Raw genomic sequence first — 110,701 nt, 5'->3', positions numbered from 1 at the left:
TCGCTGGCGCGGGTCATCGCCGGGCCGCTGTCGGACAAGCTGGGCGGCGCGCGCGTCACCCAGTGGGCGGGCGTGGGCATGGTGGCGTGCGCGGTGATGGTGGCCCGGTTCGTGTCGCCTGATTCGCTGGCATCGTTCCCGACCTTCGTTGGCTGGATGCTGGCGCTGTTCTTCTTCGCCGGCATCGGCAACGCCTCCACCTTCAAGCAGATGCCGATGCTGTTCGCCCCGCGCCAGGCCGCCGGCGTGATCGGCTTCACCGCGGCGATCGCCGCCTACGGCCCGTTCCTGTTCGGCATGCTGTTCGCGTGGTCGTTCGGCGCGTTCAAGTCGGCGGTGCCGGTCTTCTACGGACTGGCCGGGTTCTTCGCCTTCAACGTCGCCCTGAACTGGTGGATGTACGCCCGCCGCGGCGCCGCCAATCCCTGCTGAGCCAACGGAGACCTCGCGCATGAACGCCGTTCCCGCCACCCCCTCCAGCGGCCAGCAGAACCTGGCCCTTTGGGGCAGTACGTTCGCCTTCACCGTGTGCTTCGCGGTATGGACGATCTTTTCGATCATCGGTATCCAGATCAAGAAGGACCTGGGCCTCAGCGATACCCAATTCGGCCTGCTCGCCGCCACCCCGATCCTGACCGGGTCGCTGATCCGCCTGTTCCTCGGCGTGTGGACCGAGCAGTACGGCGGGCGCATCGTGTTCAGCCTGGTGATGCTGGCTGGCGCCGCCGCGACGTGGATGCTGACCTATGCGCAGACCTACCCGCAGTTCCTGCTGGCCGCGCTGGCCGTGGGTATCGCGGGTGGTTCGTTCGCGGTCGGCATCGCCTACGTCTCCAAGTGGTTCCCGCAGGAGAAGCAGGGCACCGCGCTGGGCATCTTCGGCGCCGGCAACATCGGCTCCGCCGTCACCAAGCTGCTGGCGCCGATGGTGATGGTGGCCTATGGCTGGCATGGCGTGGCGCGTTTCTGGGCGATCGGCCTGGCGATCACCGCGGTGCTGTTCTTCCTGTTCACCAAGGACGATCCCGGACTGGCGCGGCGCAAGGCCGAGGGCATCAAGCCAGTCCCGTTCGCCGAGCAGATGAAGCCGCTGCGCAACCTGCAGGTGTGGCGCTTCTCGCTTTACTACTTCTTCGTGTTCGGCGCGTTCGTGGCGCTGGCGCTGTGGCTGCCGCGTTACCTGACCGGGGCCTACGGGCTGGACGTCAAGACCGCCGGCCTGATCGCAGCCTGCTACTCGATCCCGGCCAGCCTGTTCCGCATCGTCGGCGGCTGGCTGTCGGACAGGATCGGCGCGCGACGGGTCATGTACTGGACGTTCGGCGTGTCCGCCGTGTGCACCTTCCTGCTCTCGTATCCCTCCACCACTTATGTGATCGATGGCATCAACGGGCCGATGGAGTTCCGGCTGGCGGTGGGTCTGGTGCCGTTCATCGTGCTGGTGTTCGTGCTCGGCTTCTTCATGTCGCTGGGCAAGGCCGCGGTGTACAAGCACATCCCGGTGTACTACCCGAACAACGTCGGCGCGGTCGGCGGCGTGGTCGGCATGATCGGTGGTCTTGGCGGCTTCATCCTGCCGATCACCTTCGGCGCGATGAACGACGCACTCGGGATCTGGACCAGCTGCTTCATGCTGCTGTTCGTGCTGGTCAGTACCGCGCTGGTGTGGATGCACTTCGCGATCCGGCGCATGGACGTGTCGCGCCATCCGCAGATCACGGGCGACACCGACCTGCCGGAAATCATGCCGCAGGCGGGTCGCTGAGAGCGCCATGCAGGGACCCCAGCTCGATGCGGACCAGGCCCTCGCGCGCTTGCGCGAGGGCAACCGCCGTTTCGTCGACCACGTGGTCAGCCTGGAAGCGCTGCTCAGCCACGCGCGGCGCGAGGACCACGCGCGCGCGCAGCGCCCGTTCGCGGTGGTGCTGGGCTGTTCCGATTCGCGCGCACCGGCCGAGTTCGTGTTCGACCAGGGACTGGGCGACCTGTTCGTGATCCGCGTCGCCGGCAACATCGCCGCGCCCTCGCAAGTGGGCAGCATCGAATTCGCGGTCGAGCAATTCCAGACCAAGCTGGTCGTGGTGCTCGGCCATTCCAATTGCGGGGCGGTGCGCGCCACCCTCGCCCACTGCATGGCGCCGGCGGAGACCAGCCCCGCCCTGCACGCGATCGTCGACCGCATCGCGCCGGGCATCGCGCCGGTGCTCGCCGAATGCGGTAGCGGCGGCGCGGAGGCGTGCATGCCACCGGCGATCCGCGCCAACGTGCGCGCCACCATCCACAACCTGCGCGCGCAATCGGATTACCTGCGCTACGCCGAACTGCAGGGTGGGCTGCGCATCGTCGGCGCCGACTACGACCTCGCCAGCGGCGCGGTCGACTTCTTCGCAATGGAGCCCCTGGCATGGCAAGCGACATCCTGATCATCGGCGCGGGCCCGAGCGGCCTGTGCATGGCCCGCGCGCTCGCGGGCAGCGGCCTTGCGGTGACCGTGCTCGAGCAGGGGCCCGCCGATGCGCTCGCCGACCCGCCGGACGACGGCCGCGAGATCGCCCTGACCCACGCAAGCCGCGACGCGCTGGAACGGCTTGGCATATGGCAGGCGCTCGCGCCGGAGGAGATCGGCGAGCTGCGGCAGGCGCTGGTGATCGATGGCGACGACCACGACGGCTTGCGCTTCAAGCCGCCCGCACGCAGTGGCGATCCACTGGGCTGGATGGTCCCGCACCATGCCATCCGGCGCGCTGCGCATGCGTCCGTCCGTGGCCGCGACGACATCGCGATCATCGGCGGCGCGCGGGTCACCGCGCTGGAGCCGGGGCCGGACGTGATCGCGGTGCAGTTGGACGATGGCCGTCGCTTCGAGGCGAAGCTGGCGATCGCCGCCGACAACCGGTTCTCCGGTTGCCGGCGGGCGATGGGGATCCGCGCCGACCACCACGACTTCGGCAAGGTCATGGTGGTGGTGAAGGTGGTGCACGATGCGCCGCACGCGGCGACCGCGTGGGAGTGGTTCCGCTACGGCCAGACCCTGGCGCTGTTGCCATTGCACGATCCGCACACATCGTCCGCGGTCGTGACCCTGTTGCCGGGCGAGGCGTCCGCGTTCATGGCGAAGTCCCCGGAGGACCAGGGCATCGACCTGACCGCGCGCTTCGCGCATCGCCTCGGCACCATCCGCATCGCCGCGAATCCACATGCATATCCGCTGGTCGGCGTGTATGCCCGCGATTTCCTCGGCCCGCGCTTCGCGCTGGTGGGTGATGCCGCGGTCGGCATGCATCCGGTCACCGCGCACGGGTTCAATTTTGGCCTGGCTGGCATCGAGCGGCTTGCCGGAATCCTGCGGGAAGCGGCGCGCGCCGGCGGCGACCCGGGCAACGCGCGCCTGCTCGCGCGCTATGGGCGGGGCCATCGACTGGCTACCGCACCCCTCTATAAAGCCACTCGGCTGGTGGTCGACCTGTTCACGGACGACCGCGCGCCGACGCGGGTGCTGCGCAAGGCGTTGCTGCGCGCGTCCGCGCGACTTCCGGGGTTCAGGCAGCTGGTCGCGCGCGGGCTGGTCGACCGCGGTGGCGGCCTGCCATTGCCGCCCATGCCGGCATGGCTGGCGCGGGGCCAGCGCCCCTGACCTCTACGCGCCCGCGGCTCAGCCGCGGGCCAGCGAGACCAGTTGGCCTTCGCGGTCGACCGCGAGGAACTGCGCGATCCTCCCGCCCTTGACCTGCTCCACCATCATCCGCAACGGCTGCACCGCCTCGTCCGGATTGGGGGCATGGCCACCACGGCCGTCCATCGCGGCCACGAACAGGATCCGCCAGTCCGGCACCGCGGCCTTCGACTCCTCGAGCAGTGCCGAGAACGAGGCAATCTCCTCAGGCAGCTTGTCCACGCACACCGCAGGGGCTAATGCACCCCCTTCGCCACGTTCAAACGCTTCTCGCTCCGCCGGGGTGGCGTCGGGCGGGCACTCAGCGCGGGCGAACACCAACAGCAGGCGCTGCGGCTCGGTCTGGCCGCGCGCGGCGGCGAGGAAGTCGTCGAAATGTTCCATGGGTGGACAGCGATACGGGGGGTTGCAGTCTAAGGCGTCGACGAGTCGCCACGCTTGACCTGCATCAGTGCATGCGAACAGGGGCTAACCGACACTGCGTGCCCGACTGAACCTCGCCGAGGCCGCCATGACCCTGCCGCTTGCGCCGTCCACGGACAGCGCTTCCATCCAGCAACTGCACGAACTGCTCGCTGGACTGGATCCCAACTGCGAGATCCTCCTCGACGAAGCCACGGGCGACATGCTGGTTCGCGGCAGCATCGATCCCGCGGAACTGGATGCGGCCATCACCGCGTCTGGCCTGCGTATGCGCGTGGCCGATCGTGTTGGCAGCGAATGCGGTTGCGGCTGCGGTTGCGCATGAACCCGCCGGGCGGCGCGGGATGAGCTTCCACGACCTGCGCAGCTTCCTTCACGCACTCGAACGCAGCGGCCGCCTGCGGCGGGTCGCCACGCCGGTGGATCCGGAACTGGAAACCACCTCGCTCAGCCTGCGTGCGCTCAAGGCCGGCGGACCGGCCCTGCTCATGGAGCAGCCGCTGGGTTCCCGGCACGCCTACCTCGGCAATCTTTACGGCCACCGCGACCGTATCGAGGCGTCTCTGGCCGGGCGACCCCTGGCGTCGTTGCGCGAACTCGGTGAGCTGCTGGCCTCGATCAAGGAGCCGAAGTGGCCATCCAGCGTGCGCGAGGCGCTGGGCACTTGGCCGGAGTTGGCGCAACTTGCGCACGTGGCGCCGCAGCGGGTGCGCGAAGCCGCGTTCCAGCACGAAATCCTGGAGGGCGACGACGTCGACCTATCGCGCCTGCCGATCCAGCGCTGCTGGCCTGAGGATGCGGCGAAGCTGATCACCCTGGGCCTGGTAGTCACCCGCGGAACCCGCCAGAAACGCCAGAACGTGGCGATCTACCGGCAGCAGGTGATCGCGCGCAACCGCATCATCCTGCGCTGGCTGCCGCACCGTGGCGGCGCGCTGGACTACGCCAGCTGGAAGGACAGCCATCCTGACCAGCCATTCCCGCTGCTGGTGGCGATCGGTGCGGACCCGGCGACCCTGCTTGCGGCGGTGGCACCTGTACCGGACACGCTTTCCGAATACGAGTTCGCCGGCTTGCTGCGCGGCGAGCGCACGCGGGTGTGGCACAGCGCGGCCACCGGACTGGACGCGCCAGCCGGCTGCGAGATCCTGCTGGAAGGTTTCATCGCGCCAGGCGATACCGCGCTGGAAGGCCCGTTCGGCGACCACACCGGCTACTACAACGCGCAGGACCACTTCCCGGTGATGACCATCACCCGCATGCAACTGCGCCGCGACGCGATCTACCAGGGCAGCTACATGGGCCGCGCGCCGCACGACGAACCATCGGTGATGGCGATGGCGCTGAACGACGTGTTCGTGCCGATCCTGCGCAAGGTGTTCCCGGAGATCGTGGACTTCCATCTGCCGCCGGAAGCGTGCTCGTACCGGATCGCGGTGGTCAGCATCCGCAAGCAGTACCCCGGCCACGCGCGCCGAATCATGATGGGCATCTGGTCGTACCTGCGGCAGTTCACCTACACCAAGTTCGTGATCGTCACCGACGAGGACATCGACGTGCGCGACTGGTCGCAGGTGATCTGGGCGATTTCCACCCGGGTCGACCCGGCGCGCGACAGCGTGATCATCGACAAGACACCGATCGACTACCTGGACTTTTCCAGCCCGGTGCCCAGCCTGGGTTCCAAGCTTGGGCTGGACGCGACCAACAAGTGGCCGGCCGAGACCACCCGCACCTGGAGCAAGCCGATCGCGCTGGACCCGGCAGTGGAGAAACGGGTGGACGCGCTCTGGGCGCAGTTGTTGCAGGCGTCCTGAGCAACCTCGCCGGTCACTCCGGCGAGGGTTGCTTCCAGGTCGGGTCGTCGAAACGTCGCGGGTACTGCGCAAGCGCCTCCTGCATGGCCGCAAGTTCCGGCTCGCCGAAGCGGCCTTCGCGCGCGGCGGCGGCGCCGGCGATAAACGTCGCCAGCAGTCCGTGCAGGGACGCATCGGCCTCCGGCACCAGCTTGCAGTTGGTGATCATGTCGGCCACTGCGGCATCCACCTGCTTCGCCAGCACCTGCTGCTGCGCCGCATCGAGGTGGCCGTGCACACCATGCTCAAGCGCGCCCACCGCCTGGCGGATGCTGGCCATCCCGGCGCGAAGCGGTGCATCGGTGGCCCAGCGCTGGCCCTCTGGCGGCAGCGCGGCGGCATCGGTGGGCGCGACAATGTGCGCGTCGTGGCCGCCATCGGCATGCGCTGCCGAAGGTGCCTGGTCAGCATGTGACGGTGCCGGCCGGGCAGGCGACTGCGTGGTCGGCTGCGGCGAACAGGCGGTGACCGCCAGCAACGCCACCCCCGCCATGGCCGACCTGAAGCAGGTGCACAGGACGCGCGAGGCAGTCTTCGGGATCAGCATCATGCAATCTCTCCACAAGGACGCGGCCACCCGGCCGGCAGTGGCCGACAACATCGCACGCCCGCACTGGTGGCGACATGACCGAGGTCAATGACGCCGACAATCGGCGTTCCTAACATGGTCTTCTGATCCTTGCGGGATGCGACGATGCAACTGGTGTGCCCTGCCGGCAACCTGCCGGCCCTGCAGGCGGCGGTGGATGCCGGCGCCAACGCGGTCTACGCGGGGTTCCGCGACCATACCAACGCGCGCGCCTTCCCCGGCCTAAACTTCTCCGACGAGGAGTTGCGCGCCGGCGTCCGCTACGCCCATGCCAAGGGCGCGAAGGTGTATCTGGCGCTCAACACCTACCCGGACAGCGCGCGACTGAATGACTGGTACACGGCCGTGGATAAGGCCGCCGCGCTCGGCTGCGACGCCATCATCGCGGCCGAAATGGCGGTGCTGGACTACGCCACGCGCACCCATCCTGGCTTGCCGCGGCACCTGTCGGTACAGGGCTCGGCGACCACCGCGCCGGCGCTGAAATACGCATTCGAACGTTTCGGCATCAGCCGCGCGGTATTGCCGCGGGTGTTGTCGCTGCAGCAGGTGGAGCGGCTGTGCGAGCGCTCGCCGGTGCCGCTGGAGGTGTTCGCCTTCGGCAGCCTGTGCATCATGGTCGAAGGCCGCTGCCAGCTCTCCAGTTACGTCACCGGGGCCTCGCCGAACCGCCACGGCGTGTGTTCGCCGGCGAAGTTCGTGCGCTGGGACGAACACGCCGACGGCAGCCGCAGCGTGCGCCTCAACGACGTACTGATCGACCAGTTCCAGCCGCACGAACCGGCCGGCTACCCGACCGTTTGCAAGGGCCGCTTCGAGGTCGGCAACGAGGTTTTCCACGCGCTGGAGGAGCCGACCAGCCTCAACACCATGGAACTGCTGCCGCGGCTCCAGCAGGCGGGCGTGGTGGCATTGAAGATCGAGGGCCGGCAACGTGGCGTGGCATACGTCGGTTCGGTCACCCGTACCTGGCGCAAGGCGCTGGACCGGCTGGCCGCGGACCCGGCGCACTGGCAGCTGCAGCCGGAATGGCAGGCCGAATTGTCGCGCCACGCCGAAGGCCACCAGACCACGCTGGGGCCGTACCACCGGGCCTGGCATTGAGGACGCACGCATGAAACTGAGCCTGGGCCCGCTGCAGTATTTCTGGCCGCGCGAGCGCACGCTCGCCTTCTATCGCGAGGCAGCTGCGTGGCCGGTAGACATCGTCTATCTCGGTGAAACCGTATGCAGCAAGCGCCGCGAACTGCGCACCGCGGAATGGATTGCGCTTGCGGAGGAACTGGCTGCAGCTGGCAAGGAAGTGGTGCTGTCCTCGCTGTCGCTGGTCGAAGCCGAGTCCGAACTCGGGGTGGTTGATCGCCTCGCCGCGCATGGCGGTTTCAAGTTGGAGGCCAACGATCTCTCGGCGGTGCAGGTCTGCCGCGAGCGCGGCACCCCGTTCGTCGCCGGCCCGTCGCTCAACCTGTACAACCACCGCGCACTGGCGCTTCTGGTCGAGGACGGGCTGGTGCGCTGGGTGCCCGGGGTGGAACAGGGCGAGGTCCTGGTGCGCGAGCTCAGGCAGGCGTTCGAAGCCGATGGCGAGGCGATGCCGGAACTGGAAGTGATCGCTTGGGGCCGGTTGCCGCTGGCGTACTCGGCACGCTGCTTCACCGCGCGCGCGCTGGACGTGGCCAAGGACCAGTGCGGATTCCGCTGCATCGACTACCCGGACGCGCTGCCGTTGGCCACCCGCGAAGGCCGCCCGTTCCTGCGCATTAACGGCATCCAGGTACTCGGCGAGGAAATCACCGACCTCGGTCCGGAACTGCCGGCGCTGGATGCGCTGGGAGTCGACATCCTGCGCCTGTACCCGCAGGCCGAAGGCATGGCGGAGCTGGTGCGCCATTTCGACGACGCGCGCGCCGGCACTGCGGCCGCCACACGGCTCGGCCAGCGCAACGGCTACTGGCACGGCGAACCCGGCATGCAGGTCTCCGCGAGTTGAGTCGCACCAGGCAACGGTGAGCTGATCGGCCATCGAAGCGTCATCAACGCGTCGGTGCGCGTCCGGCGTGTACCAGCGCTGCAAGGCACCGCTGCCCGCGGGAGTGCCGTGCTCGGGTCAGGCGCGGGCGTGGTAGGCGGTGCGGGCCGCATCGGCGAGGCGGGCCCCGCGGTTGAGGGCGATGCGCAGCCCAAGCGGCACCTGTTCCCATGGCAGGCGGTCGAGCACGTTGCGCGCGGTGAGGCCGAGTTCGGTATCGCCGGTCAGCACCAACCGGCGCTGGAAGAACAGGGTATCGGCGTCCTCGCGACGTCCGGCCAGCAGCAGCAGGTCGGTGGCAGTGCCGCGCACGGTGGCTTCGGCCGGTTGATCCACCACCACGAGCCGGGCCCCTTGCAGTTCCACCACCCAGCCGATGCCGAGGTCGCTGACCTCGATCCCCAGCCTGCGCCCGGCCATGAACTCCAGCGCACCCTCAGCCAACGGTTGCGCCAGCGCCTGCGCCATCGCGCGTTCGATCACCCGGTTGCGCAGCGATGGCGGCAGTGCACACAGCAGCGGGGCCAGTCGGTGTGGCGGCGGTAGCAGCCGCAGCAGGGGATTAGCCGCCGAAGGCGGGGTATCGGTGTGCTCGTGCATGGTGGTCTCCATCGTCCGTCCCGCGGTACCGGCCGGGCATTGATCCATCTCAGCCGCGAGCCCCTGTGCGCGGCAGGCATCGCCGATGGCCAGTGCAACCACCCCACTGGCGACCTCGGGGGCAACCCCCACGCGTTCCCCCAGCGCGGCCGCGCGCATGCGCGCCTCGCGCTCGCGGCCTGGGTCGCGTCCGCGGGCACCGGCCTGCGCCTTCAACCGTCCGGCCAGCCGCGCCAGCCGCACGCGCGCGGCCAGCAGCAGGACCAGAGCATCGTCGACACCGTCGATCACTGCGCGGACTGGCGCCAGTCCCGGGATGTGCGCAGGCGTCATGCAGCAGGACGCAGGATCGCGACCCACGCACCGTCATCTTCCAACGGCTCGGTGCGCCAGCGCAGGCCACGTTCGTCCAGCGCCTTCAGGAGTGGCATCGACGGCGAGGCAGTCAGCACTTCCAGTGCCTGCCCGGGCTCGAGCGCATCGGCTGCACGCAGCGCCCGTCGCATCGGCTCCGGCATTGTCAAACCACGCAGGTCCAAGCGGTTCACGGAAACTCCACGCAAAGCAGTGGCGATGGCGACGACCAGCGTGCGCACGCGCCGGGTAGCATCAGTGGACGACAACGGGGCATGCGGTCGATCCGGCGGCAGGAGTGGCCATCCTTCCGCAGCCATGCAGCGAGCGCGATGACGCAGGTCAAGCCGGCCTTCCAGCGTCAGTCGGCGATGGCGTGCCGCGGAGCGGCCGCCAACCCGGGTCCGGCCGCGGGCTTGACTTGCGTCAGTGCGACCTCTCCATGGTCGCTGGACACTGCACCTCCATTCCGAAAGGTTCCGGGTGCATCTCATGCCCGCATCGTCTCCGCAAGCCGAAGTTGCGCCTGATGCGACGGAGCTGTTGCCAAGACTCGCCCGGCTGCGGGTCCATAAGCGATGAGCGCCGTGCACTGCACCCCTCTCCAACGGCTGGTGCGCAACCTCCAACTGGGTGGGGGTTGGTACGCGCTGTATCCACCACCGCGCGCGTTCCGCCCCTTCGGCGACGACGGGTTCATGGCCGCGATCCGGCACAGCAACGGCGACCCGATCCCGGCGCGCCTGGCACTGCATTTCGACATCCCGGCCGCGTACCGGAGCAGTTTCTGCCGGGCCAGCGGGGCGCCACAGGCGCTGGATCGCGACCGCGCGCAGGCCTACTGCGACCGGCTGGTGCGCGAGGTCAGCCTGGTGGGCGGCCTGTTCGACCGCGACCGCAACGTGGTCCAGGTCGGACTGGCGCCGGGCATGGCGCGCTGGATGCGCAGCACGCAAGTCGCCGAGCTGATGGAAAGCCTGGGTCGCAACTTCCACGTCAACCGCGTGGCAGGGATCGACCTGGCGATGACCCTGGAGCTCGACGACCTGGCCTGGCAACCGCTGCGTGACTGGGCGGCACTCGGCTTCAACCGGGTCGGGATCAACCTCGCTGCGCTCGCCGCCGCGGGCGAAGCCGCGACGTCCCGGCTGGGCGAGGTCGCACGTCTATTGGGCGACGCCCGCGATGCGGGGTTCGGCAACCTGCGGATCGAATTGCCGTATGGGTTGCCGGGTCAGTCGGATGCCACGTTCGCCGCCCTGGTCGCGGCGGTGGCCGCCGCGCGGCCCGAACGCATCGGCCTGCGCCATTGCCCCTCGCAGGAACCGGACGCGGCCACGCAAGACTCCGGGCACGAACGCCATGCCCGCATGCTGCTGGCCGGCGCCGACACCCTGGAAGCCGCGGGCTACGTGCACGTGGGCGTGGACGTGTTCGCGCTACCCGATGATCCGCTGCTGGCCGCACGCAGCCGCGGCCGCCTGTACCGGGATGCACTTGGCTTCGGTGCGCATGGCGAGACGCATCTGGTTGGCTTCGGCGTGGGCGCGATCAGCCAGCTTGGCGGCTGCTATGCGCAGAACCCGCTGGACCAGACGGGCTGGGAAGCGCGCATCGACCAAGGCCATCGCGCTGCGGATCGCGGCGTGGAGCTCAGCGACGACGACCACCTGCGCGCCGCGATCCTGCAACACATCCTCTGCTTCGGGCGGATCGACGTGGCGCAGCTCGAGAACCACCACGTCATCGACTTCCGCAGCTATTTCGCCGATGCACTGGCCCGCCTCGCGCCGCTGTTCGAGGACGGATCGCTTGCATGGGAGCAACAGACGATCCGCTTCGATCGGGTCGCGCGGCTGGCCTCGCAGGCGATCGCCAGCCAATTCGATCCGCTGCTCGTGTCCGGTGCCGGACACGCAGCACTGCCCTGAGCCCATCCCAAGGCGCTGCACGCGCCACTGCTCCGGGCCATGCCCGGGAGACCTCCATGCCGTCCTCATCGCCGTCCATCGCTGATCCGAATCCCATGCTCGACGCGTGTTTCCTCGGCCCTTACGGCGAGAACGACAGCCTCCTCGAAAAGCTGGTCACCGAGTTCCTGCGCGACCACGTGTACTGGCGGCGTAACTTCCATCCGGAGGACCCGCCGGCCATCCCCACCGACGCCGCCGTCGATCCCGGCTATCGCGCCTTCGAGGCGCGCCTGCGCCGCGAACTGCATGCGTTGTCCGCCTCGCTGAAGAAGTCGGTGCCGTTCCACAGCCCGCGCTACATCGGGCACATGGCAAGCGACCTGCTGCTGCCCGGGCTCGCGGCGCAGATCCTGACCCTGCCCTACAACCCGAACAACGTCAGCGAGGACGCCGCACCCGTCACCGTCGACATGGAAGTGGATGTCGGCCTGCAATTGGCGCGCATGGTTGGCTACCCGCATGACCCGGCGATCGACCGCTGCGCGTTCGGCCACCTGACGTCGGGCGGCACCGTCGCCAACTACCAGGCGATGCGGCTTGCACTGGCGTTGAAGGCATTCCCGGTGGCGTTGCGCGCGGCCGGCGTTCCCGACCTGGGCGTTCCCGACGACGACTGGGCTGCGTTCAACCTGGGTCCGGCCGCGGGCACCGAGCTGGTCGCACGCTGGACGGCGTGGCTGGCCGCGCACTCGCCGCGCGAGCGCGCCGCCTGGAATGCCAGGGTGCAGGCCGAGCGCATCGAGCAGCGCGGCCTGTGCGATTTCTTCGCCGCGCACCCCACGCTGAAGACGCCGTGGGTGCTCGCCCCGATCACCGCGCATTATTCGTGGTCGAAGGGCATGAAGCTGCTCGGCCTCGGTCGCGCGCAACTGCGGTTGATGCCGGAGCGCGACATGCGGCTGGACATCGAGGCGCTGCACGAAACGATCGGCGACTGCGAACGCGAGCGCCAGCCCGTGTTGATGGCGGTGGGCGTGTTCGGCACCACCGAGTACGGAACGGTGGATCCGATCGACGGCCTGGTCGCGGCGCGCGACGCCGCGCTGTCACGCGGGCTGGGCTTCACGGTGCACGTGGATGCCGCCTGGGGCGGCTACCTCGCCACCCTGTTCCGCAACGAGGATGGCAGCCTGCGCGCCCGCGATGAGGTCGCGCGGGGCTTCGCGCATTTCCCGAGCCCGGGCGTGCATGCGGCCACTGCGGCACTGGCCGAGTCCGACTCGATCACCATCGACCCGCACAAACTGGGCTACCTGCCCTACGGCGCAGGTGCTTTCGTGTGCCGCGACCATCGCGCGATGACACTGCTGTCGGAGTCGGCCGACTACGTGTTCCATGACAACGCCGCGCGCAGCTACCGGGCGCGCTACCGGAACCTGGGCCAGTTCATTCCCGAGGGGTCCAAGCCCGGTGCCAATGTCGCCGCCGTGTACGTGACCCACAAGGTGCTGCCGCTCGATCACGCCCACTTCGGCTGCCTGCCGGCACGCACCGTCCGCAGCGCCGAAGCCTTCCATCAGGCCGCCGGCGCGTTCGCCTCGCGCATGCATCCGCTGGTGCGCTCCATCGTGCCGTTCCCACCCGACAGCAACCTGGTCTGCGTGGCGTTCAATCCCGCCGGCAACCGCGATCTCGGCGTCGCCAATGCCTTCGTGCGCCGGTTGCACGACCAGTTGCGCGTCGACCCCGGCGCGCCTCTGCAGGACCGCAGTTTCTTCGGTTCGGTCACCACCCTGCGCCCGCAGGCGCTCGGCGAAGCCGGCATGCGCCGCATCCTCGACGAACTGAGCCTTGACGCCGCGACCGACGGTGATGCCGAAGACCACCTGGTGATCCTGCGGCACACCCTGATGAACCCGTGGCTGATCGACGACCGCAACGGCATCAGCTACATCGACATGTATTTCCAGTACCTGGAACAACGCATCGGCGGATTGCTCGCTGGCACCTGAGTGCCGGACAGGCCGGCACTTGACCCTATCCGCAATGCGGATAAGATAGTAACCAATTACTATCTTTTGGATCGAGTGATGCCCAGATCCGCCAGGAACCTCCCCGCCGATGAGCGCCGTGCGGTCACCGTGGAAGCCGTGATCGCGCTGGCGGGCAAACAGAACCCCAGCGACATCACCACCGCTGCGATTGCCCAGCAGATGGGACTGACCCAGGGCGCGCTGTTCCGGCACTTTCCCAACAAGGACGCCATTTTGCTGGCGGTCATGGAATGGGTTGCCGAGCGCCTGCTGGGCCGGGTCGACAAGGCCATCGAGGCGGCACCCTCTCCGATCGCAGCGTTGGAGGCTGCGTTCATGGCGCACATCGACTTCGTCGTGAAGCACCCTGGCGTGCCCCGCATCCTGTTCGGCGAGTTGCAGCGCGAAGAGGTGTCCCCCGCGAAACTGGTGGTGCGGCGGCTCATCCGCGACTACAGCTCGCGCCTGAAGCGCCTCGTGGAGGACGGGAAGGCGCGGGGCGAACTGGCCACAGAGCTTGATGCGGATGCCGCCACGACGCTGTTCATCGGATCGATCCAGGGCCTGGTCATGCAGTCGTTGATTGCGGGAAGTGTCAAGGCCATCCGGACGCATGCGCCCGGTTTGTTCGCCGTCTATCGCCGCGGCATCCGGAGCGCGTGATGAAAACGCTGCCGCTGCAAAGACGCACCCTGACCCTGATCGCCGTGTTGCTGCCGATGCTGGCGCTGTTCGTCTATGTCGCACTGCGTTCGGGTCCGCTGGCGCCGATCTCCGTGGTGGTGGCATCCGTCGAGGATCGTGCCGTCGCCCCCGCCCTGTTTGGCATCGGCACGGTCGATGCGCGCTACACCTACAAGATCGGGCCGACCTTCGCCGGACGGATTCGACGCGTTGACGTCAACGTGGGCGACCACGTCCAGGCAGGGCAAGTACTGGGTGAGATGGATCCCGTCGACCTGGACGACCGCATCCGCGGCCAGGAAGCCGCGCTGTTGTCGGCGCAGGCGCAACTGCGTGAAGCCCAGGCACGCCAGGCTTACGCACGCTCGCAGGCGAGGCGATATGAAGAACTGGGAGTGGGCCGCTACGTCAGCCAGGAAATGGTGGCCGGCAAGCGCCAGGAGCTGCAGGTGGCCGATGCCGGCCTGGGCGCGGCGACCCAGCAGGTTTCCCGTGCCCAAGCCGACCGGGAGGCGCTCGCCTCGCAGCGAAGCAACCTGCTGCTGGTGGCTGAGGTCGACGGCATCGTCGCCGTACGCAACGCCGATCCGGGCACCACGGTGGTCGCCGGCCAGTCGGTGGTGGAGTTGATCGATCCGGATACGCTCTGGATCAACACCCGCTTCGACCAGGTCAGCGCGCACGGACTCAAGCCCGGATTGCCGGTGCGCATCGTGTTGCGCTCGCGGGCAGGCATCGACCTGCCCGGTCGCGTGCTGCTGGTCGAACCGATGGCAGATGCAGTGACCGAGGAAGTGGTCGCCAAGATCGCATTCGACCGCCTGCCCGTGCCGATGCCGTCGATCGGCGAACTGGCTGAGGTCACCGTGTCGCTGCCCGCACTTGCGGCGCGGCCCGTCGTCCCCAATGCCAGCGTCCAGCGCGTCGACGGCACGCTCGGTGTCTGGACGGTGCGTGATGGCGACCTGGAACTGGTCCCGGTGAAGCTCGGCGCCACCGACCTTGATGGCAACATCCAGGTGCTCGAGGGGGTGAGGCGCGGCGACCGGGTGGTGACTTACAGCGAACGGACGTTGACGACGAAAAGCCGTATCCACGTGGTCGACCAACTGAAGCAGGCACGCTGATGATCAGTCTGGCCGGCCGCGACATCCTGCATGCCTGGGGAAAGTTCGTGTTCACCGGCATCGGGCTGGGGCTGTTGATCGGCGTGACACTGACGATGGCGGGCGTGTACCGCGGCATGGTCGACGACGCGAAGGTGCTGCTCGACAACAGCCGCGCGCAATTGTGGGTGGTGCAGAAGGACACCCTGGGTCCCTACGCCGAACCTTCCAGCATCTACGACGATGTCTGGCGTGGCATCCGCGGCATGGACGGCGTCGCGCGCGCCGCCAATGTCACCTACCTGACGATGCAGGTGGTCCACGCATCCGGCGACGTTCGCGCGATGGTCACCGGCATCACGATGGATGGTCCCGGGACGCCGGGCTGGCCGCCGTACCTGGTCGCCGGACGCCAGATCACGCGTGGCCACTACGAAGCCGTCGCCGATGTCACCGCTCGCTTCAAGCTGGGCGACACCATCCGGATCCGTCGCAACAAGTACACGGTGGTCGGGCTGACCCGGCGCATGGTGTCTTCCAGCGGCGACCCGATGGTGTTCATCCCGCTCAAGGACGCCCAGGAGGCGCAGTTCCTCAAGGACAACGACGCCGTGCGCGAGCAGCGCCGCCGCACCGCCGCCAACCCCGCGTTCAACCGACCCGGCGCCCCGGACCTGCTTGATGCAATGACGGCCTCGCAGTCCACCAATCCCTCCGTCAATACCGTGCTGGTGCAGGTCAAGCCGGGCTACCAGCCGCAGGACGTCGCCGAGTCGATCCGTCGCTGGAAACGGCTGCAGGTCTACGACCGCGCGCAGATGGAACAGATCCTTATCGGCAAGCTGATCGCCACGTCCGCCCGCCAGATCGGCATGTTCCTGGTGATCCTGGCCATCGTCAGCGCCGCGATCGTTGCCTTCATCATCTACACCCTGACCCTCGGCAAGATCCGCGAGATCGCCGTGCTGAAGCTGATCGGCACCAAGAACCGCACCATCGCCGGGATGATCCTTCAGCAGGCCCTCGCCCTGGGCATGATCGGCTTCGTGGTGGGCAAGATCACCGCCACCTTGTGGGCGCCGATCTTTCCGAAATACGTGCTGCTCGTTCCGAGCGACTCGGCCAGCGGCTTCGTCGCGGTGATGGTGATCTGCGTGCTGGCGAGCCTGATTGCGATCCGCGCCGCGCTCAAGGTCGATCCCGCGGAGGCCGTCGGTGGCTGAGAAGAAGATGCCCGGCGGTATCCATATCGAAGGCCTGACCAAGCGCTACGGCGAAGGCGACACCGCCGTGGACGCATTGAAAGGCGTCGACATGAAGGTCGCACCCGGCGAAGTCGTGGGCCTGATCGGGCCGTCCGGCTCGGGCAAGAGCACCCTGCTCAAGTGCCTGGGCGCGGTGATCGAACCCACGGCCGGACGGATGACCCTCGGCGACCAGGTGATCTACGACAACGGCTGGAAGATCCGCGACCTGCGCGAGTTGCGCCGCGACCGCATCGGCTTCGTGTTCCAGGCGCCGTACCTGATCCCGTTCCTGGACGTGACCGACAACGTCGCCCTACTGCAGATGCTCGCCGGCATCCCGAATGCCGAAGCGCGCAAGCGGGCGCTGGACCTGCTGACCGCGCTGGATGTCCACCATCGCGCAAAGGCCATGCCGTCGCAGCTTTCCGGCGGCGAGCAGCAGCGGGTCGCCATCGCCCGCGGCCTGGTCAATCGTCCACCCGTGATCCTCGCCGACGAGCCCACCGCACCGCTGGACAGCGAACGCGCACTGGCCGTGATCCGCATTCTCAACGACATGGCGCGCCAGTTCGAGACCGCCATCATCGTCGTCACCCACGACGAAAAGATCATCCCCACCTTCAAGCGCCTCTACCACATCCGGGATGGCGTCACTCACGAGGAAGCAGGCGAGGCCCGGGGGTTCGAATGAGCGAGGCACCTCGTGCCTGCGGTCAACCCGCAAGATTTGGGTAGCCTAAGCGCACTCTACCGCTGCACTGTCGAACGACACTACATCGTTGAGATCGGCATGGAATGGTAGCCAAAGCCCGCTGTTTAAAAAAACCGACTCCAAGGACCGCTTTGGGTCGTTTTGAGTCGGCCGATCGAATGTCGAGCTACTGATTGGAATTGCTTTTCAAGTTTTCCAAGTAGTCGGCCCACGCCTGCATCATCTCGCGACGCTTGGGCAGGTACTCCGCCATGTTGTAGACGCCCTCAGTTCCGCCGACCTTGTGGGACAACTGAGCCTCAACGACCTCGCGCGGCCAACCCATTTCACGCAGCCGGGTCGACGCCATGTGCCGAAACCCGTGGCCAACCATCTCTTCCTTGAATCCGATGCGGGCAAGAGCCGCGTTGATGGCGCCATCGCTCATGTGCCGCTTGGCATCCCGGGCTCCAGGGAAGAGATAGCGGTCACGCCCAGTGAACTTTTGCAACTCCAGGAGGATGACAACCGCTTGCTTCGCAAGTGGAATCACGTGCGGCGGCGTGTCCGGATGCTCCTTCTCCTTCTTGCGCAGTTTCCGATTGGCCGGCGGCACGCGATAGGTCGGGCTGGGGCCCTCGAGGTCGAAATGGGTCCATTCTGCCATCCGGATTTCCCCAGGCCGGCAGAACCACATCGGGGCCAGCTTCAGCGCGCAGGCCACCGGAAACGTGCCACTGAACCCATCGATCGCACGCAGCAGATCCCCGACCCGCTCAGGATCCGTGATCGTCGGGTAGCGCTGCTTCACCATGTCCCGGCGGGACGGGAGAACCTCGCTCAGGTCGGCCGCCGGGTCCCGATCCGCCCGCTCGGTCGCGACGGCGAACTTGAAGATGCGACTCAACTGGAATCGGAGTCGATGCGCCTGTTCCAGGCGACCGGCCTTGGACAGGCGCTCGATCAGGGGCCGAATGTCCGAGACTCCCAGCGACACCACCGGCGTTCCCCCGATGTAGGGGAAGGCGTGCTTCTCCAGCCTGCCCTGCTCTTTGTCGAAGTTCTTGTCGGTCCAGCCTGGCTTCCGGACCGCCAGCCACTCGCGGGATACCACCTCGAAGCTGTTGGCGGCCTGATCCCTACCGACCGCCTTCTCCGCCTTGCGGTGCTCACCGGGATCGATACCGGCCGCAAGCTGCTTCCGCGCGTCGTCGCGCCGCCCCCTAGCATCGGCCAGCCCGACCTCCGGGTAGGTGCCTAGGCTCAGGGTGTTCCGCTTGCCCGTGATGGGCCGCCGATAGTCGAGCCGCCACCACCTGCCACCGTCTGGCCGAAGCAGCAGGTACAAGCCGCGGCCATCGGTCAACTTGACCGGTTTTGCGCCGGGCTTGGCCTTGCGGATCGCTACATCGCTGAGGGGCATGACGGTAACCCTCCTGACGGTAACAAGATTTGGAGTACCGCTGTTACCGCCAACGTTACCGTCAATCGTGACGGTATTCCACTGGACCGTCTCGGACATGGCTGGACGTCAGGCAAAGAAAAACCCCTGATTTCTCAGGGGTTTTTGGACGTTCTTGGCTCTGTGCGGACTGCTTATTGGTGGCTATGGGTGGACTCGAACCACCGACCCCAGCATTATGAGTGCTGTGCTCTAACCGGCTGAGCTACATAGCCACGCGGAGAACCGCGAATTATTCATGCCGACGGGGGCCTCGTCAATCCGGGCCGGCCGTGCTTGCCCAACCGCCACCGCGCTGGCAGAGTCGGACCCAGTAGATTTCGGAGTCCGCATCGTGATCGATCCGGACGGTTTCCGCCCCAACGTGGGCATCGTGCTCATGCACGAGGATGGGCGCGTGTTCTGGGCACGGCGCGTGCACCGGGACGGCTGGCAGTTCCCGCAAGGCGGCATGAACAGCGACGAGACGCCGCTGGAGGCGATGTACCGCGAGTTGCGCGAGGAAACCGGCCTGTTGCCGGAGCACGTGGAGGTCCTTGGCGCCACCCCCGGCTGGCTGCGCTACCGCCTGCCGCCGCGCGCGGTGCGCCGCCAGGACCGGATGGTCTGCATCGGCCAGAAGCAGGTCTGGTTCCTGCTGCGGTTCCGCGGCGAGGACCACCACCTGCGGCTCGACCTGACCGAGAAGCCCGAGTTCGACGGCTGGCGCTGGGTCGATTTCTGGTACCCGATGGACCACGTGGTGACCTTCAAGCGCGGGGTGTACGCCCGCGCCCTGCATCACTTGGCGCCCTACGCGCGCGCAATCGCCGGCGACGACGCCGTGCCCGCGCCGGCCGAAGGACTGCTGCCGCCGCCGCGTGCCAGTGCCCGCCGTGGCTTCGGACGGCGCGGCTGACCCAACCCGAGGCCGGTGTGCCGCACGAACCTGAACAGGCGAAGACCGCTCATCGGGTCGATGTTGCGGTGCAACAAATGACGCGCTATGTTGCATCGCACAAACCGGCAACCCTGCCGGCGCCCAAGCAGGAGACCGCCATGTACCAGTTCAATGACCAGTTCACCAAGGCCACCAGCCAGTTCGCCGACGCCGCTGCCCAGGTCAACCGCCTGGCCCTCGAGAACGCCGAGAAGGCGTTCGGCCTGCAGCTCGCCGCCCTCGAGGAAAGCACCACCGCCACCTTCGCCTTCTGGGGCGAGCTGGCCGACGTGCGCGACTTCGACGGCCTGAAGTCGGTGCTGCCGAAGGGCGCCCAGATCGCCCGTGCCAACACCGAGCGCGGCATCGGCGTGGCCCAGGAAGTGTTCGCCAACTCGGTGAAGACCGGCGAAGCCATCGGCGCGCTGGCCAAGGGCCAGTTCGAGAAGGCCGCCACCCAGGCCAAGGCCGAGGTGGAGAAGGTCGCCAAGGCCGCCGGCAAGGCTGCCAAGTAAGACGCGCGCCCGCGGCGCGGCGGCTCCCTCCCGCCATCCGCGCCCGGCGTACGCCAGCCCGGCCCCGCAAGGGGTCGGGCTTTTTGTTGCGCGACGCCGCCGGCTATTCGCCGTCGCGGCGCAGCAGGGAGCCGAAGGTCAGGTAGAACGAGGACGCGCCGGCATCGTTGCGGCCGTAGCCGAGGAACAGCGGCCCCAGCGGCGTACCGAAGCCGAGGAACACGCTGCCGCCGACGATCAGGCCGCCCCGGCCGAAGTCGTCCGCCTGGTTCCAGACGTTGCCCGCCTCCACGCTGGCGCCGAGGTAGGTGGGCACCGCGAAGATCTGCTGGGTATCGCCCAGCCGCCGGTAGGCCGCCGCACGCAACAGGCCGAGCTGGTTGCCGACCAACGCTTTCTCGTTGAAGCCGGACAGGTTGAGGAAGCCGCCCAGGAAGTTCTGCGCCTGGAAGAACGCCTCGTCGCCGGGGGTCGTCGCCAGGCGCGTGCCCAGCAGCAGGTGGTAGCGCCCGCGCGAGAGCGCCCAGTCGATCGCCACGCGCGCGACGTCGCCCTGTGTATCGGTGCCGCCCCAGGGATGCATCGACAACCATTCGCCGGTCGCGCGGACGCCCTTGGTCGGGAAATCGATGCTGTCCAGCGTGTCCCAGGTCGCCGCCAGGCGGATCCCGGCGTAGGACTCGGCGACCGTGCGCACCAGCGTCTCGTCGCCGACCAGCCGGCGCACCGCATCGCGCCCGGCCAGCGCCTGCACCGACAGCCGCCACTGCGGCAGCGGCGAGTACCCGGCTTCCAATCCCACCGACTTGCCGACCAGCCGGTATTCGGCGACCTGCTCGCGTCCGTCCACCCACAACGGCAGCGATTCGGCGCGGATCTCGCCGGAGGGCTCGAGGTAGAACGCGCCGGCGCGCCCGAACGGTTGGTGGAATTCGGTGCGCAGCCCGGTCACCCGCCCCAGCTGCACCAGGTTGCGCCACTTGGCGCCCAGCCGGTTCACGTCGTTGAAGACCAGCTCCGCCGAGAACAGGTAGTTGTTCAGCCCGTTGAAGTTGTCGTCCACCTGCAGGCCGAGCCTGCCGAATGCATCCCACGGCTTCTGCTGCGGCACGATCTCCAGGCCGGCGCGGCCATCGCGCTCGACCAGGCGGTAATCGATCGTCTCGAAGCGGCCATCGCCGTAGGCGCGCCCAACCTGGCGCTCGACCGCGTCGAGGTCGAACGGCTTGCCGACCAGCGACTCGGTGGCCCAGGCCACGTGCCGGGTGGCGGAGGGACTCTGCCCCGGCTCGACGTCGAGGAAGGCCAGCAGGCCGGGATCGAAGTCGCGCCGGTGCTGGCGCGCGCGCAAGGCGGCGTAACGCTCGGCGGGCACGGCATAGCGACGCAGTTGCGGCAGCATGGCCTCGGCCGCGCGTTCGCCCATGTCGACCGCATCGGCCGCGCGCTGGAACTGCACCGACGAGAGGTCGCCGAGGTCGGGGCGCAGCAGGGTGTCGCCGGGTCCGAGCGAGGCCAGGGTGCGTTCGGTCTTTTCCAGCATCAGCACGCCGACCATCTGGTTGAGCACCGCGCCGGGGTTGCCGAGCTGCGCTTCCGGCAACAGGGGGGAGCCCACGTCCACCACCACCATCGGCATGCGCCCGATCGCCCGCAGCTCGTCCACCGGCACGTTGTCGGCGATGCCGCCATCCACCAGCAGCCGCTCGCCGACGCGCATCGGCGCGAACGCGCCCGGCACCGACATGCTGGCGCGGATCGCGACCGCGAGGTCGCCATCGGCGAACACCACCTTCTGGCCGCTGACGATGTCGGCGGCGACCGCGCGGAACGGGATCGGCAGCGCATCGAAATCCGGGTCGCGCCAGGTCGACAGGGTCAGCCGGCGCAGCAACAGCATCAGCTTTTGCCCGCGCACCAGGCCGGCGGGGATGCTCACCCGGCCATCGCGATAGCCGATCTCCAGCTTCAACAGGTGGCGGAAATCCTCGTCCTTGCGGTCCATCGGCAGTTCGCTGCGCGGCGGGTCGTCGACGAACATGTCCGCCCAGTCGATGTGCTCGACCAGGTGCTCCAGCTCGGCGGCGTCGTAGCCCGCGGCGTACAGGCCGCCGACGATCGCACCCATGCTGGTGCCGCTGACCGCGCAGACCGGGATGCGTTCGCGCTCCAGCACCTTGAGCACGCCGACGTGGGCGATGCCGCGCGCGCCGCCGCCGCCCAGCACCAGGCCGACGCAGCCGGGGTCCGGCGCCTGGACGGCGCCTGCCGCCCGTGCCACCACCATCCCCGGCCACATGCCGGCCACCAGGGCGCACGCAGCCAACCATCGCACCCACCCGCGTCCCACCTGCGGAACCGTTCGTTGCATCGCCGTGCATCCCCTTGGCGATCGCCCCGGATCGCCGCTTGCGACATGGTATCGACAGCACGGGCGGCCACGCGGGCGACACCCGGATGCGCTACCGTGCCATCGGTCACGATTGCGTCGCGTTCGCAGCACGGCCACAATAGTGCACTGTCCGGTACATTAACCAGCCGGTCCCCATCCGCCACGCCACCGCATCCCGCGATCCCGTCGGCCCTTCGCAGCCTGAGGCTCCCATGTCCCGAACGCCCGCCAAGCGGTCCCCCAATGTCCCCCTGCGCTGGATCCTGATGCTGGTCGGCGTCGTGGTCGTGTTCGGTGGCGTGTTCTTCGTGAAGGGCTTCTTCGCCAAGCAGACCAACAACTTCTTCGACAACATGCCGCAGCCGGCGGTGGCGGTGAGCACCTACGACGCCAAGTCCGAGCGCTGGAGCAGCAGCGGCGAGGCGGTTGGCACCTTCGTCGCGGTCAACGGCACCGACGTCACCACCGAGGCGGGCGGCGTGGTCCGCTCGATCGAGTTCGATGCCGGCCAGCCGGTCGCCGCCGGCGCGGTGCTGGTGCGCCTGAACACCGCCAACGAGGACGCCACGCTCAAGGCCCTGCAGGCCTCGGCGCAGCTGGCCCGCGTGCAGGCCGACCGCTGGCAGAAGCTGAGCCGCGACCAGCTGGTGTCGAAGGACGACGCCCAGCAGAAGCTGACCGCGGCCGCGACCGCGCAGGCGCAGGTCGAGGCGCAGCGCGCGCTCGTCGCGCAGAAGACCATCCGCGCGCCGTTCAGCGGCGTGCTCGGCATCCGCAAGGTCAACCTCGGCCAGTACGTCGCCCCCGGCGCCGCGGTGGTCAGCCTGCAGCAGCTGGACCCGATCTACCTCGACTTCAGCCTGCCCGAGCAGGAGATCGGCAAGATGGTCGTGGGCACGCGCATCCGCGCCAGCGTGGATGCCCTGCCCGGCCAGGTGTTCGAAGGCGAGGTCACCGCCATCGAGCCGCAGGTCGACGCCAATACCCGCAACTTCAAGGTCCAGGCGACGCTGCCGAACCCCGACCGCGCGGTGCGCCCGGGCGGCTTCGCGAAGGTCGGCTTCGACCTCGGCGGCGCCCGCGACGTGGTGGTGATCCCGCAGACCGCGGTCAGCTTCAACCCCTACGGCAACGCGGTATTCGTGGTCAGCAAGGTCAAGCGCAAGCCGGGCGAGAAGGACATGCAGGGCAAGCCGCTGACCGGCGACAAGTTCGTGGTGACCCAGCGCTTCGTGAAGACCGGCGCCACCCGCGGCGACCTGATCGCGGTGACCGACGGCCTCAAGCCCGGCGAACAGGTGGTCACCTCCGGCCTGCTGAAGCTGCGCAACGACGCCGAAGTCACGATCAACAACGACGTCCAGCCCTCCGCCGACGCGCGTCCGTCGGTCGAGAACCGCTGACCGCACGCGCGGCCCCCGCCGCCCCGCCCCAGCCCGACCCTCCCCCGTCCGCGGGAGAGGGGGAGAAGCGCGAAATGAAATTCACCGACATCTTCATCAGGAAACCGGTGCTGGCGATGGTCGTCAGCCTGTTCATCCTGCTGTTCGGCCTGCGCGCCTTCAGCGAACTCAACGTGCGCAAGTATCCCGAGATGCGCAACGCGGTGGTGAACATCAGCACCACCTACTTCGGTGCGGATGCGGACCTGATCCAGGGCTTCATCACCACGCCGCTGGAGCGCGAGATCGCCAGCGCCGAGGGCATCGACTACATGTCCTCGACCAGTTCGGCCGGGGTCAGCACGATCCAGGCCTACATCCGCCTGGACAAGGATCCCAGCGAGGCGCTGACGCAGATCTCGGCCAAGGTGAACAAGCTGCGCGGCCAGCTGCCGCCGCAGTCCGAGGACCCGGTGATCGACCTGCAGCAGGGCGAGCAGATCGCCGCGATGTACGTGTCGTTCGCCAGCGAGACGCTGGACAACAACCAGATCACCGACTACCTCACCCGGGTGATCCAGCCCAAGCTGGTGACCGTGGCCGGCGTGCAGCGCGCCGAGATCCTGGGCGCCGGCACCTTCGCCATGCGCGTGTGGCTGAAGCCGGAGCGGATGACCGCGCTCAAGGTCACCGCCAGCGACGTGACCACCGCGCTGCAATCCAACAACGTGCTGGCGGCGGTGGGCTCGACCAAGGGCCAGATGGTCGCGATCGACATGACCGCGCGCACCGACCTGCGCAGCCCCGAGGAGTTCCGCAAGCTGGTGGTGCGCGAGCAGGACGGCGCGATCGTGCGGCTCGGCGACATCGCCGACGTGATGCTGGGCTCCGAGAGCTACGGCACCTCGGTCCGCATCAACGGCGAGGCCGCCACGTTCATGGGCATCTACGTCGCCCCGGACGCGAACTCGCTGGACGTGATCAAGGCGGTGCGCAAGGTCTGGGACGACCAGATCGTCCCGCAGCTGCCGCAGGGCATCAAGGCGACCATCCCGTACGACAGCACCGAGGCGATCCAGGACGCGATCGACGAGGTGATCAGCACGATCGTGGAAGCGCTGGTCATCGTGATCGTGGTGATCTTCCTGTTCCTCGGCTCGCTGCGCAGCGTGCTGATCCCGGCGGTCACCATCCCGCTGTCGCTGGTCGGCGGGCTGTTCCTGATGCTGCTGATGGGCTTCACCATCAACCTGCTCACCCTGCTGGCGATGGTGCTCGCGATCGGCATCGTCGTGGACGACGCGATCATCGTGCTGGAGAACATCCACCGCCACATCGAGGAGGGCATGTCGCCGTACGATGCCGCCATCCGCGGCGCGCGCGAGCTGGCCTGGCCGGTGGTGGCGATGACCACCACGCTGGTCGCGGTGTACCTGCCGATCGGCTTCCAGGGCGGCCTCACCGGCGTGCTGTTCACCGAGTTCGCGTTCACCCTGGCCGGCGCGGTGCTGCTGTCCGGCGTGATCGCGCTGACCCTCACCCCGATGATGAGCTCCAAGATCCTCAAGGCGCACGACCCCGCGCACCCGAAGGGCAAGCTGGAGCTGTGGCTGGACGTGAAGTTCGAGAAGCTGCGCCAGGGCTACCAGCGGCGCCTGCACGGCACCATGGAGACCAAGGCGGTGGTGGCCGCGTTCGGCCTGATCGTGCTGGTCAGCTGCGTGTTCCTGTACACCAGCGCGCCCAAGGAACCCGCGCCGCTGGAGGACGAGGGCTTCATCTTCTCGGTGGCCAGCGCGGATCCCACCGCCACGCTGGACTACGTGGAGCGCTACACCGAGGAGATCACCCGCATCTCCAAGGGCGTGCCCGAGGTGCAGGACTACTTCCTGTTCAACGGCGGCTTCGGCGGCAGCGGCGGCGGCGCCAGCCCGATGGCGATGGCCGGCTTCGTGCTGAAGCCGTGGAGCCAGCGCGAGCGCTCGACCAACCAGGTGCTGCAGCAGGAGCTGCAGCCGAAGATGTCGCAGGTCACCGGCCTCAACGTGTTCGCGCTGGTCCCGCCTTCGCTGCCCAGCGCGGGCGGCGGCGCGGGCGGCGGCGAGTTCATCATCGGCGGCGTCGGCGAACTGGCGCAGCTGGCCGACCTGGCCGACCAGATCGTGCAGAAGGCGATGGCGAGCAAGCGCTTCATCTTCCTCGACAAGGACCTGAAGATCGACAAGCCGCGGATCGAGGTGAACATCGACCGCGACAAGGCGGCGACGCTCGGCATCGACATGCGCACGCTGGCCGCGGACATGTCGGCGATGCTGGCGGGCGGGTATTCCAACCTGTTCTCGATGCAGAACCGCTCGTACCGGGTGATCCCGCAGGTGCAGCGCGACAGCCGGCTCAACGCCAGCGACCTCGAGCACTACTACACGCGCACCCGCGACGGCACGCTGATCCCGCTGTCGACCATCGTCACCCTGAAGGAAAGCACCCAGCCGCAGTCGCTGAAGCGCTTCCAGCAGCTCAACGCGGTGTCGATCACCTTCGCCCCGCGCCCCGGCGTGAGCAAGGGCGAAGCGCTGGCGATCCTCGACGCGGCCGCGAAGGAGGTCCTGCCGCAGGGCTTCAGCGTCGACTACGCCGGCGAGTCGCGCCAGTTCATGCAGGAAGGCTCGGCGATGCTGCTGACCCTGGCGCTGGCGCTGGTGGTGATCTTCCTGGTGCTGTCGGCGCAGTTCGAGAGCTTCCGCGACGCCTTGATCATGCTGCTCACGGTGCCGATGGCGATCTGCGGCGCGCTGCTCACGCTCAACGTGCTCGCGCTGGTCGCCAACGTGCTGCAGTTCTCCGGCATCGAGGCCTTCCCGGGGATGAGCATCAACATCTACACCCAGGTGGGCCTGGTGACCCTGGTGGGCGTGATCTCCAAGCACGGCATCCTGATCGTGGAGTTCGCCAACAAGCTGCAGATCGAGCAGGGCCTGTCGAAGCGCGAGGCGATCGAGGAGGCCACCGGCATCCGCCTGCGCCCGGTGCTGATGACCACCGCCGCGCTGGTGTTCGCGATGATCCCGCTGCTGCTGGCCAAGGGCCCGGGCGCGGCCTCGCGCTTCTCGATGGGCGTGGTGATCGCCTCCGGCATGACCATCGGCACGCTGTTCACCCTGTTCGTGCTGCCGGCGTTCTACCTTTACCTCGCGCGCGACCACGCGCACGACCGCCAGCCGGACGCCGACGCGCAGGGCGACGCCCTGCCGCCACCGGAACCGCAACACGCTTGATCGACGCAAATGCGGAAACGCCCGGGAAACCGGGCGTTTTTCTTGAGCTTGTCCCTCTCCCCTCGTGGGAGAGGGTGCCGAAGGCGGGAGAGGGGCGCTCCTCGCATCGCCCTGCCCAGCATCCCCTCATCCGCCCTGCGGGCTGTCTCCCGCAAGGGGAGAAGGAAGTGCTACGCCAGCACCGGAATCCGCAGATGCCGCGCCATCGTCGCCGGATCCGCATCCGGCGCATGCGGCAACACGCCCCAGCACGGCGCGGGCAGGCGCGCGCGCAGCATCCCGAGGTTGTCTTCCACCCGCTCCATCGCCGGGTCCACGTGCGACCCGATCCAGCCCGCGAGGTGCGCGCCATCGGCGGCGATCGCACGCGCGCTGAGCAGCGCATGGTTGAGGCAACCCAGGCGCAGGCCGACCACCAGCACCACCGGCAAGCGCAATGCGCGCACCAGGTCCGCCTGCATCAGCGTCGCCGACAGCGGTGCCGCCCAACCGCCCACGCCCTCCACCACCAGCGCATCGACCCGCGTCGCCAAGCGCGCATGGGCATCGAGGATCGGCGGCAGCGTCACCTCGATCCCGGCATCGCGCGCGGCGAGCTCAGGCGCCAAGGGATGCTCGAGGGCAAACGGATTGATGTCGTCGTAAGGCAGGCCCGGCGCGCCGGCCGCCTGCAGCGCCAGCGCATCCGCATTGCGCCACGCACCATCGATGCGCGTGCAGCCGCTTGCCACCGGCTTCATGCCGGCCGCGCGCAGGCCGTGCCCGTGCAGGGCATGCAGCAGCGCGCTACTCGCCAGGGTCTTGCCGATGCCGGTATCGGTGCCGGTCACGTAGAGCGCGAACATCAGGCCTCCCGCGGCAGCAGCGCCAGTTGCCGGCGGGTGGCGCGACGCACCACCGGCGTGGCGAGGTTGAGGGTGAAGTAGATGAAGCCCGGCAGGCCCAGCAACCAGCCGCTCGCGCTGTCGCGCGTGGCCGGGATCGCCAGCGCCAGCAGGATCGAGATCAGGGCCACCGCCGGGATCAGGGCCCACTGCAGCCATGCCATCCGCAATTCGATGCGCTCGCGTGGATCCAGCCCGAGGCGGTCGCGCTCGCGCCAGGCGTGCCGGTACAGGAGCGCCATGACGGCACCGAGCGACCCGAAGGCGACGCCGAAGGTGAGGAACAGCAGGGAGACGTCGCGGAAACTCGTCATCGCGAAGTTGGCCGGGAAGAAGCCATTGCTCAGCGATGCGAACAACACCGCGAACACGATCCGCATCGGGTACACGAAGACCAGCACCAGGAACACCAGCAGCAGGCTCAGGCGCCGCGACGCGGCATCGTCGAGGCCGTAGCGCCGGCTCCACTCGGCATGCCCGCTCCAGAAGCGCACGATCAGCAGGAAGCTGGCTGCATAGGCGGGCAAGCCGCGCAGCGCGCTCCACAGTTCCTCGCCGCTGGTGGGGATGTGGTCGCCGGCGATCGCCAGCAAGGTCAGGGCGAAGGCGAAGGCGGCATCGACGAACGCCTCCAGCCGCGTGGTCTTGTCGCCGCGTTCCGGCACCCCCGGCATTCCCATGCATCGCTCCCGAATCGCCCGGCGGCGGGCGTGGCGCGATGGTAATGGCTGCGACCCGCATTGCTACACTGGCGGCATGAGCTTCTCCGCCACCACGCTGACCGGCAGCAAGCCGGCGCAATACGCGCAACTGCTGGCGCAGGCGCGCGCCCTCCTGCACGGCGAACGCGACCGCATCGCCAACGCCGCCAACCTGTCCGCGCTGGTGTACCAGGCCCTGCCCAACCTGAACTGGGTGGGGTTCTACTTCTACGACGGCACCGAGCTGGTGGTCGGCCCGTTCCAGGGCCTGCCGGCCTGCGTGCGCATCCCGCTCGACAAGGGCGTCTGCGGCGCCGCCGCGCGCACGCGCCAGACCCAGCGCATCGAGGACGTGCACGCCTTCCCCGGGCACATCGCCTGCGATTCGGCCAGCAACTCCGAACTGGTGGTGCCGCTGGTCGGTGCCGATGGCGCCCTGCTGGGCGTGTTCGACCTCGACAGTCCGCTGCCCGCGCGTTTCGACGTTGAAGACCAGCAAGGCCTGGAAGCGATCGCCCGGGCGTACGTGGAGTCGCTGCAGTGAGCACAGGCGCGAGGGGAACCGGCCCCAAGCTGCGCAACATCGGGCCCAAGTCCGCCGCCTGGCTGCGCCAGGTCGGGTTGCGCTCGCTCGACGACCTCGCCGCCATCGGCGCGGTCGAGGCGTACATGAAAGTGCGCCGCGCCGGCTTCAAGCCGAGCCTCAACCTCTTGTACTCGCTGGAAGGCGCACTGCTCGACTGTCATTGGCAGGAGGTGCCGGACGCGCGCCGCCAGGAGCTGGTGCTCGCCGCCGAAGCCGCGATCGCCCTCTTGCCGCCGCCGCGCGGGCGCCCGGCCGCCGCGCCGGTGACCACCACCCAGCATGCCGACGAACGCCCCGCCGCAAGTGGCCTGGGGCTGTTCGACGACGACCGCGGCAGCGAACCCGCCGCCGACTGAGCGCCGCGTTCGCGTACACTGCGCGGGCTTCAGGTGATCGCGCGTCGGCAAGCCGCGCGATTGAAACGGGAAGCCGGTGACGATGCGCGCAAGCGCCTCCAGTCCGGCGCTGCCCCCGCAACGGTAAGCGAGACAAGCCTGGCATCGGCCACTGTGCACGCATCCACGGATGCACGCATGGGAAGGCGCCAGGCGGGAACGGGCCTGCCCCGTTCCGCCCGCGAGCCCGGAGACCGGCCCGGAGCATGACTGGTGGCGATGCGGTGGGCGTCGCGCGGCCTTGCGTTGCGCCCGCGCCGCGCCTGCGTCCGTCCTCCCTCCGCGTCCGCCATCGCCCCTCGACCCAGGGCGCGCGGGCGTGCGCGCCGGAGGACACACCCATGCAATCCCGTTCCGACTTCCGCAAGACCCTGCTCGCCCTCGCACTGGCGATGCCGACCTGCGCCGCGGCGCAATCCGCCGCCGACCCGGCTCCCGCGACCGACCTCGACCGCCTGGTGGTCACCGCCACCCGCACCGCGATCACCGCCGATGCCGCGCTGGCCGCGGTCGAGGTGATCGACCGCGACCAGATCGAACGCAGCAGCGCGCACTCGCTGCCCGAACTGCTGCGCGGCCGCGCCGGCATCACCCTGGTCAACCAGGGCGGGTTGGGCAAGCTCAGCACCCTGTTCCTGCGCGGCACCGAGTCCGACCACACCCTGTTCCTGGTCGATGGCGTGCGGGTCGGCTCGCCGAGCTCCGGCCTGGCCTCGCTGCAGGACCTGCCGCTGGAACAGATCGAGCGCATCGAGATCGTGCGCGGGCCGCGTTCCTCGCTGTACGGCGCGGACGCGATCGGCGGCGTGATCCAGGTGTTCACCCGGCGTGCCGCCGCCGGCACCGGCGTCCACGGTCGCGTGCACGCGGGCCTCGGCAGCCATGGCCTGCGAGAGGCCTCGGGCGGGCTGGACCTGCGCGGCACGCGCGGCGGGGTCGGCGTCGACGTCGGCCTGCTGGAGACCGACGGCATCGATGCCTGCCGCGGGATCGGGGCGCCGCTGTACGCCGGTTGCGCGATGGACCAGCCCGACCCCGACCGCGACGGCTACCGCAACCGCAACGTGGCGCTGCGCGCCGACCTCGCCGCCGGCGATGCGTGGCGCTTCGATGCGCAGGCGCTGCAATCGCGCGGCCACAACTTCTACGATGCCGATCCGGCCTGGGGCCTGCCCGACAACTCGCGCGTGCTGCAGCAGGTGGTCGGCGGCAGCATCCGCTACCGCCCGCGCGAATCGCTGGGGCTGGCGCTGTCCGCCGGCCGCAACCGCGACGACTCCGACAACTACCTCGGCGACGCCTACGCCAACCGCTTCACCGGCACCCGCGACAGCGCCAGCCTGCAGGGCGACATCGGCCTGGCCGCGGGCCAGGTGCTCACGGCCGGCTTCGACTGGCAGCGCGACCGCGCCGAGGTGGAGGATCCGTTCTCGCCGTTCGCCGCCGCCCGCGGCAACCGCGCGCTGTTCGCGCAGTACCAGGGGCAGTTCGCGCACGGCGACGACCGCGCGCAGGACCTGCAGCTCAGCCTGCGCCGCGACGACAACGACCAGTTCGGCGGCAAGACCACCGGCGGGATCGCCTGGGGCCTCGGCTTCGGCGACGGCTGGCGGTTCACCGCGAGCCACGCCACCGCGTTCAAGGCGCCGAGCTTCAACGAGCTCTACTACCCCTACTACGGCAACCCGGCGCTGCGCCCGGAAGCCTCGCGCAGCACCGAAGTCGCGCTGCGCCACCAACGCGGCGACATCGAATGGCAGCTGCAGGCCTACGAGACCCGGATCGACGACCTGATCACCTACGACACCGCGATCTTCGCCGCCAACAACATCGAGCAGGCGCGGATCCGCGGGATCGAGCTGACCGGCGGCCTGCGCCTCGGCGCGTGGTCGCTGCGCGGCCAGGCCAGCGCCTTGCAGGCGCGCAACCGCAGCGCCGGCATCGCGCAAGGGCGCGCGCTGCCGCGGCGCCCCGGGCGCAGCGCGCGGCTCGACCTCGATCGGGCGTTCGGCGATGCGCTGACCCTGGGCATCAGCGGCATCGCCGAGGGCGCGCGCTGGGACGACGTGGCCAACACCCTGCGGGTGGGCGGTTACGCCACGCTGGACGCCACCGCCAGCTGGCGGTTCGCGCCGGGCTGGCGGCTACAGGCCGGCCTGGCCAATGCCTTCGACCGCCGCTACGAGACCAGCGCCTACTACCGCCAGCCGGGCCGGACCTGGTCGCTGGGCCTGCGCTGGCAGGGCGACTGACCACGATGCCCCGCCACGGGTGGCCTGGGGCCACCCGTGCGGCTCAGCCCATCTTCGCGAGCAGCCTGGCCATCTCGTTGGCCGACGCGCGCACGTCCTCGATGTCGGACGCGCCCGCGACCTGGTCGAGCAGGCTGCAGGCCAGCATGTCGTAGAAGGCCCGGTCGAGCGCGCGCCGCGCGGCGGTGAGCTGGACGGCCACGTCTTCGCACTCGCTGTCCGCCTCGATCATCGCGCGGATCCCGCGGATCTGTCCCTCGACGCGGGCCAGCCGCACGAGGATGCGGCGGCGGCGATCCTGCTCCTCGGTCATGCGCGTGCCTCCGGCGGGGGTCTGCCCGAATGATGCCACGCCGCGCGCGCGCGCCGGACGGCTCATTCCACCGTCACCGACTTCGCCAGGTTGCGCGGCTTGTCGACGTCGGTGCCGCGCGCCAGCGCCGCGTGGTAGGCCAGCAGCTGCACCGGGATCGCATGCACGATCGGCGACAGCGTGCCGACGTGGCGCGGGGTGCGGATCACGTGGACCTGCTCGGATTCGCCGAAGTGGCTGTCGGCGTCGGCGAACACGAACATCTCGCCGCCGCGCGCGCGCACTTCCTGGATGTTGGACTTCACCTTCTCCAGCAGGGCGTCGTTCGGCGCGATGACGACCACCGGCATCGCCTCGTCGACCAGCGCCAGCGGGCCGTGCTTGAGCTCGCCGGCCGGATACGCCTCGGCGTGGATGTAGGAGATTTCCTTGAGCTTGAGCGCGCCTTCCAGCGCGATCGGGTAGTGCATGCCGCGGCCCAGGAACAGGGCGTGGTGCTTGGGCGCGAAACGCTCGGCCCATGCCGTGACCTGCGGCTCCAGGTTCAGCGCGTGCTGCACGCTGCCCGGCAGGTGGCGCAGCTCGTCGAGGAAGGCGGCCTCCTGCGCCGCATCCATCCGCCCGCGCAGCTTCGCCAGCACGCCGGTCAGCGCGAACAGCGCGACCAGCTGGGTGGTGAAGGCCTTGGTCGAGGCGACCCCGATCTCGGCGCCGGCGCGGGTGTAGAACACCAGCCGGCTGGCGCGCGGGATCGCGCTCTCGGGCACGTTGCAGATCGACAGCGTCTTCTGCTGGCCCAGCGACTTCGCGTACTTCAGCGCCTCCATCGTGTCGAGGGTCTCGCCCGACTGCGAAATGGTGACGATGAGCTGGCGCGGGTTGGCCACCACCTTGCGGTAGCGGTACTCGCTGGCGATGTCGACCGCGCACGGGATCCCGGCGATGTCCTCCAGCCAGTAGCGTGCGGTCAGGCCGGCGTAGTAGCTGGTGCCGCAGGCGAGGATCTGCACCGACTCAACGTCGGCCAGCACCTCGGCGGCGCCCGCGCCGAACAGCGCGGGATCGAAGCCGCCGGCATCGACGATGCCCTCCAGCGTGTCGCCGATCGCGCGCGGCTGCTCGTGGATTTCCTTCTGCATGAAGTGCCGGTACGGCCCCAGCTCGAGCGAGGCCAGCGACACGTCGGAGAGGTGCACCTCGCGCTGGACCTGTACATCGCCGGCATCGAACACGCGCACGCCGTCGCGGGTCACCTCGGCGGTGTCGCCCTCCTCGAGGAAGATCACGCGGCGGGTCGCCGACACGATCGCCGACACGTCCGAGGCGACGAAGTTCTCGCCCTCGCCCAGCCCGACCAGCAGCGGGCAGCCCATGCGCGCGGCGACCATGGTCGACGGATCCCGCTTGTCGACCACCGCCAGCGCATAGGCGCCTTCCAGTTCCTTGACCGCCTGCTGCAGCGCGCCGAGCAGGGTCGCGCCCTGGGCGCGGTAGTGGTGGATCAGGTGGGCGACGACCTCGGTGTCGGTCTGCGAGGTGAACGCATAGCCCAGCGCGCGCAGGCGTTCGCGTTGCTGCTCGTGGTTCTCGATGATGCCGTTGTGCACCAGCGCCAGCTCGCCGTGGCTGATGTGCGGATGCGCGTTGTGTTCGGTGACGCCGCCATGCGTGGCCCAGCGCGTGTGGCCGATGCCGAGGGTGGCGTCGAAGCCTTCGGCCAGAGCAGCGGATTCCATCTCGGCGACGCGGCCGGTGCGACGCACGCGGCGCACGGATTCGCCATCGATCACCGCGATGCCGGCCGAATCGTAGCCGCGGTATTCCAGCCGCTTCAGGCCATCGACCAGCAGCGGGACCACGTCACGGTTGGCGATGGCGCCGACGATTCCGCACATGCCGGGGAGACTCCTTCGGGGAAGCCGCAAGTGTAGCCGGCGGAGTCCGTCCGGGGTGTCCGCGCGGACGGGGCAGGCGTCCGCCGGACACCGGTCGCTCGCGAATAATTCCAACAATTCCAATGACTTGGAGTTGGCACGCGAATTGCAATAACCCGGGTATGGACCGCAACCCACCCACCGACCGCATGGACAACCGCCCCCGCATCCGCGACACCGCCGGCCAGGACCAGGTCCTCGGCCGGCCCGCCCGCCGCCTGCCCCGCCACTGGCCCTGGCTCGCCCTCGGCGGCGTGGCCCTGGTGGCGGCGATCGGCTGGGTGGCGATCGGCTGGACCGGCGGTGGCCGTTCCTACGATGCCGCGCGCATCCGCATCGCCGAGGTCCGCCGCGGCGACCTGGTCCGCGACCTCAGCGCCGACGGCCGGGTGATCGCGGCGAACAGCCCCACGCTGTACGCGATCGCGGCCGGCACCGTCACCCTGCAGGTGGTCGCCGGCGACAAGGTCGGCAAGGGCCAGGCGCTGGCGGTGATCGACAGCCCCGAGCTGCGCAGCAAGCTGGTGCAGGAGGAATCGACCCTGGCCGGCATGGAGGCCGAGGCCAGCCGCGCCGCGCTGGATGCGCAGATCACCCGCGCCAACGCGAAGCGCGCGCTCGACCAGGCGATGGTGGAGCGCACCGCGGCGATGCGCGACCTCGAGCGTTACCAGCGCGCCTTCGACGGCGGCGCGGTGCCGCAGAACGACCTGGCCCGCGCCAAGGACGACATGACCAAGGCCGAGATCGGGATGGCCGCCGCACGCCAGGCCTTCGCCTTGCAGAGCCAGGGCGCCGGGCTGGACGCACGCAACAAGCAGCTGCTGGTCGAGCGCCAGCGCGCGGTGGTCGCCGAGCAGCGCCGCCAGGTCGACGCGCTCACCCTGCGCGCGCCATTCGACGGCCAGGTCGGCCAGGTGCAGGTGCCGCAGGGCACGCAGGTCGCCACCAACGGCCCGGTGCTGAGCGTGGTCGACCTCAGCCGCTTCGAGGTCGAGATCAAGGTGCCCGAGAGCTTCGCCCGCGACCTCGGCATCGGCATGCCGGCGCAGATCACCAGCAACGGCACCGGTTATGCCGGCGAGATCGCCGCGGTGTCGCCGGAAGTGGTGAACGGCGAAGTCACCGCGCGCGTGCGCTTCGCCGACGGCAAGCAACCGCCCGGGCTGCGCCAGAACCAGCGGCTGTCGGTGCGCATCGTCATGGACACCCGCAAGGACGTGCTGATGGTGGAGCGCGGCCCCTTCGTGGAACAGGACGGCGGCCGCTTCGCCTACGTGATGGACGGCAGCAGCGCGGTGCGCCGCCCGATCCAGGCCGGCGCCACCAGCCTGGACGCCGTGGAAATCGTGTCGGGGCTGAAGGCAGGCGACCGCGTGGTCGTCGCCGGCACCGACCAGTTCGACAACGCGGACCGCGTCCGCATCTCCGGAGAATGACCATGCACGCTTCCCCCGCCTGCCCGTTCGAACGCCTGCGCTGGACCGCCGAGCAACTCGCCGACGCCGTGCCGCTGCGCCTGCACCAGATCGACCTGTTCGACGCCGCCGACGCCGCGCGCGACAGCGCCTTGCCCGCCGCCAACGGCGTGCGCGCGCGCCTGCGCATCGCCCACGGCTACCGCGCCGACGACGCGCTGGCGCCGCGCTTCCGCATCTCCTGACACCCCATCCGCACACAAAGGACACCACCATGCTGGACATGCGCCAGGTCACCAAGGTCTACCGCACCGAACTGGTCGAGACGCACGCGCTGCGCTCGCTCGACCTGCACGTCGGCGAGGGCGAGTTCGTCGCCGTCACCGGGCCCTCCGGGTCGGGCAAGACCACCTTCCTCAACATCGCCGGGCTGCTGGAGAGCTTCACCGGCGGCGAGTACCTGCTCGACGGCGTGGACGTGAAGGGGCTCGACGACAACGCGCGCTCGCGCCTGCGCAACCAGAAGATCGGCTTCATCTTCCAGAGCTTCAACCTGATCCCCGACCTCAACCTGTTCGACAACTGCGACGTCCCGCTGCGCTACCGCGGGATGCCGGCGGCCGAGCGCAAGCTGCGCATCGAGGACGCGCTGGGACTGGTCGGCCTGGGCTCGCGGATGAAGCACTACCCGGCGGAGCTGTCGGGCGGGCAGCAGCAGCGCGCGGCGATCGCGCGCGCGCTGGCCGGCAGCCCGCGCCTGCTGCTGGCGGACGAACCGACCGGCAACCTCGACTCGCAGATGGCGCGCAGCGTGATGGAGCTGCTGGAGGACATCAACCAGCAGGGCACCACCATCGTGATGGTCACCCACGACCCCGAGCTGGCCGCGCGCGCGCAGCGCAACGTGCACATCGTCGACGGCATGGCCACCGACCTGACCGCCGAGCTCGGCTTGTCCCAGCGCGCCGCGCCGGCGGGCGCCACCACCGTCGCCCACGGCTGAGGACCGCGCCATGCTGGCCTACTACTTCAACCTCGCGGTGCGCAGCTTCCGCCGCAACAAGGTGCTGACCGCGCTGATGGTGCTGGCGATCGCGCTGGGTATCGGCGCCTCGATGACCACGCTGACCGTGTTCCACGTGCTGTCCGGCAACCCGATCCCGTCCAAGAGCGAGCGCCTGTTCTACGTGCAGCTGGACCCGCAACCGTCCGCCGGCTACAAGCCGGGCGACGAGCCGATGGACCAGGTGACCCGCTTCGACGCGGAGGAACTGCTGCGCCAGGGCAAGGCCAGGCGCCAGGCGCTGATGACCGGCGGCGGCCTGATCGTCGAGCCCGAAGGCAACGCACTGAAGCCGTTCGGCAGCGGCGCGCGCTATGCGTCGGCCGACTTCTTCCCGATGTTCGAGGTGCCGTTCGCGCACGGACGCGGCTGGAGCGCACAGGACGACAACGCCCGCGCGCGCGTGGCGGTGATCAGCAAGTCGCTCAACGAGAAGCTGTTCGGCGGCGCCGACGGTACCGGCCGCAACCTGCGCGTCGAGGGCCACACCCTGCGCATCGTCGGCGTGCTCGACGAATGGCGCCCGGTGCCGCACTTCTACGACCTGGCGACCGGCCGCTACGACAGCGGCGAGGACGTGTTCGTGCCGTTCTCCACCGCGATGGACCTGAAGCTCGGCCGCAACGGCAACATGAACTGCTACGGCGAAAGCCCGAATGCCGACAACACCCACGTCAACGCGAACTGCGTGTGGATCCAGTACTGGGTGGAGCTCGACGATGCGCGGCAGGTCGCGGACTACAAGGCCTACCTCGACAACTATTCCCGCCAGCAGCGCAGCGCCGGCCGCTACCAGCGCCCGCCCAACACCCAGTTGCGCGACGTGATGGCGTGGCTGGACTTCAACAACGTCGTGCCGGGCGACGTGCACCTGCAGCTGTGGCTGGCGCTGGCCTTCCTGCTGGTCTGCCTGGTCAACACCGTCGGCCTGCTGCTGGCGAAGTTCCTCCGCCGCAGCAGCGAGATCGGCGTCCGCCGCGCGCTGGGCGCCACCCGCGGCGCGATCTTCGCCCAGTACCTGGTGGAGTCGACCACGATCGGGCTCGCCGGCGGCGTGCTCGGGCTGGGCCTGGCGCTGCTCGGCCTGTGGGCGGTGCGGCAGCAGCCGGTGGACTACGCCGGCCTGGCCCGTCTCGACGCGCCGATGCTGCTGCTGACCTTCGTGCTCGCGCTGGTCGCCAGCCTGCTGGCAGGCCTGCTGCCCGCCTGGCGCGCGATGCAGATCACCCCGGCCGTCCAGCTGAAGTCGCAATGACGCCCGCCTCCCCCGCGCGCCAGCGGCGCCCGGGGGACGCCCCCTCTTCCCGGAGCCGTTCCATGGAAATCCGCCCCATCCTGTCCACCCTGCGCCGCCACAAGACCGCGGCGGCGCTGCTGGCGCTCGAGGTCGCGCTGACCTGCGCGATCGTCTGCAACGCGCTGTTCCTGATCGGCCAGCGCATCGAAGCCGTCGGCAAGCCGAGCGGCATCGACGAGGACCGCGTGCTGGAAGTGCGCGTCAACGGCATCGGCAGCGACGCCAACACGTACGCGATCACCAACGAGGACCTCGCGGCGTTGCGCGCGATCCCCGGCGTGGAGCGCGCCAGCGCGATCAACCAGCTGCCGTTCCGGCGCCGCGGCTCGTGGAACACCAGCCTGTCGCTGACCCGCGAGCAGGAGGTGCCGACCCTCAATGCCGCGCAGTACATGGGCACCGAGGACCTGGTCGAGACCCTCGGCCTGCGCATCGCCAAGGGCCGCGACTTCACCACCGACGAGTACGTCGACTTCGCCAGGATCGGCAACGAGATCGATCCCACCAAGGCGACGTTCCCGGTGCTGGTGACGCGCGCCGTGGCCGACAAGCTGTATCCCGACGGCAGCACCCTCGGCCGCACGGTCTACATGGGCAGCACCGGCCTGCGCGTGGTCGGCATCGTCGAGTCGCTGGCGCGGCCCAACACCTTCCAGGGACCGCTCACCCAGCAGTACTCGATCATCCTGCCGGTGCGCCTGAGCTACGGCGAGGGCTTCTACGCGGTGCGCGCGAAGGATCCGTCGCGGCGCAAGGAGATCCTCGGCGCGGTGGTCGCGGCGCTCGACAAGGTCGCCCCGAACCGCCTGCACGATGGACAGGTCACCTACGAGGAAACCCGCCGCGAGTACTTCCAGGACGACCGCGCGATGGCCTGGCTGCTGGTGGTGGTCTGCGTCGCGCTGCTGGTGGTGACCGCGCTCGGCATCGTCGGCCTGGCCAGCTTCTGGGTGCAGCAGCGGACCAAGCAGATCGGCGTGCGCCGCGCGCTGGGCGCGACCCGCGGGCAGATACTGCGCTACTTCCAGGTCGAGAACTTCCTGATCGCCGGCATCGGCATCGTGCTCGGCATGCTGCTGGCCTACGGCCTCAACCAGCTGCTGATGGGGACCTACGAACTGCCGCGACTGCCGTTGTGGTACCTGCCGGTCGGCGCGGTGGTGCTGTGGCTGCTCGGCCAGGCCGCGGTGTACGGACCGGCCCGCCGCGCGGCCTCGGTGCCGCCCGCGGTGGCGACCCGCAGCGTATGACCGCCGCGCACGCCCGCATGCGACGCCACTGCGCCAGCCTCGCGACCTGCTTCGTCCTCGCCATGGCCCCGGCCATGGCCTCGCCCGCCGATCCGCCGGGCGATGCCGCGACGCTGGACGCCACCATCGCCGCGCTCGACGGCGCGTTGTTCGATGCCTTCAACCGCTGCGCGGACCCCGCGCAGCTGCGGGTGCACGCGCGCTACTTCGCGCCGGACGTCGAGTTCTACCACGACACCGGCGGCGTCACCTGGACGCGCGAGGCGATGCTCGCCAACACCCGTACGCACGCCTGCGGCCACTACACCCGCAGCTTGGTGCCGGGCAGCCTGCGCGTCTCGCCGGTCAAGGATTTCGGGGCCATCGCCACCGGTGTCCACCGGTTCTGCCAGGCCGGCGCCGCGCGATGTGAAGGTGAAGCCGACTTCGCGATGGTCTGGCGCCTGCGCGACGGCGAATGGCAAGTCACGCGCGTGCTGAGTTACGGCCATCGCCGCAACCCGGCGGCGGAATCCCCGTAGGATTGCCGCATGCCCACCATCCTCGTCATCGACGACAATCCTTCGGTCGCGACCGCGCTGGACGTGCTGTTCTCGCTGCACGACCTGCACACGCTGCGCGCCGAGTCGCCGCGCGCCGGGCTGGAACTGCTGGCCCGCGAAGCGGTGGACCTGGTGATCCAGGACATGAACTTCGAGGCCGACACCACCTCGGGCGACGAGGGCGTGGCGTTGTTCCACCAGATCCGCGCGCGCCATCCCGACCTGCCGGTGATCCTGCTCACCGCGTGGACCCACCTCGAATCGGCGATCGACCTGGTCAAGGCCGGCGCCGCGGATTACCTCGCCAAGCCCTGGGACGACCGCAAGCTGCTGGCCACGGTCAACAACCTGCTGGAACTCGGCGAGGCGCGCCGCGAACTCTCGCAGGCCCGCGCCGGCGAACGCACGCGCCGCGACGCGCTGCTGCAGGGGCACGACCTGCGCGGCCTGGTGTATGCCGATCCGGCCAGCGAGGCGGTGCTCGCGCTGGCCTGCCAGGTCGCGCGCTCGGACCTGCCGGTGCTGGTCACCGGCCCGAACGGCGCGGGCAAGGAGCGCTATGCCGAGATCATCCACGCGAATTCCGCGGTGGCCGGCGGACCCTTCGTCGCGCTCAACTGCGGCGCGCTGCCGGCGGAGCTGATCGAGGCCGAACTGTTCGGCGCCGACGCCGGCGCCTACACCGGCGCGACCAAGGCGCGCGAGGGCAAGTTCGAGGCCGCCGACGGTGGCACGCTGTTCCTCGACGAGATCGGCACCCTGCCGCTGGCCGGCCAGGTCAAGTTGCTGCGCGTGCTCGAGACCGGCCGCTTCCAGCGCCTGGGCAGCAACCGCGAACGCAGCGTCAAGGTGCGCGTGGTCAGCGCGACGAACGCCGACCTGCCCGCGCTGATTGCCGAGGGCCGCTTCCGCGAGGACCTCTACTACCGCCTCAACGGCATCGAGCTGCGGGTGCCGCCGCTGGCGCAGCGCCCGCGCGACATCCTGCCGCTGGCCCGGCACTTCCTGCCGCCCGGCAAGCGGCTCGACGAGGATGCGGCGCGCGCGCTGCAGCGACACGCGTGGCCCGGCAACGTGCGCGAATTGCGCAACGTGATGCAGCGTGCGGCGTTGCTCGCGCGCGGCGACGTGATCGGCGCCGGGGACCTCGCCCTGCCGGCTGCGGCGGAGGCGGCAGCGGCCGGCGGCGACGAGCCCGATCGGGCCAGCATCGAGGCCGCGCTCGCGCGCAACGGCGGCGTGCTGGCGCAGGCCGCGGCCGACCTGGGCTTGTCGCGGCAGGCGCTGTACCGCCGCCTCGACCGCCTCGGCATCCCGCGCGGCTAGGCGTTCCACGATGCGCGTCCTCCGGGTCCTGCCGATCGCGGTGCGCATGGTCGCTATCGCGGTGGCCGGCATCGCCGCCACTGCCGCGGCGACCGCGGTGCTCGCGCGCTGGCTGCAACCATGGGCGGCGGCGCTGGTCGCGGCCGGCATCGTCGCGGCGATCGTCGCCACCGTGATCTGGCGCGCACTGGTGCCGATGCGCGCGCTGTTCCGTGCGCTTGCCGGCACCGTGGCGAGCTATCGCGACGGCGACTTCAGCTTCGGCATCACCTGGGACAAGGCCAGCGACCTGATCGAACTGGTCGATGCCCACAACGCGCTCGGCACCGCGCTGCGCGAGCAACGCCTGGCCCTCGTGCAGCGCGAACTGCTGCTCGACACCATGGTCCAGAACACGCCGGTGGCGATGGTGCTGGTCGATGCCGCGCGCCGCGTGGTGCTCGGCAACCTGGCCGCGCGGCGCATGCTGGGCGATGGGCGCCGGCTCGAGGGCCGCGCCTTCGAGGACCTGCTGGGGACCGCCGATCCGGCGGTGCGCGAGGCGTTCGCGCGCGGCGGCGACGGCATGTTCACCGTCGGCGATGCCGACGACGAGGACATCTACCACCTGTCGCGCCGGCGGTTCCGGCTCAACGGCCGCATCCACGAGCTGGTGCTCCTGCGCCAGCTCACCGCCGAGTTGCGCCGGCAGGAAGTGCAGACCTGGAAGAAGGTGATCCGGGTGATCAGCCACGAGCTCAACAACTCGCTGGCGCCGATCGCCTCGCTGGCGCATTCCAGCGCCGAGCTGCTGCGCCGCGGGCAGACCGAGCGCCTGCCGGAGGCGCTGGCCACCATCGAGGACCGTGCCCGCCACCTCGAGGGCTTCATCCGCGACTACGCGCGCTTCGCCAAATTGCCGGCGCCACGCACCGTGCCCGTGCCGTGGCGGCGCTTCGCCGGACAGCTGGCGACCCAGGTCGGCTTCACGCTCGACCTGCAGCCGGAGGACGGCATCGGCCGCTTCGATGCCGCGCAGCTGGAGCAGGCCCTGCTCAACCTGCTCAAGAACGCGCACGAATCCGGCTCGCCGGCGGATGCGGTGCGGCTGTCGATCCGGCGCACGCCGGAAGACTGGCGCATCGACGTGCTCGACCGCGGCAGCGGCATGAACGACGCGGTGCTGGCAAACGCGTTGCTGCCCTTCTATTCGACCAAGCGGCACGGCACCGGCCTGGGCCTGGCGCTGGCCCGCGAGATCGCCGAGGCGCACGGCGGGCGCATCGCCCTGCTCAACCGGCAGGGCGGCGGGCTGTGCGTGTCGATGGTGCTGCCCGCCTGATGCCCGCTCAGCCGGGTGTCGCGCCGCCCTTGCGCAGTGCCGTGTAGGCCCACCAGGGCTTGGGGTCGTCGCCGTCCATGAACGCGGTGATCGAGGCGAACACGTCGATCACGCACGGGTCGTGCCGCACGCCGGTTTTGCGGCACAGCGTCGCGTACAACTGCGCGGGATCGCGGCCGCGCAACTGCGCCGGGCGTTCGATGCCCAGCAGGCGCAGGTCGGCGGCGGTCGCCGGCCCGACATTGGGCAGGTCGGTCAGGTTGCGCACGGCGTCGCGCCGGACACGCGCGGGATTCATGGCTTGGGCGTCTTGACCGGCCGCCGCCAGCCATCCAGCGTGACCTGCCTGGCGCGCGCCACGGTCAGCCTGCCGTCCGGCGCGTCCTTGGTGAGGGTGGAACCGGCGCCGATGGTCGCGCCCTCGCCGATGCGCACCGGCGCCACCAGGGCGCTGTTGGAGCCGATGAAGGCGCCATCGCCGATGGTGGTGGTGGACTTGTTCGCGCCGTCGTAGTTGCAGGTGATGGTGCCGGCGCCGATGTTCACGCCGGCGCCGATGACGGCATCGCCGAGGTAGGCCAGGTGGTTGGCCTTGCTGCCCACGCCGAGCGTGGTGTTCTTGGTCTCGACGAAATTGCCGACGTGCGCGCCGTCAGCAAGCACGCTGCCGGGCCGCAGCCGCGCGAATGGGCCGATCGCCACCGCGCCCTCGGTCCGCGCGCCGTCGATGTCGCAGTGCGCACGTACTTCGGTGCCGGCGCCGAGCACCGCGTCCTTGATCCGGCAGAACGGCCCGATGCGCACGCCGTCGCCGAGCTCGACGCGTCCTTCGAACACCACGCCCACGTCGATCTCGACGTCGCGGCCCACGCCCACGCTGCCGCGGATGTCGACGCGGGCCGGGTCGGCCACGCGCGCGCCGGCCTCGCACAGGGCGCGCACCTGGCGCAGCTGGAACGCGCGCTCGAGCTGCGCGAGCTGCCACGGATCGTTGGCGCCCTCGGTCTCCAGCGGGTCGGCGACCACCACGATCTCGGCGGCGGCGTATTCGTCGGCGGCCGCGGCGAACACGTCGGTGAGGTAGTACTCGCCCTGCGCGTTGTCGTTGCGCAGGTGCTCCAGCCAGCGGCGCAGCGCGGTGGAATCGGCGGCGATCACGCCTGTGTTGATCAGGCGGATGCGGCGCTGCTCCTCGTCGGCGTCCTTGTGCTCGACGATCGCGGCCACGCGGCCTTCGGGATCGCGCAGGATGCGGCCGTAGCCGGCGGGATCGTGCAGCTCGGTCGCGAGCACCGCCAAGCGACCCGGCGCTTGCAGCAGGCGGCGCAGCGACGCCGCGGTGATCAGCGGGACGTCGCCGTACAGCACCAGCACGCGCGCGTCGTCGGGTACGCCGGGCATCGCCTGTTGCACCGCATGCCCGGTGCCGAGCTGGCGCGCCTGCTCGGCCCACGCCAGGCCAGGCTGGTCGGCGAAGGCCGTGCGCACGGCCTCGCCGCCGTGCCCGTAGACCACGTGGATGCCCTGCGGCTGCAGCGCGCGCGCGGCATCGATGGCATGCGCCAGCATCGGCCTGCCGGCGATCTTCTGCAGCACCTTGGGCAGCGCGGACTTCATCCGCTTGCCCTCGCCGGCGGCGAGGATGACGACGTGCAACGGTGCGCTCATGGCGGGGTCCGGGAGGAGACCCATGGATTCTAGCGACTGGCCGTGCCGGCGCGCGCCGCGTTGACGCAGGGGGACGAGTCCCTAGCATGCACGGATGACCACGCCCCGCCCGACGCAGGCCTCCCGCTCGCAAGCCGTTTTGCTCTGGGGCGGGTTCGGCGCATGCCTCGCCGGGATCGCCCTGCATCGCGCCTGGAGCGCGATCGCGTTCCCGCGCGTCTTCGAACACCTCGTGCTGGCACTGCTCGCGCTGGGCGCGGCGCGCCTGCTCCAGCGGGCATTGCGCTGGCCGTTGGCGACCGTGCTGGCGGCGACCTGGCTCGCCGCATCGTTGGCCTACCTTGGCCCCTTGCCGCTGGCCGCCGCCAGCCTGCTGGCGGGCGCCGCCATCGCGCTCGGCAGCTTCATCCTGCCGGGGCCGGTGGCGCTACCGATGGGACTGGTGCTGGTCGCGGCCGGCAGCGGGTGGTGGTTGTCGGTCCCGCTGCATCACCGCGCGACCGATGCGATCGCCTGCCTCGCCCTGGTCGCCTGGCGGCACGACGCCGTTGCCGGCGCGCTGCGCCTCGCCTGGCGCAGCTTCGATGCCAGCGCCCGTGCCGCGCCAGGCAGCGCGGCCGCCACCATGCTCCTGCTCGGCCTCGCGGCGACGTCGGCGTGGCTGCCGACCATGCAGGCGGATGACGTCGGCTACCACCTGGGCCTTGCCTGGGAACTGCAGGCGACCGGTCGCTATGCGATGGCCGCCGCGCACCACGCGTGGGCAGTCGCCCCCTGGGCCGGCGACGTGTTGCACGGCATCGTCCAACTCCTGGCCGGACGCGAGGCGCGTGGCGCGCTCAACCTGGCATGGCTGGCGATCGCGGCGGGCGCCCTGCATGCCACCGCCGGCGCGTTGGGCGCAAGCGATGCGCGACGCTGGTGGAGCGTGGCGCTGATGGCCAGCCTCCCGCTGAGCCTGCACTTGCTGGCGGGGATGCAGACCGAGCTGCCGGCGAGCGCATTGCTTGCCGTGCTGGCCTGGCTGGTCCTGCACGGCGATCTCCCGGTAGCGCGCCGAGGAATGGCGATCGCGTTGGTCTATGGCGGCTTGTGGGCTCTCAAGCCGCTGCACGGGCTGGCGGCCCTGCCCATGCTCGGCTGGGCAGCATGGCGGCATCGCCGTGCGCTGGGCGCAGCAAGCGGGCTCCTGCTGGCGCTGGTGGCCGCGCTCGCCGGCGGGGCCAGCTATGCCCATGCTTGGTGGCGCACCGCCAATCCGGTGCTGCCGCTGCTCAATGGCTGGTTCCGTTCTCCCGCGTTCCCGCCGACCGACTTCACCGACCCGCGCTGGCATGCCGGCATCGGCATCGACCTTCCATGGCGGCTGACGTTCGAGACCCCGCGCTACCTCGAGGGATTCGCCGGGGGCGCGGGCTTCGTGCTGGTCGCGCTTGCGGGGGCATGGTGGCTTGCACTGCGCGAGCCGCGGACCCGCGCCCTCGCCATCGTCGCCACCCTCGCCCTGGTCGGCAGCGCCCTGCCGATGCAGTACGCGCGCTACCTGCATCCCTCGCTGGTGCTGCTGCTGCCCGCGCTGGTCGCCGCTTACCCGCCCGGCGCAGCTGCGCGGACCGCACTGTGGGCGCTGTGCGCGCTGCAGCTCGCGTTCGCGACCAACGCGGACTGGATGTTGCGCACCGGCGCCTTGAAGCGCGTGCTGGCCCATCCACTGGACGATGCGCCGTTGTTCGAGCGCTACGTCCCGGAGCGACTGATCGCGCGCACCCTGCGCGAACGGGACGACCCGCGGCCGGTACTCGTGGTGGCCGGACGCGTCGGTGCCTTGCCCGAACTCGGTCCGCGCGCACGCACCACCAGTTGGTATGCCCCCGCGCTCGAGCAAGCCGCCGGCATCGCGACGGCGGATCCGTCGGGGCAGGCATGGGCCCGCCTGTTGCGCGCGCACGACATCGGCCACGTGGTGGTCGACGATGCCCATGCCACGGTGGCGTTGCGCAACGGCCTGCGGCTCGCCAGTGCCGACGAGGTCGCGCGCGTGGCCGATGCAACGGCATGGCGCTTGCCGGAGAATGCAGGCCCATGACCCTGCGCCGCCATGCGATGTCCTACGCCGCCATCGGCCTCGTCCAATGGCTGGTCGAATACGGCCTGATGGTCGTGCTCAGCCGCTGGGTGATGCCGGTGGAACCCGCCAACGTCATCGGCCGCCTCGCCGGCGCCGTGCTCGGCTTCTGGCTCAACGGCAAGTGGACCTTCGCCGGCGACGATACCCATGTCGGCCGCCACGCGGCGGTGCGCTTCGTGGCGATGTGGCTGGCGCTGACCGTGCTCAACACCTGGATCGTGGCCGCGATCGACGACCGCTACGGCCTCGGCCTGGCGCAATTGCTCAAGCCTGGCGCGGACCTGGTATCCGGCGGCGTCGGCTTCCTGCTGTCGCGGCATTGGGTCTACAAGAAGGCGGCTTGATCGACGCGGCGTGTGCCCAGTCCATCGCGACCGAAAAACAAAAACGCCGGCTTTCGCCGGCGTCCCGATGATGCGATGTCGCGCGCGCCTCAGTGCTTGAGGTTCTTGCGCAGGCGCTCCAGCGCCTGCAGCTGCGCGGTGACCTCGGCCAGGCGCTGCTGCGCTTCGGCGATCTCCAACGGCTCGCCACGGCGGGCGATGATGCGCTCGGCCTCTTCCTTGGCCGCGCGCACCGCGGCCTCGTCGATGGCGTCGGCGCGCACCGCGGTGTCGGCGAGCACGGTGACCACGGTCGGCTGCACCTCGAGGATGCCGCCGGAGATCGCGAAGTCCAGCTTCTCGCCGCCCGGCAGGGTCACCACGACCTTGCCCGGCTTCAGGCGCGTGATCAGCGGCGCGTGCTTCGGCGCGATGCCGAGTTCGCCGAGTTCGCCGGTGGCGACGACCAGCTCCGCCTCGCCGTGGAAGATCTCGGCCTCGGCGCTGACGATGTCGCAACGGATGGTGCTGCTCATAACGTGCTTCTCTTCCTTGTCCCCCCCTCCCGTTCACGGGAGAGGGCAGGGGTGAGGGCCGGCGGGCGCGAACGCCCGCGCGCCATCATCAGGCCGCCAGCTTCTTCGCCTTCTCGACGGCCTCGTCGATCGAGCCGACCATGTAGAACGCCTGCTCCGGCAGGTGGTCGTAGTCGCCGTCGACAATGCCCTTGAAGCCGCGGATGGTTTCCTTCAGCGGCACGTACTTGCCCGGCGAGCCCGTGAACACTTCGGCCACGGTGAACGGCTGGCTGAAGAAGCGCTCGATCTTGCGCGCGCGGGCCACGGCCAGCTTGTCCTCTTCGGACAGCTCGTCCATGCCCAGGATCGCGATGATGTCCTTCAGTTCCTTGTACTTCTGCAGGGTCGACTGCACGCGGCGCGCGGTGTCGTAGTGCTCGTTGCCGATCACGTTCGGATCGAGCTGGCGGCTGGTCGAGTCCAGCGGGTCGACCGCCGGGTAGATGCCCAGCGAGGCGATGTTGCGCGACAGCACGACGGTGGCGTCGAGGTGGGCGAAGGTGGTCGCCGGCGACGGGTCGGTCAGGTCGTCCGCGGGCACGTACACGGCCTGGATCGAGGTGATCGAGCCGGTCTTCGTCGAGGTGATGCGCTCCTGCAGCACGCCCATTTCCTCGGCCAGGGTCGGCTGGTAGCCCACCGCCGACGGCATGCGGCCCAGCAGCGCGGACACTTCGGTGCCGGCCAGGGTGTAGCGGTAGATGTTGTCGACGAACAGCAGCACGTCGCGGCCTTCGTCGCGGAAGTACTCGGCCATGGTCAGGCCGGTCAGCGCGACGCGCAGGCGGTTGCCCGGCGGCTCGTTCATCTGGCCGTACACCATCGCCACCTTGGACTTCTCGTGCTCCTGCACGTTGACGACGCCCGACTCCTGCATCTCGTGGTAGAAGTCGTTGCCCTCGCGGGTACGCTCGCCCACGCCGGCGAACACCGACAGGCCCGAGTGCTCGGTCGCGATGTTGTTGATGAGTTCCATCATGTTCACGGTCTTGCCCACGCCGGCGCCGCCGAACAGGCCGACCTTGCCGCCCTTCGCGAACGGGCACATCAGGTCGATGACCTTGATGCCGGTTTCCAGCAGGTCGGTGGTCGAGGACTGGTCCTCGTAGCTCGGCGCCGCGCGGTGGATTTCCCACTGGGTGTCGGCCTTGACCGGGCCGGCCTCGTCGATCGGGTTGCCCAGCACGTCCATGATGCGGCCGAGGGTGCCGATGCCGACCGGCACCGAGATCGCGCGGCCGGTGTTCTCGGCGACCAGGTTGCGCTTCAGGCCGTCGGTGGAACCCAGCGCGATGGTGCGCACGACGCCGTCGCCCAGCTGCTGCTGGACCTCGAGCGTGATGTCGGTGCCGTGCACCTTCAGTGCGTCGTACACCTTCGGCACGTCCTCGCGCGGGAATTCGACGTCGACGACCGCGCCGATGATCTGTACGACCTTGCCCTGGTTGCTCATGGTTGTTTCCTCGAAAACTCTTGGATGCTGCTTCGTTGTGTCAAACCGCCGCGGCGCCGCCGACGATTTCCGAAATTTCCTGGGTGATCGCCGCCTGCCGCGCCTTGTTGTAGACGAGGTTCAGGGTGCCGATCAGCTTGGTCGCGTTGTCGCTCGCGGCCTTCATCGCGACCATGCGCGCGGCATGCTCGGAGGCCACGTTCTCCATCACCGCCTGGTACACCAGCGACTCGATGTAGCGGGTCAGCACGTGGTCCAGCACGGTCTCCGCGTCGGGCTCGTACAGGTAGTCCCAGTCGTGGCGCGCGACCTGCGCCTCGGGCGCCGGCAGCGGCAGCAACTGGTCGAACGTCGCGCGCTGGGTCATGGTGTTGACGAAGTCGTTGTACGACAGGAACACCTTGTCGACCTTGCCGCTGCTGTAGGCGTCCAGCATCACCTTGATGACGCCGACCAGCTGCTCGAGGTGCGGGACGTCGCCGAGGTGGGTGACCGAGGCCAGCATGCCGACCTTGATCCGGCGGAAGAACACCGAGGCCTTCTGGCCGATGGTGACGACGTCGACCTCGATGCCCTGCTCCTGCAGCTTGCGGAAATCCGCCAGCAGCTTGCGGAACATGTTGTTGTTGAGGCCGCCGGCCAGGCCGCGGTCGGACGACACCACGATGTAGCCGACCCGCTTCACCTCGCCGCGCTGGACGAGGTAGGGATGGCGGTATTCCGAGTTCGCCTGCGCCAGGTGCCCGATCAGCTGCTTCATCGCCCGCGCGTAGGGGCGCGAGGCCTTCATCCGGTCCTGCGCCTTGCGGATCTTGGAGGCCGAGACCATCTCGAGCGCGCGCGTCACCTTGCGGGTGTTCTGCACGCTCTTGATCTTCGTCTTGATTTCGCGTCCGCCTGCCATGCTCGTCTCTTCTTCGTCGTTCGACGGCGCAGGTCAGCGACCCGCGCGCCCGGTTCCGGTGCCGCTTACCAGCTGCCCGTCGCCTTGAAGTCCTCGATGCCCTTCTTGAACGCGGCCTCGATGTCGTCGTTCCAGTCGCCCGACGCGGCCACCGAGCCCATCAGCTCGCCGGCGGTGTTGGCGAAGTGCGCGTGCAGCGCATCCTCGAACGCACCGATCTTGGCGACCGGGACCTCGTCCATGTAGCCCTTGTCGACCGCGTAGATCGACAGCGCCTGCTCGGCCACCGACATCGGGGCGTACTGCTTCTGCTTCATCAGCTCGGTGACGCGCTGGCCGCGCTCCAGCTGCTTGCGGGTCGCGTCGTCCAGGTCGGAGGCGAACTGCGCGAACGCCGCCAGCTCGCGGTACTGCGCCAGCGCGATGCGGATGCCGCCCGACAGCTTCTTCATGATCTTGGTCTGCGCCGCGCCACCCACGCGCGACACCGAGATGCCGGCGTTCACGGCCGGGCGGATGCCGGCGTTGAACAGGTCGGTCTCGAGGAAGATCTGGCCGTCGGTGATCGAGATCACGTTGGTCGGCACGAACGCCGACACGTCGCCGGCCTGGGTCTCGATGATCGGCAGCGCGGTCAGCGAGCCGGTCTTGCCCTTCACGGCGCCGTCGGTGAACTTCTCGACGTATTCCTCGGACACGCGCGCGGCGCGCTCCAGCAGGCGGCTGTGCAGGTAGAACACGTCGCCCGGGTAGGCTTCGCGGCCCGGCGGGCGGCGCAGCAGCAGCGAGATCTGGCGGTAGGCCACGGCCTGCTTGGACAGGTCGTCGTAGATGATCAGCGCGTCTTCGCCGCGGTCGCGGAAGTACTCGCCCATCGCGCAGCCCGAGTAGGCGCTGATGTACTGCATCGCGGCGGACTCGGAGGCGGAGGCGGCGACCACGGTGGTGTAGGCCATCGCGCCGTACTGCTCGAGCTTGCGCACGATGTTGGCGATCGTCGAGTTCTTCTGGCCGATCGCCACGTAGATGCACTTAATGCCCGAGTGCTTCTGGTTGATGATCGCGTCGACCGCGAGCGCGGTCTTGCCGGTCTGGCGGTCGCCGATGATCAGCTCGCGCTGGCCGCGGCCGATCGGGATCATGCTGTCGACCGACTTGTAGCCGGTCTGCACCGGCTGGCTGACCGACTTGCGCCACACCACGCCCGGGGCGATGGTCTCCACCGGCGAGCTGGTCTTGGCGTCGATCGGGCCCTTGCCGTCGATCGGCTCGCCCAGCGCGTTCACCACGCGGCCGAGCAGCTCCGGGCCGGTCGGCACCGAGAGGATCTGGCCGGTGGTCTTGGCGGTGTCGCCCTCGCGCAGGTGCTCGTAGTCGCCCAGCACCACCGCGCCCACCGAGTCGCGCTCCAGGTTCAGCGCCAGCGCGTAGGTGTTGCCCGGCAGTTCGATCATCTCGCCCTGCATGACGTCGGCCAGGCCGTGGATGCGCACGATGCCGTCGGACACCGAGGTCACGGTGCCTTCGTTGCGGGCCTCGGCGGCGAGCTTGACCTTCTCGATGCGGGTCTTGATCAGTTCGCTGATTTCGGACGGGTTGAGCGTGGAAGTGGCCATCTTGGGTTCCTTGGTGCCGGCGTCGCCGTCGGCAAGATTCAAAAAGCGGTCTCGAATGGATTAGTGCGACAGCGCCGCCTCGAGGCGGCCGAGCTTGCCCTTGATCGAGCCGTCGATCACCACGTCGCCGGCGTCGATCACCGCGCCGCCGATCAGGCTCTCGTCGACCGCGGCCTCGACCTCGACGTCGCGGCCGAAGCGGCGGCGCAGGGCGGCCTTGATCGTCTCCAGCTCGGCGGCCGGCAGGGCCGCGGCGGAGGTGACCTTCGCCTTGACCACGCGCTCGGCCTCGAACCGCAGCTCGTCGTACAGGCCGGCGATCTCGGGCAGCAACGACAGCCGGCGGTTGTCGAACAGCAGGCCGAGGAAGTTGCCGAACGCCTCGCCGGCACCATCGGGCGCGAGCAGCGCCACCGCGTCGGCGGCGGACAGCTTCGGGTGGCCGAGCACCGCGGCGACCTGCGGGTCTGCGGCGACGCGGGCGGCGAACGCCAGCGCCTGCGACCACGCGGGCAGCGTGCCGGCGTCGCGCGCCAGCGAGAACGCGGCGCGGGCGTAGGGTCGGGCGAGGGTCAGGGCCTGGCTCATCGGTCGATCCTCAGAGCTGCGCGGCCAAGTCGTCGATCAGCGCCTTCTGGTCGTTGGCGTTGATCTCGCGCTTGAGCAGCTTCTCGGCGCCGCTGACCGCCAGCGCGGACACCTGCTTGCGCAGGTCTTCCTTGGCGCGGTTGGCGGCGGCCTCGATCTCGGCCTCGGCCAGCGCCTTCTGGCGGTTGCCCTCGGCGATCGCGTCGGCCTTGGCCGCGTCGATCAGCTGGTTGGCGCGCTGGTGGGCCTGCTCGATGATCTCGTTGGCCTTGACCCGCGCCGCCTTCAGCTCCTCGGCGACCTTGTCTTGGGCCTGCGCGAGGTCCTTCTGCGCGTTGTCCGCGGCGGCCAGGCCTTCCGCGATCTTCCGCTGGCGCTCCTCGATCGCCGACATCAGCGGCGGCCAGATGAACTTGACGGTGAACCAGATGAGGATCGCGAACGAGATCATCTGGCCGAGGAATGTCATCAATGACGGATTCATGTCTTACCTTGCTCGACGCGTGTCAGACGTGCCTTGGAGGCGGCGCCGCGGCAGGCCGCGACGCCGGTGTGCCGACGTGCACGGCCTGGGCCGCGCACGCCGTCCCGCGTGACGCGATCAGGCGCCGGTGGCGGCCTGGACGGCAGCCAGCAGCGGGTTCGCGAACGCGAACATCATCGCCACGCCGACGCCGATCAGGAACGCCGCGTCGATCAGGCCGGCGAGCAGGAACATGCGGCCCTGCAGCATCGGGACCAGTTCCGGTTGGCGGGCGGCCGACTCGAGGAACTTCGAGCCCATGACGCCGATGCCGAGGGCGGCGCCCAGCGCACCCAGGCCGACGATGATGCCGATGGCGACGGCGGTGAAAGCCTGGACGTTGGCGATGAATTCCATGGTGGATCTCCGGTTTCGGTACTAACTGTTGGAAGTGGTGGAACGGTGGAAGGTGGAACGCGGGTCAGTGGTGCTCGTGCGCCATCGCGAGGTACACGACGGTCAGCACCATGAAGATGAAGGCCTGCAGCAGGATGATCAGGATGTGGAAGATCGCCCACACCGACTGGAAGATCACGCCGGGGACGAAGGTGACCCAGGACATGAACAAGCCTGCGATCAGCATGAACACCAGCTCGCCGGCGTACATGTTGCCGAACAGTCGCATGCCCAGGCTGACCGGCTTGGACAGGTATTCGACGAGGTTGAGGAACAGGTTCGGGATCGCCAGCACGACCTTGGCGAAGGCGCCGTGCGCGTGGAAGGGCGCGGTGAACAGCTCCTTGGTGAAGCCCCAGCCGCCCTTGGCCTTGATCGAGTAGAAGATGATCAGCAGGAACACGGTGATCGACAGCGCGAACGTGGTGTTCACGTCTGCGGTCGGGACCACGCGCAGGTAGGTATGGTGCGCGGCTTCCTCGCCGGCCACCGCGGTGATCGCCGCGCTGGGCAGGTCCAGCGGCAGCAGGTCCATGGTGTTCATGAAGGCGACCCAGACGAAGATCGTCAGCGCCAGCGGGGCGATGAAGCGACGGTCGCCGTGGAAGGTGTCCTTGACCTGGGCGTCGACGAACTCGACCACCAGTTCGACGAAGGCCTGCGCCTTGGACGGCACGCCGGAGGTCGCCTTGCGCGCCTGCGTCCACATCAGGAAGGAGGCCAGCAGGCCCAGCGCCAGCGCGATCACCCACGAATCGAAGTGGATGGTGCCGAACGCGAATTCCTTCGTGTTGTGGGTCAGGTGGTGGACGATGTAGGCCGTCAGGCCGCCACCGGATTCTCCACCGCTGGGTTCGCCCGCCATGCCGCCCAGAATCACGCCGTCCAAGATCACGCGTTCGTCCTCGTACCGTGCTTCGCTGCCGCGAACTTCATGGAAAACAGGAAAGCCGCCGCGGCCATCGCCGCCCCGGCCAGCGCCGGCACCGCCGGCAACCGCCACACCGCCATCGCCAGATACAGGCCGACGCCGACGACCAACCACTTCACCGCCGTGCCGAGCAGCAGGCGCCCGAGTGCGGCACCCGCACCGGCCACCCCGCCCCCGAAGGCGCTCCAGCCCGCCAGCAGGCTACCCAGCGCCATCGATCCACCCCCGGCCAGCGCCGCCAATGCCGCAGGCGGGCCGAGCATGAGGCAGGCTGTTGCCGTCGCCAGCGTGGCGATGGCCTGGTAGGCCACCACCCGCAGCGCCAGCCGCCAGCCCGCGGCAGCGGAGTTCAGCACGCGGAGGATCCAGCTTCGGTAAGGGAGCCGCGGAACGAAAACCGTCCTGCGGAGCCGCAAAAGTATAGCAGGCGTGAAAATTGCGCGGCAACCGCCAAACGCTCGCCCCGCGGGCGGAAACTTTCCCGCGCCAGGCCGGTCACATTGCCTGCGCCCGCTCTTCCTCGTCGGCTCCGGACGGGCGCCCGAAGCCCCGGCCCCTTCCCCGGCCGGGGCTTTTTTATGGGGCTTCGAAAATCGATTGACGATCGCTATCAATCGAATGCAAACATCCGACTGGACGGGCGCGCCAAGACAGGCAAGATGCGAATCAGTCGCATCAAAGGCCGTGCCCGCATGTCCAAGACACTGAGTTTCGCCGCACTCCACTTCACCGTCGCGTTCGCGGTGGGTTGGCTGCTGACCGGCAACTGGATGATCGGTGGCGCGCTCGCGCTGGTTGAACCGGCCTGCAACACGGTGGTGTTCCACTTCCACGAAAAGGTCTGGAAGCGGATCGAAGCGCGACGCTTGGCCGCCCCTGCGCCGGTTCCGGCCATCGCCGGCGCCTGAGCGCGCATCGGCCGCGCGCCCGGCGCTGCCGGCTTATTTCTTCTTCGGGATGTACAGGTCGGTGATGCTGCCGTCGTAGACCTCGGCCGCCATCCCCACCGACTCGCTCAGCGTCGGGTGCGGGTGGATGGTGTGGCCGATGTCGTGCACCTCGCAGCCCATCTCGATCGCCAGCGCGAGTTCGGCGATCAGCTCACCGGCATGCACGCCGACGATGCCGCCGCCGATGATCCGATGGCTGTCCTCGTCGAACACCAGCTTGGTGAAGCCTTCCGTGCGCGACAACCCGATCGCGCGGCCCGAGGCCGCCCACGGGAACTTGCCCACGCCGACCTTCAGGCCCTTCGCCTTCGCCTCGGTCTCGGTGACGCCGACCCAGGCGATCTCCGGATCGGTGTAGGCGACGCTCGGGATCACCCGCGCCACCCACTCCTTCTTTTCGCCGGCCGCGACTTCGGCGGCGAGCTTGCCCTCGTGCGTCGCCTTGTGCGCCAGCATCGGCTGCCCGACCAGGTCGCCGATGGCGAAGATGTGCGGCACGGTGGTGCGCATCTGCCGATCGACGTCGATGAAGCCACGCTCGCTTACCGCCACGCCCGCCTTGGCTGCGTCGAGCTTGCCGCCATTCGGCGCACGCCCCACCGACACCAGCACGCGGTCGTAGACCTTGCCTGCGGGGATGCTCTCGCCCTCGAACGCGACCTCGATGCCCTGCTTGCCCGCCTTGGCCTCGACCACCTTGGTCTTCAGGTGGATCGCCACGCCCTGCTTCTTCAGGCGGTCGGCCAGCGGCTTGACCAGGTCGGCATCCGCGCCCGGCATCAGCTGCGGCATGAACTCGACCACGGTCACCTCGCTGCCCAGCGCGCGGTACACCGTGGCCATTTCCAGGCCGATGATCCCGCCGCCCACGACGAGCATGGTCTTCGGCACGTCGGCCAGGTCCAGCGCGTCGGTGGAATCCATGACCCGCGGGTCGTCCCACGGGAACGCCGGCAGCTTCACCGGCTGCGAGCCGGCCGCGATGATGCACTGGGCGAAGCGCAGCACCTGCGCCTTGCCGTCTTCGCCAACCACCTCGAGTTCGTGCGCGGACAGGAACTTCGCGGTGCCCTGCACGACCCGCACCTTGCGCTGCTTGGCCATCCCGGCCAGGCCCTTGGTAAGCTGGCCGACGACCTTGTCCTTGTACTGGCGCAGCTTGTCGATGCTGATCGTCGGCGCGCCGAAATCGACGCCGTAGTCGCTGGCGTGCGCGGCCTGTTCGATCACGTCGGCGGCATGCAGCAGCGCCTTGGACGGGATGCAGCCGACGTTGAGGCAGACGCCGCCGAGGCTGGCGTAGCGCTCGATGAGCACGGTGTCGAGGCCGAGGTCGGCGGAGCGGAACGCGGCGGTGTAGCCGCCGGGACCGGCACCGATCACCACCATCGCGCATTCGAGGTCGGCCTTGCGGCCGGAAGACGACGCGGCGCTTGGCGCAGGCGCTTTTTCCCCCTCTCCCTTGACGGGAGAGGGCTGGGGAGAGGGTGTTGCTGCGGCAGAGACGCCCTCTCCCGCCGCGCTGCGCGCGTCGACCTCTCCCACGAGGGGAGAGGTGGAACCGCTCTCGATGATGGCGATCACGCTGCCTTCGGACACCTTGTCGCCCAGCTTCACCTTGAGCGCCTTGACCACGCCGTCGGCGATCGCCGGCACTTCCATCGTGGCCTTGTCGGATTCCAGGGTGACCAGGCCCTGGTCCTTCTTCACTGTGTCGCCGACCGCGACCAGCAACTCGATCACCGGCACGTCGCCGTGGCCGCCGATGTCGGGCACCTTGCTTTCGATGTCTGCCATGCCCGTTCTCCGTCAGAGCATGGCCCGACGCATGTCGGCCAGCAGTTGCGCGAGGTAGGCGGTGAAGCGCGCGGCGGCGGCGCCGTCGATCACCCGGTGGTCGTAGCTCAGCGACAGCGGCAGCACCAGCCGCGGCTGGAAGGCCTTGCCGTCCCAGACCGGCTTCATGTCGGACTTCGACACGCCGAGGATCGCCACTTCCGGCGCATTGATGATCGGCGTGAACGCGGTGCCGCCGATCCCGCCCAGCGAACTGATGGTGAAGCAGCCGCCCTGCATCTGTTCCGGCTTGAGCTTGCCGTCGCGCGCCAGCGCGGCCAGCTCGCCCATCTCGCGGGCGATCTGCAGCACGCCCTTCTGGTCGGCGTCGCGCAGGACCGGCACGACCAGGCCGTTCGGGGTGTCGGCGGCGAAGCCGATGTGGAAGTACTGCTTGAGGACGAGGGTGTCGCCGTCGAGCGAGGCGTTGAAGGTGGGGAACTTCTTCAGCGCGGCCACGCTGGCCTTGATCAGGAAGGCCAGCATCGTGACCTTGCCCAGCTTGCCGGCGGCGATCGCCTTGGCGTTCTCGTCGTTGAGGGCGACGCGCAGCGCCTCGAGCTCGGTGATGTCGGCATCGTCGTGCTGGGTGACGTGCGGGATCATCGCCCAGTTGCGCGCGAGGTTGGCCCCGGAAATCTTCTGGATGCGCGACAGCGGCTTGCTTTCGATGGCGCCGAACTTGGCGAAGTCCACCTTCGGCCACGGGATCAGGTCCAGGCCGCCCCCGCCGCCCGTGCGCGCCGGCGCCACGGCCGCGACGCCGCCAGCCAGCGCCGCCTTGACGTATTTCTGCACGTCTTCCTTGCCGATCCGGCCGCCGCGTTCGGTGCCCGCCACCTGCATCAGGTCGACGCCGAGCTCGCGCGCGAACAGGCGCACCGCCGGGCTGGCGTAGGGAACCTTGTCGGGCAGCACGGCATCGGCCTCGAAGCGCACCGGCGGCAGGCCGGCCCCCATCGGCGCGGCCGCGGCGATCGAGGCCTTGGCGATGTTGTCGGGCTCGGCCGCCACCGCCACCGGCTCCACCCGGGTGCCGGTCTCCGCGGCGACGGTGGTCGCGGCCGGGGCCGCCGGCTGCGCCGGGGCCGGAGCAGCAGGGGCCGCCTGCGCGGCCGGCGCCGCGGCGGCATCGGCCACCTCGATCACCGCGACCAGGGCGCCCTCGGACACCGTGTCGCCGAGTTGCACCTTGAGTTCGCGCAGGATCCCGGCGAACGGCGACGGGACTTCCATCGTGGCCTTGTCGGATTCCAGGGTAACCAGCCCCTGGTCCTTGGCGACGGTGTCGCCGGGCTTGGCGAGCAGTTCGATCACGGGCACGTCGCTGTGACCCCCGATGTCGGGGACGCGTGCTTCCTTCAGCTCGGCCATGCCGGACTCCGGTGCTTGCAAGGGCCCGTATTGTTGGCATACCCACGCGCCTGGAACAAACATTCGGCGGCGTACTTTTGTTTCATCCGGGTATTTCGATGAATCGCCCCGAATCCCTGCCGGAAGTCGGGGTGACCGACGCCGTGGCAGGGCCACGACGAGCAACCCTCGCGACGATCGGGGCATCCCTTCCTGCACGGCGCCCTCCCCCGCGCCGCAGCGAGGTCCCCGATGCGATCCCTTCGACACCTGTGGTGGCGCGGCCTGCTGGCGCTGGGGCTGGTCCTGGCCGGCCTGGGCGGCGGACTGGGGGCCGCCAGCGTGGCCGAGCGGACGCCCGACTGGCCCGCCCACCCGCTCGCCCACGCCGTCCACGCGTGCGTGGACGCGCTGCCGGCCTGATCGCCGGGCTCAGGGGTGCTCGGCCTCGGCGTGCACGCGCTCGCGGCGGATCAGGTACAGCCCGCTGCCGACGATGATCGCCGCGCCCAACCAGGTCAGACCGTCGGGCAGCACGCCCCACAGCGACAAGTCCAGCAGCACGCCCCAGACCAAGGCGCTGTATTCCAGCGGCGCGACCAGCGAGGCTTCGCCGCTGCGGAAGGCCTCGGTGATGGTGTACTGCCCGAGCGCGCCGGCGATGCCGATCCCCGCGATGATCGCGGCGTGCTCGCCGCGCAGCGGCACCCAGCCCGGCCACGCCAGCAGGCCGGCGCCCAGCGCCATCAGCGCCAGCAACCAGAAGGTGGTGGCCTGGGTGCTGTCGGTGCGCGCCAGCACGCGCACCAGGATCGCCGAGACCGCGTAGCCGAAGGCCGCCACCAGCACCGCCAGCCCGGCCAGGGTCAGCACGCCCTCCCCGGTCGGGCGCAGCACCACCAGCACCCCGAGCAGGCCGACCGCGATCGCGGTCCAGCGCCGCGGGCCCACATGCTCGCCGAGGATCGGCACCGACAGCGCGGTGATCAGCAGCGGCGCCACGAAGAAGATCGAGTACGCGGTGGACAGCGGCAGGCGCTTCAGCGCGTACACGAAGCTGGCCATCATCACGATGCCCAGCACCCCGCGCACCAGGTGCAGCGGCCAGCGCACGCGCAGCAAGGCGCCGGCGCCCGCGCTCGCCAGCGCCCAGCCGAGCACCAGCGGCAGCGAGGACAAACCGCGCATCGCGGCGACCTGGAACGGCGGGTAGTGCGCCGACAGCGTCTTCAGCCCGGCGTCCATCAACGCGAACAGGGCCACCGAGACCAGCATGAGCAGGGCGGCGCGTCGGGGTTGCAGGGCGGGGGTCGCGGGCATCCGCCCAGCATGCGGTAACCTGCGCGCCCCGTCATCCCGCCCGCCGCCATGCCCTCGTTCGACATCGTCTCCGAAGTGGACACCCACGAACTCACCAACGCGGTCGACCAGGCCAACCGCGAGCTCGGCACCCGCTTCGACTTCAAGGGCGTGGACGCCAAGTTCGTGCTGGAGGACAAGGTGATCGCGCAGTCGGCGCCCAGCGATTTCCAGCTGCAGCAGATGACCGACATCCTGCGCGCGCGCCTGATCGCGCGGAAGATCGACGTGCGCTGCCTGGAGTTCGGCGACATCGAGACCAACCTGGCTGGGGCGAGGCAGAAGGTCACGGTCAAGCAGGGCATCGAGCGCGAACTGGCGAAGAAGCTGCAGGGCGCGATCAAGGACGCCAAGCTCAAGGTCGAGGCGCAGATCAACGGCGACAAGCTGCGGGTCACCGGCAAGAAGCGCGACGACCTGCAGGCGACGATGGCGCTGCTGCGCGGCCAGGACTTCGGGCTGCCGCTGCAGTTCGACAACTTCCGTGACTGAGGCCGTCCCGGCTCAGGTCGAGGCCGCGGCTGTCGAACGGCATGTCCGCCGCTGGCTGGAGCGCGCGGTGATCGGGTTGAACCTGTGCCCGTTCGCGAAGTCGGTGTACCAGAAGGCGCAGGTGCGGATCGTGGTCAGCGACGCCAGCACCGAACGCGCCCTGCTCGAACAGCTCGGCGAGGAGCTCGCCCTGCTGCGCGACACCCCGGCGGAGGCGATCGACACCACCCTGCTGGTGCACCCGCAGGTGCTGCAGGACTTCCTGGACTACAACGACTTCCTCGACGATGCCGATGCGCTGGTCGAGGCGATGGACCTGGCGGGCGAGCTGCAGGTCGCCAGCTTCCATCCCGACTACCAGTTCGCCGACACCGAGCCGGACGACGCCGGCAACCTGACCAACCGCGCGCCCTATCCGGTGCTGCACCTGCTGCGCGAGGCCAGCATCGACCGCGCGGTCGCGGCGTATCCGCAGCCGGACGCGATCATCGCGCGCAACATCGCGACGATGCAGGACCTCGGGCTCGAGGGATTCCGCGCCCTGCTTTCCGACGACGCCTGAACCCCCAAGGGCGGAGCAGGTGCCGGGGCATTGCTGCGGAAAGCAGGCCATGGATGGCCTGCGGCGGCGACTCGAACAGGATGTTCGCAGGAGCCGAGTAGCAGTCATGCCTTGGCAGCTGCTTCGCAGCCAGGTGGCAATCAGCTCGCCGCAAACAAACGGGTGCGATCTTCCTCATCCAGCACCCGCCACTGCCCGTCCGGCAGGTCGCCCAGCGTCAACCCGCCGACGCGTTCGCGGTGCAGCGCTTCGACATGGTTGCCGACCGCCGCGAACATCCGCCGCACCTGGTGATAACGGCCCTCGTGCAGGGTCAGCCGCGCCCGGCGCGCGTCCAGCACATCGAGTTCCGCCGGCAGCAGCGGGGTCTTCTCGCCGTCCAGCATCAACGTACCGGCCGCGAACAGCGCCGCTTCGTCGCCCCGCAGGTCCTGCGCGAGCGTGGCCAGGTACACCTTCGGCAGCCGCGACTTCGGCGCGATGATCCGGTGCAGCAACTGGCCGTCGTCGGTCAGCAGCAGCAGGCCGGATGTCTCGCGGTCCAGCCGGCCCACGGTGGACAGCAGCGGATCGCGCAAGCGGTAGCGCGGCGGCAACAGGTCGTAGACCAGGCGGCCCGTGTCCTTGGTCGAGCAAGTCACGCCCAGCGGCTTGTGCAGCATCAGCAGCAGGCCCGGCGGTGGATCCAGCGGCTCGCCGTCGATGCGCACGGCGTCGAGCGGAACCGCGTCGTCCGCATACAGCACCTCGCCGTCCGCATCGGTCACCCGACCCTCGCGGAACAGCCACTGCACCTGCTTGCGGCTGCCGTAGCCGAGGTTGGCGATGTGCTTGACCAGCTTCATGCCTTCACCGCCTGCACCACCTTGAAGCCGCCGTCCTGGGCGATGGTGCGGACCTCGGCGAAGCCGTCGCCCAGCGCCTGCTCGTAGGGCAGGTGGCGGTTGGCGACCAGCCACAGCTGCCCGCGCGGCTTCAGCGCGCGCGCCGCCGCGCCGATGAAGGCGCGGCCGATGTCCGGGCGCTCGCCACGCCCCAGCGCATGGAAGGGGGGGTTGCAGACGATGGCGTCGAAGCGCTCGTCCACGCCCTGCGCGACGTCGTGCCAGTACAGGCGCACCGGCAGGCCGGCGTCGGCGAGGTTGTCGCCAGCCAGCGCCAGCGCGCGCGCGTCGGCTTCGTACAGGTCGAGCGAGGCCACTTGCGGGCAGCGTGCGCGCACCTGCATCGACAGGTAGCCCCAGCCGGCGCCGAAGTCGGCGACCCGGCCGCGCAGGTCGCCCGGCAACGCGGCCGCGAGCATCGCCGACGCCGCATCCACGCGATCCCAGGCGAACACGCCGGGCCGGGTGCGGAAGCGGCCGCCGGGCACCGCGGTGCTGGCCTGCCAGCGCGGCGCATCGCCCCCCTGCCATTGCGCCAGCAGGGCGGCGTCGAAGGCGGCCCCGGGCGCCGTCCAGCACACCCGGCAATGGTGCTTGCTGGTGGTGGCGACGGTGCCGGCGAGCTGCCGGAGGTCGGCCTCGCGCGACTTCGCGCCTTCGTCGTTGGCCACCGCCATCACCACCCGGCCGCCCGGCGCGACCGCGGCGCAGGCGCGGGCCAGCAGCGCGCGGGCCTCCTCGCGCTGGCGCGGCGGCAGGACCAGGACCAGCGGGAAGGCCGCAGCGGGCAGCGCGGCTTCGTCGAGGACATCGGCCCCGACCCGCTGCAGGCGATCGGCCTCGGGCTTGAACGGCTGGGTGACGGCGATCCCGCGCAACCCGCGCGCATGCAGCGCGGCGCCCTCGCGGGCGCGCAGGAACAACGCGCCCTGCACCGACCAGGGCAACAGGCCGGCATCGAACGGATGCAGGAGGGCGTCGAGGGCGTGGTCGCGGGGGTCGGAACGCATCCGCCCAGTATAAGCCGCAGCGCCCGCGGCGCCGGCTCAGGCGAAGCCGCCGCGCTCGCCGTGGTGGAGGCGGCGCAGCGCGCCGAGGCCCCAATTGCCCAGCAGGCAGCAGGCCGCCAGCGCGCCCCAACCGATCGCGGACTGGCCGCCCGGCAAGGTGGCGGCCAGCGTCGCCACCCAGCCGCGCCCGAACCACGCGACCACCACCGCCGCCGACAGCGCGAACACCAGCACCAGCCCGCGCAGCAGGCCTTGCTCCAGCCGCGAATCCGCGACTGCCCGCGCCTGCGCCAACGCCGCCACCCGGGCCGCGAAATCCTGCGGCAGTGCGACCGGCGGCGGCGCGCGCAGCGCATGGGCGATGCGCAGGTCGAGGGCATCGGCATCGGGGTCGGCGCGGCGCGCCCGTTCCTGGGCCTGCCAGCGGGCGTCGTCGACGGGGGATGCGGATTCGTGGGGCTTCATGCGGCGGCTCCGATGCGCGGTTCCAGCATCTCGCGCAGTTTGTTGCGGCTGCGGAACAGGTGGCTCTTGATGGTGCCCTCGGCGAGCCCGGTGATGCTCGCGATCTCGCCGATCGGCAGTTCTTCCAGGTGATACAGGGTCAGCAGCGTGCGTTGCAAGGGCGGCAGGCGCTCGATCGCGGCATGCAGTTCGCGCGCCTCGCCGGCCAGCGCATGCTCGGCTTGCAGGTCGCTGCCGTCGCCGATGTTGTCGAGCAGGGACAGGCCCTCGTCGTCGTCGGCCACGTCTGCGAGCGCGATGCGCTTGCGCTCCAGGTGGCGCTTGGCCACCGAATACGCGACTTGCCCGATCCACGACTTCAGCGGGCTGTCGAAGCGGTACTGGTGCAGGTAGCGGTGCACGCGCAGGAAGGCCTCCTGGCACAACTCGCGGGTGTCCTCGGGGTGCCGCACCATGCGCTGGATGATGTGCCAGCACAGCCCCTGGTAGTCGCGCACCAGTTGCTCGAACGCGCCCGCGCGGTTCGCGAGCACGGCGTCGACAAGGGCGCGGTCCGGGGCATCCATGGGACATGGGATACGCCCGGCGGGCGATCGGTTGCAAGCACGCGGCGACCGGGCCGGGGCCACGCGGATGCAACCGCCCCGGCGCCGGCCGTATCCCTTTGCGCGAACGGCCCCCTTGGCCGCATCGTCCACCGCAACGCCAGGAGCACCCCATGAACTTCGAACTGCTGATCCCGATTTCCCTGTTCGCCGCCATCGCCTACTCGATCAAGGCGGTGGTCGACGCCCGCGTGCGCAAGCAACTGGTGTCCAGCAACGGCGCCCCCGACCTGGTGCGCAGCATCCTGCAAGGCGACGAAACCAACCGCCGCCTGTCCTCGCTGCGCTGGGGCATCACCCTGGTCGCGCTGGCGCTGGGCTTCGGCATCGTCGAGGCCGCCGGCTGGACCGAGATCACCCCCGGCGTGATCGCCGTGCTGGTCGGCGCCATCGGCCTGGGCAACCTGGCCTCGTTCGCCGCCTCGCGCAAGCTCGGCTGAACGCGGCCCGGCGGGTATGCTGTCGGCCCCCGAACGCCGGCAGCCTGCCCATGTCCGACTCCCCGCCCGACCGCCTCTCCAACGACCCGCGCAGCAAGTTCCACGATCCGGCCGTGCTGGAGCGCGGCATCGGCATCCGCTTCAACGGCGTGGAGCGCCACAACGTCGACGAGTACTGCATCAGCGAAGGCTGGGTGCGGCTGCCGGTCGGCAAGTCGCTCGACCGCCGCGGGATGCCGATGACGATGAAGGTCAAGGGCACGGTCGAGGCCTGGTTCCTCGACGACGCCGGCGAAACCGCGGCTGACTGACCCCGGCGGCGGCCCGTACCGCCCGCCGCGCCAGGGTGCACACTGGACCCCGGTCCCGACGTGGAGTCCGCCATGGCTTCCCTGCGCCTCACCCCCCTGCTGGTCGCCGCCACCCTCGCGCTCGGCGCGTGCGCGTCGACCCGCGGCACCGACATGCTCGCCGCCGACGCCCCGCGTGCGCTGCCCGACGATGGCCGGGTCGCGGTCGCCTGGACGGATCCCGCCGGGTTCACCGAGCTGCGCCGCAGCGCCAACCGCTACGACGCCGCGCGTGGCCCGTGGCTGACCGACCTGGCCCAGCATCTGCGCAAGCGCGCCGAGGCCGCACTGCCGGCCAACGAGCGCCTGGAACTCACCATCGTCGACATCGACCGCGCCGGCGACTACGAGCCCTGGCACGGCGTGGCCCTGCACGACACCCGGATCATGCGCGACATCTATCCGCCGCGGATGACCGTGCAGTTCCGCCGGCTCGACGCCGACGGCAAGGTGGTCGCGGAGGGCGAGCGCAAGCTCAGCGACCCCAGCTACCTGATGGGCATCCAGCCGCTCAACGACAGCGATCCGCTGCGCTACGAGAAGCGGATGATCGACAGCTGGGTGCGCCGCGAATTCGCCGACAGCACCGCCGCGCGCTGAACTCCCAGCACCGGTATATCGCGCGACGCCGCCGATGGGCGGCGTCGTCGCATCCGGGCCTGCTCAAACCTTGTCGCAGGACGCCGCGCGCGCCAGCAGTAGCGCGCGCTCGCGGGCGTTGCCGGTCAATGCGGCCGCATGCTCGAAGGCGGCACGCGCTTCGTCGCGGCGCTGCAGTTGCTGCAGCAGGTCGCCGCGCACCGCATGCAGCGGCGCATAGCCGCGCAGGCGGGCCTCGTCTTGCAACGCATCCACCAGCGGCAAGGCCACGGCCGCGCCCTCTGCGCGCGACACCGCGACCGCGCGGTTGAGCGCGACCACCGGCGACGGTGCCACCACCATCAGGCGCGCATACAACGCGGCGATCGCCGCCCAGTCGGTGTCCTCGCTGCGGTGTGCCCGCGCGTGGCAGGCGGCCAGCGCGGCCTGCAACGCGTACGGGCCATCGGCGCCGCCCAGGCGGCGGGCCCGCTCCAGCGCGCGCAGTCCGCGGGCGATCTGCAGGCGGTCCCAGCGCGCGCGGTCCTGGTCGGGCAGCAGCACGGGCGTTCCGTCCGCGCGGGTGCGCGCGGGGATGCGCGAGGCCTGCAGTTCCATCAGCGCCAGCAGGCCCCAGGCCTCCGCTTCGCCCGGCAGCAGCCCGACCAGCACGCGCCCGAGGCGCAAGGCCTCCTCGCACAGCGCCGGCCGCATCCAGTCCTCGCCGCTGGTCGCCGCATAGCCTTCGTTGAACACCAGGTAGACCACCTCGAGCACGGCCTCCACGCGCTCCGGCAGCTCGGCCTTGCGCGGCACCTCGAAGGCGACCGCCTTTTCCGCCAGGGTCCGCTTGGCCCGCACGATGCGCTGGGCGATGGTGGGTTCCGGCTGCAGGAAGGCGCGCGCGATCTCCGCCGTGGACAGGCCGCCGAGCAGGCGCAGCGCCAGCGCCACCCGCGATTCCATCGGCAACACGGGGTGGCAGCTGGCGAACACCAGCCGCAACAGGTCGTCGCCGATGTCGTCGTCTGCCAGCCGTTGCGCGTCGTCGCCCTGCATGTCGGCTCCGTGCAGCTCCAGTTCGATGCCGTACGCGTCCTGCTTGCGCGCATGCAACTGGCGCTGGCGGACGTGGTCGATCCCGCGGTGCTTCGCTGCCTGCATCAGCCACGCCGCCGGGTTGTCCGGCACGCCGTCGCGCGGCCAGCGCTCCAACGCCGCCACCAGCACGTCCTGCGCCAGTTCCTCGGCGGTGTCGATGTTGCCGGTGATGCGCGCCAGCCGAGCCAGCAGCTTCGGCGATTCCATCCGCCACAGGGTGTCGAGCCGGCGCGCCACCGCGCCTGCCCGACCGGCCGCCGCGCCGCCCGCGTCCTTCGCCATCCGCCGCGCGCTCAGGCCATCGAGTGCAGGCCGATCATGTTGCCCTCGGTATCGAAGGCCAGCACGATGAAACCGTACTCGCCGATCGCCATCTTCGGGCGGTGGATGCGCCCGCCGGCGGGCTCGATGCGGGTCGCGGTCTCGCCGCAATCGGCGCAACCGAAGTAGACCAGCGTGCCACCCGGTCCCGAAGGCACCCCGGGCATCCGGCACAGCGCGCCGTTGGCGCCATAGGCGTCCATGTCCCCGCTGAACTGCAGCATCTCCAGGCCGCCGGCGGCGGCATCCCCGGGCACCACCAGCGGTTCGAGCTTCGCCTGGAACACGGCCTCGTAGAAGGCGCGCGCGCGCGCCATGTCCTGCACGTACAACTCGAACCAACCCACGCTGTTCATGCGATGTCCTCCAGTCGAGTGGACCCTGCCGCGGCGCGACCGGATCAGCCGGCCGGCGCGGCCGCCATCGAGAATACGCCCCACTGGTGGCCGTCCAGGTCGACGAACGCCCACGAATACATGAAGCCGAGGTCCTCGGGGTCGTGGCCCTCGGTCGCGCCGGCCGCGATCGCCTTGCGCACCAGGTCGTCCACCTCCGCGCGGCTGTCCAGCGAGAGCGAGAACAGCGCCTCGGTGGCCCTGCGCGGATCGGTGATCGGCACCTTGGACAGGGTCGAGAAGAACGCTTCGGCCACCAGCATCACGCTGGTGTTGTCGTTGATGACCAGCGCGGCGCCGTTCTCGCTGGTGAACTGCGGGTTGAACGAGAAGCCGAGCGATTCGAAGAAGTCGACGCTGCGGTCCAGGTCCTTGACCGGCAGGGTGACGTAGAGGTTGCGGGGCATCGTGGTGTCCTTGTCTGCGGGATGGCGGAAGGGGCGGATCAGGCCTGCGCGGGGGTCCAGCCGGCGGCGGGGACGACGTTGATCATCCACGGCACGCCGAACTTGTCGACCAGCGATCCGAAGCCGGGCGACCAGAACGTCTCGCCGAACGCCATGACCACGTGGCCACCCTCGGCCAACCGGTCGAACCAGCCCCGGGCCTGGTCGTGGTCTTCGGTGTGCAGGGTGACGTCGAAGCCGTTCTTGGGTTTGTCCACGTTGGGCGCCCAGGCGGTGTCCATGTCGGCGCCCATCAGCGCCTGGTCGCCGACCTCGAGCCAGCAATGCATCAGCCAGTCCTTGTATTTCTCGTCGGTGATCGGCATGCCGGGTGGCGCGGCGCCGTAGGGAAAGGCGGCGGTGACCTTGCCGCCGAGCACGTCGGCATAGAAGTCGAAGGCCTCGCGGCACTGGCCGCGGAAACTCAGGCTGGTGACGATCTTCATGGTGCTTCTCCAGTTCGGGTGGGGACGGTCAATCGCCGAGGCGCTGGCGCAGGGCCTCTTCGCGGGCGCGCTGCGCGTCGGTGAACTCGGCGCCGAAGTCCTCGGCTTCGTAGAGCGGGCGGATCTCCAGTTCCGACGGACCCGGCATCGGGTTCGGGCAACGCTTGGCCCATTCGATCGCCTCGTCCATCGAACGCACCTGCCACAGCCAGAAACCGGCGACCAGCTCGCGGGTCTCCGCGAACGGGCCATCGACCAACGTGCGCGCCGGGCCGTCGAAAGCCACCCGCACGCCCTGCGCGCTGGGCTTCAGGCCCTCGCCGGCGAGCATCACCCCGGCATCCACCAGCGCCTCGTTGAACTTGCCCATCGCCTCGAACAATTCGGTGGACGGCATCACCCCGGCCTCCGAGTCCACCGTCGCCTTGACCAGCACCATCACCTTCATCGCGATCTCCGTTGTCCGGGCCGGCAGCAGGCCGGCTTCCCACCATGCGACGAACGGGCGGCGGCGGAATCGACAGCCCCGCGCATCTTTTTTCGTCGGTTTGTGCCGGCCGGCCGCGGCGGGCATCATCCGGGTCCCGCCCGACGGACCGTGCCGATGCAGTTCCTGACCCTGATCCACATCGACCCGACCCTGCTCGCGGCGCTGCCGCAGGACGAGTACGACCGGCTGATGCGCGGCTGCTTCGAGAAGGCCGACGCCTTCCGCGACGCCGGCTGCCTGCTCGGGTCGCAGCAACTGGAAGACCCCGCCACCGCGCGCACCCTGCGCGTGCGCGAGGGGCTGTCGCGGGTCACCGACGGACCGTTCGCCGAAACCCGCGAGTTCCTGGCCGGCTTCAACCTGATCGAAGCCGACTCGATGGAGGCGGCGATGGCGATCGCCCGCGAATTCCCGTGGGCGCGCTTCGGCAGCATCGAGGTACGCCCGGTGCGCGACATGCAGTCGGTGCGGACCCGGGTCGGCGCGCCCGCCTGACCCGCGGCTTGCATCGCCGGCGGCATCGCGGCAGCGTGTAGGCCTGACCGCCACCCGGATTCCCCGCATGCGCCTGCGCGTCGCCCTGCTTGCCTGCCTGTTCGCGGCGCTGACATCGCCCGTCCTGCAGGCCCGCGACAGCGCGGCGCCACCGCTGCCCGACACCGGCGACAAGGCCGCGCCGGCCAAGCCCGCGGCCAAGCCCACGCCGCCGGCGGCGATCGCGGTGCAGGACATCGCCGACCGCGCCGACACCGATGAGCGCTATGCGGAACAGGTGATTGCAGTCGCCACCACCGCGGGCACCTCGGCGATGAAGTCGCTGGAACAGCGGTTGCAGAAGATCGACGCCTCCACCGAGGCCCGCGGCCGCGACTTCCACTACGACGAGCTCAAGCTGCTGCCCGCGCCCCGGCTGGAGAGCCTGGAGCGCTACTGGGCATTCGAGGCGCGGCGCTTCGAGGCGCTGCGGCGCGAGATGCGCGAGGCCAGCCAGCCCTACACCGACGCTGCGGCCGAGCTGGCGCGACGGCGCGCGGACTGGGACCTGACCCGGCAGGCGCTGGCGCAGGACCGGGTCTCGCAGGCGCTGGTGGAACGCACCACCGGGGTCACCGCGTTGCTGCAGGAGGCCAACGACAAGCTGTCGGTGCCGCTGGAACGGCAGCTCGCGCTGGGGCGGCGGGCGAATGCGGTGGATGCGCAGATCACCGCCGGGCAGAAGTCGGTGGCCGCGGCGATCGCCTACAGCGACCGCCGCCTGGGCCGGATCGACTCGCCGCCATTGTGGACGCTGAAGGCGGACCACGAACGCGGCAAGGACGCCCTGGACAATACGCGCCTGGCGCTGGGCATCGAGTTCGCGTTCCTGGGCGAGTACGGCGCGTCCAACCTCGGCAACCAGCGGGTGCTGCACCTGTTCGAGATCCTGCTGCTGCCGATGATGCTGTGGCTGTGGTGGCGCGCACGCCGGCGCACCCGCGAGGGCCACCCGCCGGCGGACCCGGCCTCGGCCCGCGTGCTCGCACGCCCGTTCTCGACCTGGCTGCTGCTGTCGATGCTGGCGATGCTGGTGCTCGAGCCCGATGCCCCGCTGCTGATCCACCAGTTCGCGATGCTGGTGGCACTGGTGCCGTTGTTGCGCCTGTTGCCGCCGCACAGCAAGGAGTTCCTCGGGCCGTGGCCCTACGTGGCCAGCGCGCTTTACCTGCTCAACCGCCTGGCCTTCCTGCTGCTCGGCAACCTGTTCCTGTACCGCTGGTACCACGTCGGCCTGACCGTGCTCGCGCTGGGCCTGATGGCCTGGCTGGCGTGGCGCGCGCGCAAGGTCGATGTCGCCGACTTGCGCGGCTACCTCGGGCCGATCCTGCAGGGCGCGGCGTGGTTCGCGGTGCTGGTGCTGGCGATCGCCGCGACCTCGAACATGTTCGGCAACCTCACCCTGGCCGAGATGCTGACCAGCGGGCTGATCGACAGCGGCTACATGGCGCTGGTGGTGTATGCCGGGATCACCGTGTTCATCGCCCTGCTGGGCCAGCTGCTGCCGAAGCCCGACGGCCGCGGGCTCCGGGTGCTGCGCACGCACGCCCCGCAGATCCTGCATGTCGCCTCGCGCGCGGCCGCCCTCGCGGGGGCGCTGGGCTGGCTCTTCTATACCGCCAACCGCTTCCGCATCTACCGCCCGATCCACGACACCGTCGAGCGCATCGTCACCGCGAGCATCCAGGTCGGCGAGATCGAGCTCAGCCTGGGCAGCCTGCTGGTGTTCGTGCTCGGCCTGGTGCTGGCGGTGACGGTGGCGCGGCTGGTGCGCTTCCTGCTGCGCGAGCAGGTGCTGCCGACGATGTCGCTGCCGCGCGGCGTCGACAACAGCATCGCCTCGCTGACCTATTACGCGCTGCTGTTCGTCGGCCTGCTGGCGGCGCTGGCGGCGGCCGGCTTCCAGATCGGGCAGCTCACCTTCCTGTTCGGCGCGATGGGCGTGGGCATCGGCCTGGGCCTGCAGGACGTGGTGAAGAACTTCGTGTCCGGCCTGATCCTGATGTTCGAGCGCCCGGTGCAGCCGGGCGACGTGGTCGACGTCTCGGGCACTTCCGGACGGGTCGGCGAGATCGGCATGCGCGCGACCACCATCCGTACCTTCGACGGCGCGGACGTGGTGGTGCCGAACGGCATGCTGCTGGCCGACAAGTTCACCAACTGGACCCTGCACGACCAGCACCGACGCATCGACATCGCCGTGGGCGTGGCCTACGGCAGCGATCCGGAGCGGGTGGCCGGCCTGCTGCTCGAGGTGGTCAAGGGCACGCCCGGCGTGGTCGACGTGCCGGCGCCGGCGGTGCTGTTCAGCGGCTTCGGGGCCAGCTCGCTGGATTTCGCGGTGCGCGGCTGGACCCACGACTTCGACAACTGGCCGACCATCCGCAGCCAGCTCGCGACGCGGCTGTACGCGGCGCTGGTGCAGGCCGGGATCGAGATCCCGTTCCCGCAGCAGGACCTGCACCTGCGCTCGGTATCGGACGAGGTCGCGCGACGCTTGCGCGGGCCGGATGGCGCGACGGACGCAACGCCGGCCTGAGTCGCGGACGCTTCAGCGGGCGGCAGGCGGCCCGGGCTGCCAGGCGTAGTGCCAGGGTTCGTCGGGGCTGGCGAGCGGACCCACGAACGGCATGCCCGATGCGGTGATCGCCGCCTGCAGGCGGGCGGCCCAGCCGCCGGTCCGCCAGTCCGCATCGATGCGACGACTGTCGGTGCCGGCGACCAGCACGCCGCTGGGGTCGGCGATCACCTGGAAATCGAAGGCATGCGCCTGCCCGTGCGCGGACAGGCCCGGCGCCGCGAGATTGGCCCGCACCGCCGGCCGCCACGCGCGCAACCAGGCCTCGAAGCGGCCCGGCGCCTCCCGGCAGGCCTGGCCTGCGTCCACCACCAGCGCCTGCGCGGCTTCGGCCACCGACGCATTTTCGTTCCAGTGCGCGAGCTGCACGTCCAGACTGCGCACCTGGGTGTTCACGTGCAGCTGGTAGCCGGGGTTCGCGGCCCTGAAGGCGGACTGCACGCGGTCGAGGGCGGCCTGCGCCGCCAGCTGCTCCGCGGATCCCTGGTACGCGCGGATCCGCGCCTCGTCCCAACTCCAGCGCGTCGGCAGGTCGCGTGCGTGCAGGTAGGCCTGCAGGGCCAACAGGCGGCGCCCGGGGTCGGGGATGCGGGCCAGCGCAGCGGTCGCGACCTCGGGCACGCGCGCCGCCAGCGGCGCTGCACAATCTGTCGGAGGCGCGACGTCGGCAGCCGCCGGTTCGACCGCGGACAAGCCCAACGCGAGCAGTAGCGACGGGATCATGCACTTGCTCCGGCGGGTGGTCTGCGCGCCAGTATTCCACGGTCGCGCGCGGGGCCCGCGCGACGGCTCACCGCTCCAGCGGCATCCGCGCGGCCTGGTAATCGACCAGGCGCGTCAGGGCTTGCGGTACAGGTGCACGAAGCGGTCGGTCTTGCCGCGGATCGCCGGGTCGAACACGTTCTTGCTGCGGTCGTCGGCCTCGTTGCGCAGGATCGGGATGGCGGCTTCCCAGTCCAGCCCGTGCTTGCGGAAATCGGCGATCGCGAACTGCTCCTCGATCCGGTGCAGGGTCTGCGCATCGGCGCTGCCGGTGCCGGCCTTCGCGCTGTGGTCGACCACCAGCAGCACGCCGCCGGGCTTGAGCGCGCGCACCACCTGGTCGAGGAACTGGCCGGCATCGACCTTCGGCCAGCCTTCCTTTTCGTCGACCCAGTACAGGTCGTGGTAGGACATCACGATCACCGCGCCGTCGAGCACGCCCTCGCCCATGCCCAGCGCCTCGGTGGGCCCGCTGAGGTGGGTGACGTTGGGCAGGCGGTCGCCGGCGAGCCGTTCGGCCAGGCCCTTGCGGCCGAAGGCCTCGTAACCGGGGTTGTTGACCAGCAGCACCTTGCCGCGCGGCCCGACGATGCCCGACAGGATCTCGGCGTAGTAGCCGCCGCCGGAGAGGATGTCGGCCACGGTGTCGCCGCGCTTGAAGCGCGCCAGCGCCAGCACTTGGTCCGGGCGGTCGCGCAGGTCGCGTTCGCGGTCGGCCTGGCTGCGGGCCGGGTTGGCCAGCACGGCGCGGACGTCGGAGGAACCGGCACCGCCGGTACTGGCGCAGCCGGCCAGGGCGGCGAGGACGAGGCTGGCGGCGAGCAGGAACGGGCGCATGGTCGGAATCCGGTGCGTGGGATGCCGCCATCATCCGCGCTTTGTGCAGCACGGCACGGGTCGGAGGTCATGCGCCGCCGGTGGCGTCCGGTTTCGTCGCCTCCGCACCGGGGTTGGTCGCGCGGTGGCTGGCGCCCGCGGCCGTGCGAGGCCATGCTCGCCGCACTCGCCGCCATTGCAGCCCGCCATGTTCAAGCGCCTGTTCTTCGTCTTCCGCATTGCGTTCGCCTGGGGCGTCGCGGTCATGCTGTTCGCCGCGCTGTATTCCGGCATCCCGATCATCGGCCGGTTCGAGGCCCCGGCGATCCTGCTGGGCTTCGGCACGATGGCCCTGGTCATCGCCGGCGCGTTCTCGCACCTGCACCGGGTGAAGCTGATCGCCGGGCGGGTGGACCACGACACCCTCGACAACCGGCAGAAGCGGCTGGTCGAGATCCCGTTCGAGGCCGGCGAGGCCTTCGACCTGCTGGACGCCGCGGTGCGCGAGCTGCCCGGCATCGAACAGGTGGACAGCGCGCGCGACAGCTTGCAGGTACGCGCCAAGATCGCCCGCCCGCGCACCTACGGCGAGCATCCGCTGCGACGCTGGAACCCGCTGCTGTGGTTCGGCCAGCCGCGCAACCAGATGCTGGCCACGGTCACCCCCGCCGGCGACAGCGGCCGGGTCACCCTGATCTGCGAGCCCGAGAACCCGGCCTGGAGCGACTGGTTCCTGGTCGACGACGGCACCAATTACGAGAACGCCGAGGCCATCGTCCGCGCGATCACCCGCCGGGTCGGCGAGCGCCGCCGCGGCGAACAGGCCAGCGCCACCCAGACCGCGGAGCAGAAGGAACTCACCGAGGCCAAGCTGCACCTGCTGCATGCGCAGGTGGAGCCGCACTTCCTCTACAACACGCTGGCCAGCGCGCAGCTGCTGACCCGCAGCGACCCCGCGCGCGCCGAGGCGATGCTCGGCCACCTGATCCAGTACCTGCGCCGCTCGCTGCCCAGCGCCGAGGAAGAGATGTCGACCCTGGGCGCGGAACTCGAACGCGCGCTGGCCTACCTGGAGATCCTCAAGATCCGCATGGGCGACCGCCTGCAGGTGCAGGTCGACATCGCCGAGTCGCTGCGCGCCACCCCGCTGCCGGCGATGATGCTGCAGACCCTGGTGGAGAACGCGATCAAGCACGGGCTGGAACCGCGCACCGGCGGCGGCACGGTGTGGATCCGTGCGCGCGCCGACGATGCGGGCGTCGCGGTCACCGTCGCCGACGATGGCGAAGGCTTCAACACCAAGACCAGCGGCACCGGCATCGGCCTGAAGAACGTGCGCGAGCGCCTGCGCCTGCGCTACGCCGGGGTCGCCAACCTGTCGGTGGTCGCCAACTTCCCCGCCGGCGTGGCCGCCACCATCACCGTGCCCGCGCAGGCCCCGTCCCGGAGCGCCGCCCATGGCTGACCCCGACCGCACCTGCATCGTCGCCGAGGACGAATCGCTGCTGCGCCATTCGCTGGTCGCCGAACTCAAGCGCGCATGGCCGACCCTGCAGGTCGTCGCCGAATGCGAGGACGGCGCCAGCGCGGTGGAGGCGCTGGCCGAGCACACCCCGGACGTCGCCTTCCTCGACATCCGCATGCCCGGCCTCACCGGCCTGGAGGTCGCGGCGGTCGCCGCCGAGGCCAGCCCGCGCACGCAGATCGTGTTCGTGACCGCCTACGACCAGTACGCGATCGATGCCTTCGAGCGCGGCGCGATCGACTACCTGCTCAAGCCGGTGAAGCCGGAGCGCCTCGACGCCACCGTCGCCCGCCTGCAGGCCCGCGACCTGCAACCGGATGCGGCCGCGCTGGCCACCCTGCTCGGCAAGCTGGGCGCGCTGCCCGCGCAGGCCGGCGCGCCGGAACCGCTGACCTGGCTCACTGCCAGCGCCGGCCGCGAGACCCGGCTGATCCTGGTCGACGACGTCGCCTATTTCCAGGCCGACCAGAAATACACCACGGTGGTCACCGCCGACGGCGAGGCGCTGCTGCGCACCTCGCTGCGCGAACTGCTGCCGCGACTGGACCCGAACACGTTCAAGCAGATCCACCGCTCCACCATCGTCAACCTGAAGGCGATCGCCGGCATCGTCCGCGACGACAGCGGGCGCGGCACGGTGCGCCTGCGCCAGCGCAGCGAGACGCTCACCGTCAGCCAGCCGTTCATGGCCCTGTTCAAGCACATGTGACCGCGGCGCGACGCCCATCGCGCCCACCCAGCCAAGGGGACCCCCGATGCCGAAGTTCGCGGCCCTGCTCCAGTTCCTGCTCGCCCTCGGCGGTTGCGCGATGGGCGGCACCACCTACACCCACCGCATCAGCCAGGACGGCCACGACGTGCTCGCCAGCGAGGCGCGCCTGCAGGACGGGGTGGCGCGCTTCGACTGCGAGGCGAGCGACAGCGGCTGGTGCCACTACACGCTGTATGCCGACGCATGCGATGCCGGCAGCGGCAGCGGCTGCACGCAGGCACCGCTGCGGCGCTTCAGCGTGGCCCGCGGCGACAGCCGGCAGATCGCCGGGCTGGACGGGTTCCGGGTGTGCGTGGGGCTCGATGCCGGCACGCTCGGCCCGGACTGCAAGCCGCCGCGGGACGTCGCCACGCCCTGAGCCCGGCGCCGCGTTCGCGCGCCGTTACCATCGGCGCATGAACTACCTCGCGCACGCCTGGCTGGCGCGGCATTCCGACGACGCGCTGCTCGGCGGGCTGCTGGGCGACTTCGTGTTCGGGCAATCGGCGCTGCAGGACTGGCCGGAACCGATCCGCGCGGAGATCGTCCGCCACCGCCGCATCGACCGCTACACCGACGACCATCCGGCGGTGGTCGCGGCGCGCACGCGCTTCGGGCCGCTGCGCCGTTACGCGGGCATCGTGCTCGACGTGTACTTCGACCATTGCCTGGCGCGCGACTGGCGGCATTGGGACGACGCGCCGCTGGCGGCGTTCACCGCGCGGGTCTACCGCATCCTGCGCGAACGCCACGCCACCCTGCCGCCGCGGCTGCAGGCGGTGGCGCCACGGATGGCCGCGCACGACTGGCTGGGATCGTATGCGCGGCGCGAGGCGGTGGACCACGCGGTGCGCGGCATCGCCACCCGGTTGTCGCGCAATGGCGACAAGCTGGTGGACTGCCTGGAGGTGCTGCGGGCGGAGGAGGCCGCGGTCGAGGCCGCGTTCGCCGGGTTCTTCCCGGACCTCATCGAAAATGCCGCACGGATGCGGGTCGGCAAGGGGACCGACCCGCACCCGCACGACGAGGAACCCTGCTCGAAGGGGGGGCTACCGACCGGATCGCGCGGGGAGGACGCGACCCGGCCGGAGTCCTTCGAACAGGATCAACGGCAACGGAAATAGGAAGCGGCCGGGGCGGCGTAATGGCGGTTGCTGCCGTAGCCGGAGCTGTTGCCGTACCCCACGCCGAAGTCGCGCTGGCGGTGGATGCGGGCGGTGGCGTTGGCTCCGCCGTCCCCGCGGCGCGGGGTCATGCGGCGCTCGACGTAGGTCATCGGGCTGGGGGACTTGGCGAGGAACATGAACGTCTCCTGTATTGGTGTGTTGGTAATGTAAAACACCAGAACAAAGACCGCATGGGCAGGAAGTCACGCCTGGCTGCCGCGGGGCGATTCGGCAGGGATTCGTTCAGCTACCCTGTCCCGCCGCCTTGGTGACATGGGATGCCCCGGGACGCGCAACCGTTGCAACGCTGCTTCTGGTCCGATGGCTCGCCGCTGTACGACGGCTACCACGACCGCGAATGGGGCTGGCCGGTGGTGGACGACATCCGCCTGTTCGAGAAGATCAGCCTGGAAGGCTTCCAGGCCGGGCTGAGCTGGATCACCATCCTCAAGAAGCGCGAGGCCTTCCGCGCCGGCTTCGACGGCTTCGATTTCTGCAAGGTCGCGGCCTATACCGAGGCCGACGTGCAGCGCCTGCTGGGCGATGCCGGCATCGTCCGCCACCGCGGCAAGATCGAGGCGGTGATCCACAATGCCGGCCGCGCGATCGAGCTGCAGCGCGAGTTCGGGTCGCTGGCGCGCTATTTCTGGGGCTACGAAGTCGACGTCTCGAAACGCCCGAAGAGGCTCACCGTGGAGGTGCTGCGCAGCTTCACCACTGCGCCCGAGGCGATCGCGCTGTCCAAGGACCTCAAGAAGCGCGGCTGGAAGTTCGTCGGCCCGACCACGATGTACGCCTTCATGCAGGCGATGGGCCTGGTCAATGACCACCAGCACGACTGCCACGTGCGCGCCGCGGTGGAGGACGCGCGCCGCGCCCTGCCGCGGCCCTGAGCGCATCCACCCGGGCATCACGCGCGTACCGCCAGAGTCGCCGCCACCTGCTCCCGACCGGAGGGCCCCGCCCATGCGCCTGCTCGTCCTGCTGACCGCCATCGCCATGCCGCTGGTGGCGTGGTTCTCCAACAACGGCACCTTCGGCCCCGACAACGGGACCATGTCCGACCGCTACCCCACCCTGCTGGTCGCCGCCGGCTACGCCTTCGCGATCTGGGGCCTGATCTTCCTGCTCGACCTCGCCTACGCGGCCTGGCAGGCCACCGGCGAGCGCAAGCGCGACGACACCCTGGCCCACGTGGCGCCGTGGGCGGCCGCGGGCTTCGCGCTGACCGCGACCTGGATGCCGCTGTTCTCGATGGGCCTGTTCTGGCTGTGCCTGCTGGTGATCTTCGGCGCGATGGCCTGCCTGGTGCGCTGCGCGCTGATCCTCTCGCACGACCGCACCCCGCAGGAGGGCCAGTGGATGTGGGCCTGGCTGCCGCTGTCGCTGCACGCCGGCTGGCTGTCGCTGGCCGCCTTCCTCAACCTGGCGCAGGTCATCGTCGCCTACCAGCTGGCCTCCACCACCGAGATGCTGCCGTGGAGCCTGGTGCTGTTCGGGCTGGCCGCGCTGATGCTGCTGATGCTCAACCTGCGCATGCGCGGCAACATCGACTACGTGATCGCCGCCTTGTGGGCGCTGGTCGCGGTGTACGTGAAGCAGTCCGGCAGCGGCCTGCCGGGCGCGCAGGTCGCGGCCTGGGTGGCGCTGGGCATCGCCGCGCTGCTGGTGCTGCAGACGGTGATGCTGCGCCGCAAGTACCCCGGCGGCCTGCTGCCCAACCCGGCGCGCGCGCCGGGCTGAGGCGGGACGCGACTGCGCCGGGTTCGCCGGCATCGGTCTCGCCTGGCGAGACCGAAGGGTGTACAAATGTACACCCATGGACCCCATCGACCTGCCGCCGCGGCGCGCCGAGATCCTCGCCTACCTGCGCGCGGAACTCGCGGCCGGCCGCGCACCCAGCCTCGCCGAGATCGCCGAGGCGTTCGGCTTCGCCTCGCGCAACGCCGCGCAGAAGCATGTGCAGGCGCTGGTTGAAGCCGGGCTGGTCGAGCAGGCCGGCGGCCGCAGCCGCGGCCTGCGCCTGCCGGGCGGCCCCGCCGCGTTGCTCGCCCTGCCGGTGCTGGGCCGGGTCGCCGCGGGCACGCCGATCGGCGCCGACCTCGGGCTGGGGGCGGAGGCCGCGGAGCCGTTGTGGCTGGACCGCAGGATGTTCTCGCCGCGCCCGGACTACCTGCTGAAGGTGCAGGGCGACTCGATGGTCGAGGACGGCATCCTCGACGGCGACCTGGTCGCGGTGCAGCGCGCCGCCGACGCCCGCGACGGGCAGACCGTGGTCGCCCGCATCGACGGTGAATTGACGATCAAGCGCCTGCAACGCAGCGCCCGCCGGCTGCGCCTGCTGCCACGCAATCCCGCGCATGCCCCGATCGAGGTCCAGCGCGGCCAGGACTTCGCGATCGAAGGCGTGTACTGCGGCCTGGTGCGGCTGGGCTGAGATGGGTGCGGTGGTTGCCCTCGAAGGCCTGCTGGCCGCACGCACGATCTGGCAGGCCGGGCGCAGCACGGCGCCTGCCGCCGACGGCGAACCCACCGGCCACCCGGCGCTGGACGCCTTGCTGCCGCAGGGCGGTTGGCCGCGACGCGCGCTGACCGAACTACTGCTCCCTGCGGACGGCGTGGGCGAACTCGCCCTGCTGCTGCCCACCCTGGCGCGGTTGACCCGCGCCGGCGGCATCGTGGCGCTCATCGCCCCGCCCTACCTGCCGTATGCGCCGGCCTGGCAGGTCGCCGGCATCGACCTCGCGTTGTTGCAGGTGGTCGATGCCGGCCCGCGCGATGCGTCCTGGGCCTTCGAACAATGCCTGCGCAGCGGGGCGTGCAGCGCGGTGCTGGGGTGGCCACGCCAGGCCGACGCGCAGGCCCTGCGCAGGCTGCAGGTAGCCGCCGACACCGGCGACTGCCTCGGCTTCGCGCTGCGCGATGCACGCCATGCCGCCAATCCTTCGCCGGCGGCGCTGCGTTTGCAGGCCCGGCAGGTCGCCAGCGGCGGGATCGAATGGTGGGTCCGCAAATGCCGGGGCGGCCCGGCTCCCGCGCGCGCCTTCGCAGCGGTCGTGCATTGAGGCCCGCGCATGCTCTGGGCCTGCATCCTGCTGCCGCGGCTGGCGCTGGACGGCGTCCTCCGCCGCCTGCCTGATCCCGACCCGCCGCTGGCGCTGGTCGGCGGTCCCGCGCAATTGCGCAGCCTGCATGCGGTCAACGACGCCGCATCGCAGGCGGGCCTGCGCGCCGGCATGCGCCTCACCGCCGCGCAGGCCTTGCTGCCCGAGTTCGCGATGGTGGACCACGACCCCGCCGCGGAGGCGCGCTGGCAACGCTTCCTCGCCGCCTGGGCCTACCGGCACAGCTCGCTGGTCAGCACGCAATGGCCCGGCTGCCTGGTGCTGGAGGTACGCGCCAGCTTCCGCCTGCTCGGCCCGTGGCCGCGGATCGAGGCGCGCCTGCGCGAGGAGCTCGGGATGCTCGGCTTCCGCCACCGGATCGCGCTGGCGCCCACGCCGCGCGCCGCGCACGTGTTCGCGGGCCTGCGCGACGGCCTGGCGGTGATGCAGCCCGAGGCGATGTCCGCCCTGCTGGACCGGGTGCCGGTGCGACGGGCGCGCTTGCCGGGCGACGCCGGCGAACGCCTGCACCGGATGGGCATCCGCGACCTGCGCACGCTGCGCGCGCTGCCGCGCGACAGCCTGCAACGGCGCTTCGGGCGGCCCCTGCTGGACCATCTGGACCGCCTGCACGGACAGGCCGACGACCCGCTGGCGTGGTACGCGCCGCCGGACCATTTCGACGCCCGCATCGAACTGGGCCACGAGGTCGAGGCCCACCCCGCGCTGCTGTTCCCGCTGCGGCGCCTGGTCGGCGACCTGTGCACCGCACTGTCGATCCGCGACGGCGGCGTGCAGCGCTTCGTGCTGCGGCTGGAGCACGAGCAGGGCCATACCGACGTCGAGGTCGGCCTGCTCGCCGCCGAACGCGCGCCGGAGCTGCTGTTCGAAGTCACCCGCAACCGCCTGGAACGCACCACCATCCCGAAGCCGGTGGTCGCGGTGCGCCTGCTCGCGCGCGCGCTGCCGCCGTTCGTGCCGGCCACCCGCGACCTGTTCGATGCCCGCCCGCAGCAGCACCTGCCCTGGCCGCAACTGCGCGAACGCCTGCGGGCGCGCCTCGGCGACGAGGCCGTGCATCGCCTCGCGCCGACCGGCGACCCGCGCCCCGAACGCGCATGGCGCCGCATCGAGGGCGACGACACGCGCATCGGCCCGGCACCGCCGCGTCCTCCGCGCCCGACCTGGTTGCTGGCCAAGCCGGTGCCCTTGCGCGACCCGCGCCTGCGCATCGTGTCCGGCCCCGAGCGGCTGGAAAGCGGCTGGTGGGACGGCGACGACGCGCGTCGCGATTACTACGTGCTGGAGACCTCGCAGGGGCAGCGCGCATGGGCCTTCGTCCCGCCCGGCGAACGCGAGGGCTGGATGCTGCACGGCTGGTTCGCGTGAGCTGGGACGATGCGGTCGATGGCGTGGACCGGGAAACCCCGGGCGGGCGCATGCCGCGCGCATGGGACGTCGCCCGGCGCCATCGCCTGCCCGCCGCCAACGACGATGCGCCTGGCCACGACGACCTGCCCGCCTACGCCGAATTGCACTGCCTCTCGGACTTCTCGTTCCTGCGCGGCGCCGCGAGTGCGGAGGAACTGTTCGAACGCGCACGCCATTGCGGCTACGAAGCATTGGCGATCACCGACGAATGCTCGCTGGCCGGCATCGTGCGCGGGCTGGAGGCGTCGCGCGCCACGGGCGTGAAGTTGATCGTCGGCAGCGAATTCGTCCTCGCCTGCGGGCTCAAATGCGTGCTGCTGGTCGAGCACGCGGCCGGCTACGCGCAGCTGTGCAGGCTCATCACCCACGCACGCCGCGCCGCGCCGAAAGGCGGCTACCGGCTCTCGCGCAGCGACGTGGAAACCGTGCTGGCGGATGCCGACCCCGGGCTGTTCGCGCTGTGGTGCCCGGCCGCGCAGCCGGATCCCGAGCAAGGCCGGTGGTTGCGCCGCGTGTTCGGGGACCGCGCGCACCTCGCGGTGGAACTGCATCGCGACCGGGACGACGAGGCCCGCCTGCGCGCCTTGCTCGCCCTCGCGGATGCGTTGCAACTCGTTCCCCTGGCGGCAGGCGACGTGCACATGGACGTGCGCCGCCAGCGCGTGCTGCAGGACACGATGACCGCGATCCGCCATGGCCTGCCGTTGGCCGACTGCGGCGCGCACCTGTTCCGCAACGGCGAGCGCCACCTGCGCACGCGGCGCGCGCTGGGCAACATCCATCCCCGCGAATTGCTCGACAACGCGGTGCGACTCGCGCGGCGCTGCACCTTCGAACTCGGCAGCGACCTCGCATACCGCTACCCGGCGGAACTGGTGCCGCCCGGGCACACGCCCGCCAGCTGGCTGCGCGCGCGCGCCGAGCAGGGCGTGCGCGAACGCTGGCCGGAAGGCGTGCCGGGGAACGTCGTGGCGCAGGTCGACGAAGAGCTCGCGCTGATCGGGGACCTCCAGTACGAAGCGTTCTTCCTGACCGTGGACGACATCGTCCGCTTCGCCAGGTCGCGCGGCATCCTGTGCCAGGGCCGCGGTTCGGCGGCGAATTCCGCGGTGTGCTTCGCGCTCGGGATCACCGTGGTCAATCCGGCGGAAAGCCGGCTGCTGATGGCGCGCTTCCTGTCGAAGGAACGCAACGAACCGCCGGACATCGACGTCGACTTCGAGCACGAGCGACGCGAGGAAGTCCTGCAGTACGTGTACGCGAAGTACGGCCGCGAACGCGCCGCGCTGGCGGCCACGGTGATCCGCTATCGCGGCAAGAGCGCGGTGCGCGACGTGGGCCGCGCGTTCGGCCTGCCGCCCGACCAGCTCGCCCTGCTGGCCGAATGCCAGGGCTGGGGCAACGGCGGCACGCCCATGCGGCAACGCCTCCACGAGGCCGGCTTCGACCCGGACAACCCGCTCATCGCGCGCGTGCTGGCGGTGAGCGAACAGTTGCAGGGCCATCCGCGCCACCTCTCGCAGCATGTCGGCGGCTTCGTGATCAGCGATGCGCCGCTGCACACCGTGGTGCCGGTGGAGAACGCGGCGATGGCGGAGCGCACCATCATCCAGTGGGACAAGGACGACCTGGAGACGATGAAGCTGCTCAAGGTCGATTGCCTGGCGCTGGGCATGCTGACCTGCATCCGCAAGGCGGTGGCGCTGGTCGAGCGCCATCGCGGCTACGCGATCGACCTCGCCCGCCTGCCGCCCGGCGACGAGGCGACCTACGCGATGATCCAGGCCGCCGACACCGTGGGCGTGTTCCAGATCGAATCGCGCGCGCAGATGAGCATGCTGCCGCGCCTCAAGCCGGCCTGTTTCCACGACCTGGTGGTGGAAGTGGCGATCGTGCGCCCCGGGCCGATCCAGGGCGGCATGGTGCATCCCTACCTGCGACGCCGGCAGGGGCTGGACCCGGTGGTCTATCCATCGGACGGGATCAAGGACATCCTCGAGAAGACCCTGGGCATCCCCTTGTTCCAGGAACAGGTGATGGAGCTGGTGATCCATGCCGGCTACACCGCCGGCGAAGCCGACAACCTGCGCCGCTCGATGGCGGCATGGCGGCAGGGCGGGGACATGCAACCGCACCGCGCGCGCATCCGCGCGCTGATGGAAGCCAAGGGCTACGCGTCGGCGTTCATCGACCAGATCTTCGAGCAGATCAAGGGGTTCGGGTCGTACGGATTCCCGCAGAGCCACGCGGCCAGTTTCGCCAAGCTGGTCTACATCAGCTGCTGGCTGAAGCGCCACGAGCCCGCGGCCTTCGCCTGCGCGCTGCTCAACGCGCAGCCGATGGGCTTCTACTCGCCCAGCCAGATCGTGCAGGACGCGCGCCGCGGCCACGGCGGCCGGGTCGCGGTGGAGGTGCGTCCGGTGGACATCGCGCGCAGCGACTGGGATTGCACGCTGGAGGGCGGGCACCCGCGGCGGGGCGTGGACGATGGCGCGCAACCAGCGGTGCGGCTGGGCCTGCGCCAGGTGACGGGGCTGCAGGAGGCCACCGCGCGGGCGATCGCCGCGGCGCGCGCGCAACGGCCGTTCGCCGACGTGCGCGACCTCTGCCTGCGCGCCGGGCTGGACGCCAAGGCGCGCCACGCGCTGGCCGATGCCGGTGCGCTGGACGCCCTGGCCGGGCATCGCAACGCCGCGCGCTGGGCGATGGCCGGGATCGAGCCGCGCCGCCCGCTGCTGCCCGGCAGCCCCGACGAAGACGCGATCGTGCTGCCCGCGCCGGCACCCGGCGAACAGGTGCTGGCCGACTACCGCAGCACCGGCCTCACCCTGGGCGCGCACCCGCTGTCCCTGCTGCGCCCGCGGCTGGCGTCGCAGCGCCTGATGGATTCGCGCAGCGCGCGCCAGCGCCCGCACGGCAGCGGCGTGCATGTCGCCGGCCTGGTCACCCAGCGGCAACGCCCGGCCACCGCCAAGGGCACCATCTTCGTCACCCTCGAGGACGAGCACGGCATGGTCAACGTGATCGTCTGGCCGCACCTCGCCATCCGCCGGCGCCAGGCCCTGCTGCAAGCGCGCCTGCTCGCGGTGCGCGGACGCTGGGAGGACGTGGACGGCGTGCAGCACCTGGTCGCCGGCGAGCTGCACGACCTCAGCCACCTGCTGGGCGCGTTGCCGCTGGCCTCGCGCGATTTCCACTGACGCCGCCAGCGCCTGCCATGCAACATCGCATCGCCATCGCCGGACCTGCCATCCGCCTGCGAGCGAAACGGGTCGGCGGCATCGTTTGCGTTAGTCCCAAAACGGGACTATGATCGCAGCCAATGAAGGTCATCGCCATCGGCACGCTCCGCACCTTCTGGGATCGCCACCCGGATGCGGAGCAACCCTTGAAGGCATGGCATGACGAAGCCCGCCATGCCACCTGGAAAACGCCCCAGGACATCAAGCGGCATTACGCCAGCGCCAGCTTCGTGGGCCACAACCGCGTCGTCTTCAACATCAAGGGCAACGACTACCGCCTGGTCGTCGCCGTGGCATACAAGTTCCAGGCGGTCTACATCAAGTTCGTGGGCACGCACGCGCAATACGACCGCATCGATGCGGCCACCGTGGAGGACGCATGAATATCCATCCCATCCGCACCAAGGCCGACTACAAGCGCGCGCTCCGCGAGGTCTCCGCGTATTTCGACGACGAACCGGAGCCGGGCAGCGAGGACGGCGACCGCTTCGAGATCCTGGCCACGCTGGTGGAAGCCTACGAGTCGAAGCATTTCCCGATCGAAGCGCCCGACCCCATCGAAGCGATCCGCTTCCGCATGGAACAAGGCGGCCTGACCGTGAAAGACCTCGTGCCGTCCATCGGCCAGCCCAATCGCGTCTACGAAGTGCTCAACCGCAAGCGTGGATTGACGCTGGAGATGATCCGCAACCTGCATCGCAACCTCGGCATCCCCGCCGAAAGCCTGATCGGTGCCTGATCCCATGCGCATGCCCACCCCGCTGATCGCCCTCATCCTCGCCTTGTCTTGCGGCCTGGCGCAGGCCGCCGAGCCCGTCGCCCGCGTGCGCGTCGCCTTCGACCGCAACGGCGAGACCGCCACCCAGGCCGAGGGCCTGGCCGACATCGCCGCGAATCGCGCGATCGGCATCGACGACCCGGCGCGGATCGCCTCGATCAGCAAGCTGGTGACCGCGATCGCGGTACTGCGCCTGGTCGAGGCCGGCACGCTCTCGCTGGACGAGGACGTCGGCGAGCGGCTGGGCATGCCGCTGCGCAACCCGGCCTTCCCCGGCACGCCGATCACCCTGCGCATGCTGCTCTCGCACACCTCCAGCCTGACCGACGGCGCCGGCTACTGGGACGTGCCGCTGGGCACCGGCATCGAGGCGCTGACCGCCGATCCCAAGGCCTGGGACACCGGGCACGCGCCGGGCACCTACTTCCGCTACACCAACCTCAACTTCCCGCTGGTCGCGCAGGTGATGGAGCGCGCCACCGGCGAACGCTTCGACCGCCTGATGCGGCGGCTGGTGCTGTTCCCGCTCAAGCTGGACGCCTGCTTCAACTGGTCCGGCTGCAGCGACGCCGCGATCCGCCGCGCGGTGGTGCTGTACGACGCCGAACGCACGCCACGCAAGGACGACCTGCGCGGCCAGCGCCCGGCCTGCCTGGTGATCGCCGCGCGCGACGGCAGCTGCGACCTGGCGCAGTGGACGCCGGGCCGCAACGGCGCGCTGTACTCGCCGCAGGGCGGGCTGCGGATCTCGGTACGCGACCTCGCCCGCATCGGCCGGCTGCTGCTCAACGACGGCACGCTCGACGGCGTGCGCCTGCTCTCGCCTGGCTCGGTGCGCCTGCTCGCCGGCCCCGCGTGGACCTTCGACGGCGGCAACGGCGCGATCGGCGAGGAAGACGAACCCGCGCGCGGCGGCTTCTTCTGCGCCTACGGCCTGGCGACCCAGGTGCTGGCCAGCGGCGACGGCAGCCGCTGCCGCGACGACCTGTTCGGCGACGGCCGCCGCCGCATCGGCCACAGCGGCAATGCCTACGGCCTGCTCTCGGGCCTGTGGCTGGACCGCGCCGCCGGCACCGGGGTGGCCTACTTCGCCACCGGCGTGCCGAACGATTCGACCGGCGCGCATTCGGCGTTCAGTCGGGTGGAGGAGCAGAGCGCGGCGGGGTGGTAGCAATTCACTAGGTTCCGCCTGCTACCCTGGATACAGGGAGCACGCATGGCGTACTGGTGGGTCAACCACAAGCAAACGCGCAACCACGAAATTCGTGGCGGATACCTTTGGTCGCCGATCCGCAACGCCAACGGTGCGCGGAATCAGTCGTACGACAACATGTCACTGGTACGTCCCGGCGACATCGTCTTTTCGTACGCCGATGGATATGTCGGTGCCATTGGCCAGATTGTTGAATCAGCAGCCGTGAGCCCAAAGCCAACTGAGTTTGGAGCGGTTGGCGATTATTGGTCGAATGAAGGCTGGCTTGTGGATGTGCAGTTCTCACCAGCTGCAAAGCCAATTCGACCTAAAGATCACATCGAAGCGATTCGACCACACCTGCCAAAGATCTACTCGCCAATCCAGCTGAATGGCAACGGGAACCAAGGCATCTATCTCGCTGCGATTTCTGACGAGCTTGGGAAGCTTTTGATCGCGCTCCTACGGATGGAAGCAGACCCCATCTTCGCGTCTCCACTTCCCGAGATACCCGTGCCAGATGAAAGCCTGCTCACCGACCTGCAGGAAATTGGAAAGATCAGTGCAATTCCTGAGACACAACGAATTCAACTCTCCAAGGCCCGAGTCGGTCAGGGTCTTTTTCGTAATCGCGTCATGTTGCTCGACCCTAGCTGCCGAGTGACTGGCGTACGTGATCCGCGCCTACTCATTGCAAGTCACATCAAGCCGTGGAGAGAGTGTTCAAACGAAGAGCGACTTGATGGTCATAACGGAATCATGCTTTCACCGCATGTCGATGCGCTGTTCGACGCGCACCTGATCAGCTTCGAAAATAATGGAAAGATGCTCGTTCATCCGACACTACCGGATGATGTGCTCCATCGGTGGAGCTTGCGACGCGACACTGAGGTCGAGTGCTTCGCTCCTGAGCAGACGAAATATCTTGAACACCACCGGTCTAGCTTCACGCAGCAGTTCTAAGAGATCGTGGCATCAAGCACGACGCCTCGGCACTTGAGCAGGTCGCTTGGGCTCATAAGCTTTCAGGTTGGTATCCGCAGTAAGAATCTCTACGTCGTATCCCGCTTCTGAGTAATAGTCAGCAACGAACTTAATCGTAATGTCGCCCATCGCCATGCGCTGGGCAGCCATCACAGGCCACTCGTCAGAAAGTCTGCGAAGCGACACCTCACCCCAAAGATCGGATTGCTCAGTGAAGGTCGCCCATGGGTTATCTCCATCAAGGGTCGCCCTAAGATGAGCAACTAAGGTCTGCGCAACCTCATATCTGCTATTTGGCGCCTGTGCGATGTGATTCCCCGTTTCAACCAACGTGGCGATAGGAAGCACAAACGTCGTCCCTAAAGCTGTTTCACGATCAAGAATTTCATTCACGCGTGCGTGATCCCATAAATCGTCAGCCGCGCCGGCGGTTTCTTTGGTTGGAACCCTTAACCAGCAGCATAGAGTGCTTGTATCGATTATGAGAACGCGAAGACTCACTCAGGCCTCCGGCATAACAAAGTCAAACGACCTTTGGAGCGCGCCTTCAATCAATCCGCGACTCGACAAACGTCCGAGACTCCCTTGAGCAAGCAATTTTGGCAACTGCTTAACATCTTCCAGCAAAGTCAGCTTACTAAATCCAACCTTGGAGTCCCTATGTGCGACAGTAATAAATGGAAGCATTTCTGTGCCCATTGCATCGAGCAAAGCTGGGTTATGAGTCGTCGCCAGCACATCAACCCCTCGCTCCTTCCCGACTGTCCGCAACATTTCTAACAGCATGCTCGCTCTCGACGGATGTAGGCCGTTATCTACTTCTTCGATCACTAGCAGACTTTTGCTCGGCCTCGTGAGCAGAGCACTGAGGATTGCAAGGAACCTCAACGTGCCATCGGACATCCCTCGCGCATCCACCGTCGCAGTTCCCGCATCATCACCCCAGCTTTCCTCGCAGTAGAGCATCGCATCAGATTGGAACTTACCCACTCGCTCCGCATACACACGGCTAATGTCTCTTTCCGGAAGCTTGCTGGCGTACTTTGTTAACACTGCCTCGATTTCCGTGCGCTTCGCTTCCGGGAGCGCTGCAATTACGCCCGCAATGTTTCTGGCGTCTGACTCCAAAGCCTCGGACAGCGGAGAATATCCACGCATGTGAGATGGGATAGGATCTAAGATGAATATATCTCGAAGCGACCTTAGAACCGCATCAATTCCCTCTTGAATCTCTTGACGTAACTTCTGACCCATCAGCTGGAATAATATTGCGTTCGAACGCCCAAGCTGCCTAGGGGTGCCTTGCTTCTCGTTATAAAGTCTAGCGACTATAGTTGGAGAGGCCGGAGCACAATAATCGGTACGGAACAGTTTGATGGTTCCCGCCACCATTCGCCTACCGCCCTTACCAATGCGAAACTTTGTCCGAGTAAGCTGCTCCGAACTTACGTCACAGCGGCCATCTGCTACTTCACATACCAGTTTGTATTCATAGTCTGTCAAGCTATCCGCACGACACGTGACCCCTACCTCAAATGCATTTCCTGGTCGGCGTGCGGCCCACTCGATACCGCCACGAATTGGCGTGAGAGTGCTGTCGCCTTGTAGCGCAACCGAAAACATCGAACCCATTGATAAGCGATTTAGCATCGCCAACGCATCTAGGGCGTTTGATTTACCACTCGCATTAGTACCAATTACAACGGTTAATGGGTCGATCTGAAGAATTGCTTCTTCGTAACTCTTCCAATCTTTAATGATTAGCGAGGTAATCATTTCTACTCCGCAATGATTCGACCAAGTTCAGCTAGATTGGAGCACAAAAGGCGGCCACCGGCCGCCTTTTCCTTGACCCCTCCCCACCCCTCCCCTGCTGCGCAAGGGAGGGAGTTTGGATTCACGCCAGCAGCGGGTTCTGCTTCTCCGGATCCAGCTTGTAGAGCTTGATCGCGCGGGCCACGTCCTTGGCGGTGAGTTTGCCGTCGGCGGCCAGCGCGGCCACCGCGGCGTGGGCCACGTGGAAGCGGTCCACCTCGAAGTGGCGACGCAGGTTGGCGCGGGTGTCGCTGCGGCCGTAGCCGTCGGTGCCCAGCACGCTGTAGCGCATCGGCACGTATTCGCGGATCTGGTTGGCGAAGGTGCGGATGTAGTCGGTGGCGGCGATCGCCGGGCCGGCGCGGCCTTCCAGCTGCTGCGTCACCCAGGCCTTGCGCGGCGCCTTGGCTTCGGGGTGGAAGCGGTTCCAGCGCTCGGCGTCCACGCCGTCGCGGGCCAGCTCGGTGAAGCTGGGGCAGGACCAGATGTCGGCCTTGATGCCGAAGTCGGCGTCCAGCAGGTCGGCGGCGGCGATCACCTCGCGCAGGATGGTGCCGCTGCCCAGCAGCTGCACGCGCAGCTCGCCCTTCTTGCCCTTGCCGGCGTCCTTCAGCAGGTACATGCCCTTGATGATCCCTTCCTCGCTGCCCGCGGGCATCTCGGGGTGGGCGTAGTTCTCGTTCATCAGGGTGAGGTACCAGTACTCGTCCTGCTGCTCGGCCAGCATCCGCTGCATGCCGTGCTGGACGATGGTCACCACCTCGTAGGCGAAGGTCGGGTCGTAGCTGCGCACGTTGGGGATGAAGCTGCTCTGCACGTGGCTCTGGCCGTCCTCGTGCTGCAGGCCCTCGCCGTTGAGCGTGGTGCGGCCGGCGGTGCCGCCCAGCAGGAAGCCGCGCGCGCGCATGTCGCCGGCCTGCCAGGCGGAGTCGCCGATGCGCTGGAAGCCGAACATCGAGTAGTAGATGTAGAACGGCAGCATCGGCAGGTCGTTGGTGCTGTAGCTGGTCGCCAGCGCCAGCCACGACGAGAACGCGCCGCACTCGGTGATGCCTTCCTCCAGCACCTGCCCGGCCGCGTCCTCGCGGTAGAACATCAGCTGGTCGGCATCCACCGGCTTGTACTTCTGGCCCTGCGGGGCGTAGATGCCCAGCTGGCGGAACAGGCCCTCCATGCCGAAGGTGCGCGCCTCGTCGGCGACGATCGGCACGCAGCGCGGGCCCACCTGTTTGTCGCGCAGGATGATGTTGAACATCTGCACGAAGGCCATGGTGGTGCTGATCTCGCGCTCGCCGGTGGACTTCAGCAGGCGCTCGAAGGTCGCCAGCGGCGGCACCTCCAGCGACTGCGTGGCCTTGCGCCGGCGCTGCGGCAGGTGGCCGCCGAGCCGGGCGCGGCGCTCGCGCATGTATTCCATCTCCGGCGACTTCTCGTCCGGGCGGAAGAACGGGATGGCGCCGTCCTTCAGTTGGTCGTCGTCGATCGGCAGCTTGAAGCGGTCGCGGAACGCGCGCACGGCGTCGTTGTCGAGCTTCTTGGTCTGGTGGGTCGGGTTCAGCGATTCGCCCGCACCGCCCATGCCGTAACCCTTCACGGTCTTGGCGAGGACCACGGTGGGCTGGCCGGTGGTCTTCACCGCCGCGTCGTAGGCCGCGTACACCTTGTGCGGGTCGTGGCCGCCACGGTTGAGGCGCCAGATGTCGTCGTCGGACATGTTGGCGACCATCGCGCGGGTCTCCGGGTACTTCCCGAAGAAATGCTCGCGGGTGTAGGCGCCGCCGAAGGCCTTGCAGTTCTGGTACTCGCCGTCGACGGTTTCCATCATCAGCTTCTTGAGCATGCCCTGGCCGTCGCGCGCCAGCAGCGGGTCCCAGTAGCCGCCCCACACGGTCTTGATCACGTTCCAGCCGGCGCCGCGGAACTGGCCCTCCAGCTCCTGGATGATCTTGCCGTTGCCGCGCACCGGGCCGTCCAGTCGCTGCAGGTTGCAGTTGATGACGAAGACCAGGTTGTCCAGGCCCTCGCGGCCGGCCACGCCGATCGCGCCCAGCGATTCGGGCTCGTCGGTCTCGCCGTCGCCGAGGAAGCACCACACCTTGCGGTCGGTCTTCGGCATCAGGCCGCGCGCCTCCAGGTACTTCCAGCTGCGCGCCTGGTAGATCGCGGCGATCGGGCCCAGGCCCATCGACACGGTCGGGGTCTGCCAGAAGTCCGGCATCAGCCAGGGGTGCGGGTAGCTGCTGATGCCGCGGCCGTCGACTTCCATGCGGAAGTTGTCGAGCTGCGACTCGCTGATCCGGCCCTCGAGGAAGGCGCGGGCGTAGATGCCCGGGCTGCTGTGGCCCTGGATGTACAGCAGGTCACCCGGATGATTTTCCGAGGGCGCGCGCCAGAAGTGGTTGAAGCCGACGTCGTACAGCGTCGCCGAGGACGCGAAGCTGGCGATGTGGCCGCCCAGCTCGCCGGGCTTGCGGTTGGCGCGCACCACCATCGCCATCGCGTTCCAGCGGATCATCGAGCGAAGCCGCCATTCCAGCGTGGCGTCGCCCGGGAACGCCGGCTCCAGGTGGGTGGGGATGGTGTTGATGTATTCGGTGGTCGGCGCGAACGGCAGATGCGCGCCGGCGCGGCGGGTCAGCTCGACCATGCCTTCCAGCAGCTGGTGCGCGCGGGCGGCGCCGTCGTGGTCGATGACCGCCTTCAGCGATTCGATCCACTCCCGCGACTCCTGCGGATCGGGATCGTTCTGGAGCATTTCGTTGAGCCAGTGCATCGTGCGCGTCCTCGCCAGGCGGTCGGTCGGGGGCCGAGTCTAGCAAGCGCGGCTGCCGCGACGATGCTGCATCGCGTCGCGATCATGGTTTGATCCGGGTAAATCTTGGGACACCGCCACGGTGCGGCGGCAAGCGCGCTCCCACGCCATCGTGAAGGCAGCCTTCACGGCCATGAACCGTATCCTCACGCCGCGTGCCCGGCCCGGCCGCGCCGGCAACGGGCCGGCATCGGGGTGCGGGCTGGCCTGCCGCCCCGTCCGATGCACTCCATCACCCGCCACGCCTGGTTGCTCGGCGTCCTGCTGGTCGCCGCGATCCTGTTGATCGTGGTCGGCCCGCTGCTGGTGGTGCGCTCGGCCCACGACCAGGCGGAGCGCGCGGCCCAGCGGGTGATCCACACCTCCGAGGTCAAGGCGACCGTGCAGGCGCTGATGTACGACCTGCGCAACCGCGAGTCGGCCACCCTGGCCTACGCCGTGGGCCACGACACCGCCGCCATCCGCGAACGGCTGGAGGAAAGCCGCCGCGAGATCCCGCTGAACCTGGCCAAGGTCAAGCACCTGACCCGCGACAACCCCGAACAGCAGGTCCGGGTCGGCCAGCTGGAAGCGCTGATCAACCAGCGCGGGCAGATTACCGCGGACATCCTCGCCCGCCCGCCGGGACAGGCCGGCGTGTACCAGGTCGAGTGGCTGCTGGACCGCAACCCGCTGCGGGTGATCGGCAAGCAGATCGCCGACACCGAGGAAGCGCTGCTGGCGCAGCGCACCGCGCAGGCCGCCGCGCTGGAACGGCGCAGCGACACCGTGACCTGGGCCGCCGCCGTGGCGCAGCTGCTGCTGCTGGCCGGCATCGCCCTGCTGCTGCGCTGGCAGCTCGCCAGCCGGCGCAGCGCGGAAGCCGCCGCGGCGCGCTCCAGCGCGCGCGCGCAGGCGGTGCTGCAGACCGTGCGCGAGCCGGTGGTGCTGCTCGACGAGCAGCTGCGGGTGGCGATGCACAACCCCGCCTTCGCGGAAGTGTTCGAGGTCGGCGACGACGCGGTCGGCCGCGACATCGCGGAGATCGGCGGCGACACCTGGGCCACCGCCGAGATCCGCCAGCGCCTGGGCGACGTGCTGGCCCGTGGCCGCGAGCTGTGGGACCACGAGGTCGCCAGCGGCGGCCGCGTGCTGCTGGTCAACGCGCGGCGCATGGAACTGCCCGACGGCGACGGCAGCGTGGCCCTGGTCACCGCCAACGACGTCAGCGCGCAGAAGGCCGCCGAGCAGCGCGTGCGCGAGCTCAACCGCCAGCTGCAGGGCAAGGTGGACCAGGTCACCGACGTCAACCGCGAGCTGGAGGCCTTCAGCTACTCGGTGTCGCACGACCTGCGCGCGCCGCTGCGCCACATCGGCGGCTTCGCCGACAAGCTGGGCCGCCACCTCGGCGACCGCAACGACGAGAAGTCGCTGCACTACATCAACGTGATCACCACCTCGGCGCGGCGGATGTCGCGGCTGATCGACGACCTGCTGGTGTATTCGCGGCTGGGCCGCAGCGCGATGCGCCTGCAGCCGGTGGACATGCAGTCGGTGGTCGACGAGACCCGCGCGCTGCTCGACGCCAACAACGCCAACGACCATCCCGGCCACCGCATCGAGTGGCGCATCCAGCCGCTGCCGATCCTGGTCGGCGACGAGAACATGCTGCGCCAGGTCTGGCTCAACCTGCTGTCGAACGCGGTCAAGTACAGCGCGCGCAGCGAGCCCTCGGTGGTCGAGGTCGGCTATCGCCGGCTGGACGAGGGCGACTACGAGTTCACCGTCGCCGACAACGGCGTCGGCTTCGACATGGCCTACGCCGGCAAGCTGTTCGGCGTGTTCCAGCGCCTGCACGGCGTCAGCGAGTTCGAGGGCACCGGCATCGGCCTGGCCAGCGTGCGCCGCGTGCTGGCCCGCCACGGCGGCGCGATCCGCGCCGAATCCGCGCCCGGCGAAGGCGCCCGCTTCATCTTCACCCTGCCCGCCCCGGGCGATTCCAACCCACTGGACCCGACGCCATGACCCCGATCATCCGCTCCATCCTGCTCGCGGAAGACAGCCCGGCCGATGCCGAGATGGCGATCGACGCCCTGCGCGAGGCGCACCTCGCCAACCCCATCGTGCACGTCGAGGACGGCATCGAGGCGCTCGACTACCTGCTGATGCGCGGCAAGCACGCGGGCCGCGCCGAGGGCCTGCCGGCGGTGCTGCTGCTGGACATCAAGATGCCGCGCATGGACGGCCTGGAAGTGCTGCGCCAGCTGCGCGGAGACGAGCGCTTCAAGCGCCTGCCGGTGGTGGTGCTGACCTCCTCGCGCGAGGAGACCGACCTGGCCCGCAGCTGGGACCTCGGGGTGAACGCCTACGTGGTCAAGCCGGTGGACTCCGAGCAGTTCTTCCACGCGGTGAAGACGCTCGGCAAGTTCTGGGCGGTGCTCAACGAAACCCCCAACGGCGAGTGACGCCATGCTGCGCATCCTCCTGGTCGAGGATTCGCCCGACGACGCGGAGCTGCTCCGCTTCGCGCTGGACGATGCCGGCATCGACCACGAGCTGCGCCGCGCGTGGTCGCGGGCGTCGCTGCTCGAGGCGCTCGGCGACTTCACGCCCGGCGTGGCGGTGAGCGACCTGCACCTGCCGGGCTTCTGCGGCGCCGAGGCGCTGCGGCTGGTGCAGGCGCAACGCCCGGGCCTGCCGATGGTGCTGCTGTCCGGCGCGCCCGCCGAGGCGCCGGGCGACCTGCCCGCGCGCGTGCTCGACAAGGCCGCGCTGCACGGCCTGCCCGCGCTGCTGCGCGGGATGCTGGCGGCCTGAGCCTCAGCCGACGTCGCGCATCGCGACGCGGATCTGCGCTTCCACCGCGACGATCGCGGTCATGTTGACGATCCGCCGCGAGGTCGCGGCCGGGGTCAGGATGTGCGCCGGCTGGTCCAGGCCCATCAGGATCGGGCCGATCGCCACCCCGCCGGTCGCCACCCGGATCAGGTTGTAGCCGATGTTGGCGGCGTCGAGGTTCGGCATCACCAGCAGGTTGGCGCGGCCCTTCAGGGTGGTGTTGGGCATGATCCGCTGGCGCAGCAATTCGTCCCACGCGGTGTCGGCCATCATCTCGCCGTCCACCTCCAGCTTCGGCACGCGCTGGCGGATGATTTCGTAGGCGCGGCGCATCTTGGCCGCGCTGGCGTCCTGGTGGCTGCCGAAGTTGGAATGCGACAGCAGCGCGACCTTCGGCTCGATGCCGAACAGGCGCAGGCGGTAGCTGGCCTGCAGGGTGGCCTCGGCGATCTGCTCGGCCGACGGGTCCAGCTGCACGTGGGTGTCGACGAAGAACCACGCGCCCTTGTCGTTGATCACCCCGGTCATCGCCGCGGTGCCCTGCACGCCGGGCTCGAAGTCGAACACGCTGCGCAGGTAGCCCAGCTTCTTGTGGTAGCGGCCGACGATGCCGGTGATCAGGCCGTCGGCCTCGCCGCGCTCGACCATCAGCGCGGCGATCAGGGTGGGCCGCGAGCGCAGCAGGTTCTTCGCCGCGTCCGGGGTCACCCCGCGGCGCTCGGTCAGCGCGTGGTACTGGCGCCAGTAGTCGTCGAAGCGCGGGTCGTCGTTGACGTTGGTGAGCTCGAAGTCGACGCCGGCGCGCATGCGCAGGCCGAGCTTGGCGATGCGGTTCTCGATCACCTCCGGGCGGCCGATCAGGATCGGCTTGGCCAGGCCCTCGTCGATCACCGTCTGCACCGCCTGCAGCACCACGAATTCCTCGCCCTCGGCGTAGACCACGCGCTTGCGGTCGGCGCGCGCGCGCTCGTACACCGGCTTCATCATCAGGCTGGTGCGGTGGATGAACTGGCTGAGGTGGTCGCGGTAGCCGGCGAGGTCGGCGATCGGGCGCTCGGCGACGCCGGAGTCCATCGCCGCCTGCGCCACCGCCGGCGCCAGCATGGTCAGCAGGCGCGGGTCGAACGGGCGCGGGATCAGGTACTCGCGGCCGAAGGTCGGCACCTCGCCGCCGTAGGCGGAGCCGAGGTCGGAGGCCTCCATCCGCGCCAGCCCGGCGATCGCGCGCACGCAGGCCAGCTTCATCGCCTCGTTGATCCCGGTCGCGCCCACGTCCAGCGCGCCGCGGAAGATGTACGGGAAGCACAGCGCGTTGTTGACCTGGTTCGGGTAGTCGCTGCGCCCGGTGGCGATGATGCAGTCCGGGCGCACCGCCCTGGCGTCCTCCGGCAGGATCTCCGGGTAGGGGTTGGCCAGCGCCAGGATGATCGGGTTGGGCGCCATCGTGGCGACCATCTCCGGCTTCAGCACGCCGCCGGCGGACAGGCCGAGGAAGATGTCGGCGCCGTCCACGATCTCGGCCAGCGAGCGCTTGTCGGTGTCGCGCGCATAGCGCGCCTTGTCCGGGTCCAGCCCGGGGCGGCCGCGGTGGATCACGCCCTCGCGGTCGAACGCCAGGATGTGCTCCGGCTTCAGGCCCAGCGCCACCAGCATGTCCAGGCAGGCGATGCCGGCGGCGCCGGCGCCGGCGGTGGCCAGCCTGACGTCCTCGATGCGCTTGCCCGCCACTTCCAGCGCGTTCAGCACCGCCGCGCCGACGATGATCGCGGTGCCGTGCTGGTCGTCGTGGAACACCGGGATCTTCATCCGCTCGCGCAGCTTGCGCTCGACGATGAAGCACTCCGGCGCCTTGATGTCCTCGAGGTTGATGCCGCCGAAGGTCGGCTCCAGGCTGGCGATGATGTCGACCAGCTTGTCCGGGTCGCGCTCGTCGATCTCGATGTCGAACACGTCGATGCCGGCGAACTTCTGGAACAGCACGCCCTTGCCTTCCATCACCGGCTTGCCGGCCAGCGGGCCGATGTCGCCCAGGCCGAGCACCGCGGTGCCGTTGGTGACCACCGCGACCAGGTTGCCGCGCGCGGTGTACTCGCTGGCCTGGCGCGGGTCGGCGGCGATCTCCTCGCAGGCGTAGGCGACGCCCGGCGAGTAGGCCAGGGCGAGGTCGCGCTGGGTCACCATCGGCTTGGTCGCGGTGACCCGGATCTTCCCCTTCGGCGCGAGGCGGTGGTAGTCGAGCGCGGCCTGCTTGAGGTCGTCGTGGCTGGGCGTGTCGGACATCGGAACCATACCCGGTGGGTGGATCGGGGATGATACCCGCCCACCCCGCCCGCGACCCCGGGCCACGGAGGCATCGCCATGCTGGAACTGGATACCGTGCAGACCCTCGCCCTTGGCGGGCTGGCGCTGTTCCTGGGCTACGGCCTGTGCCGCGCGGTCCCGGTGCTGGGCCGCTACAACCTGCCGCCGCCGGTGGTGGGCGGGCTGGTGTTCGCCCTGCTGGCGACGCTGGCGCACGCACGCGGCACCACCCTCTACACCCTCGACACCAGCCTGCAGACGCCGCTGATGGTGGCGTTCTTCACCACCCTCGGCTTCAACGCCAGCCTGCGCCTGCTGCGCATCAGCGGCCGCCAGGTGGCGCTGTTCCTGCTGCTGGCCACGGTGCTGGCGGTGCTGCAGAACCTGCTGGGCGCGGCGGTGGCCACCGCCTTCGGCCTGCCGCCGCTGTTCGGGGTGCTGGCCGGCTCCACCACCCTGACCGGCGGGCCGGCGACCGGGCTGGCCTTCGCGCCGCTGTTCGAGGCCGCCGGGGTGCAGGGCGCGGCGACCATTGCGGTGGCCACCGCGATGTCCGGCATCCTCCTCGGCGGGCTCATCGGCGCGCCGCTGGCGACCCTGATGATCCGCCGCCACCGCCTGGTCTCGATGCAGCCCGGGTCGCGGGTCGCGCCCGACGATGCCGGCCCGGTCGAGGCCGGCACCGAGGCCCAGCGCGAATACCGCGCGCTCAAGAGCCTGGTGATGATCCTGCTGGCGATGTGGCTGGGCGGCTGGGTCAGCGGCCTGCTGGAAGGCGCCGGGCTGACCCTGCCCGCCTACGTCGGCGCGATGCTGGTCGGCGCGGTGGTGCGCAACCTCGACGACCGCTTCGGCTGGTTCGGCCTGTCGGTCCCGACCACCGACCTGGTCGGCAATGTCAGCCTGTCGCTGTTCCTGGCGGTGGCGCTGATGAACCTCAAGCTGTGGGAGCTGGCCGGGCTGGCCGCGCCGCTGGTGGTCAACCTCGGCCTGCAGGCTGCGCTGGTCGCGCTGTTCTGCCTGGTCGTGCTGCGCGCGATGGGCCGCGACTACGATGCCGCGGTGATGTCCGGCGGGTTCTACGGCTTCATGATGGGCACCACCGCGAACGCGATGGCGGTGATGCGCGCGCTGGTCGAACGCTACGGCGCCGCGCCGCGCGCGTTCCTGGTCGCACCGCTGGTGGGCGCGTTCTTCATCGACTTCACCAATGCGCTGCTGATCACCGGCTTCCTCAACCTCTGGCGCTGACGCTCAGTCGTCGGCCAGCACCACGCGGTCGCCGGGGCCGGCGGCGGGGTCCGGTGGCGCGGCCAGCGGGCCGGGCCGTCCTTCCAGCGCGGCGGCCAGCGCCTCGCGGTCCAGCGCGCCGTCCCAGCGCGCGACCACCACCGTCGCCACCGCATTGCCGATGAAGTTGGTCAGCGAGCGGCACTCGCTCATGAAGCGGTCCACGCCGAGGATCAGCGCCATCCCGGCCACCGGGACCTCGGGCACCACCGCCAGCGTCGCCGCCAACGTGATGAAGCCGGCGCCGGTGACGCCGGCCGCGCCCTTGGAACTGAGCATCGCCACCAGCAGCAAGGTGAGCTGGTGGCCGAGGCTGAGCTCGGTGTCGGTGGCCTGGGCGATGAACAGCGCGGCCAGGGTCATGTAGAGGTTGGTGCCGTCGAGGTTGAACGAGTAGCCGGTGGGCACCACCAGCCCGACCACCGGCTTCGCGCAGCCCGCGCGCTCCAGCTTCTCCATCAGCGACGGCAGCGCCGATTCCGACGACGAGGTGCCCAGCACCAGCAGCAATTCCGCCTTCAGGTAGCGCACCAGCTTGAGGATCGAAAACCCGGACAGCCTCGCCACCGCGCCGAGCACCACCAGCACGAACAACAGCGCGCTCGCGTAGAACGCGCCGACCAGCCAGGCCAGGTTGGCGAGCACCGCCAGCCCGTACTTGCCGATGGTGAAGGCGATCGCGCCGAACGCACCGACCGGCGCCGCGCGCATCAGCAGGTGGACCACGCGGAACACCGCCGCCGACAACGCCTCGAGCAGGGCCAGCAGCGGCCGCCCGCGCGCGCCCGACTGCGCCAGCGCGATCCCGAACAGCACCGCGACGAGCAGCACCTGCAGGATGTTGTCGCCGACCAGCGGGCTGGCCAGGGTCTTCGGGATGATGTCCAGCACGAAGCCGGTCAGGGTCAGCGCGTGCGACTTGTCCACGTAGTCGTGGACCGCGGCCTGGTCGAGGTCGGCGGGGTCGACGTGCATGCCGGCGCCGGGCTGGGCCACGTGCGCGACGACCAGGCCGAGCACCAGCGCCAGCGTCGAGAAAAAGAGGAAGTACGCCATCGCCTTGAGGAACACCCGGCCGACCCCGCGCAGGTGCGGCATGCCGGCGATGCCGGTGACGATGGTCAGGAAGATCACCGGCGCGATGATCATCTTCACCAGCTTGATGAAGCCGTCGCCGAGCGGCTTCATCGCCTCGCCCAGCGCGGGCTGCAGGTGGCCGAGCAGCGCCCCGGCCACGATCGCCACCAGTACCTGCACGTACAGGTGCCGGTACCACGGCAACGGCGGCGCGGCGGGCGTGTCGGTGGCGTGCATCGGGCGGTCCAGTCGGGGATCGGCGGATGGTAGCCCGCGCGGCGGCGCGAGCGCGGCATCGGCTACCCTGCCCGGATGCCCACGCATGCCACGTTCCGTCGCCTCGCCCTGCCGGTGTTCGCGCTGGCGTTGCTGCTGCAGCTGCCGCTGGCGCTCAACCCGGGTTACTACAGCCACGACGAGTTGCAGTGGGCAGCCTTCGCGCAGGCGGGCATGCCCGCCGGCTGGACCGATCCCGGCGCGTTCCAGTACCGGCCGCTGACCTTCGCCACGTGGATGGCGCTGTCGCGCGCCCTGTTCGACACCCCGATGCTGTTCCATGCGGTGCTGGTCGCGTGGGGCGCCGCCAATGCGACGCTGCTGGCCCTGGTCGGCCGCGGCTTCGGCCTGGCCCCGCGGGTGGCAATGGCCGGCGCGCTCGCCTTCGTGCTCACCCCGTACGCGGCGTACACGCATGGCTGGGTGGGCTGCATCGCCGACCTGCTGTGGGTGTCCTGCGCGCTCGTGCTGGCGCTCGCGGTGCAGCACCTGCGCGCGGCCTGGCAGGCCGGCCTGCTGGCGGCGCTGCTGACGGGCGCAGGCCTGCTGGCGAAGGAAGCGGCGTTCGCGATCCCGCCGCTGCTGCTGGTCGCGGCGGTGTTCGACGGCACCCGCCGGCGCGAATGGACCATCGCGATGCTCGCGGCGGGCGTGGCCTGCGCGTTGTATCTCGGCCTGCGCGTGGATTCCCTGCTGCATGCACCGCGCGACGGCGCGCAGTATGCGTTGTCGCCGTGGAACGCCCCGTTGCGCTGGTTCGAATACCAGGTGTTCGCGCCGATCCCGCCGCTGCTGGAGGCGTTCACCGTGCTGCAGCGCCCGGTCCCGGTGCTGGTGGCCGCCGCGCTGTGGCTGGCGTTGGTGGCGGCGCTGTGGCGCGCCTGCCGGCGTTGCGCCGCGGTGTTCCTGCTGGGTGGGGTCGCCGCGTTGCTGCCGGTGCTGCCGCTGGGCGCGAGCTGGAACCACTACGCCTACGGCTTCGCCGCGGTCGCCTGCATGGCGGTGGCCGCGGCCTGGCCGCAGGCCACGCGCGGCGGTCGGCTGGCGATCGGCGGCTTCGCCCTGCTGACCTGCCTGCATGGCGCGGTGGTGATGGCGCGGATGCACCAGGTCGGCCGCATCCAGTCGGTGTTCTCGCCAGCGCTGGCCGCGGCGCTGGCGGCGCGTCCGGCGAATGCGACCCTGGCGCTGCGGCTGGACCGCGACGCCAAGCCTTGGGTGTTCCAGCGCCTCACCCACCAGATCCCGTCCTACGCCGGCGTGCCGATCGGCACGCGCGTGCACCTGGTCGATGCCGCGGCGCCGGCCGACTACCGGATCACCGCCGACGGCCGCCTCATCGCGCTGCGCTAGCTAGATCTCGACGACGGTTTCGCTGTCCATGATCTGGTCCAGCCGGATCCGGTTGGCGAACAGCGAGAACGCGAGCATCCCGGCCAGGCCGTTGGCGCGCGCCACCCATTCCGGCAGCCAGCGCGGCGGTTGCAGGTCGCCGCTGTCGAACAGCGGCTCGAAGCGCGCGACGTCGGCCAGGGTCATCTTGCCGGCGAACAGCAGGCGGCACAGCCGCAACTTGTCGTGCTTGAGCGCCCAGCGGAAGAAGGTGTGCACGCCGATCAGCCCGCGCAGGTAGACCGTGTCCTTGGTGAAGGCCGCGCCGCCGGTGGTGGGCACCCCGCGGAACACGCGCTGCGCCGAGGTGAAGCTCTCCACCTCGTCCTGCCCGGCGTCGAGGAAGTAGCGGAACACCTGCAGGAAGTCGGCGCCTTCCAGCGCCATCGCCACCGCCTCGATGCGCAGGCTGACCCGCTTCATGCGCTCGATGTCGATGCTGCCGGTGATCTGCTCGGCGAACACCGCCAGCCCCTCCTGGGTCGCGGTGGTGCGCGGCGAAGACAGCGCCAGGCTCGGCAGCACCCCCTGCTGCTGGCCGTTCAGCGCGGTCAGCGAATGCACGAAGGCTTCGTGCTGCAGCAGCTGGTGGCGGTCGTAGTCGGAGAACGCGGCGCCGGCGCGCAGGCGGATGCGGGTGGGGCCGGCGGCGGCCTTGGCGATCAGGTCGGGATCCAGCTGCACGGTGATCACGCGCGCATCGAAGTAGTCGTCGAGCGCCGCCTGCAACTGCAGCGACAACGCGGTCGCCGAGATCTGCACCTGTTCGGCGGGCGCCAGCAGTTCGCGATCCAGCTCATTGGCAATCGCGATGAAGTGGTTGGCCGCCTCGCGAGTGGTCGCGCCGCCGGGCAGGGCATGGTCGGGCTTGCCGAACAGCGCGACCGACAGCCCGGTCACCGCCGGCGTGCCGAGCTGCTCCAGCAGTTCGGCGGCCAGCGACCAGCCCTGCGCGGATTCGACCAGGTACACGCCCAGCGGATGCGCGGGATCCGCGGCGGCGGCGATCGCCGCGAACTCGCGGCGGGCGTCGCTGAAGTCGTGCTTCGGATAGGCGTAGGCGGGCAGCCGCGGGTTGCCGCGCGCCCAGCCGGCGAGGAAGGCCTGCTGCTCGCTGGCCGGCCAGCTGGCGAGGCTCAGCAGCCGCACGCCCCTGGCGGCCTTCGCCAGCCGTGCGTCGAGCGCCGCGTGGTGGGCGATCTCGGGCCGCGGGCGCGCCGGGAGGTCCATCTCAGTGGCGACCGTATTTCTCGTCGAGGCGCTTGTTCAACGCCTTGCCCTGCACCCGCGCATCGGCCTTCTGCGCCAGCCGGGTGGCGAGCTGGTTGGCCGCGCCGGCGACCTCCGCGCTGAGCTTGACGAAGTTGGCGACGCGCTCGGCCTCCAGGGTGCCGGCCTCGATGGCGGCGCGTACCGCGCAGCCCGGCTCGCGGGCGTGCCGGCAATCGCGGAACCGGCATCGCGCGGCCAGCGCCTCGATGTCGGCGAAGCTTTCGGCGACGTCCTCCTCGCCGGTCGGCTTGAGCTCGCGCATGCCCGGGGTGTCGATCATGCAGGCGCCGGTCGGCAGCGCGATCAGCGCGCGGTGGGTGGTGGTGTGGCGGCCGCGGTCGTCGCCCGCGCGCACCGCGCCGGTCTTCATTTTCTCGATGCCGAGCAGGGTGTTGGTGAGGGTCGACTTGCCGGCACCGGAACTGCCGACCAGCACGATGCTGCAACCCGCGCCCAGCCACGGCGCCAGCGCGTCGACGCTAGCCCGGTCCTTGGCGTTGACGTGCACCACCGGCACGTCCAGCGCGCGCAGGTCGTGCAGGGCGGCGTCCACGTCGGCGCCGTCCTTGTCGGACTTGGTCAGCACGACCACCGGCTGCACCCCGCTGCCCGCCACCAGCAGCAGGTAGCGCTCGATCCGCCGCGGGTTGAAGTCGGCATCCAGCCCGCTGACCACGAACACGCTGTCGATGTTGGCCGCGATCACCTGCTGCCGGTAATGCTCGCCGGCCGCGCCGCGCTTGATCGCGGAGAAGCGCGGCAGCAGGGCGACGATGCGCAGGCTGTTGGGCGCCTCGCCCTCGACCAGCACCCAGTCGCCCACCGCCGGGCGCTGCTCGGGCGACAGCTCGCCCTTGCGGTAGCTGCCGGCGCGCTGCCATTCCGGCAGCGATTCCGCGCGATGCGCCGCGTCCACCGACTCGGAGACGAGGTAGCCGCTGCGGTGCTGCTCAACGATGCGCGCGGGCCGTGCCTGCGGATGCGCGGCGACGATCGCGGCCCAGTCCGGGTCCAGGGTCGGCGGCGTCCAGCGCCAGCCGATGGCCTGCAGGGGGGTCATGCGCGTCGGGCAGCCGTCATGGCGGGATTCTAGCCCCGGGACGCGATGTTGCAGTGGCATGTCCCGGCGGGGGGCCGGGTTCGAGCGCGCCAGGGATGGCGCGCGGCCGCCCATCGGAGCCGGACGCGAAGCCTGGGCGGCGAAGCCCGCGCCCCGCCGGGACGTGCCACGTTCGGGAACCTTTTCCGCTACGCTGGCGGCTTCGCTTGCCCCCTGCCCCGCACCGATGTCGCCGTACAACCCCCGCCACAAGATCGCCACCCGCACCCGCCTCACCGAAGTCCGCTACGAGATCCGCGGCGAACTGGCGCGGCGCGCCCGCGAGCTGGAGGGCCAGGGCCGGCAACTGATCAAGCTCAACATCGGCAATCCCGGCGCCTTCGGCTTCCGCGCCCCCGAGCACCTGCAGCGCGCGATCGCCGACCGCATCGAGCGCACCGACCCGTACACCCACCAGCAGGGCCTGCCCGAGGCCCGCGAGGCGATCGCCGCTTTCCACAAGGCGCGCGGCACCCCGAATGCCTCGCCGGAGCGCGTGTTCGTGGGCAACGGGGTCAGCGAGCTGATCGACATCGCCCTGCGCGCCCTGCTCAACCCGGGCGAGGAAGTGCTGGTGCCCTCGCCCGACTACCCGTTGTGGAGCGCGGCCACCATCCTCAACGACGGCCGCCCGGTCTACTACAAGTGCGACCGCGACAACGGCTTCCTGCCGGACCCGGACCAGATCGAATCGCTGGTGTCCTCGCGCACCCGCGCCATCGTCCTGATCAACCCCAACAACCCGACCGGCGCCAACTACCCGCGCGACTTGCTGGAGCGCATCGTCGCCATCGCCCAGCGCTACCGCCTGCTGCTGCTGGTCGACGAGATCTACGACCACATCCTGTACGACGACGCGCTGTTCCAGCCGGTCGCGCCGCTCGCCGGCGACCTGCCCTGCCTGAGCTTCGGCGGCCTGTCCAAGGTGCATCGCGCCTGCGGCTGGCGGGTCGGCTGGGCGGTGCTGTCCGGCGATCCGGTCGCCTGCGGCGACTTCCACCATGCGATGGACCTGCTCGGCGCGCTGCGCCTGTGCGCCAACGTGCCGGGGCAATTCGCGATCGAACAGGCGCTGCACGGCGCCGACACCATCACCCCGCTGTGCCGGCCCGGCGGCCGCCTCTACGAAACCCGCCGTGCCCTGGTCGAAGCCTGCGACGCCAGCCCGCACCTGTCGCTGGTCGCCCCGGCGGGCGCGCTGTACGGTTTCCCGCGCGTGGTCGGCCCGGCGGCGCAGGGCTTCGACGACCACGGCTTCGCGCTGCAGATGCTCGAAGAGGAAGACGTGCTGATCGTGCCCGGCACCAGCTTCAACGTGCCCTATCGCGACCATTTCCGGGTGACCCTGCTGCCCGAGGCGCCGATGCTGCGCGAGGTGTTCACCCGCATCGACCGCGTGCTCGCGCGCCGCGCGGAAGGCGAGCGCCGCAGCGCGGTGGCCTGAGGATGGGTTGGACGCCCGAAAAGGGGTCAGAGAACCTTTCCCGCGGAATCCCCATGCAGCGGCAGCGGCGGAACGGAAATGGTCTCTGACCCCTTTTCGCGGGCGCAGCTTTCCTACTTGGCGCTGGGCGATTCCTACACGATCGGCGAAGGCGTCGATGCCGCCGGCCGCTGGCCGGTTCAACTCGCCGCCGCCTTGCGCACGCGCGGCATCGACCTCGCCGACCCGCGCATCCTCGCCACCACCGGCTGGACCACCGACGAGCTGTGGGCAGCGATGGACGCGGCCGAACCGCTCGGCGCGTGGGACTTCGTCTCGCTGCTGATCGGGGTGAACAACCAGTACCGCGGCCGTGAGGTCGACGACTACGTCGGCGAATTCGCACGCCTGCTGCGGCGGGCGATCGCGCTGGCCGGCGACCGCGTCGACCGCGTGCTGGTGCTGTCGATCCCCGACTGGGGCGTGACCCCATTCGCCTTCGCCAGCGGCCGCGACCGCGAGGCCATCGCCGCCGAGCTCGACGCCTACAACGCCGCCGCGCGCGACCTGTGCGAGGCGCATGGCGTGGCCTTCGTCGACATCACCGGGATCAGCCGCGATCGCGGCGGCACCGCGGAGATGCTGGCCGACGACGGCCTGCATCCCTCGGCCGCGCAATACGCGCGCTGGACCCAGGCGGCGTTGCCGGTGGCGATGGGGTTGCTGGCGCGCGACTGACGCCACCTGGTGCAGGCGTGGGCCGTGCGCCGCGGGCGACTCTCGGCGACACGGATGTCGCCGAGAAGCCTCCATGGACGGATTCACGGCGTGTCGCACGTGGCGTGCGGCCCGCGACTGCGCCTGGCGAAGTAAAATTGACCTCCCTCGGACGGAACACCCCCATGTCCCTCGACCCCGCCCTGCGCGCCCGCATCGATGCCCTGCTGGCCGCCAATCCCGTGGTGCTGTTCATGAAAGGCAGCCCGGACGCGCCGCAATGCGGCTTCTCGGCGAAGGCGGTGGCCGCGCTGGCCGCGACCGGCGCCAACTACGCGCACGTGGACGTGCTGGCCGACCCGGACATCCGCGAGGGCATCAAGGCCTACGGCGACTGGCCGACGATCCCGCAGCTGTACATCGGCGGCGAGCTGGTCGGCGGTTCCGACATCATCGTGCAGATGGCCGGCAGCGGCGAGCTGCATGCCGCGCTGGGCCAGCCCGCGCCGGACCGCACCCCGCCCGCGATCACCATCACCCCGGCCGCCGCCGACATGCTGCGCAAGGCGATCGCCGATGCCGGCCACGACCTCGCGCTGCAGGTCGAGGTGGATGCCGGCTTCAACACCCGGCTGCAGCTGGCGCCGCGCGACGCGCACGCGATCGCCAGCGAGCTCGAGGGCATCCGCGTGCAGTTCGACCTGGCCAGCGCGCCGCGCGCACGCGGCCTGTCGATCGACTGGGTCGAGGATGCCCGCGGCCGCGGCCTGGTGATCGAGAACCCGAACGCGCCGGCCAAGGTCCGCGACCTCACCCCGGCCCAGGCCGCCGAGCGCGTGCAGGCCGGCACCCTGCTGCTGGTGGACGTGCGCCCGCTCGACGAACGCCTGATGGCCGAGGCGCCGGTGCCGTATCGCCACCTCGACCAGGGCGTGGCCGACCTCGAGGCCCTGCCGAAGGACACCGCGATCGCCTTCCTGTGTCGCAGTGGCGCGCGCAGCGGGCAGGCCGCCGAGCATTTCCGCGCGCTCGGCTTCACCCAGCTCTACAACGTGGCCGGCGGCATCAACGCCTGGGCGCTGCTCGACCCGAACCTGCGGCCTTACTGAGCCTCAGTCCTTGCGGATGGCCGCCAGCGCGGCCAGCGCCTGCTCGCGCCCGCGGGCCAGGTCGACCACCGGGCGCGGATAGCCGCGCGGGGGCACGCCGGTCCACGGCGCATGCCGCTGCGCGGCCGGCAACGCCGCCAGTTCGGGCACCCAGCGCGCGATGTAGTCGCCCGCGGGATCGAACTTGGCGGCCTGCAGCACGGGATTGAACACCCGGTGGTAGGGCGCGGCGTCGGCACCGGTGCCGGCGATCCACTGCCAGCCCAGCGTGTTGTTGGCGAGGTCGGCATCGACCAGGGTGTCCCAGAACCAGCGCGCGCCGTGCCACCAATGCGCGCGCAGGTGCTTGGTCAGCAGGCTGCCCACGATCATCCGCACCCGGTTGTGCATCCAGCCGGTGTGCCAGAGCTCGCGCATGCCGGCATCGACGATGGGGATGCCGGTGCGCCCGCGCTGCCACGCCGCCAGCACCGCCGGGTCGGGCTCGACCCACGGGAAGTCGTCGAAACGCGGGTTGAAGTTGGCCTCCGGCGTGCGCGGGAAGTGGTGCAGCAGGTGGTAGCCGAATTCGCGCCAGCCGAGTTCGCGCAGGTAGGCGGCGCGGTCGCCGTCCGGCCCCGCGTCCTGCAGGCGATGGGCGATGCGCCAGGGCGCGACCTCGCCGAAGTGCAGGTGCGGCGACAAGCGCGAGGTGCCCGGCACGCCGGGGATGTCGCGGCGCTCGCCGTAGCCCGCCAGCGCACCCTCCGCGAAGCGCTCCAGCGCCGCCAGCGCACCGGCTTCGCCGGGCTCCCACTGCTCCCAGAAGCCGCGATCCCACGGCAGCACCGGCGCCAGCCCGAGGGCATCGAGTTCGACCGCGCCCGGCAGCAGCGGCGGTGCAGGCAACGCGGTCGGCGCGTCCTGCAGCGCGGGCAGGCGCCACTGCTTGAGCGCGGCGCGCCAGAACGGGGTGAACACCTTGTACGGATCGCCCAGCTGGGTGGCGACCTGCCACGGTTCGAACAGCAGGGCGCCGTTGTGGCTGCGCGCGTCCAGCCCGGCATCGCGCAGGCTGCGCTTGATCGCGGCATCGCGGGTTTCCATCGCGGGCTCGTAGTGCCGGTGCCAGCGCACCACGCCCGCGCCGGCTGCCGCCGCGAGCCGCGGCAACAACTCGGCCGGATCGCCCACGAACACCTGCAGCCGCGAGCCGCGCGCGCGCAGCGCGGTGTCCAACGCGCGCAGCGAGCGCAACCGCCAGGCATCCGAGGCCGCGCCGGGCGCCCACGCGCCCTCGCCTTGCGGGTGGTGGATGTACACCGGCACCGGCGCCAGCCCCAGGCGCAGCAGGTCCTGCAGCGCCGGGTGGTCGGCCAGCCGCAGGTCGTCGCGGAACCACAGCAGTGCGTGTTGCATGGTGCGTCCTAGAAGCCCCCGCCGGCGTCCAGCCACGCCTGCTCGTCGGGGGTACTGGTACGGCCGAGGGCGGCGTTCCGATGCGGGAAGCGGCCGAAGCGGGCGATCACCTCGCGATGCGCCCGTGCGTAGCGGTCCAGTTCGGCGTTGCCCAGCGCGCCGATCAGCGCCACCGCGCGGTCCTGGTCGGCGAGGTCCTCGGCGTGTTCGAACGGCAGGTAGGCGAACAGGCGCAGGTCCGCCGGCATTCGCGCGTCCAGCCCGGCCTCGACCGCCTGCAACGCGTAGCGGCGGGCAAGGCCGTCGGTGGCGAAGGCATGGCCGCTGCCGCGATAGACGTTGCGCGGGATCTGGTCGAGCAGGATGAGCGCGGCCAGCGCGCCATCGGCATCGTCCAGCCAGGCCTCGCATTCGCCGCGCGCGGCAGCGTGGTGCGCATCGAGGAAGCGCGTGCGGCAGTCGGCATCGAAGGCCGCGCCGCCGTTGAACCATTTCGCCATGCCGGCCTCGCGCCAGAACGCGAGCACGTCCGCGGGTGTCGTCATCGGGGATTCCTCCGTCATCGGGCCTCCAGCATGCCCGCCACCGCGTGACCGCGGCATCGCCGGCTATTCGTCGAAGCGCAGGTGGCGCACCGACTTGCCGTGGCGGCGGATCAGGCGCAGCGACTCGATGCCGACGTGGATGTGGTTGCGGACGTAGTCGGCGGAGACCTTGGCGTCCGAGGCCTCGGTCTTCACCCCTTCCGGGATCATCGGCTGGTCGGAGACCAGCAGCAGCGCGCCGGTGGGGATGCGGTTGGCGAAGCCAGCGGCGAAGATCGTGGCGGTCTCCATGTCGATCGCCATGCAGCGCATCGCGCGCAGCTTCTGCTTGAACTCGGCGTCATGCTCCCAGACCCGGCGGTTGGTGGTGTACACCGTGCCGGTCCAGTAATCGAGCTCGTTGTCGCGGATGGTGGTGGAGATCACGCGCTGCATCGCGAACGCCGGCAGCGCCGGTACCTGCGGCGGCAGGTAGTCGTTGCTGGTGCCCTCGCCGCGGATCGCCGCGATCGGCAGGATCAGGTCGCCCAGCTTGTTCTTGCGCTTGAGCCCGCCGCACTTGCCGAGGAACAGCGCCGCCTTCGGCATGATCGCCGACAGCAGGTCCATCACCGTCGCCGCGTTGGGGCTGCCCATCCCGAAGTTGATCAGGGTGATGCCATCCGCGGTCGCACTGGGGAACGGACGGTCGGTGCCGACCACCGGCGCGCCGGTCATCTCCGAGAAATGCGAGAGGTAGCCGCCGAAGTTGGTCAGCAGGATGTGCTGGCCGAACTGGTCCAGGGGGACGCCGGTGTAGCGCGGCAGCCAGTTGTCGACGATCTCGTGCTTGTCCTTCATGACGCCTCCGTTTCGCCACGATTCTCCCACGCTGCCGTGACTTGGGTCATGTGGCGCGCGCGGCGGCGGCGCGCTAGGGTTCCCGGCATCGCACGCCGTGCGAAGGGGAATGCCTGCATGTCCAAACCGTTGACCGCCGCCGTGCTGGCGGCGTTGCTGGCCGGCTGCGCGAGTGCGCCGCAGAAGCCGGCCGCGCCCGCCACGCCCTACGACTACACCGCCAACCCGTACCCGAGCACCTACCAGCGGGTGGCCTCGCCGCCGGTGCTGCTGCAGCACGCGACCGTGCTGACCGGGACCGGGGCGCGCCTGGAGGATGCCGACGTGCTGCTGCGCGACGGCCTGGTGGTGGCGGTCGGCAACGGGCTGGACGCGCCCGCGGACGCGGTCCGCGTGGACGCCACGGGGCGCTGGGTCACGCCGGGCATCATCGACGTGCATTCGCACCTGGGCGTCTACCCCAGCCCCGGCACCACCTCGCACAGCGACGGCAACGAGGCCACCGCGCCGGTCACCGCGCAGGTCTGGGCCGAGCATTCGATCTGGCCGCAGGACCCGGGCTTCCACGCCGCGCGCGCCGGCGGCGTCACCGCGATGCAGATCCTGCCTGGCAGCGCCAACCTGATCGGCGGCCGCGGGGTCACGCTCAAGAACGTGCCGGCCACCACCTACCAGGGCATGAAGTTCCCGGGCGCGCCCTGGGGCCTGAAGATGGCCTGCGGCGAGAACCCGAAGCGCGTGTACGGCAGCAAGGGCGGGCCGTCCACGCGGATGGGCAACATCGCCGGCTTCCGCGCGGCCTTCATCGAGGCCGCCGACTACATGAAGAAGCGCAGTGCCGGCGTCAAGGACGCGGAGGGCAAGCGCGACCTCAAGCTGGATTCGCTGGCGGGCGCGATCAACGGCGACATCCGCGTGCACAACCACTGCTACCGCGCCGACGAGATGGCGATCATGCTCGACCTCGCCAAGGAGTTCGGGTTCAAGATCGCCGCCTTCCACCACGGCGTGGAGGCCTACAAGATCGCCGACCGCCTGGGCGCCGAAGGCGTCTGCGGTGCGCTCTGGGCCGACTGGTGGGGCTTCAAGATGGAAAGCTTCGACGGCATCCAGGAGAACATCCTGCTGGTCGACCGCGCCAAGGGCGGCTGCGCGATCGTGCATTCGGATTCCGCCGAGGGCATCCAGCGGCTCAACCAGGAGGCCGCGAAGGTGATGGCCAACGCGCGCCGGATCGGCATCGAAGTCACCCCCGAGCACGCGATCCGCTGGCTGACCGCCAACCCCGCCAAGTCGATGGGCATTGACGGCATGACCGGCACCCTGGAGCCGGGCAAGCAGGCCGACGTGGTGCTGTGGAACGGCAATCCCTTCAGCAGCTACGCGCTGGCCGACCAGGTCTATGTCGACGGCGCCCGCCTCTACGACCGCCACGACCCGTCGCGGCAGGCGGTCTCGGACTTCATGCTCGGCCAGGGCACCACGCCCGGAGGTGTGCGATGAGCCGCCGTCCCGCAAGCCGCGCGCTCGCGGCGCTGCTGCTGGCGCTGGCCGGCACCCCCGCATGCGCGCAGGACCTGCTGATCCGCAACGCGACCGTGCACACCGCGACCGCGCGCGGCACCCTGCAATCCGCCGACGTGCTGGTGCGCAACGGGCGCATCGCCGCGGTCGGCCAGGGGCTGTCGGCCGCCGGCGTCGCCACCGTCGATGCGCAGGGCCGGCCGCTGACGCCCACCCTGTTCGCCGGCCTCACCGACATCGGCGTGGAGGAGGTCAGCGGCGAATCCGCGACCGTCGACCACAGCGTCTCGCTGGGCCAGTCGGGCAAGGACATGCAGGTGCGCCCGGAGTTCGACGTCACCCGCGCCTACAACCCGGACACCGTGCTGGTGCCGGTGGCGCGCGTGGAAGGCCTGGGCTGGACCACGCTGGCGGCCACCCCGACTGGCGGCGGTTCCTTCATCGGCGGCCAGGGCGGCGTGGTCCGCTTCGACGGCAGCCTGGATCCGGTCGGCGGGCGCGTGCTGTTCATCAC

The 110,701-nt window shown here is 69.9% G+C and carries 110 protein-coding genes, 1 tRNA gene and 1 riboswitch (2 of these 112 only partly in view); of the genes, 64 read left to right on the top strand and 47 right to left on the bottom strand.

Annotated elements, in window-relative coordinates:
* The 4 genes in view from ON759_RS11135 to ubiM are tightly spaced (at most 19 nt apart) and all read left to right on the top strand, a layout consistent with a single transcriptional unit that may run on beyond the window.
* Positions 1–432 carry the end of an MFS transporter gene (locus tag ON759_RS11135; RefSeq protein ID WP_271680457.1) on the top strand. The gene continues 930 nt to the left of window position 1, outside the view, so 432 of the gene's 1,362 nt are visible here — the last part of the coding sequence; the start codon falls outside the window, past its left edge; the stop codon is at positions 430–432.
* Between the two features lie 19 nt (positions 433–451).
* The gene (locus ON759_RS11130; protein WP_271680456.1) at positions 452–1,765 is read left to right on the top strand and encodes an MFS transporter; all 1,314 of its coding nucleotides are present in this window, start codon (positions 452–454) and stop codon (positions 1,763–1,765) included.
* Positions 1,766–1,772: 7 nt separating this feature from the next.
* Positions 1,773–2,423: a carbonic anhydrase gene (locus tag ON759_RS11125; protein ID WP_271680455.1), complete on the top strand. Its 651-nt coding sequence runs from the start codon at positions 1,773–1,775 to the stop codon at positions 2,421–2,423.
* Complete coding sequence (gene ubiM / locus ON759_RS11120) at positions 2,405–3,634, top strand: 5-demethoxyubiquinol-8 5-hydroxylase UbiM (RefSeq protein WP_271680454.1); 1,230 nt, start codon at positions 2,405–2,407, stop codon at positions 3,632–3,634. Before ON759_RS11125 ends, ubiM begins: the two co-directional genes overlap by 19 nt.
* Before the next feature lie 18 nt (positions 3,635–3,652).
* Here ubiM and ON759_RS11115 read toward each other — a convergent pair whose 3' ends face one another.
* Positions 3,653–4,057: a ribonucleotide reductase subunit alpha gene (locus tag ON759_RS11115; protein WP_271680453.1), complete on the bottom strand. Its 405-nt coding sequence runs from the start codon at positions 4,055–4,057 to the stop codon at positions 3,653–3,655.
* 127 nt (positions 4,058–4,184) lie between these two features.
* On the opposite strand from ON759_RS11115, the gene ON759_RS11110 reads away from it, so the two are divergent.
* Together ON759_RS11110 and ON759_RS11105 are read left to right on the top strand one after the other, a co-directional pair.
* Positions 4,185–4,421 carry a hypothetical protein gene (locus tag ON759_RS11110; protein WP_271680452.1) on the top strand — a complete coding sequence of 79 codons (237 nt, stop codon included), beginning with the start codon at positions 4,185–4,187 and terminating at the stop codon, positions 4,419–4,421.
* A gap of 19 nt (positions 4,422–4,440) precedes the next feature.
* Positions 4,441–5,913 carry a UbiD family decarboxylase gene (locus ON759_RS11105; RefSeq protein ID WP_271680451.1) on the top strand — a complete coding sequence of 491 codons (1,473 nt, stop codon included), beginning with the start codon at positions 4,441–4,443 and terminating at the stop codon, positions 5,911–5,913.
* A gap of 13 nt (positions 5,914–5,926) precedes the next feature.
* Here the strand turns inward: ON759_RS11105 and ON759_RS11100 are convergent, their stop codons facing one another.
* Positions 5,927–6,502 (bottom strand): DnrO protein, encoded by a 576-nt coding sequence (locus ON759_RS11100; RefSeq protein ID WP_271680450.1) that lies wholly within the window; start codon positions 6,500–6,502, stop codon positions 5,927–5,929.
* Between the two features lie 144 nt (positions 6,503–6,646).
* On the opposite strand from ON759_RS11100, the gene ubiU reads away from it, so the two are divergent.
* On the top strand, positions 6,647–7,645 hold the full coding sequence (ubiU, locus tag ON759_RS11095) for a ubiquinone anaerobic biosynthesis protein UbiU (RefSeq protein ID WP_271680449.1): 999 nt from the start codon (positions 6,647–6,649) through the stop codon (positions 7,643–7,645).
* A 10-nt stretch (positions 7,646–7,655) separates the two neighbouring features.
* The gene (locus ON759_RS11090; RefSeq protein WP_271680448.1) at positions 7,656–8,531 is read left to right on the top strand and encodes a U32 family peptidase; all 876 of its coding nucleotides are present in this window, start codon (positions 7,656–7,658) and stop codon (positions 8,529–8,531) included.
* Between the two features lie 117 nt (positions 8,532–8,648).
* Here ON759_RS11090 and ubiT read toward each other — a convergent pair whose 3' ends face one another.
* Complete coding sequence (gene ubiT / locus ON759_RS11085) at positions 8,649–9,503, bottom strand: ubiquinone anaerobic biosynthesis accessory factor UbiT (protein ID WP_271680447.1); 855 nt, start codon at positions 9,501–9,503, stop codon at positions 8,649–8,651.
* Positions 9,500–9,766 (bottom strand): DUF2249 domain-containing protein, encoded by a 267-nt coding sequence (locus tag ON759_RS11080; RefSeq protein WP_271680446.1) that lies wholly within the window; start codon positions 9,764–9,766, stop codon positions 9,500–9,502. The genes ubiT and ON759_RS11080 overlap by 4 nt, the downstream gene beginning before the upstream one ends.
* 336 nt (positions 9,767–10,102) lie before the next feature.
* Here ON759_RS11080 and ON759_RS11075 point away from each other — a divergent pair, with 336 nt between their 5' ends.
* The 6 genes from ON759_RS11075 (at position 10,103) to ON759_RS11050 (ending at position 17,198) form a co-directional block, all read left to right on the top strand.
* Positions 10,103–11,455 (top strand): oxygen-independent coproporphyrinogen III oxidase, encoded by a 1,353-nt coding sequence (locus ON759_RS11075; protein ID WP_271680445.1) that lies wholly within the window; start codon positions 10,103–10,105, stop codon positions 11,453–11,455.
* A gap of 95 nt (positions 11,456–11,550) precedes the next feature.
* The gene (locus tag ON759_RS11070; protein ID WP_271680444.1) at positions 11,551–13,449 is read left to right on the top strand and encodes a pyridoxal phosphate-dependent decarboxylase family protein; all 1,899 of its coding nucleotides are present in this window, start codon (positions 11,551–11,553) and stop codon (positions 13,447–13,449) included.
* A 78-nt stretch (positions 13,450–13,527) separates the two neighbouring features.
* Positions 13,528–14,133, top strand: coding sequence for a TetR/AcrR family transcriptional regulator (locus ON759_RS11065; RefSeq protein ID WP_271680443.1), 606 nt, complete (start codon positions 13,528–13,530; stop codon positions 14,131–14,133).
* A complete protein-coding gene (locus ON759_RS11060; RefSeq protein WP_271680442.1) occupies positions 14,133–15,281 on the top strand; it encodes an efflux RND transporter periplasmic adaptor subunit in 1,149 nt (382 codons plus the stop codon). The genes ON759_RS11065 and ON759_RS11060 overlap by 1 nt, the downstream gene beginning before the upstream one ends.
* Entirely contained in the window at positions 15,281–16,483 is a 1,203-nt protein-coding gene (locus ON759_RS11055; RefSeq protein ID WP_271680441.1) for an ABC transporter permease, read from the top strand. Before ON759_RS11060 ends, ON759_RS11055 begins: the two co-directional genes overlap by 1 nt.
* Entirely contained in the window at positions 16,476–17,198 is a 723-nt protein-coding gene (locus ON759_RS11050) for an ABC transporter ATP-binding protein (protein ID WP_271680440.1), read from the top strand. Before ON759_RS11055 ends, ON759_RS11050 begins: the two co-directional genes overlap by 8 nt.
* Before the next feature lie 187 nt (positions 17,199–17,385).
* Here the strand turns inward: ON759_RS11050 and ON759_RS11045 are convergent, their stop codons facing one another.
* Together ON759_RS11045 and ON759_RS11040 are read right to left on the bottom strand one after the other, a co-directional pair.
* Positions 17,386–18,720, bottom strand: a complete 1,335-nt coding sequence (locus ON759_RS11045) for a tyrosine-type recombinase/integrase (protein WP_271680439.1) — start codon at positions 18,718–18,720, stop codon at positions 17,386–17,388.
* Positions 18,721–18,798: 78 nt separating this feature from the next.
* Positions 18,799–18,875: transfer RNA gene (locus ON759_RS11040), tRNA-Met, on the bottom strand.
* Positions 18,876–18,994: 119 nt separating this feature from the next.
* On the opposite strand from ON759_RS11040, the gene ON759_RS11035 reads away from it, so the two are divergent.
* Together ON759_RS11035 and ON759_RS11030 are read left to right on the top strand one after the other, a co-directional pair.
* Positions 18,995–19,558, top strand: a complete 564-nt coding sequence (locus ON759_RS11035; protein WP_425608478.1) for an RNA pyrophosphohydrolase — start codon at positions 18,995–18,997, stop codon at positions 19,556–19,558.
* 140 nt (positions 19,559–19,698) lie between these two features.
* Positions 19,699–20,094 (top strand): phasin family protein, encoded by a 396-nt coding sequence (locus tag ON759_RS11030; protein ID WP_271680438.1) that lies wholly within the window; start codon positions 19,699–19,701, stop codon positions 20,092–20,094.
* Between the two features lie 103 nt (positions 20,095–20,197).
* Here ON759_RS11030 and ON759_RS11025 read toward each other — a convergent pair whose 3' ends face one another.
* A complete protein-coding gene (locus tag ON759_RS11025; protein ID WP_271680437.1) occupies positions 20,198–22,465 on the bottom strand; it encodes a patatin-like phospholipase family protein in 2,268 nt (755 codons plus the stop codon).
* A 233-nt stretch (positions 22,466–22,698) separates the two neighbouring features.
* Between ON759_RS11025 and ON759_RS11020 the strand changes: the two genes are divergently transcribed.
* Positions 22,699–23,889 (top strand): efflux RND transporter periplasmic adaptor subunit, encoded by a 1,191-nt coding sequence (locus ON759_RS11020; protein WP_271680436.1) that lies wholly within the window; start codon positions 22,699–22,701, stop codon positions 23,887–23,889.
* A gap of 74 nt (positions 23,890–23,963) precedes the next feature.
* Positions 23,964–27,143 carry an efflux RND transporter permease subunit gene (locus tag ON759_RS11015; protein ID WP_271680435.1) on the top strand — a complete coding sequence of 1,060 codons (3,180 nt, stop codon included), beginning with the start codon at positions 23,964–23,966 and terminating at the stop codon, positions 27,141–27,143.
* A 170-nt stretch (positions 27,144–27,313) separates the two neighbouring features.
* Here ON759_RS11015 and bioD read toward each other — a convergent pair whose 3' ends face one another.
* Both bioD and ON759_RS11005 read right to left on the bottom strand, forming a co-directional pair.
* Entirely contained in the window at positions 27,314–27,988 is a 675-nt protein-coding gene (bioD, locus tag ON759_RS11010) for a dethiobiotin synthase (protein ID WP_271680434.1), read from the bottom strand.
* Positions 27,988–28,707 carry a TMEM175 family protein gene (locus ON759_RS11005; RefSeq protein ID WP_271680433.1) on the bottom strand — a complete coding sequence of 240 codons (720 nt, stop codon included), beginning with the start codon at positions 28,705–28,707 and terminating at the stop codon, positions 27,988–27,990. Before ON759_RS11005 ends, bioD begins: the two co-directional genes overlap by 1 nt.
* A 76-nt stretch (positions 28,708–28,783) precedes the next feature.
* Here ON759_RS11005 and ON759_RS11000 point away from each other — a divergent pair, with 76 nt between their 5' ends.
* From ON759_RS11000 to ON759_RS10990, 3 genes are all read left to right on the top strand, one after another.
* On the top strand, positions 28,784–29,272 hold the full coding sequence (locus ON759_RS11000) for a GAF domain-containing protein (protein WP_271680432.1): 489 nt from the start codon (positions 28,784–28,786) through the stop codon (positions 29,270–29,272).
* On the top strand, positions 29,269–29,670 hold the full coding sequence (locus ON759_RS10995; protein ID WP_271680431.1) for a TfoX/Sxy family protein: 402 nt from the start codon (positions 29,269–29,271) through the stop codon (positions 29,668–29,670). Before ON759_RS11000 ends, ON759_RS10995 begins: the two co-directional genes overlap by 4 nt.
* A gap of 14 nt (positions 29,671–29,684) precedes the next feature.
* A riboswitch (cobalamin riboswitch) is annotated at positions 29,685–29,926 on the top strand.
* 124 nt (positions 29,927–30,050) lie between these two features.
* The gene (locus ON759_RS10990; RefSeq protein WP_271680430.1) at positions 30,051–31,961 is read left to right on the top strand and encodes a TonB-dependent receptor domain-containing protein; all 1,911 of its coding nucleotides are present in this window, start codon (positions 30,051–30,053) and stop codon (positions 31,959–31,961) included.
* Between the two features lie 43 nt (positions 31,962–32,004).
* Here ON759_RS10990 and ON759_RS10985 read toward each other — a convergent pair whose 3' ends face one another.
* Both ON759_RS10985 and glmS read right to left on the bottom strand, forming a co-directional pair.
* Complete coding sequence (locus ON759_RS10985; RefSeq protein ID WP_271680429.1) at positions 32,005–32,274, bottom strand: metal-sensitive transcriptional regulator; 270 nt, start codon at positions 32,272–32,274, stop codon at positions 32,005–32,007.
* A gap of 62 nt (positions 32,275–32,336) precedes the next feature.
* Positions 32,337–34,169: a glutamine--fructose-6-phosphate transaminase (isomerizing) gene (gene glmS, locus ON759_RS10980; protein WP_271680428.1), complete on the bottom strand. Its 1,833-nt coding sequence runs from the start codon at positions 34,167–34,169 to the stop codon at positions 32,337–32,339.
* Between the two features lie 188 nt (positions 34,170–34,357).
* Between glmS and ON759_RS10975 the strand changes: the two genes are divergently transcribed.
* The 8 genes from ON759_RS10975 to ON759_RS10940 all read left to right on the top strand — a co-directional run bounded on the left by ON759_RS10975 (position 34,358) and on the right by ON759_RS10940 (position 42,425).
* A complete protein-coding gene (locus ON759_RS10975; protein WP_271680427.1) occupies positions 34,358–35,647 on the top strand; it encodes an efflux RND transporter periplasmic adaptor subunit in 1,290 nt (429 codons plus the stop codon).
* Positions 35,648–35,649: 2 nt separating this feature from the next.
* Positions 35,650–35,871 (top strand): hypothetical protein, encoded by a 222-nt coding sequence (locus ON759_RS10970; protein ID WP_271680426.1) that lies wholly within the window; start codon positions 35,650–35,652, stop codon positions 35,869–35,871.
* A gap of 29 nt (positions 35,872–35,900) precedes the next feature.
* On the top strand, positions 35,901–36,629 hold the full coding sequence (locus tag ON759_RS10965) for an ABC transporter ATP-binding protein (RefSeq protein WP_271680425.1): 729 nt from the start codon (positions 35,901–35,903) through the stop codon (positions 36,627–36,629).
* Positions 36,630–36,639: 10 nt separating this feature from the next.
* Positions 36,640–37,944 carry an ABC transporter permease gene (locus tag ON759_RS10960; protein ID WP_271680424.1) on the top strand — a complete coding sequence of 435 codons (1,305 nt, stop codon included), beginning with the start codon at positions 36,640–36,642 and terminating at the stop codon, positions 37,942–37,944.
* 62 nt (positions 37,945–38,006) lie between these two features.
* On the top strand, positions 38,007–39,236 hold the full coding sequence (locus ON759_RS10955) for an ABC transporter permease (RefSeq protein WP_271680423.1): 1,230 nt from the start codon (positions 38,007–38,009) through the stop codon (positions 39,234–39,236).
* Positions 39,237–39,253: 17 nt separating this feature from the next.
* Positions 39,254–39,757, top strand: a complete 504-nt coding sequence (locus ON759_RS10950; RefSeq protein WP_271680422.1) for a nuclear transport factor 2 family protein — start codon at positions 39,254–39,256, stop codon at positions 39,755–39,757.
* 9 nt (positions 39,758–39,766) lie between these two features.
* Positions 39,767–41,104 carry a sigma-54-dependent transcriptional regulator gene (locus ON759_RS10945; protein ID WP_271680421.1) on the top strand — a complete coding sequence of 446 codons (1,338 nt, stop codon included), beginning with the start codon at positions 39,767–39,769 and terminating at the stop codon, positions 41,102–41,104.
* Positions 41,105–41,114: 10 nt separating this feature from the next.
* Positions 41,115–42,425, top strand: coding sequence for a sensor histidine kinase (locus ON759_RS10940; RefSeq protein WP_425608477.1), 1,311 nt, complete (start codon positions 41,115–41,117; stop codon positions 42,423–42,425).
* A 7-nt stretch (positions 42,426–42,432) separates the two neighbouring features.
* Here ON759_RS10940 and ON759_RS10935 read toward each other — a convergent pair whose 3' ends face one another.
* Positions 42,433–42,723, bottom strand: coding sequence for a helix-hairpin-helix domain-containing protein (locus ON759_RS10935; protein ID WP_271680420.1), 291 nt, complete (start codon positions 42,721–42,723; stop codon positions 42,433–42,435).
* Positions 42,720–44,093: a bifunctional UDP-N-acetylglucosamine diphosphorylase/glucosamine-1-phosphate N-acetyltransferase GlmU gene (gene glmU / locus ON759_RS10930; RefSeq protein WP_271680419.1), complete on the bottom strand. Its 1,374-nt coding sequence runs from the start codon at positions 44,091–44,093 to the stop codon at positions 42,720–42,722. Before glmU ends, ON759_RS10935 begins: the two co-directional genes overlap by 4 nt.
* A 94-nt stretch (positions 44,094–44,187) precedes the next feature.
* Between glmU and ON759_RS10925 the strand changes: the two genes are divergently transcribed.
* The gene (locus ON759_RS10925) at positions 44,188–46,179 is read left to right on the top strand and encodes a hypothetical protein (RefSeq protein ID WP_271680418.1); all 1,992 of its coding nucleotides are present in this window, start codon (positions 44,188–44,190) and stop codon (positions 46,177–46,179) included.
* The gene (locus ON759_RS10920; protein WP_271680417.1) at positions 46,176–46,565 is read left to right on the top strand and encodes a GtrA family protein; all 390 of its coding nucleotides are present in this window, start codon (positions 46,176–46,178) and stop codon (positions 46,563–46,565) included. The genes ON759_RS10925 and ON759_RS10920 overlap by 4 nt, the downstream gene beginning before the upstream one ends.
* 89 nt (positions 46,566–46,654) lie before the next feature.
* On the opposite strand, the gene ON759_RS10915 is transcribed toward ON759_RS10920, so the two are convergent.
* The 9 genes from ON759_RS10915 to ON759_RS10875 form a co-directional block, all read right to left on the bottom strand.
* Entirely contained in the window at positions 46,655–47,080 is a 426-nt protein-coding gene (locus tag ON759_RS10915; protein WP_271680416.1) for a F0F1 ATP synthase subunit epsilon, read from the bottom strand.
* Between the two features lie 88 nt (positions 47,081–47,168).
* Positions 47,169–48,575, bottom strand: coding sequence for a F0F1 ATP synthase subunit beta (gene atpD, locus ON759_RS10910; RefSeq protein ID WP_271680415.1), 1,407 nt, complete (start codon positions 48,573–48,575; stop codon positions 47,169–47,171).
* 40 nt (positions 48,576–48,615) lie between these two features.
* Positions 48,616–49,479 (bottom strand): F0F1 ATP synthase subunit gamma, encoded by an 864-nt coding sequence (atpG, locus tag ON759_RS10905; RefSeq protein WP_271680414.1) that lies wholly within the window; start codon positions 49,477–49,479, stop codon positions 48,616–48,618.
* A 65-nt stretch (positions 49,480–49,544) separates the two neighbouring features.
* Positions 49,545–51,095 (bottom strand): F0F1 ATP synthase subunit alpha, encoded by a 1,551-nt coding sequence (atpA, locus tag ON759_RS10900; RefSeq protein ID WP_271680413.1) that lies wholly within the window; start codon positions 51,093–51,095, stop codon positions 49,545–49,547.
* A 60-nt stretch (positions 51,096–51,155) separates the two neighbouring features.
* Positions 51,156–51,683: a F0F1 ATP synthase subunit delta gene (locus ON759_RS10895; RefSeq protein WP_271680412.1), complete on the bottom strand. Its 528-nt coding sequence runs from the start codon at positions 51,681–51,683 to the stop codon at positions 51,156–51,158.
* Positions 51,684–51,693: 10 nt separating this feature from the next.
* Complete coding sequence (locus ON759_RS10890) at positions 51,694–52,167, bottom strand: F0F1 ATP synthase subunit B (RefSeq protein WP_271680411.1); 474 nt, start codon at positions 52,165–52,167, stop codon at positions 51,694–51,696.
* Between the two features lie 117 nt (positions 52,168–52,284).
* On the bottom strand, positions 52,285–52,563 hold the full coding sequence (atpE, locus tag ON759_RS10885; RefSeq protein ID WP_271680410.1) for a F0F1 ATP synthase subunit C: 279 nt from the start codon (positions 52,561–52,563) through the stop codon (positions 52,285–52,287).
* Between the two features lie 64 nt (positions 52,564–52,627).
* Positions 52,628–53,467 carry a F0F1 ATP synthase subunit A gene (gene atpB / locus ON759_RS10880; protein ID WP_271680578.1) on the bottom strand — a complete coding sequence of 280 codons (840 nt, stop codon included), beginning with the start codon at positions 53,465–53,467 and terminating at the stop codon, positions 52,628–52,630.
* A gap of 26 nt (positions 53,468–53,493) precedes the next feature.
* Positions 53,494–53,889 carry an ATP synthase subunit I gene (locus ON759_RS10875; RefSeq protein ID WP_271680409.1) on the bottom strand — a complete coding sequence of 132 codons (396 nt, stop codon included), beginning with the start codon at positions 53,887–53,889 and terminating at the stop codon, positions 53,494–53,496.
* Between the two features lie 336 nt (positions 53,890–54,225).
* Between ON759_RS10875 and ON759_RS10870 the strand changes: the two genes are divergently transcribed.
* A complete protein-coding gene (locus tag ON759_RS10870; protein ID WP_271680408.1) occupies positions 54,226–54,441 on the top strand; it encodes a DUF2061 domain-containing protein in 216 nt (71 codons plus the stop codon).
* Between the two features lie 33 nt (positions 54,442–54,474).
* Here ON759_RS10870 and lpdA read toward each other — a convergent pair whose 3' ends face one another.
* Both lpdA and ON759_RS10860 read right to left on the bottom strand, forming a co-directional pair.
* Positions 54,475–56,280, bottom strand: a complete 1,806-nt coding sequence (lpdA, locus tag ON759_RS10865) for a dihydrolipoyl dehydrogenase (protein ID WP_271680407.1) — start codon at positions 56,278–56,280, stop codon at positions 54,475–54,477.
* Positions 56,281–56,292: 12 nt separating this feature from the next.
* Positions 56,293–57,879, bottom strand: coding sequence for a dihydrolipoyllysine-residue acetyltransferase (locus ON759_RS10860; RefSeq protein WP_425608476.1), 1,587 nt, complete (start codon positions 57,877–57,879; stop codon positions 56,293–56,295).
* Positions 57,880–57,924: 45 nt separating this feature from the next.
* Between ON759_RS10860 and ON759_RS10855 the strand changes: the two genes are divergently transcribed.
* Positions 57,925–58,095 carry a hypothetical protein gene (locus tag ON759_RS10855; protein ID WP_271680405.1) on the top strand — a complete coding sequence of 57 codons (171 nt, stop codon included), beginning with the start codon at positions 57,925–57,927 and terminating at the stop codon, positions 58,093–58,095.
* 9 nt (positions 58,096–58,104) lie between these two features.
* Here ON759_RS10855 and ON759_RS10850 read toward each other — a convergent pair whose 3' ends face one another.
* On the bottom strand, positions 58,105–58,992 hold the full coding sequence (locus tag ON759_RS10850; protein ID WP_271680404.1) for a DMT family transporter: 888 nt from the start codon (positions 58,990–58,992) through the stop codon (positions 58,105–58,107).
* 48 nt (positions 58,993–59,040) lie between these two features.
* Between ON759_RS10850 and ON759_RS10845 the strand changes: the two genes are divergently transcribed.
* Both ON759_RS10845 and ON759_RS10840 read left to right on the top strand, forming a co-directional pair.
* Positions 59,041–59,523 carry a YajQ family cyclic di-GMP-binding protein gene (locus tag ON759_RS10845; protein ID WP_271680403.1) on the top strand — a complete coding sequence of 161 codons (483 nt, stop codon included), beginning with the start codon at positions 59,041–59,043 and terminating at the stop codon, positions 59,521–59,523.
* Positions 59,516–60,085, top strand: a complete 570-nt coding sequence (locus tag ON759_RS10840; RefSeq protein ID WP_271680402.1) for a DUF1415 domain-containing protein — start codon at positions 59,516–59,518, stop codon at positions 60,083–60,085. The genes ON759_RS10845 and ON759_RS10840 overlap by 8 nt, the downstream gene beginning before the upstream one ends.
* 140 nt (positions 60,086–60,225) lie before the next feature.
* Here ON759_RS10840 and ON759_RS10835 read toward each other — a convergent pair whose 3' ends face one another.
* From ON759_RS10835 to ON759_RS10820, 4 genes are read right to left on the bottom strand one after another with little or no spacing between them, the layout of a single operon-like run.
* Complete coding sequence (locus ON759_RS10835) at positions 60,226–60,930, bottom strand: pseudouridine synthase (protein ID WP_271680401.1); 705 nt, start codon at positions 60,928–60,930, stop codon at positions 60,226–60,228.
* Entirely contained in the window at positions 60,927–61,979 is a 1,053-nt protein-coding gene (locus ON759_RS10830) for a class I SAM-dependent methyltransferase (RefSeq protein ID WP_271680400.1), read from the bottom strand. Before ON759_RS10830 ends, ON759_RS10835 begins: the two co-directional genes overlap by 4 nt.
* A gap of 36 nt (positions 61,980–62,015) precedes the next feature.
* Positions 62,016–62,444: a hypothetical protein gene (locus tag ON759_RS10825; protein ID WP_271680399.1), complete on the bottom strand. Its 429-nt coding sequence runs from the start codon at positions 62,442–62,444 to the stop codon at positions 62,016–62,018.
* Complete coding sequence (locus ON759_RS10820; protein WP_271680398.1) at positions 62,441–63,010, bottom strand: RNA polymerase sigma factor; 570 nt, start codon at positions 63,008–63,010, stop codon at positions 62,441–62,443. Before ON759_RS10820 ends, ON759_RS10825 begins: the two co-directional genes overlap by 4 nt.
* A gap of 152 nt (positions 63,011–63,162) precedes the next feature.
* Between ON759_RS10820 and ON759_RS10815 the strand changes: the two genes are divergently transcribed.
* From ON759_RS10815 to ON759_RS10805, 3 genes are all read left to right on the top strand, one after another.
* Positions 63,163–63,489, top strand: coding sequence for a hypothetical protein (locus ON759_RS10815; RefSeq protein ID WP_271680397.1), 327 nt, complete (start codon positions 63,163–63,165; stop codon positions 63,487–63,489).
* A gap of 50 nt (positions 63,490–63,539) precedes the next feature.
* On the top strand, positions 63,540–63,800 hold the full coding sequence (locus tag ON759_RS10810; RefSeq protein WP_271680396.1) for a DUF3297 family protein: 261 nt from the start codon (positions 63,540–63,542) through the stop codon (positions 63,798–63,800).
* 72 nt (positions 63,801–63,872) lie between these two features.
* Entirely contained in the window at positions 63,873–64,439 is a 567-nt protein-coding gene (locus tag ON759_RS10805; protein ID WP_271680395.1) for a DUF3016 domain-containing protein, read from the top strand.
* A 63-nt stretch (positions 64,440–64,502) separates the two neighbouring features.
* Here ON759_RS10805 and ON759_RS10800 read toward each other — a convergent pair whose 3' ends face one another.
* Genes ON759_RS10800 through ON759_RS10780 form a run of 5 tightly spaced genes read right to left on the bottom strand, consistent with a single transcriptional unit; the run spans position 64,503 to position 67,575 of the window.
* A complete protein-coding gene (locus ON759_RS10800) occupies positions 64,503–65,801 on the bottom strand; it encodes an RNA polymerase sigma factor (RefSeq protein ID WP_271680394.1) in 1,299 nt (432 codons plus the stop codon).
* Positions 65,802–65,812: 11 nt separating this feature from the next.
* Complete coding sequence (locus tag ON759_RS10795) at positions 65,813–66,196, bottom strand: VOC family protein (RefSeq protein ID WP_271680393.1); 384 nt, start codon at positions 66,194–66,196, stop codon at positions 65,813–65,815.
* Between the two features lie 44 nt (positions 66,197–66,240).
* The gene (locus ON759_RS10790) at positions 66,241–66,642 is read right to left on the bottom strand and encodes a VOC family protein (protein ID WP_271680392.1); all 402 of its coding nucleotides are present in this window, start codon (positions 66,640–66,642) and stop codon (positions 66,241–66,243) included.
* A 38-nt stretch (positions 66,643–66,680) separates the two neighbouring features.
* Positions 66,681–67,127 (bottom strand): VOC family protein, encoded by a 447-nt coding sequence (locus tag ON759_RS10785; protein WP_271680391.1) that lies wholly within the window; start codon positions 67,125–67,127, stop codon positions 66,681–66,683.
* A 28-nt stretch (positions 67,128–67,155) separates the two neighbouring features.
* Complete coding sequence (locus tag ON759_RS10780) at positions 67,156–67,575, bottom strand: YciI family protein (RefSeq protein WP_271680390.1); 420 nt, start codon at positions 67,573–67,575, stop codon at positions 67,156–67,158.
* Between the two features lie 156 nt (positions 67,576–67,731).
* On the opposite strand from ON759_RS10780, the gene ON759_RS10775 reads away from it, so the two are divergent.
* Both ON759_RS10775 and ON759_RS10770 read left to right on the top strand, forming a co-directional pair.
* A complete protein-coding gene (locus ON759_RS10775) occupies positions 67,732–68,112 on the top strand; it encodes a YciI family protein (RefSeq protein WP_271680389.1) in 381 nt (126 codons plus the stop codon).
* Between the two features lie 67 nt (positions 68,113–68,179).
* Complete coding sequence (locus ON759_RS10770; RefSeq protein WP_271680388.1) at positions 68,180–70,690, top strand: mechanosensitive ion channel family protein; 2,511 nt, start codon at positions 68,180–68,182, stop codon at positions 70,688–70,690.
* A 12-nt stretch (positions 70,691–70,702) separates the two neighbouring features.
* On the opposite strand, the gene ON759_RS10765 is transcribed toward ON759_RS10770, so the two are convergent.
* Positions 70,703–71,452 (bottom strand): hypothetical protein, encoded by a 750-nt coding sequence (locus ON759_RS10765; RefSeq protein WP_271680387.1) that lies wholly within the window; start codon positions 71,450–71,452, stop codon positions 70,703–70,705.
* Between the two features lie 114 nt (positions 71,453–71,566).
* Positions 71,567–72,328, bottom strand: coding sequence for a class I SAM-dependent methyltransferase (locus ON759_RS10760; RefSeq protein WP_271680386.1), 762 nt, complete (start codon positions 72,326–72,328; stop codon positions 71,567–71,569).
* A 187-nt stretch (positions 72,329–72,515) separates the two neighbouring features.
* On the opposite strand from ON759_RS10760, the gene ON759_RS10755 reads away from it, so the two are divergent.
* From ON759_RS10755 to ON759_RS10740, 4 genes are read left to right on the top strand one after another with little or no spacing between them, the layout of a single operon-like run.
* Complete coding sequence (locus ON759_RS10755; protein ID WP_271680385.1) at positions 72,516–73,772, top strand: sensor histidine kinase; 1,257 nt, start codon at positions 72,516–72,518, stop codon at positions 73,770–73,772.
* On the top strand, positions 73,765–74,541 hold the full coding sequence (locus tag ON759_RS10750) for a LytR/AlgR family response regulator transcription factor (protein WP_271680384.1): 777 nt from the start codon (positions 73,765–73,767) through the stop codon (positions 74,539–74,541). Before ON759_RS10755 ends, ON759_RS10750 begins: the two co-directional genes overlap by 8 nt.
* A gap of 46 nt (positions 74,542–74,587) precedes the next feature.
* Positions 74,588–74,962, top strand: a complete 375-nt coding sequence (locus tag ON759_RS10745) for a hypothetical protein (RefSeq protein ID WP_271680383.1) — start codon at positions 74,588–74,590, stop codon at positions 74,960–74,962.
* 37 nt (positions 74,963–74,999) lie between these two features.
* Positions 75,000–75,707, top strand: a complete 708-nt coding sequence (locus ON759_RS10740) for an acyl carrier protein phosphodiesterase (RefSeq protein ID WP_271680382.1) — start codon at positions 75,000–75,002, stop codon at positions 75,705–75,707.
* Here ON759_RS10740 and ON759_RS10735 read toward each other — a convergent pair.
* Entirely contained in the window at positions 75,689–75,886 is a 198-nt protein-coding gene (locus ON759_RS10735; protein ID WP_271680381.1) for a hypothetical protein, read from the bottom strand. The two genes, ON759_RS10740 and ON759_RS10735, sit on opposite strands and share 19 nt — an antisense overlap.
* A 141-nt stretch (positions 75,887–76,027) precedes the next feature.
* Here ON759_RS10735 and ON759_RS10730 point away from each other — a divergent pair, with 141 nt between their 5' ends.
* From ON759_RS10730 to ON759_RS10685, 10 genes are all read left to right on the top strand, one after another.
* Complete coding sequence (locus tag ON759_RS10730; RefSeq protein WP_271680380.1) at positions 76,028–76,642, top strand: DNA-3-methyladenine glycosylase I; 615 nt, start codon at positions 76,028–76,030, stop codon at positions 76,640–76,642.
* A gap of 73 nt (positions 76,643–76,715) precedes the next feature.
* A complete protein-coding gene (locus tag ON759_RS10725) occupies positions 76,716–77,492 on the top strand; it encodes a hypothetical protein (protein ID WP_271680379.1) in 777 nt (258 codons plus the stop codon).
* Between the two features lie 76 nt (positions 77,493–77,568).
* On the top strand, positions 77,569–78,186 hold the full coding sequence (gene lexA, locus ON759_RS10720) for a transcriptional repressor LexA (RefSeq protein WP_271680378.1): 618 nt from the start codon (positions 77,569–77,571) through the stop codon (positions 78,184–78,186).
* A gap of 1 nt (position 78,187) precedes the next feature.
* A complete protein-coding gene (gene imuA, locus ON759_RS10715; protein ID WP_271680377.1) occupies positions 78,188–78,814 on the top strand; it encodes a translesion DNA synthesis-associated protein ImuA in 627 nt (208 codons plus the stop codon).
* Positions 78,815–78,823: 9 nt separating this feature from the next.
* A complete protein-coding gene (locus tag ON759_RS10710) occupies positions 78,824–80,242 on the top strand; it encodes a Y-family DNA polymerase (protein ID WP_271680376.1) in 1,419 nt (472 codons plus the stop codon).
* Positions 80,239–83,484 (top strand): error-prone DNA polymerase, encoded by a 3,246-nt coding sequence (locus ON759_RS10705; RefSeq protein ID WP_271680375.1) that lies wholly within the window; start codon positions 80,239–80,241, stop codon positions 83,482–83,484. The genes ON759_RS10710 and ON759_RS10705 overlap by 4 nt, the downstream gene beginning before the upstream one ends.
* A gap of 122 nt (positions 83,485–83,606) precedes the next feature.
* On the top strand, positions 83,607–83,909 hold the full coding sequence (locus ON759_RS10700) for a type II toxin-antitoxin system HigB family toxin (RefSeq protein ID WP_271680374.1): 303 nt from the start codon (positions 83,607–83,609) through the stop codon (positions 83,907–83,909).
* Complete coding sequence (locus tag ON759_RS10695) at positions 83,906–84,265, top strand: helix-turn-helix domain-containing protein (RefSeq protein ID WP_271680373.1); 360 nt, start codon at positions 83,906–83,908, stop codon at positions 84,263–84,265. The genes ON759_RS10700 and ON759_RS10695 overlap by 4 nt, the downstream gene beginning before the upstream one ends.
* Before the next feature lie 4 nt (positions 84,266–84,269).
* The gene (locus tag ON759_RS10690; protein ID WP_271680372.1) at positions 84,270–85,475 is read left to right on the top strand and encodes a serine hydrolase domain-containing protein; all 1,206 of its coding nucleotides are present in this window, start codon (positions 84,270–84,272) and stop codon (positions 85,473–85,475) included.
* Positions 85,476–85,520: 45 nt separating this feature from the next.
* Positions 85,521–86,459, top strand: a complete 939-nt coding sequence (locus ON759_RS10685; protein WP_271680371.1) for an HNH endonuclease — start codon at positions 85,521–85,523, stop codon at positions 86,457–86,459.
* 12 nt (positions 86,460–86,471) lie between these two features.
* Here the strand turns inward: ON759_RS10685 and ON759_RS10680 are convergent, their stop codons facing one another.
* From ON759_RS10680 to aceE, 3 genes are all read right to left on the bottom strand, one after another.
* Entirely contained in the window at positions 86,472–86,873 is a 402-nt protein-coding gene (locus ON759_RS10680) for a hypothetical protein (protein WP_271680370.1), read from the bottom strand.
* A 108-nt stretch (positions 86,874–86,981) separates the two neighbouring features.
* Positions 86,982–88,256 (bottom strand): AAA family ATPase, encoded by a 1,275-nt coding sequence (locus tag ON759_RS10675; RefSeq protein ID WP_271680369.1) that lies wholly within the window; start codon positions 88,254–88,256, stop codon positions 86,982–86,984.
* Between the two features lie 121 nt (positions 88,257–88,377).
* On the bottom strand, positions 88,378–91,068 hold the full coding sequence (gene aceE / locus ON759_RS10670) for a pyruvate dehydrogenase (acetyl-transferring), homodimeric type (RefSeq protein WP_271680368.1): 2,691 nt from the start codon (positions 91,066–91,068) through the stop codon (positions 88,378–88,380).
* A gap of 261 nt (positions 91,069–91,329) precedes the next feature.
* Between aceE and ON759_RS10665 the strand changes: the two genes are divergently transcribed.
* Genes ON759_RS10665 through ON759_RS10655 form a run of 3 tightly spaced genes read left to right on the top strand, consistent with a single transcriptional unit; the run spans position 91,330 to position 93,903 of the window.
* Complete coding sequence (locus ON759_RS10665; protein WP_271680367.1) at positions 91,330–93,111, top strand: ATP-binding protein; 1,782 nt, start codon at positions 91,330–91,332, stop codon at positions 93,109–93,111.
* On the top strand, positions 93,108–93,551 hold the full coding sequence (locus tag ON759_RS10660) for a response regulator (RefSeq protein WP_271680366.1): 444 nt from the start codon (positions 93,108–93,110) through the stop codon (positions 93,549–93,551). Before ON759_RS10665 ends, ON759_RS10660 begins: the two co-directional genes overlap by 4 nt.
* 4 nt (positions 93,552–93,555) lie before the next feature.
* Positions 93,556–93,903: a response regulator gene (locus ON759_RS10655; protein ID WP_271680365.1), complete on the top strand. Its 348-nt coding sequence runs from the start codon at positions 93,556–93,558 to the stop codon at positions 93,901–93,903.
* Between the two features lie 3 nt (positions 93,904–93,906).
* On the opposite strand, the gene ON759_RS10650 is transcribed toward ON759_RS10655, so the two are convergent.
* Positions 93,907–96,204 (bottom strand): NADP-dependent malic enzyme, encoded by a 2,298-nt coding sequence (locus ON759_RS10650; RefSeq protein ID WP_271680364.1) that lies wholly within the window; start codon positions 96,202–96,204, stop codon positions 93,907–93,909.
* 78 nt (positions 96,205–96,282) lie between these two features.
* Between ON759_RS10650 and gltS the strand changes: the two genes are divergently transcribed.
* The gene (gene gltS, locus ON759_RS10645) at positions 96,283–97,476 is read left to right on the top strand and encodes a sodium/glutamate symporter (protein ID WP_271680363.1); all 1,194 of its coding nucleotides are present in this window, start codon (positions 96,283–96,285) and stop codon (positions 97,474–97,476) included.
* A gap of 3 nt (positions 97,477–97,479) precedes the next feature.
* Here gltS and ON759_RS10640 read toward each other — a convergent pair whose 3' ends face one another.
* Positions 97,480–98,829 (bottom strand): dicarboxylate/amino acid:cation symporter, encoded by a 1,350-nt coding sequence (locus tag ON759_RS10640; protein ID WP_271680362.1) that lies wholly within the window; start codon positions 98,827–98,829, stop codon positions 97,480–97,482.
* A 75-nt stretch (positions 98,830–98,904) separates the two neighbouring features.
* Between ON759_RS10640 and ON759_RS10635 the strand changes: the two genes are divergently transcribed.
* Entirely contained in the window at positions 98,905–100,221 is a 1,317-nt protein-coding gene (locus ON759_RS10635; protein WP_271680361.1) for a hypothetical protein, read from the top strand.
* On the opposite strand, the gene ON759_RS10630 is transcribed toward ON759_RS10635, so the two are convergent.
* Together ON759_RS10630 and rsgA are read right to left on the bottom strand one after the other, a co-directional pair.
* Positions 100,222–101,490: a flavohemoglobin expression-modulating QEGLA motif protein gene (locus ON759_RS10630; RefSeq protein WP_271680360.1), complete on the bottom strand. Its 1,269-nt coding sequence runs from the start codon at positions 101,488–101,490 to the stop codon at positions 100,222–100,224.
* Between the two features lies 1 nt (position 101,491).
* Complete coding sequence (gene rsgA, locus ON759_RS10625) at positions 101,492–102,592, bottom strand: ribosome small subunit-dependent GTPase A (RefSeq protein WP_271680359.1); 1,101 nt, start codon at positions 102,590–102,592, stop codon at positions 101,492–101,494.
* A gap of 226 nt (positions 102,593–102,818) precedes the next feature.
* On the opposite strand from rsgA, the gene ON759_RS10620 reads away from it, so the two are divergent.
* The 3 genes from ON759_RS10620 to grxD all read left to right on the top strand — a co-directional run bounded on the left by ON759_RS10620 (position 102,819) and on the right by grxD (position 105,880).
* Entirely contained in the window at positions 102,819–104,075 is a 1,257-nt protein-coding gene (locus ON759_RS10620) for an aminotransferase class I/II-fold pyridoxal phosphate-dependent enzyme (RefSeq protein ID WP_271680358.1), read from the top strand.
* 78 nt (positions 104,076–104,153) lie between these two features.
* Complete coding sequence (locus ON759_RS10615; RefSeq protein ID WP_271680357.1) at positions 104,154–104,792, top strand: SGNH/GDSL hydrolase family protein; 639 nt, start codon at positions 104,154–104,156, stop codon at positions 104,790–104,792.
* Positions 104,793–104,956: 164 nt separating this feature from the next.
* Positions 104,957–105,880 (top strand): Grx4 family monothiol glutaredoxin, encoded by a 924-nt coding sequence (gene grxD / locus ON759_RS10610; protein ID WP_271680356.1) that lies wholly within the window; start codon positions 104,957–104,959, stop codon positions 105,878–105,880.
* A gap of 3 nt (positions 105,881–105,883) precedes the next feature.
* Here the strand turns inward: grxD and ON759_RS10605 are convergent, their stop codons facing one another.
* From ON759_RS10605 to ON759_RS10595, 3 genes are all read right to left on the bottom strand, one after another.
* Complete coding sequence (locus tag ON759_RS10605) at positions 105,884–107,278, bottom strand: cryptochrome/photolyase family protein (RefSeq protein WP_271680355.1); 1,395 nt, start codon at positions 107,276–107,278, stop codon at positions 105,884–105,886.
* An 8-nt stretch (positions 107,279–107,286) separates the two neighbouring features.
* On the bottom strand, positions 107,287–107,823 hold the full coding sequence (locus ON759_RS10600; RefSeq protein ID WP_271680354.1) for a DUF924 family protein: 537 nt from the start codon (positions 107,821–107,823) through the stop codon (positions 107,287–107,289).
* 63 nt (positions 107,824–107,886) lie between these two features.
* Positions 107,887–108,663, bottom strand: coding sequence for an AMP nucleosidase (locus ON759_RS10595; RefSeq protein WP_271680353.1), 777 nt, complete (start codon positions 108,661–108,663; stop codon positions 107,887–107,889).
* 117 nt (positions 108,664–108,780) lie between these two features.
* Between ON759_RS10595 and ON759_RS10590 the strand changes: the two genes are divergently transcribed.
* Together ON759_RS10590 and ON759_RS10585 are read left to right on the top strand one after the other, a co-directional pair.
* Positions 108,781–110,166, top strand: coding sequence for an amidohydrolase (locus ON759_RS10590; protein ID WP_271680352.1), 1,386 nt, complete (start codon positions 108,781–108,783; stop codon positions 110,164–110,166).
* Positions 110,163–110,701, top strand: the 5' portion of a protein-coding gene (locus ON759_RS10585; protein WP_271680351.1) for an amidohydrolase family protein. It continues 769 nt past the right edge of the window; the window shows 539 of its 1,308 coding nt (coding positions 1–539); the start codon lies at positions 110,163–110,165; its stop codon lies beyond the right edge, outside the window. Before ON759_RS10590 ends, ON759_RS10585 begins: the two co-directional genes overlap by 4 nt.

This window comes from Thermomonas mangrovi, from assembly GCF_028201335.1.
Lineage (GTDB): Bacteria > Pseudomonadota > Gammaproteobacteria > Xanthomonadales > Xanthomonadaceae > Thermomonas > Thermomonas mangrovi.
The sequence above is the reverse complement of the archived record's forward strand: the minus strand, read 5'-3'. Positions and strand labels throughout refer to the sequence as shown.

Coding starts and splice junctions, on each gene's coding strand:
- ON759_RS10765 (WP_271680387.1), bottom strand. CDS start 71,452: ATGATCCCGTCGCTACTGCTCGCGTTGGGCTTGTCCGCGGTCGAACCG.
- atpG (WP_271680414.1), bottom strand. CDS start 49,479: ATGGCAGGCGGACGCGAAATCAAGACGAAGATCAAGAGCGTGCAGAAC.
- atpB (WP_271680578.1), bottom strand. CDS start 53,467: ATGGCGGGCGAACCCAGCGGTGGAGAATCCGGTGGCGGCCTGACGGCC.
- ON759_RS11060 (WP_271680442.1), top strand. CDS start 14,133: ATGAAAACGCTGCCGCTGCAAAGACGCACCCTGACCCTGATCGCCGTG.
- ON759_RS10595 (WP_271680353.1), bottom strand. CDS start 108,663: ATGAAGGACAAGCACGAGATCGTCGACAACTGGCTGCCGCGCTACACC.
- ON759_RS11020 (WP_271680436.1), top strand. CDS start 22,699: ATGTCCCGAACGCCCGCCAAGCGGTCCCCCAATGTCCCCCTGCGCTGG.
- ON759_RS10890 (WP_271680411.1), bottom strand. CDS start 52,167: ATGAATCCGTCATTGATGACATTCCTCGGCCAGATGATCTCGTTCGCG.
- ON759_RS11055 (WP_271680441.1), top strand. CDS start 15,281: ATGATCAGTCTGGCCGGCCGCGACATCCTGCATGCCTGGGGAAAGTTC.
- ON759_RS11090 (WP_271680448.1), top strand. CDS start 7,656: ATGAAACTGAGCCTGGGCCCGCTGCAGTATTTCTGGCCGCGCGAGCGC.
- ON759_RS10710 (WP_271680376.1), top strand. CDS start 78,824: ATGCTCTGGGCCTGCATCCTGCTGCCGCGGCTGGCGCTGGACGGCGTC.
- aceE (WP_271680368.1), bottom strand. CDS start 91,068: ATGCACTGGCTCAACGAAATGCTCCAGAACGATCCCGATCCGCAGGAG.
- ON759_RS10805 (WP_271680395.1), top strand. CDS start 63,873: ATGGCTTCCCTGCGCCTCACCCCCCTGCTGGTCGCCGCCACCCTCGCG.
- ON759_RS10855 (WP_271680405.1), top strand. CDS start 57,925: ATGCGATCCCTTCGACACCTGTGGTGGCGCGGCCTGCTGGCGCTGGGG.
- grxD (WP_271680356.1), top strand. CDS start 104,957: ATGTCCCTCGACCCCGCCCTGCGCGCCCGCATCGATGCCCTGCTGGCC.
- ON759_RS10820 (WP_271680398.1), bottom strand. CDS start 63,010: ATGGATGCCCCGGACCGCGCCCTTGTCGACGCCGTGCTCGCGAACCGC.
- ON759_RS10780 (WP_271680390.1), bottom strand. CDS start 67,575: ATGAAGGTGATGGTGCTGGTCAAGGCGACGGTGGACTCGGAGGCCGGG.
- ON759_RS10945 (WP_271680421.1), top strand. CDS start 39,767: ATGCCCACCATCCTCGTCATCGACGACAATCCTTCGGTCGCGACCGCG.
- ON759_RS10745 (WP_271680383.1), top strand. CDS start 74,588: ATGCCGAAGTTCGCGGCCCTGCTCCAGTTCCTGCTCGCCCTCGGCGGT.
- glmU (WP_271680419.1), bottom strand. CDS start 44,093: ATGAGCGCACCGTTGCACGTCGTCATCCTCGCCGCCGGCGAGGGCAAG.
- ON759_RS11070 (WP_271680444.1), top strand. CDS start 11,551: ATGCTCGACGCGTGTTTCCTCGGCCCTTACGGCGAGAACGACAGCCTC.
- ON759_RS10755 (WP_271680385.1), top strand. CDS start 72,516: ATGTTCAAGCGCCTGTTCTTCGTCTTCCGCATTGCGTTCGCCTGGGGC.
- ON759_RS10800 (WP_271680394.1), bottom strand. CDS start 65,801: ATGGCGAAGGACGCGGGCGGCGCGGCGGCCGGTCGGGCAGGCGCGGTG.
- ON759_RS10790 (WP_271680392.1), bottom strand. CDS start 66,642: ATGCCCCGCAACCTCTACGTCACCCTGCCGGTCAAGGACCTGGACCGC.
- atpA (WP_271680413.1), bottom strand. CDS start 51,095: ATGGCCACTTCCACGCTCAACCCGTCCGAAATCAGCGAACTGATCAAG.
- ON759_RS10825 (WP_271680399.1), bottom strand. CDS start 62,444: ATGAAGCCCCACGAATCCGCATCCCCCGTCGACGACGCCCGCTGGCAG.
- ON759_RS10620 (WP_271680358.1), top strand. CDS start 102,819: ATGTCGCCGTACAACCCCCGCCACAAGATCGCCACCCGCACCCGCCTC.
- ON759_RS11065 (WP_271680443.1), top strand. CDS start 13,528: ATGCCCAGATCCGCCAGGAACCTCCCCGCCGATGAGCGCCGTGCGGTC.
- ON759_RS10870 (WP_271680408.1), top strand. CDS start 54,226: ATGTCCAAGACACTGAGTTTCGCCGCACTCCACTTCACCGTCGCGTTC.
- rsgA (WP_271680359.1), bottom strand. CDS start 102,592: ATGACCCCCCTGCAGGCCATCGGCTGGCGCTGGACGCCGCCGACCCTG.
- ON759_RS10895 (WP_271680412.1), bottom strand. CDS start 51,683: ATGAGCCAGGCCCTGACCCTCGCCCGACCCTACGCCCGCGCCGCGTTC.
- ON759_RS10845 (WP_271680403.1), top strand. CDS start 59,041: ATGCCCTCGTTCGACATCGTCTCCGAAGTGGACACCCACGAACTCACC.
- ON759_RS10605 (WP_271680355.1), bottom strand. CDS start 107,278: ATGCAACACGCACTGCTGTGGTTCCGCGACGACCTGCGGCTGGCCGAC.
- ON759_RS10700 (WP_271680374.1), top strand. CDS start 83,607: ATGAAGGTCATCGCCATCGGCACGCTCCGCACCTTCTGGGATCGCCAC.
- ON759_RS10985 (WP_271680429.1), bottom strand. CDS start 32,274: ATGACCGAGGAGCAGGATCGCCGCCGCCGCATCCTCGTGCGGCTGGCC.
- ON759_RS10655 (WP_271680365.1), top strand. CDS start 93,556: ATGCTGCGCATCCTCCTGGTCGAGGATTCGCCCGACGACGCGGAGCTG.
- ON759_RS10785 (WP_271680391.1), bottom strand. CDS start 67,127: ATGAAGATCGTCACCAGCCTGAGTTTCCGCGGCCAGTGCCGCGAGGCC.
- lexA (WP_271680378.1), top strand. CDS start 77,569: ATGGACCCCATCGACCTGCCGCCGCGGCGCGCCGAGATCCTCGCCTAC.
- ON759_RS10600 (WP_271680354.1), bottom strand. CDS start 107,823: ATGACGACACCCGCGGACGTGCTCGCGTTCTGGCGCGAGGCCGGCATG.
- ON759_RS10925 (WP_271680418.1), top strand. CDS start 44,188: ATGACCACGCCCCGCCCGACGCAGGCCTCCCGCTCGCAAGCCGTTTTG.
- ON759_RS11115 (WP_271680453.1), bottom strand. CDS start 4,057: ATGGAACATTTCGACGACTTCCTCGCCGCCGCGCGCGGCCAGACCGAG.
- ON759_RS10760 (WP_271680386.1), bottom strand. CDS start 72,328: ATGCGCCCGTTCCTGCTCGCCGCCAGCCTCGTCCTCGCCGCCCTGGCC.
- ON759_RS10920 (WP_271680417.1), top strand. CDS start 46,176: ATGACCCTGCGCCGCCATGCGATGTCCTACGCCGCCATCGGCCTCGTC.
- ON759_RS11100 (WP_271680450.1), bottom strand. CDS start 6,502: ATGATGCTGATCCCGAAGACTGCCTCGCGCGTCCTGTGCACCTGCTTC.
- ON759_RS11005 (WP_271680433.1), bottom strand. CDS start 28,707: ATGGGAATGCCGGGGGTGCCGGAACGCGGCGACAAGACCACGCGGCTG.
- ON759_RS11015 (WP_271680435.1), top strand. CDS start 23,964: ATGAAATTCACCGACATCTTCATCAGGAAACCGGTGCTGGCGATGGTC.
- ON759_RS10635 (WP_271680361.1), top strand. CDS start 98,905: ATGCCCACGCATGCCACGTTCCGTCGCCTCGCCCTGCCGGTGTTCGCG.
- ON759_RS10990 (WP_271680430.1), top strand. CDS start 30,051: ATGCAATCCCGTTCCGACTTCCGCAAGACCCTGCTCGCCCTCGCACTG.
- ON759_RS10775 (WP_271680389.1), top strand. CDS start 67,732: ATGCAGTTCCTGACCCTGATCCACATCGACCCGACCCTGCTCGCGGCG.
- ON759_RS10590 (WP_271680352.1), top strand. CDS start 108,781: ATGTCCAAACCGTTGACCGCCGCCGTGCTGGCGGCGTTGCTGGCCGGC.
- atpE (WP_271680410.1), bottom strand. CDS start 52,563: ATGGAATTCATCGCCAACGTCCAGGCTTTCACCGCCGTCGCCATCGGC.
- ON759_RS11125 (WP_271680455.1), top strand. CDS start 1,773: ATGCAGGGACCCCAGCTCGATGCGGACCAGGCCCTCGCGCGCTTGCGC.
- ON759_RS11025 (WP_271680437.1), bottom strand. CDS start 22,465: ATGCAACGAACGGTTCCGCAGGTGGGACGCGGGTGGGTGCGATGGTTG.
- ON759_RS10950 (WP_271680422.1), top strand. CDS start 39,254: ATGCGACGCCACTGCGCCAGCCTCGCGACCTGCTTCGTCCTCGCCATG.
- bioD (WP_271680434.1), bottom strand. CDS start 27,988: ATGTTCGCGCTCTACGTGACCGGCACCGATACCGGCATCGGCAAGACC.
- ON759_RS10665 (WP_271680367.1), top strand. CDS start 91,330: ATGCACTCCATCACCCGCCACGCCTGGTTGCTCGGCGTCCTGCTGGTC.
- ON759_RS11105 (WP_271680451.1), top strand. CDS start 4,441: ATGAGCTTCCACGACCTGCGCAGCTTCCTTCACGCACTCGAACGCAGC.
- ON759_RS10690 (WP_271680372.1), top strand. CDS start 84,270: ATGCGCATGCCCACCCCGCTGATCGCCCTCATCCTCGCCTTGTCTTGC.
- glmS (WP_271680428.1), bottom strand. CDS start 34,169: ATGTGCGGAATCGTCGGCGCCATCGCCAACCGTGACGTGGTCCCGCTG.
- ON759_RS10960 (WP_271680424.1), top strand. CDS start 36,640: ATGCTGGCCTACTACTTCAACCTCGCGGTGCGCAGCTTCCGCCGCAAC.
- ON759_RS10735 (WP_271680381.1), bottom strand. CDS start 75,886: ATGTTCCTCGCCAAGTCCCCCAGCCCGATGACCTACGTCGAGCGCCGC.
- ON759_RS10975 (WP_271680427.1), top strand. CDS start 34,358: ATGGACAACCGCCCCCGCATCCGCGACACCGCCGGCCAGGACCAGGTC.
- ON759_RS10740 (WP_271680382.1), top strand. CDS start 75,000: ATGAACTACCTCGCGCACGCCTGGCTGGCGCGGCATTCCGACGACGCG.
- ON759_RS10630 (WP_271680360.1), bottom strand. CDS start 101,490: ATGGACCTCCCGGCGCGCCCGCGGCCCGAGATCGCCCACCACGCGGCG.
- ON759_RS10660 (WP_271680366.1), top strand. CDS start 93,108: ATGACCCCGATCATCCGCTCCATCCTGCTCGCGGAAGACAGCCCGGCC.
- ON759_RS10640 (WP_271680362.1), bottom strand. CDS start 98,829: ATGCACGCCACCGACACGCCCGCCGCGCCGCCGTTGCCGTGGTACCGG.
- ON759_RS11030 (WP_271680438.1), top strand. CDS start 19,699: ATGTACCAGTTCAATGACCAGTTCACCAAGGCCACCAGCCAGTTCGCC.
- lpdA (WP_271680407.1), bottom strand. CDS start 56,280: ATGGCAGACATCGAAAGCAAGGTGCCCGACATCGGCGGCCACGGCGAC.
- ON759_RS10915 (WP_271680416.1), bottom strand. CDS start 47,080: ATGAGCAGCACCATCCGTTGCGACATCGTCAGCGCCGAGGCCGAGATC.
- ON759_RS10835 (WP_271680401.1), bottom strand. CDS start 60,930: ATGAAGCTGGTCAAGCACATCGCCAACCTCGGCTACGGCAGCCGCAAG.
- ON759_RS11045 (WP_271680439.1), bottom strand. CDS start 18,720: ATGTCCGAGACGGTCCAGTGGAATACCGTCACGATTGACGGTAACGTT.
- ON759_RS10965 (WP_271680425.1), top strand. CDS start 35,901: ATGCTGGACATGCGCCAGGTCACCAAGGTCTACCGCACCGAACTGGTC.
- ubiT (WP_271680447.1), bottom strand. CDS start 9,503: ATGACGCCTGCGCACATCCCGGGACTGGCGCCAGTCCGCGCAGTGATC.
- ON759_RS10725 (WP_271680379.1), top strand. CDS start 76,716: ATGCGCCTGCTCGTCCTGCTGACCGCCATCGCCATGCCGCTGGTGGCG.
- ON759_RS11110 (WP_271680452.1), top strand. CDS start 4,185: ATGACCCTGCCGCTTGCGCCGTCCACGGACAGCGCTTCCATCCAGCAA.
- ubiU (WP_271680449.1), top strand. CDS start 6,647: ATGCAACTGGTGTGCCCTGCCGGCAACCTGCCGGCCCTGCAGGCGGCG.
- ON759_RS11130 (WP_271680456.1), top strand. CDS start 452: ATGAACGCCGTTCCCGCCACCCCCTCCAGCGGCCAGCAGAACCTGGCC.
- ON759_RS10695 (WP_271680373.1), top strand. CDS start 83,906: ATGAATATCCATCCCATCCGCACCAAGGCCGACTACAAGCGCGCGCTC.
- ON759_RS10860 (WP_425608476.1), bottom strand. CDS start 57,879: ATGCCCCGATCGTCGCGAGGGTTGCTCGTCGTGGCCCTGCCACGGCGT.
- ON759_RS10810 (WP_271680396.1), top strand. CDS start 63,540: ATGTCCGACTCCCCGCCCGACCGCCTCTCCAACGACCCGCGCAGCAAG.
- ubiM (WP_271680454.1), top strand. CDS start 2,405: ATGGCAAGCGACATCCTGATCATCGGCGCGGGCCCGAGCGGCCTGTGC.
- ON759_RS11000 (WP_271680432.1), top strand. CDS start 28,784: ATGAGCTTCTCCGCCACCACGCTGACCGGCAGCAAGCCGGCGCAATAC.
- ON759_RS10675 (WP_271680369.1), bottom strand. CDS start 88,256: ATGATTACCTCGCTAATCATTAAAGATTGGAAGAGTTACGAAGAAGCA.
- ON759_RS10955 (WP_271680423.1), top strand. CDS start 38,007: ATGGAAATCCGCCCCATCCTGTCCACCCTGCGCCGCCACAAGACCGCG.
- ON759_RS10795 (WP_271680393.1), bottom strand. CDS start 66,196: ATGAACAGCGTGGGTTGGTTCGAGTTGTACGTGCAGGACATGGCGCGC.
- ON759_RS11075 (WP_271680445.1), top strand. CDS start 10,103: ATGAGCGCCGTGCACTGCACCCCTCTCCAACGGCTGGTGCGCAACCTC.
- ON759_RS10815 (WP_271680397.1), top strand. CDS start 63,163: ATGAACTTCGAACTGCTGATCCCGATTTCCCTGTTCGCCGCCATCGCC.
- ON759_RS10685 (WP_271680371.1), top strand. CDS start 85,521: ATGGCGTACTGGTGGGTCAACCACAAGCAAACGCGCAACCACGAAATT.
- atpD (WP_271680415.1), bottom strand. CDS start 48,575: ATGAGCAACCAGGGCAAGGTCGTACAGATCATCGGCGCGGTCGTCGAC.
- ON759_RS10615 (WP_271680357.1), top strand. CDS start 104,154: ATGGTCTCTGACCCCTTTTCGCGGGCGCAGCTTTCCTACTTGGCGCTG.
- ON759_RS10650 (WP_271680364.1), bottom strand. CDS start 96,204: ATGTCCGACACGCCCAGCCACGACGACCTCAAGCAGGCCGCGCTCGAC.
- ON759_RS10940 (WP_425608477.1), top strand. CDS start 41,115: ATGCGCGTCCTCCGGGTCCTGCCGATCGCGGTGCGCATGGTCGCTATC.
- imuA (WP_271680377.1), top strand. CDS start 78,188: ATGGGTGCGGTGGTTGCCCTCGAAGGCCTGCTGGCCGCACGCACGATC.
- gltS (WP_271680363.1), top strand. CDS start 96,283: ATGCTGGAACTGGATACCGTGCAGACCCTCGCCCTTGGCGGGCTGGCG.
- ON759_RS10935 (WP_271680420.1), bottom strand. CDS start 42,723: ATGAATCCCGCGCGTGTCCGGCGCGACGCCGTGCGCAACCTGACCGAC.
- ON759_RS10730 (WP_271680380.1), top strand. CDS start 76,028: ATGCCCCGGGACGCGCAACCGTTGCAACGCTGCTTCTGGTCCGATGGC.
- ON759_RS10850 (WP_271680404.1), bottom strand. CDS start 58,992: ATGCCCGCGACCCCCGCCCTGCAACCCCGACGCGCCGCCCTGCTCATG.
- ON759_RS10970 (WP_271680426.1), top strand. CDS start 35,650: ATGCACGCTTCCCCCGCCTGCCCGTTCGAACGCCTGCGCTGGACCGCC.
- ON759_RS10750 (WP_271680384.1), top strand. CDS start 73,765: ATGGCTGACCCCGACCGCACCTGCATCGTCGCCGAGGACGAATCGCTG.
- ON759_RS10830 (WP_271680400.1), bottom strand. CDS start 61,979: ATGCGTTCCGACCCCCGCGACCACGCCCTCGACGCCCTCCTGCATCCG.
- ON759_RS10770 (WP_271680388.1), top strand. CDS start 68,180: ATGCGCCTGCGCGTCGCCCTGCTTGCCTGCCTGTTCGCGGCGCTGACA.